Source organism: Erwinia rhapontici (genome assembly GCF_012271765.1).
Lineage (GTDB): Bacteria > Pseudomonadota > Gammaproteobacteria > Enterobacterales > Enterobacteriaceae > Erwinia > Erwinia rhapontici.
Genome location: NZ_VRKO01000016.1, coordinates 632,798 through 748,140 on the forward strand (window position 1 = coordinate 632,798; position 115,343 = coordinate 748,140).

General features: G+C 54.5%; 107 protein-coding genes (2 of these 107 running past the window's edge). 54 read left to right on the top strand and 53 right to left on the bottom strand.

The window, feature by feature from the left end; genetic code table 11:
• The 6 genes from rnt to FVB43_RS19940 form a co-directional block, all read right to left on the bottom strand.
• On the bottom strand, window positions 1-565 hold the 5' portion of the coding sequence (gene rnt, locus FVB43_RS19915) for a ribonuclease T (protein ID WP_133845250.1). 104 nt of this gene lie to the left of the window's left edge; only the first 565 of its 669 coding nucleotides appear in the window; the start codon lies at window positions 563-565; its stop codon lies beyond the left edge, outside the window.
• A gap of 96 nt (window positions 566-661) precedes the next feature.
• Window positions 662-1,069, bottom strand: a complete 408-nt coding sequence (gene gloA / locus FVB43_RS19920) for a lactoylglutathione lyase (RefSeq protein WP_133845248.1) — start codon at window positions 1,067-1,069, stop codon at window positions 662-664.
• An 87-nt stretch (window positions 1,070-1,156) separates the two neighbouring features.
• Entirely contained in the window at window positions 1,157-2,257 is a 1,101-nt protein-coding gene (nemA, locus tag FVB43_RS19925; protein ID WP_133845246.1) for an alkene reductase, read from the bottom strand.
• Window positions 2,258-2,301: 44 nt separating this feature from the next.
• Window positions 2,302-2,892, bottom strand: a complete 591-nt coding sequence (locus FVB43_RS19930) for a TetR/AcrR family transcriptional regulator (RefSeq protein WP_167864605.1) — start codon at window positions 2,890-2,892, stop codon at window positions 2,302-2,304.
• A gap of 38 nt (window positions 2,893-2,930) precedes the next feature.
• Window positions 2,931-4,568, bottom strand: coding sequence for a phosphoethanolamine transferase EptA (gene eptA / locus FVB43_RS19935; RefSeq protein ID WP_167864606.1), 1,638 nt, complete (start codon window positions 4,566-4,568; stop codon window positions 2,931-2,933).
• A 107-nt stretch (window positions 4,569-4,675) separates the two neighbouring features.
• Window positions 4,676-5,320, bottom strand: coding sequence for an NAD(P)-dependent oxidoreductase (locus FVB43_RS19940; protein WP_167864607.1), 645 nt, complete (start codon window positions 5,318-5,320; stop codon window positions 4,676-4,678).
• Window positions 5,321-5,421: 101 nt separating this feature from the next.
• Here FVB43_RS19940 and FVB43_RS19945 point away from each other — a divergent pair, with 101 nt between their 5' ends.
• The 3 genes from FVB43_RS19945 (at window position 5,422) to FVB43_RS19955 (ending at window position 7,602) form a co-directional block, all read left to right on the top strand.
• Window positions 5,422-6,336, top strand: coding sequence for a LysR substrate-binding domain-containing protein (locus FVB43_RS19945; protein ID WP_167864608.1), 915 nt, complete (start codon window positions 5,422-5,424; stop codon window positions 6,334-6,336).
• Window positions 6,337-6,378: 42 nt separating this feature from the next.
• Entirely contained in the window at window positions 6,379-6,618 is a 240-nt protein-coding gene (locus FVB43_RS19950; RefSeq protein ID WP_159337210.1) for a DUF1289 domain-containing protein, read from the top strand.
• A gap of 87 nt (window positions 6,619-6,705) precedes the next feature.
• Window positions 6,706-7,602 carry an aldo/keto reductase gene (locus FVB43_RS19955; RefSeq protein ID WP_159337209.1) on the top strand — a complete coding sequence of 299 codons (897 nt, stop codon included), beginning with the start codon at window positions 6,706-6,708 and terminating at the stop codon, window positions 7,600-7,602.
• Window positions 7,603-7,640: 38 nt separating this feature from the next.
• Here FVB43_RS19955 and FVB43_RS19960 read toward each other — a convergent pair whose 3' ends face one another.
• The 3 genes from FVB43_RS19960 to FVB43_RS19970 are packed head-to-tail and all read right to left on the bottom strand — an operon-like array spanning window position 7,641 to window position 10,739.
• The gene (locus FVB43_RS19960; protein WP_133845234.1) at window positions 7,641-9,647 is read right to left on the bottom strand and encodes an FUSC family protein; all 2,007 of its coding nucleotides are present in this window, start codon (window positions 9,645-9,647) and stop codon (window positions 7,641-7,643) included.
• Window positions 9,644-10,501: an efflux RND transporter periplasmic adaptor subunit gene (locus FVB43_RS19965; protein ID WP_133845232.1), complete on the bottom strand. Its 858-nt coding sequence runs from the start codon at window positions 10,499-10,501 to the stop codon at window positions 9,644-9,646. The genes FVB43_RS19960 and FVB43_RS19965 overlap by 4 nt, the downstream gene beginning before the upstream one ends.
• A gap of 4 nt (window positions 10,502-10,505) precedes the next feature.
• Window positions 10,506-10,739, bottom strand: coding sequence for a DUF1656 domain-containing protein (locus tag FVB43_RS19970; RefSeq protein ID WP_133845465.1), 234 nt, complete (start codon window positions 10,737-10,739; stop codon window positions 10,506-10,508).
• Window positions 10,740-10,891: 152 nt separating this feature from the next.
• Between FVB43_RS19970 and slyA the strand changes: the two genes are divergently transcribed.
• Window positions 10,892-11,329, top strand: a complete 438-nt coding sequence (gene slyA / locus FVB43_RS19975; protein WP_133845230.1) for a transcriptional regulator SlyA — start codon at window positions 10,892-10,894, stop codon at window positions 11,327-11,329.
• Between the two features lie 46 nt (window positions 11,330-11,375).
• Here the strand turns inward: slyA and slyB are convergent, their stop codons facing one another.
• Complete coding sequence (slyB, locus tag FVB43_RS19980; RefSeq protein ID WP_133845463.1) at window positions 11,376-11,843, bottom strand: outer membrane lipoprotein SlyB; 468 nt, start codon at window positions 11,841-11,843, stop codon at window positions 11,376-11,378.
• Window positions 11,844-12,117: 274 nt separating this feature from the next.
• Here slyB and anmK point away from each other — a divergent pair, with 274 nt between their 5' ends.
• The 5 genes from anmK (at window position 12,118) to pdxY (ending at window position 16,688) form a co-directional block, all read left to right on the top strand.
• The gene (anmK, locus tag FVB43_RS19985; RefSeq protein ID WP_167864609.1) at window positions 12,118-13,236 is read left to right on the top strand and encodes an anhydro-N-acetylmuramic acid kinase; all 1,119 of its coding nucleotides are present in this window, start codon (window positions 12,118-12,120) and stop codon (window positions 13,234-13,236) included.
• A 63-nt stretch (window positions 13,237-13,299) separates the two neighbouring features.
• Entirely contained in the window at window positions 13,300-13,626 is a 327-nt protein-coding gene (locus tag FVB43_RS19990; protein WP_133845226.1) for an MliC family protein, read from the top strand.
• 64 nt (window positions 13,627-13,690) lie between these two features.
• A complete protein-coding gene (gene pdxH / locus FVB43_RS19995) occupies window positions 13,691-14,347 on the top strand; it encodes a pyridoxamine 5'-phosphate oxidase (protein ID WP_159337207.1) in 657 nt (218 codons plus the stop codon).
• Window positions 14,348-14,481: 134 nt separating this feature from the next.
• On the top strand, window positions 14,482-15,756 hold the full coding sequence (gene tyrS, locus FVB43_RS20000; protein WP_133845222.1) for a tyrosine--tRNA ligase: 1,275 nt from the start codon (window positions 14,482-14,484) through the stop codon (window positions 15,754-15,756).
• A 71-nt stretch (window positions 15,757-15,827) separates the two neighbouring features.
• The gene (gene pdxY / locus FVB43_RS20005) at window positions 15,828-16,688 is read left to right on the top strand and encodes a pyridoxal kinase PdxY (protein ID WP_133845220.1); all 861 of its coding nucleotides are present in this window, start codon (window positions 15,828-15,830) and stop codon (window positions 16,686-16,688) included.
• A 46-nt stretch (window positions 16,689-16,734) separates the two neighbouring features.
• On the opposite strand, the gene gstA is transcribed toward pdxY, so the two are convergent.
• Entirely contained in the window at window positions 16,735-17,340 is a 606-nt protein-coding gene (gene gstA, locus FVB43_RS20010; RefSeq protein ID WP_133845218.1) for a glutathione transferase GstA, read from the bottom strand.
• Window positions 17,341-17,440: 100 nt separating this feature from the next.
• Window positions 17,441-18,358, bottom strand: a complete 918-nt coding sequence (locus FVB43_RS20015; RefSeq protein ID WP_133845216.1) for a LysR family transcriptional regulator — start codon at window positions 18,356-18,358, stop codon at window positions 17,441-17,443.
• A 93-nt stretch (window positions 18,359-18,451) separates the two neighbouring features.
• Here FVB43_RS20015 and FVB43_RS20020 point away from each other — a divergent pair, with 93 nt between their 5' ends.
• Window positions 18,452-19,069: a glutathione S-transferase family protein gene (locus FVB43_RS20020; protein WP_133845214.1), complete on the top strand. Its 618-nt coding sequence runs from the start codon at window positions 18,452-18,454 to the stop codon at window positions 19,067-19,069.
• Between the two features lie 2 nt (window positions 19,070-19,071).
• On the top strand, window positions 19,072-19,959 hold the full coding sequence (locus FVB43_RS20025) for a pyridoxamine 5'-phosphate oxidase family protein (RefSeq protein ID WP_133845212.1): 888 nt from the start codon (window positions 19,072-19,074) through the stop codon (window positions 19,957-19,959).
• Window positions 19,960-20,005: 46 nt separating this feature from the next.
• Here the strand turns inward: FVB43_RS20025 and dtpA are convergent, their stop codons facing one another.
• Window positions 20,006-21,499: a dipeptide/tripeptide permease DtpA gene (gene dtpA / locus FVB43_RS20030; protein ID WP_167864610.1), complete on the bottom strand. Its 1,494-nt coding sequence runs from the start codon at window positions 21,497-21,499 to the stop codon at window positions 20,006-20,008.
• A gap of 554 nt (window positions 21,500-22,053) precedes the next feature.
• Here dtpA and betI point away from each other — a divergent pair.
• The 3 genes from betI to betA are packed head-to-tail and all read left to right on the top strand — an operon-like array spanning window position 22,054 to window position 25,824.
• Window positions 22,054-22,653: a transcriptional regulator BetI gene (gene betI, locus FVB43_RS20035; RefSeq protein ID WP_133845208.1), complete on the top strand. Its 600-nt coding sequence runs from the start codon at window positions 22,054-22,056 to the stop codon at window positions 22,651-22,653.
• Between the two features lie 20 nt (window positions 22,654-22,673).
• Window positions 22,674-24,131, top strand: a complete 1,458-nt coding sequence (gene betB / locus FVB43_RS20040) for a betaine-aldehyde dehydrogenase (RefSeq protein ID WP_133845461.1) — start codon at window positions 22,674-22,676, stop codon at window positions 24,129-24,131.
• A 46-nt stretch (window positions 24,132-24,177) separates the two neighbouring features.
• Window positions 24,178-25,824 (top strand): choline dehydrogenase, encoded by a 1,647-nt coding sequence (gene betA / locus FVB43_RS20045; protein WP_133845206.1) that lies wholly within the window; start codon window positions 24,178-24,180, stop codon window positions 25,822-25,824.
• Between the two features lie 88 nt (window positions 25,825-25,912).
• Here the strand turns inward: betA and FVB43_RS20050 are convergent, their stop codons facing one another.
• The 10 genes from FVB43_RS20050 to ydgT form a co-directional block, all read right to left on the bottom strand.
• Window positions 25,913-26,548 carry a carbonic anhydrase gene (locus FVB43_RS20050; protein WP_133845205.1) on the bottom strand — a complete coding sequence of 212 codons (636 nt, stop codon included), beginning with the start codon at window positions 26,546-26,548 and terminating at the stop codon, window positions 25,913-25,915.
• A 111-nt stretch (window positions 26,549-26,659) separates the two neighbouring features.
• Window positions 26,660-27,292, bottom strand: coding sequence for an endonuclease III (nth, locus tag FVB43_RS20055; protein ID WP_133845203.1), 633 nt, complete (start codon window positions 27,290-27,292; stop codon window positions 26,660-26,662).
• Window positions 27,289-27,993 carry an electron transport complex subunit E gene (locus FVB43_RS20060; RefSeq protein WP_159337203.1) on the bottom strand — a complete coding sequence of 235 codons (705 nt, stop codon included), beginning with the start codon at window positions 27,991-27,993 and terminating at the stop codon, window positions 27,289-27,291. Before FVB43_RS20060 ends, nth begins: the two co-directional genes overlap by 4 nt.
• Window positions 27,986-28,618, bottom strand: coding sequence for an electron transport complex subunit RsxG (gene rsxG, locus FVB43_RS20065; RefSeq protein WP_133845199.1), 633 nt, complete (start codon window positions 28,616-28,618; stop codon window positions 27,986-27,988). The genes FVB43_RS20060 and rsxG overlap by 8 nt, the downstream gene beginning before the upstream one ends.
• On the bottom strand, window positions 28,618-29,679 hold the full coding sequence (gene rsxD / locus FVB43_RS20070) for an electron transport complex subunit RsxD (RefSeq protein WP_167864611.1): 1,062 nt from the start codon (window positions 29,677-29,679) through the stop codon (window positions 28,618-28,620). The genes rsxG and rsxD overlap by 1 nt, the downstream gene beginning before the upstream one ends.
• The gene (gene rsxC / locus FVB43_RS20075) at window positions 29,680-32,016 is read right to left on the bottom strand and encodes an electron transport complex subunit RsxC (RefSeq protein ID WP_167864612.1); all 2,337 of its coding nucleotides are present in this window, start codon (window positions 32,014-32,016) and stop codon (window positions 29,680-29,682) included.
• Window positions 32,009-32,584, bottom strand: a complete 576-nt coding sequence (gene rsxB, locus FVB43_RS20080; RefSeq protein WP_133845193.1) for an electron transport complex subunit RsxB — start codon at window positions 32,582-32,584, stop codon at window positions 32,009-32,011. The genes rsxC and rsxB overlap by 8 nt, the downstream gene beginning before the upstream one ends.
• Window positions 32,584-33,165 carry an electron transport complex subunit RsxA gene (gene rsxA / locus FVB43_RS20085; RefSeq protein WP_133845191.1) on the bottom strand — a complete coding sequence of 194 codons (582 nt, stop codon included), beginning with the start codon at window positions 33,163-33,165 and terminating at the stop codon, window positions 32,584-32,586. The genes rsxB and rsxA overlap by 1 nt, the downstream gene beginning before the upstream one ends.
• 126 nt (window positions 33,166-33,291) lie before the next feature.
• Window positions 33,292-33,732, bottom strand: a complete 441-nt coding sequence (locus FVB43_RS20090; protein WP_133845189.1) for a DUF2569 domain-containing protein — start codon at window positions 33,730-33,732, stop codon at window positions 33,292-33,294.
• A 120-nt stretch (window positions 33,733-33,852) separates the two neighbouring features.
• Window positions 33,853-34,068, bottom strand: a complete 216-nt coding sequence (gene ydgT / locus FVB43_RS20095) for a transcription modulator YdgT (RefSeq protein WP_159337200.1) — start codon at window positions 34,066-34,068, stop codon at window positions 33,853-33,855.
• Between the two features lie 490 nt (window positions 34,069-34,558).
• Between ydgT and ytfQ the strand changes: the two genes are divergently transcribed.
• Genes ytfQ through yjfF form a run of 4 tightly spaced genes read left to right on the top strand, consistent with a single transcriptional unit; the run spans window position 34,559 to window position 39,077 of the window.
• Entirely contained in the window at window positions 34,559-35,515 is a 957-nt protein-coding gene (gene ytfQ, locus FVB43_RS20100; protein ID WP_133845185.1) for a galactofuranose ABC transporter, galactofuranose-binding protein YtfQ, read from the top strand.
• A gap of 50 nt (window positions 35,516-35,565) precedes the next feature.
• A complete protein-coding gene (ytfR, locus tag FVB43_RS20105) occupies window positions 35,566-37,089 on the top strand; it encodes a galactofuranose ABC transporter, ATP-binding protein YtfR (RefSeq protein ID WP_167864613.1) in 1,524 nt (507 codons plus the stop codon).
• Window positions 37,082-38,101 (top strand): galactofuranose ABC transporter, ATP-binding protein YtfT, encoded by a 1,020-nt coding sequence (gene ytfT / locus FVB43_RS20110; RefSeq protein WP_133845181.1) that lies wholly within the window; start codon window positions 37,082-37,084, stop codon window positions 38,099-38,101. The genes ytfR and ytfT overlap by 8 nt, the downstream gene beginning before the upstream one ends.
• A complete protein-coding gene (yjfF, locus tag FVB43_RS20115) occupies window positions 38,094-39,077 on the top strand; it encodes a galactofuranose ABC transporter, permease protein YjfF (protein ID WP_133845179.1) in 984 nt (327 codons plus the stop codon). Before ytfT ends, yjfF begins: the two co-directional genes overlap by 8 nt.
• Before the next feature lie 244 nt (window positions 39,078-39,321).
• Here the strand turns inward: yjfF and FVB43_RS20120 are convergent, their stop codons facing one another.
• The 4 genes from FVB43_RS20120 to FVB43_RS20135 all read right to left on the bottom strand — a co-directional run bounded on the left by FVB43_RS20120 (window position 39,322) and on the right by FVB43_RS20135 (window position 45,190).
• Window positions 39,322-40,506, bottom strand: coding sequence for an amidohydrolase (locus FVB43_RS20120; protein ID WP_422718035.1), 1,185 nt, complete (start codon window positions 40,504-40,506; stop codon window positions 39,322-39,324).
• 23 nt (window positions 40,507-40,529) lie between these two features.
• Window positions 40,530-41,741 carry a hypothetical protein gene (locus FVB43_RS20125; RefSeq protein ID WP_167864614.1) on the bottom strand — a complete coding sequence of 404 codons (1,212 nt, stop codon included), beginning with the start codon at window positions 41,739-41,741 and terminating at the stop codon, window positions 40,530-40,532.
• A 246-nt stretch (window positions 41,742-41,987) separates the two neighbouring features.
• Window positions 41,988-43,493, bottom strand: a complete 1,506-nt coding sequence (gene araA, locus FVB43_RS20130; RefSeq protein WP_133845174.1) for an L-arabinose isomerase — start codon at window positions 43,491-43,493, stop codon at window positions 41,988-41,990.
• A gap of 11 nt (window positions 43,494-43,504) precedes the next feature.
• Window positions 43,505-45,190: a ribulokinase gene (locus FVB43_RS20135; RefSeq protein WP_133845172.1), complete on the bottom strand. Its 1,686-nt coding sequence runs from the start codon at window positions 45,188-45,190 to the stop codon at window positions 43,505-43,507.
• Window positions 45,191-45,562: 372 nt separating this feature from the next.
• Here FVB43_RS20135 and FVB43_RS20140 point away from each other — a divergent pair, with 372 nt between their 5' ends.
• The 5 genes from FVB43_RS20140 to FVB43_RS20160 all read left to right on the top strand — a co-directional run bounded on the left by FVB43_RS20140 (window position 45,563) and on the right by FVB43_RS20160 (window position 51,337).
• Window positions 45,563-46,546: an arabinose ABC transporter substrate-binding protein gene (locus tag FVB43_RS20140; protein ID WP_167864615.1), complete on the top strand. Its 984-nt coding sequence runs from the start codon at window positions 45,563-45,565 to the stop codon at window positions 46,544-46,546.
• Window positions 46,547-46,770: 224 nt separating this feature from the next.
• On the top strand, window positions 46,771-48,294 hold the full coding sequence (gene araG, locus FVB43_RS20145; protein WP_133845168.1) for an L-arabinose ABC transporter ATP-binding protein AraG: 1,524 nt from the start codon (window positions 46,771-46,773) through the stop codon (window positions 48,292-48,294).
• Between the two features lie 17 nt (window positions 48,295-48,311).
• Window positions 48,312-49,292, top strand: coding sequence for an L-arabinose ABC transporter permease AraH (gene araH / locus FVB43_RS20150; RefSeq protein ID WP_133845166.1), 981 nt, complete (start codon window positions 48,312-48,314; stop codon window positions 49,290-49,292).
• 11 nt (window positions 49,293-49,303) lie between these two features.
• A complete protein-coding gene (araC, locus tag FVB43_RS20155) occupies window positions 49,304-50,224 on the top strand; it encodes an arabinose operon transcriptional regulator AraC (RefSeq protein WP_133845164.1) in 921 nt (306 codons plus the stop codon).
• 72 nt (window positions 50,225-50,296) lie between these two features.
• The gene (locus FVB43_RS20160; RefSeq protein ID WP_167864616.1) at window positions 50,297-51,337 is read left to right on the top strand and encodes an oxidoreductase; all 1,041 of its coding nucleotides are present in this window, start codon (window positions 50,297-50,299) and stop codon (window positions 51,335-51,337) included.
• 52 nt (window positions 51,338-51,389) lie between these two features.
• On the opposite strand, the gene add is transcribed toward FVB43_RS20160, so the two are convergent.
• Window positions 51,390-52,388: an adenosine deaminase gene (gene add, locus FVB43_RS20165; protein ID WP_167864617.1), complete on the bottom strand. Its 999-nt coding sequence runs from the start codon at window positions 52,386-52,388 to the stop codon at window positions 51,390-51,392.
• A gap of 172 nt (window positions 52,389-52,560) precedes the next feature.
• Here add and FVB43_RS20170 point away from each other — a divergent pair, with 172 nt between their 5' ends.
• The 3 genes from FVB43_RS20170 (at window position 52,561) to FVB43_RS20180 (ending at window position 55,276) form a co-directional block, all read left to right on the top strand.
• Window positions 52,561-53,901 carry a hypothetical protein gene (locus FVB43_RS20170; RefSeq protein WP_167864618.1) on the top strand — a complete coding sequence of 447 codons (1,341 nt, stop codon included), beginning with the start codon at window positions 52,561-52,563 and terminating at the stop codon, window positions 53,899-53,901.
• 365 nt (window positions 53,902-54,266) lie between these two features.
• Window positions 54,267-54,878 carry a peptidoglycan recognition protein family protein gene (locus FVB43_RS20175; protein WP_167864619.1) on the top strand — a complete coding sequence of 204 codons (612 nt, stop codon included), beginning with the start codon at window positions 54,267-54,269 and terminating at the stop codon, window positions 54,876-54,878.
• The gene (locus FVB43_RS20180; protein ID WP_133845154.1) at window positions 54,869-55,276 is read left to right on the top strand and encodes a hypothetical protein; all 408 of its coding nucleotides are present in this window, start codon (window positions 54,869-54,871) and stop codon (window positions 55,274-55,276) included. Before FVB43_RS20175 ends, FVB43_RS20180 begins: the two co-directional genes overlap by 10 nt.
• A 130-nt stretch (window positions 55,277-55,406) precedes the next feature.
• Here FVB43_RS20180 and FVB43_RS20185 read toward each other — a convergent pair whose 3' ends face one another.
• Together FVB43_RS20185 and manA are read right to left on the bottom strand one after the other, a co-directional pair.
• Window positions 55,407-56,909: a YdgA family protein gene (locus FVB43_RS20185; RefSeq protein ID WP_133845152.1), complete on the bottom strand. Its 1,503-nt coding sequence runs from the start codon at window positions 56,907-56,909 to the stop codon at window positions 55,407-55,409.
• 137 nt (window positions 56,910-57,046) lie between these two features.
• Complete coding sequence (gene manA / locus FVB43_RS20190) at window positions 57,047-58,231, bottom strand: mannose-6-phosphate isomerase (protein ID WP_159337302.1); 1,185 nt, start codon at window positions 58,229-58,231, stop codon at window positions 57,047-57,049.
• A 199-nt stretch (window positions 58,232-58,430) separates the two neighbouring features.
• Here manA and fumC point away from each other — a divergent pair, with 199 nt between their 5' ends.
• Entirely contained in the window at window positions 58,431-59,828 is a 1,398-nt protein-coding gene (gene fumC / locus FVB43_RS20195) for a class II fumarate hydratase (protein ID WP_159337192.1), read from the top strand.
• Between the two features lie 37 nt (window positions 59,829-59,865).
• Here fumC and tus read toward each other — a convergent pair whose 3' ends face one another.
• Window positions 59,866-60,801 (bottom strand): DNA replication terminus site-binding protein, encoded by a 936-nt coding sequence (gene tus / locus FVB43_RS20200; protein ID WP_159337191.1) that lies wholly within the window; start codon window positions 60,799-60,801, stop codon window positions 59,866-59,868.
• A 181-nt stretch (window positions 60,802-60,982) separates the two neighbouring features.
• Window positions 60,983-62,191, bottom strand: a complete 1,209-nt coding sequence (locus tag FVB43_RS20205; RefSeq protein ID WP_227536377.1) for an MFS transporter — start codon at window positions 62,189-62,191, stop codon at window positions 60,983-60,985.
• A gap of 162 nt (window positions 62,192-62,353) precedes the next feature.
• Between FVB43_RS20205 and FVB43_RS20210 the strand changes: the two genes are divergently transcribed.
• From FVB43_RS20210 to FVB43_RS20235, 6 genes are all read left to right on the top strand, one after another.
• Window positions 62,354-63,241: a LysR family transcriptional regulator gene (locus tag FVB43_RS20210; RefSeq protein WP_167864620.1), complete on the top strand. Its 888-nt coding sequence runs from the start codon at window positions 62,354-62,356 to the stop codon at window positions 63,239-63,241.
• A gap of 180 nt (window positions 63,242-63,421) precedes the next feature.
• On the top strand, window positions 63,422-64,639 hold the full coding sequence (mlc, locus tag FVB43_RS20215) for a sugar metabolism global transcriptional regulator Mlc (protein ID WP_133845144.1): 1,218 nt from the start codon (window positions 63,422-63,424) through the stop codon (window positions 64,637-64,639).
• Window positions 64,640-64,761: 122 nt separating this feature from the next.
• Entirely contained in the window at window positions 64,762-65,427 is a 666-nt protein-coding gene (gene bioD / locus FVB43_RS20220; RefSeq protein ID WP_133845142.1) for a dethiobiotin synthase, read from the top strand.
• 392 nt (window positions 65,428-65,819) lie between these two features.
• Window positions 65,820-66,176, top strand: a complete 357-nt coding sequence (locus tag FVB43_RS20225) for a hypothetical protein (protein WP_166653744.1) — start codon at window positions 65,820-65,822, stop codon at window positions 66,174-66,176.
• A gap of 7 nt (window positions 66,177-66,183) precedes the next feature.
• Window positions 66,184-67,449, top strand: coding sequence for an MFS transporter (locus FVB43_RS20230; RefSeq protein WP_167864621.1), 1,266 nt, complete (start codon window positions 66,184-66,186; stop codon window positions 67,447-67,449).
• Window positions 67,450-67,452: 3 nt separating this feature from the next.
• Window positions 67,453-68,277 (top strand): arylamine N-acetyltransferase family protein, encoded by an 825-nt coding sequence (locus FVB43_RS20235; protein WP_167864622.1) that lies wholly within the window; start codon window positions 67,453-67,455, stop codon window positions 68,275-68,277.
• A gap of 41 nt (window positions 68,278-68,318) precedes the next feature.
• On the opposite strand, the gene osmV is transcribed toward FVB43_RS20235, so the two are convergent.
• The 4 genes from osmV to FVB43_RS20255 are packed head-to-tail and all read right to left on the bottom strand — an operon-like array spanning window position 68,319 to window position 71,769.
• A complete protein-coding gene (osmV, locus tag FVB43_RS20240) occupies window positions 68,319-69,458 on the bottom strand; it encodes an osmoprotectant ABC transporter ATP-binding protein OsmV (RefSeq protein ID WP_133845136.1) in 1,140 nt (379 codons plus the stop codon).
• The gene (gene osmW, locus FVB43_RS20245; protein ID WP_159337188.1) at window positions 69,458-70,105 is read right to left on the bottom strand and encodes an osmoprotectant ABC transporter permease OsmW; all 648 of its coding nucleotides are present in this window, start codon (window positions 70,103-70,105) and stop codon (window positions 69,458-69,460) included. Before osmW ends, osmV begins: the two co-directional genes overlap by 1 nt.
• Window positions 70,106-70,114: 9 nt before the next feature.
• Window positions 70,115-71,038 carry a glycine betaine ABC transporter substrate-binding protein gene (locus FVB43_RS20250; RefSeq protein WP_167864623.1) on the bottom strand — a complete coding sequence of 308 codons (924 nt, stop codon included), beginning with the start codon at window positions 71,036-71,038 and terminating at the stop codon, window positions 70,115-70,117.
• A 17-nt stretch (window positions 71,039-71,055) separates the two neighbouring features.
• Complete coding sequence (locus FVB43_RS20255) at window positions 71,056-71,769, bottom strand: ABC transporter permease (RefSeq protein WP_133845130.1); 714 nt, start codon at window positions 71,767-71,769, stop codon at window positions 71,056-71,058.
• Between the two features lie 312 nt (window positions 71,770-72,081).
• Between FVB43_RS20255 and FVB43_RS20260 the strand changes: the two genes are divergently transcribed.
• Entirely contained in the window at window positions 72,082-73,539 is a 1,458-nt protein-coding gene (locus tag FVB43_RS20260) for an MDR family MFS transporter (protein ID WP_167864624.1), read from the top strand.
• Window positions 73,540-73,581: 42 nt separating this feature from the next.
• Here the strand turns inward: FVB43_RS20260 and FVB43_RS20265 are convergent, their stop codons facing one another.
• Window positions 73,582-73,881 (bottom strand): DUF1161 domain-containing protein, encoded by a 300-nt coding sequence (locus FVB43_RS20265; RefSeq protein WP_374760119.1) that lies wholly within the window; start codon window positions 73,879-73,881, stop codon window positions 73,582-73,584.
• A gap of 50 nt (window positions 73,882-73,931) precedes the next feature.
• Window positions 73,932-74,279: a DUF1283 family protein gene (locus FVB43_RS20270; RefSeq protein ID WP_133845451.1), complete on the bottom strand. Its 348-nt coding sequence runs from the start codon at window positions 74,277-74,279 to the stop codon at window positions 73,932-73,934.
• A 132-nt stretch (window positions 74,280-74,411) separates the two neighbouring features.
• Here FVB43_RS20270 and FVB43_RS20275 point away from each other — a divergent pair, with 132 nt between their 5' ends.
• Entirely contained in the window at window positions 74,412-74,738 is a 327-nt protein-coding gene (locus FVB43_RS20275) for a YnfA family protein (protein ID WP_133845126.1), read from the top strand.
• 22 nt (window positions 74,739-74,760) lie between these two features.
• Here FVB43_RS20275 and ydfG read toward each other — a convergent pair whose 3' ends face one another.
• The 4 genes from ydfG to FVB43_RS20295 all read right to left on the bottom strand — a co-directional run bounded on the left by ydfG (window position 74,761) and on the right by FVB43_RS20295 (window position 77,393).
• Window positions 74,761-75,507, bottom strand: a complete 747-nt coding sequence (ydfG, locus tag FVB43_RS20280; RefSeq protein ID WP_133845124.1) for a bifunctional NADP-dependent 3-hydroxy acid dehydrogenase/3-hydroxypropionate dehydrogenase YdfG — start codon at window positions 75,505-75,507, stop codon at window positions 74,761-74,763.
• 162 nt (window positions 75,508-75,669) lie between these two features.
• On the bottom strand, window positions 75,670-76,098 hold the full coding sequence (locus FVB43_RS20285; RefSeq protein ID WP_133845122.1) for a hypothetical protein: 429 nt from the start codon (window positions 76,096-76,098) through the stop codon (window positions 75,670-75,672).
• Window positions 76,095-76,796 (bottom strand): hypothetical protein, encoded by a 702-nt coding sequence (locus FVB43_RS20290; RefSeq protein ID WP_167864625.1) that lies wholly within the window; start codon window positions 76,794-76,796, stop codon window positions 76,095-76,097. Before FVB43_RS20290 ends, FVB43_RS20285 begins: the two co-directional genes overlap by 4 nt.
• 114 nt (window positions 76,797-76,910) lie before the next feature.
• Window positions 76,911-77,393 carry an Hcp family type VI secretion system effector gene (locus FVB43_RS20295; protein WP_133845118.1) on the bottom strand — a complete coding sequence of 161 codons (483 nt, stop codon included), beginning with the start codon at window positions 77,391-77,393 and terminating at the stop codon, window positions 76,911-76,913.
• A 592-nt stretch (window positions 77,394-77,985) separates the two neighbouring features.
• On the opposite strand from FVB43_RS20295, the gene guaD reads away from it, so the two are divergent.
• From guaD to dcp, 5 genes are all read left to right on the top strand, one after another.
• A complete protein-coding gene (gene guaD, locus FVB43_RS20300) occupies window positions 77,986-79,317 on the top strand; it encodes a guanine deaminase (RefSeq protein ID WP_167864626.1) in 1,332 nt (443 codons plus the stop codon).
• Window positions 79,314-80,756: a xanthine dehydrogenase small subunit gene (gene xdhA, locus FVB43_RS20305; protein WP_167864627.1), complete on the top strand. Its 1,443-nt coding sequence runs from the start codon at window positions 79,314-79,316 to the stop codon at window positions 80,754-80,756. Before guaD ends, xdhA begins: the two co-directional genes overlap by 4 nt.
• Window positions 80,746-83,109, top strand: coding sequence for a xanthine dehydrogenase molybdopterin binding subunit (gene xdhB / locus FVB43_RS20310; RefSeq protein ID WP_167864628.1), 2,364 nt, complete (start codon window positions 80,746-80,748; stop codon window positions 83,107-83,109). Before xdhA ends, xdhB begins: the two co-directional genes overlap by 11 nt.
• Window positions 83,102-83,875 (top strand): xanthine dehydrogenase accessory protein XdhC, encoded by a 774-nt coding sequence (xdhC, locus tag FVB43_RS20315; RefSeq protein WP_133845111.1) that lies wholly within the window; start codon window positions 83,102-83,104, stop codon window positions 83,873-83,875. Before xdhB ends, xdhC begins: the two co-directional genes overlap by 8 nt.
• 64 nt (window positions 83,876-83,939) lie before the next feature.
• Window positions 83,940-86,084 (top strand): peptidyl-dipeptidase Dcp, encoded by a 2,145-nt coding sequence (gene dcp / locus FVB43_RS20320; protein WP_167864629.1) that lies wholly within the window; start codon window positions 83,940-83,942, stop codon window positions 86,082-86,084.
• Between the two features lie 44 nt (window positions 86,085-86,128).
• Here dcp and FVB43_RS20325 read toward each other — a convergent pair whose 3' ends face one another.
• The 3 genes from FVB43_RS20325 to bglF all read right to left on the bottom strand — a co-directional run bounded on the left by FVB43_RS20325 (window position 86,129) and on the right by bglF (window position 90,512).
• Window positions 86,129-87,112 (bottom strand): nucleoside hydrolase, encoded by a 984-nt coding sequence (locus FVB43_RS20325; protein WP_197931308.1) that lies wholly within the window; start codon window positions 87,110-87,112, stop codon window positions 86,129-86,131.
• A gap of 98 nt (window positions 87,113-87,210) precedes the next feature.
• A complete protein-coding gene (locus FVB43_RS20330) occupies window positions 87,211-88,605 on the bottom strand; it encodes a glycoside hydrolase family 1 protein (RefSeq protein WP_133845105.1) in 1,395 nt (464 codons plus the stop codon).
• Between the two features lie 20 nt (window positions 88,606-88,625).
• Entirely contained in the window at window positions 88,626-90,512 is a 1,887-nt protein-coding gene (gene bglF / locus FVB43_RS20335; RefSeq protein ID WP_167864630.1) for a PTS beta-glucoside transporter subunit IIABC, read from the bottom strand.
• Window positions 90,513-90,928: 416 nt separating this feature from the next.
• On the opposite strand from bglF, the gene zntB reads away from it, so the two are divergent.
• The 5 genes from zntB (at window position 90,929) to dbpA (ending at window position 95,498) form a co-directional block, all read left to right on the top strand.
• Window positions 90,929-91,912, top strand: coding sequence for a zinc transporter ZntB (gene zntB, locus FVB43_RS20340; RefSeq protein WP_133845101.1), 984 nt, complete (start codon window positions 90,929-90,931; stop codon window positions 91,910-91,912).
• 261 nt (window positions 91,913-92,173) lie between these two features.
• Window positions 92,174-92,350, top strand: coding sequence for a proline-rich small protein YnaL (ynaL, locus tag FVB43_RS20345; RefSeq protein ID WP_159337177.1), 177 nt, complete (start codon window positions 92,174-92,176; stop codon window positions 92,348-92,350).
• 116 nt (window positions 92,351-92,466) lie between these two features.
• A complete protein-coding gene (ttcA, locus tag FVB43_RS20350) occupies window positions 92,467-93,360 on the top strand; it encodes a tRNA 2-thiocytidine(32) synthetase TtcA (RefSeq protein WP_133845099.1) in 894 nt (297 codons plus the stop codon).
• A 112-nt stretch (window positions 93,361-93,472) separates the two neighbouring features.
• Window positions 93,473-93,598, top strand: a complete 126-nt coding sequence (locus FVB43_RS24765) for a hypothetical protein (protein WP_259149943.1) — start codon at window positions 93,473-93,475, stop codon at window positions 93,596-93,598.
• A 520-nt stretch (window positions 93,599-94,118) separates the two neighbouring features.
• Window positions 94,119-95,498 (top strand): ATP-dependent RNA helicase DbpA, encoded by a 1,380-nt coding sequence (gene dbpA, locus FVB43_RS20355; RefSeq protein WP_133845097.1) that lies wholly within the window; start codon window positions 94,119-94,121, stop codon window positions 95,496-95,498.
• A 61-nt stretch (window positions 95,499-95,559) separates the two neighbouring features.
• Here dbpA and FVB43_RS20360 read toward each other — a convergent pair whose 3' ends face one another.
• The gene (locus FVB43_RS20360; RefSeq protein WP_133845095.1) at window positions 95,560-95,847 is read right to left on the bottom strand and encodes a putative quinol monooxygenase; all 288 of its coding nucleotides are present in this window, start codon (window positions 95,845-95,847) and stop codon (window positions 95,560-95,562) included.
• Window positions 95,848-96,127: 280 nt separating this feature from the next.
• Here FVB43_RS20360 and FVB43_RS20365 point away from each other — a divergent pair, with 280 nt between their 5' ends.
• The 3 genes from FVB43_RS20365 to yciH all read left to right on the top strand — a co-directional run bounded on the left by FVB43_RS20365 (window position 96,128) and on the right by yciH (window position 97,722).
• Complete coding sequence (locus tag FVB43_RS20365) at window positions 96,128-96,400, top strand: putative hemolysin (protein WP_133845093.1); 273 nt, start codon at window positions 96,128-96,130, stop codon at window positions 96,398-96,400.
• Between the two features lie 276 nt (window positions 96,401-96,676).
• On the top strand, window positions 96,677-97,393 hold the full coding sequence (gene pyrF, locus FVB43_RS20370) for an orotidine-5'-phosphate decarboxylase (RefSeq protein ID WP_133845091.1): 717 nt from the start codon (window positions 96,677-96,679) through the stop codon (window positions 97,391-97,393).
• Window positions 97,394-97,395: 2 nt separating this feature from the next.
• On the top strand, window positions 97,396-97,722 hold the full coding sequence (yciH, locus tag FVB43_RS20375) for a stress response translation initiation inhibitor YciH (protein WP_133845089.1): 327 nt from the start codon (window positions 97,396-97,398) through the stop codon (window positions 97,720-97,722).
• A gap of 47 nt (window positions 97,723-97,769) precedes the next feature.
• Here the strand turns inward: yciH and osmB are convergent, their stop codons facing one another.
• Window positions 97,770-97,988 carry an osmotically-inducible lipoprotein OsmB gene (osmB, locus tag FVB43_RS20380; RefSeq protein WP_133845087.1) on the bottom strand — a complete coding sequence of 73 codons (219 nt, stop codon included), beginning with the start codon at window positions 97,986-97,988 and terminating at the stop codon, window positions 97,770-97,772.
• A 408-nt stretch (window positions 97,989-98,396) separates the two neighbouring features.
• Here osmB and araD point away from each other — a divergent pair, with 408 nt between their 5' ends.
• On the top strand, window positions 98,397-99,095 hold the full coding sequence (araD, locus tag FVB43_RS20385) for an L-ribulose-5-phosphate 4-epimerase (protein ID WP_159337175.1): 699 nt from the start codon (window positions 98,397-98,399) through the stop codon (window positions 99,093-99,095).
• A 276-nt stretch (window positions 99,096-99,371) separates the two neighbouring features.
• Window positions 99,372-100,241: a crotonase/enoyl-CoA hydratase family protein gene (locus FVB43_RS20390; RefSeq protein WP_133845083.1), complete on the top strand. Its 870-nt coding sequence runs from the start codon at window positions 99,372-99,374 to the stop codon at window positions 100,239-100,241.
• Window positions 100,242-100,251: 10 nt separating this feature from the next.
• On the opposite strand, the gene pdeR is transcribed toward FVB43_RS20390, so the two are convergent.
• The 4 genes from pdeR to FVB43_RS20410 all read right to left on the bottom strand — a co-directional run bounded on the left by pdeR (window position 100,252) and on the right by FVB43_RS20410 (window position 109,118).
• A complete protein-coding gene (gene pdeR / locus FVB43_RS20395; protein WP_167864631.1) occupies window positions 100,252-102,243 on the bottom strand; it encodes a cyclic di-GMP phosphodiesterase in 1,992 nt (663 codons plus the stop codon).
• Window positions 102,244-102,496: 253 nt separating this feature from the next.
• The gene (locus FVB43_RS20400; protein ID WP_159337174.1) at window positions 102,497-104,563 is read right to left on the bottom strand and encodes a carbon starvation CstA family protein; all 2,067 of its coding nucleotides are present in this window, start codon (window positions 104,561-104,563) and stop codon (window positions 102,497-102,499) included.
• Window positions 104,564-104,744: 181 nt separating this feature from the next.
• Window positions 104,745-106,688, bottom strand: a complete 1,944-nt coding sequence (locus FVB43_RS20405; protein ID WP_133845077.1) for an exoribonuclease II — start codon at window positions 106,686-106,688, stop codon at window positions 104,745-104,747.
• Window positions 106,689-106,811: 123 nt separating this feature from the next.
• Entirely contained in the window at window positions 106,812-109,118 is a 2,307-nt protein-coding gene (locus tag FVB43_RS20410) for an FdhF/YdeP family oxidoreductase (RefSeq protein ID WP_133845074.1), read from the bottom strand.
• Between the two features lie 240 nt (window positions 109,119-109,358).
• On the opposite strand from FVB43_RS20410, the gene FVB43_RS20415 reads away from it, so the two are divergent.
• The 4 genes from FVB43_RS20415 to FVB43_RS20430 all read left to right on the top strand — a co-directional run bounded on the left by FVB43_RS20415 (window position 109,359) and on the right by FVB43_RS20430 (window position 113,552).
• Window positions 109,359-110,948 carry a PTS transporter subunit EIIC gene (locus tag FVB43_RS20415; RefSeq protein WP_167864632.1) on the top strand — a complete coding sequence of 530 codons (1,590 nt, stop codon included), beginning with the start codon at window positions 109,359-109,361 and terminating at the stop codon, window positions 110,946-110,948.
• Window positions 110,949-111,035: 87 nt separating this feature from the next.
• On the top strand, window positions 111,036-111,758 hold the full coding sequence (locus FVB43_RS20420; RefSeq protein ID WP_167864633.1) for a YnfC family lipoprotein: 723 nt from the start codon (window positions 111,036-111,038) through the stop codon (window positions 111,756-111,758).
• Between the two features lie 99 nt (window positions 111,759-111,857).
• Window positions 111,858-112,601: a YnfC family lipoprotein gene (locus FVB43_RS20425; RefSeq protein WP_167864634.1), complete on the top strand. Its 744-nt coding sequence runs from the start codon at window positions 111,858-111,860 to the stop codon at window positions 112,599-112,601.
• A gap of 54 nt (window positions 112,602-112,655) precedes the next feature.
• Window positions 112,656-113,552, top strand: coding sequence for a LysR family transcriptional regulator (locus FVB43_RS20430; protein WP_167864635.1), 897 nt, complete (start codon window positions 112,656-112,658; stop codon window positions 113,550-113,552).
• Between the two features lie 2 nt (window positions 113,553-113,554).
• Here FVB43_RS20430 and FVB43_RS20435 read toward each other — a convergent pair whose 3' ends face one another.
• Window positions 113,555-114,703, bottom strand: coding sequence for a CMD domain-containing protein (locus FVB43_RS20435; RefSeq protein ID WP_159337170.1), 1,149 nt, complete (start codon window positions 114,701-114,703; stop codon window positions 113,555-113,557).
• A 234-nt stretch (window positions 114,704-114,937) separates the two neighbouring features.
• Window positions 114,938-115,343, bottom strand: the 3' portion of a protein-coding gene (gene sapF, locus FVB43_RS20440; protein ID WP_133845064.1) for a putrescine export ABC transporter ATP-binding protein SapF. It continues 401 nt past the right edge of the window; only the last 406 of its 807 coding nucleotides appear in the window; its start codon lies beyond the right edge, outside the window; it ends in the stop codon at window positions 114,938-114,940.

Below are 115,343 nucleotides of genomic sequence, written 5' to 3' on the forward strand. Positions count from 1 at the left end.
TATCGTACAGTGCGGAGTGTGCCTGGGCGTTATCAAAAGGCATTCCAGCTGCGGTACAGGCCTTCGCCAGAACGGTTTGCCCCAGTACAAGCCCGCTGAGTGCCGCGGTGTCAAAGGTGACGAATGGGTGGAAAGGATTACGCTTCAGGCTGGCGCGTTCGGCAGCCGCATTCATGAAGTTCAGATCGAATGTGGCGTTGTGTGCCACCATAATCGCCCGGCTACAGCCGCTCTCCTTAATTCCCTTGCGCACCAGTTTGAAAATGGCATGCAACGCTTCATGTTCACTGACCGCACCGCGCAGCGGATTCTCCGGGTCGATACCGTTAAATGCCAGCGCTTCAGGTTGCAGAACTGAACCGACAAAAGGCTCTACGTGGAAATGGATCGTCTCATCTTTCTCCAGCCAGCCATCGTCATTCATCTTTAGCGTCACCGCTGCGATTTCCAGTAATGCGTTAGTTTTGGCATCAAAACCGGCGGTTTCAACATCAATAACGACTGGATAAAAACCGCGAAAACGGCTGCTAAGGGTATTCAGTTCATTCGATTCAGACATCGGCATCTCACAGGAGAAAAAAAGGCAGCGCGCATTATGGCAAATTTTGTCGGGGGATGCAGCAGGGAGGGGAAGCGGGTGCCTAAAAGGCACCCGAAATACTTAGTGGCCGAGGCCATTACCCGCTTGTTTGTTCTCGATCAGCTCAATTTTATAGCCATCCGGGTCTTCAACAAACGCGATCACGGTGGTGCCACCTTTTACCGGACCGGCTTCACGGGTCACGTTCCCGCCATCGTTGCGGATACGATCGCAGGTCGCGGCCACATCATCCACGCCCAGTGCGATATGTCCGTAAGCATTGCCCAGGTCGTATTTATCCACGCCCCAGTTGTAGGTCAGCTCAATGACAGCACCTTCGCTCTCTTCGGTGTAGCCGACAAACGCGAGGGTGTATTTATATTCGGTATTTTCACTGGTGCGCAGCAGGCGCATGCCCAGCACTTTAGTATAAAAATCAACAGAGCGTTGCAGATCGCCAACGCGCAGCATGGTGTGAAGTAAACGCATAACATCCTCTTTTATCGGCGTCATCGATGGATGACGTAAAAAAACCAGTATAACGATTATGCCATCGGGTGCGAACCCTTGTGGAAATTAACCGAGGAACGGATAGTCTGTATAGCCTTCGGCACCGCCGCCATAAAAAGTTTCTGGCTTAGGTTCGTTCAGCGGAGCATCGTTTTGCAGACGCGCGACCAGGTCCGGGTTGGCAATATAGCTGCGGCCAAACGCAACAGCATCAATCAGGCCTTGCCCGATAAGGGCTTCGGCTTTTTCTGCCGTGTAACCGCCCGCGCCGACAATGACGCCAGGATAAACAGCACGGATGGCCTGACGGAATTCACGGGTGTAAGGCTTGCCACCGGCCCAGTCAGGTTCAGAGATGTGCAGGTAGGCCAGTTGGCGTTTTGCCAGCTCAGCAATAAAGTACAGGGCGGCTTCTTCCTGATCTTCGCCGTTATCCAGACCGTTGAAAGGCCCCAGCGGAGAAATACGGATACCGATGCGATCGGCACTCCAGCCTGCAATGGCGGCATCCACGACTTCCAGCGCAAAGCGGGTACGATTTTCGATACTGCCACCGTACTGGTCGTCACGCTGGTTGGATGCCGGAGAAAGGAACTGGTGAATCAGGTAGCCATGAGCGGCATGCAGTTCAACCAGATCAAAATCGGCCTCACGTGCATTAATTACGGCCTGACGGAAGTCACCAACGATGCCTGCAACTTCTGCCGTGGCTAATGCGCGCGGTGTGGAAGTGGCCTCGCGTACCGGTTTCCCCTCTGCATCACGCAGGGATGTGCGGGTTTCGGCATTAATAGCAGAAGCAGAAACGGGATCCTTACCTTCAGGTTGCAGGCTGGCATGAGAAATACGCCCGGTGTGCCAGAGCTGCACGGCGCTGTGGCCGCCATCCTGATGAATCCCGGCGTTAATCGCTTTCCAGGCACTCATCTGCTCTGATGAATGTAATCCCGGTGCACCGGCATAACCTTTCGCCTGGAAGCTGATCTGTGTCGCTTCAGTAATAATCAACCCGGCAGTTGCGCGCTGGCGATAATATTCACCCATCAGTGGGGTAGGGATATCGCCGGGCTCAATGCTACGCAGGCGCGTCAGCGGTGCCATAAAAATGCGGTTAGGCACGGTGATGGCACCGGTTTTCAACGGGGTAAACAGCGTGTTCAGTTTCATAACTTACTCCTGGTAGACCGGTCGACTAGTGTGGGTTGTTTTTTTTAAGCTATACGCAATATGCGCGTCATTTCCTGCCATGCATTGAGTAACGGTGCATTATCACGGCAGATTTTACTTTGCAGACTGGCGCCCAGCCACAGCGTGTACAGGGTTTGTGCACAGGCTGCACTGTTCACGTCAGCATGCAGTGTTTGCTGTTGTTGTGCTCTTTCCAGTGATGCCTTCAGGGTATCCATCAACGCGGTTGATCCCGCATGTAACGCACTGCGCATAGCTTCAGACAGATCGCAGACTTCGGCGGATAATTTCACCGACAGGCATCCCGCAAAACTGCTTTCTTCACAGTAAGAGAGTGACTGATGATAATAGTCGAGCACGCGCTGGCGGGAATCATCCTGATGATCATTCAGATAATCTTGCAGACGCTGATGATAGCGGGCGAAGTAGCGTTCCAGCATGGCAACGCCGAACACTTCTTTAGAGGCAAAGTAGTAATAGAACGACCCTTTTGGCACTTCTGCCTGTTTCAGCAGCTCGATCAGGCCCATACCGTTGAAGCCGCGCTGAAGGCAGAGCAGTTCACCGGTATCGAGCAGATGTTCACGTGTGTCAAAGCGGGTCGTTTTATTCATCGCAGCAGAGTACTAGACCGAACGGTCGGTTTCAACCCTTAGCTGCTTTTACGACACGATCGGATCATATCCAGAGAAGGTTGATACTCCCGGGTTTGCACATTCATCATACCCAACAGGGTATGGAAGATGTTGTCTTGAGAGACATCATCGGTCTGCGCCTGTCGTTGCAGGCATTGCTGATCAATGCCAAATGCGGTGGCGTAGTCCGGTGACATCCAGAGTAAAAACGGAATATGTGTCTGCTGGCTCGGTGCAAACACGTAGGGGGTGCCGTGCAGATACATCCCATGTTCCCCCAGAGACTCCCCGTGGTCGGAGAGATAGACCATCGCCACGTTGTATTTATCACTGTACGACTTCAGCAGATTAATCGTGCTGTCCAGCATGCTGTCAGTATAGAGAATGGAGTTGTCGTAAGTATTGACCAGCGCCTGAGGGTCGCAGTCCTGAATCTGATTACTGTCACAGGTTGGTGTGAACTGTCGCAGGGCATCCGGGTAACGCAGATAGTACGCCGGGCCATGGCTGCCCATCTGATGCAGGACAATCACCGTGTCATCCTTCACGCTGTCAATATAGTTACTGAGGCGATGCAGCAGCACGTCATCAAGGCAGTAATCACTTTTGCATAATGCACTGACCTTCCATTTGGTCATATCAGTATGAGGTACGCGATCGCAGGCACCTTTACAGCCACCGTCATTTTCTCGCCAGAGTACGTTAACACCGGCATGCGCCATGACATCCAGCAACCCTTCCTGATGGTGTGCACGACCCGCGTCATACTGCTGGCGCGGCATATTAGAAAACATGCAGGGCACGGAGATGGCGGTTTCGGTGCCGCAGGACGTAGCGTTGCGATAGTAGATGACATTGTCACGTTTCAGTTTTGGGTTAGTTTCCCTCGTATAGCCCCCGAGTGAGAAGTTTTCAGCCCGCGCGGTTTCACCCAACACAAAAATCACCAGTGTTTTTTTCTGCTCACCGGCTAACTGTGGGCCTTTACGGGCATCCTGGCCTATTTTAATCAGCGCCTGATCACCCGCAAACCAGCGGTTGTCAGTGTAGTGTCCAATACTGCTGACCACATTGGCTGGCGTGATCATTTTCACCAGACCTTTATTATTACGGATCATCGAGGCGTAATCTTTGTAGAACAGCGCTGCCACCAAAAGTACCACAAGAATGGCACTCAGAGACGTCACTGCGCGCCAGACGATAGCCATCCACCACGGGCGGTTGTTTTCGATTCGGGTCAGCAACATGATCGCCGCAGGGAGTACGCCCAGTAGCAGCAGCCAGAGGAGATATTTCACGCTGAACAGCGAGGTCGCTTCCTGCAGATCCGTTTCAAACACGTTCTGGATCATGTTGGTATCGATCACCGTACCAAAACTGTACATAAAGTAGTTGGCGGCGGCACTGGCAACGATCAGTATCACCAATAAAGGCTTACGTAGCCACGGCAGGGCGGCGACGTTGAAGATCACTAAAAAGGCGCAGAACAGCACCAGAGGAAGCGTAGCCGCATAAAGATAGTCGTGCAGTCCTTGATAGGGAATAATTTCCCATGCCCGAAGCAGGAAGATACTGTTGAGTATCAGCGCGAAAAACAGTGCAGCGCAAACGTTAAAGGTAATTTCATTACAACGTAACTTGTTCAGGCGTTTCATGGTCGTCCAGTAACAGAATAATCTGAAACAAGAGTAACCGGGAAAGCTTAGATAAACCTTAACTTTGCTTAAACATCGGGATAGCCCGCCAGAAGCGGGCCATAATATTAGTAAGCAACGGTAAACTGCTGGCGAATATGTTGCGGATGTTCGATTTCGTCCAGGATGGCTACGGCCAGATCAGCAACGCTGACAGACGCGGGTTTGTCTCCATCCATCAGTAATAAGGTGGTGCCCAGACGGAACTGCCCGGTGCGCGGGCCAGGTTCGAGAAACGCGGCCGGGGAAAGGTAAGTCCACTCCAGCGCCTGTTCTTCAGCCTGAAGCTGATTACGCAATGCACGTGCACCCAGCGCGCCGGGTTTGATATTAGCCGGGAAGGCTTCCGTATCGACCAACTCTACGCCCGGAGCCACTTCCAGGCTGCCAGCGCCACCCACTACCAGTATGCGCTTCACGCCGCTGCTTTTTACGGCTTGCAGGATTTGCTGGCTGCCGCGGGTAAATTTTTCAAAAAGATCGCTCTCCGCCCAACCCGGATTATAGGCGCTGATGACGGCATCCTGACCTTTCAGAACGCCACTCAACCAGGCGCTGTCATGAATATCACCTGTGACCACAGTCAACTGAGGATCTGAAGGCAGATTTTTTCCTGAGCGAGAGAGGGCCGTCACCTGATGGCCGCGTGCCAGGGCTTCTTTTACAACATCAGGGCCGACAAAACCCGTTGCGCCAATAATGGTAATTTTCATTTATTCATTCCTCTGTAAGTGTGGATTCAACTTTACGGCTTAACAGATAGGATGATAAGTGGCATATTTTAGCTTTTATAATGAAGTGATACTTACGAATAATGGAAAAACTCAATCGTATGGCCGTGTTTGCAACGGTTGTCAGCGAAGGCTCTCTGGCAGCCGCTTCACGCCGTCTGGGCATGTCGCCTTCAGCGGTTAGCCAGCATCTGCGGGCACTTGAGCAGGCGGTGGGTGTGCCATTACTGCATCGTTCAACCCGAAAGCTCACACTTTCTGAGGCGGGGGCGGCATTCTATCCGGGCTGCGAGGCCATGCTTCACCACGCGCTGGAAGCGGAAAAACGACTCGCGGAAATGCGCGATACGCTGAGCGGAGAGTTGCGCATCAGCGCAACGGTAGGGATCGGCGGCCAGCCGCTGTGTAGTGCGTTATCACCCTTGTTACAACAGAATCCGGGGCTGAAGCTACGCATTATTGCCACCGATAACGTGCTGGATATGATTGAGCATCGGATTGATATTGCTTTACGCTTTAGCCGCCAGTTAAGTGATGCCAATATTATTGCCCATCCGCTGGCAGAATGGCCGATGGTTATCTGCGCAGCACCCGCCTATCTCAGCCGTTATGGCGTGCCGCAAACGCCGCAGGCACTCTCAGCCCATCGCTGGATACACGGTCATCGGACGCACCGCCATATTGATTTCCATCATCCAAGAGAAGGGGCGTTGACGCTGCGTCTGGCTGAAGGGCAGGTAGTCAGTGACAGTATGAACGTGATGCGTGCATTTACCGTTGCGGGGATGGGGCTGTCATTGCAGCCGTTGCAGGAGATACAGGAGGAGCTGCACAGCGGGCAACTCATGGTGCTGCTGCCTGAGTGGCGCGCCAGCCCTCTAAAGCTGACGGCACTCACGCTGGAACGCGTTTTACCGGAGAAAAGTCAGCAGGCGTTACGTGCGTTACGTGACTATTTTAGTAAAAATCACCGGGTCACACTTGCAGACATGGGATGAGCCGTCTTCAATGAAGACAGAGTGAACTTACCAGGAGTGGCGGTGGCAGAGCAATTAGAGTTTTTCCCGGTACCCAGTCCCTGTCGCGGGATCTGTCAGGTTAACGAACGCGGTTACTGCCGTGGCTGCCTGCGTAGCCGTGAAGAACGGTTCAACTGGATGACGTATAACGATGCACAGAAACGTGACGTTCTGCGTCTGTGTCGCCTGCGTCTCCAGCGCCAGCGTCGTGGGGAGAATCCAGACATTCCGGATCAGCCAGAGCAACCCACGTTGTTTTGACGCGGAGTTTGATCCGCCCCTGTTGTAGCGATGACCTGATGGCGTATTATCCGGGTCAGCTATTTCATCAACGGGAGTAAGAATAAGATGCTACAACGTGTACAGATCGCCCCACAGGGACCGTCATTTTCACCGCTGGTGATGGGATACTGGCGGTTGATGGAGTGGGGAATGACCTCTCAGCAGCTGGTGCAATTTATTGAGCAACATCTGGAATGTGGTATCAGTACGGTTGACCACGCTGATATTTATGGCGGCTATCAGTGTGAAGCCGAGTTTGGCAAAGCGCTGCGCCTGCAACCGTCTTTGCGTCAACGTCTGGAGTTGGTGACGAAATGCGGGATTGCCACAACGGCAAAGCCAGACAACGCCCTGGGCCACTATGTCACTGATGCCGCGCACATCATGACGAGTGCTGAAAATTCCCTGCGTTATTTTAATACCGACTACCTCGATCTGTTATTGATCCATCGTCCCGATCCCCTCATGGAGGCAGATGAAGTTGCCAGTGCGTTTCAGCAGCTTCATCAAAGCGGAAAAGTAAAACATTTCGGTGTATCTAACTTTACTCCTGCACAATATTCGCTGTTACAGTCACGACTGCCGTTTACACTGGTCACCAACCAGGTTGAAATTTCCCCTGTGCACCAGCCGCTGTTATTAGACGGTACGCTGGATCAGTGTCAGCAGATGCGGGTCAGGCCGATGGCATGGTCATGTCTTGCAGGCGGGACGATGTTCAGCGCACCTGAGTTCCAGCCGCTGCGTGATGAACTGTTATTGATCCAGCAAGAGACCGGTGCAGAGAATATTGAGCAGTTGATTTATGCCTGGATTCTGCAATTACCTTCTAAGCCACTGCCGATTATTGGAAGTGGTAAAATTGAACGAGTCAGCGCGGCAGCGAGAGCGGTTAACGTGACGCTGACTCGTCAGCAGTGGTTCCGTATTCGTAAAGCGGCCCTGGGTTTTGATGTGCCGTAATCCGCAATCAACAGTAGTAGCATCATTGTCTGACGACATCACGTTGATGTCGTTTGCAACCGTGAGAGTGAACAGTATAAACGCCAGATAATCCCGGCCAGATCGATGCCTTGATCTTCATGAGTATCACGCAGTATATCGATGCGCTGTTGTAGTGTTTTCAACGTATCGTTCAGGGGAATAGGGTGTATCCCGCGTTCACTGATAATAGATTGCAAATCGTGTAGCACGGCGTCGCGTATATTTGCTAATGCTGAAGAGGGTGTTTTCCAGTTGCGCAGATTCCAGGCAATATGCGAACAGTTGAGCAATACAACGCCCCAGCGCATCAGCCACAGATGTGCCTGGTCATCGCGACTATTTTTAAGTTGGTTGATGCGGTGATAAACCAACGATTCAAAACTATTCTGACTTAGGCGAGGGCGTCTTCCCAACTGGTCGACAAACTCACTGCGCAAAGCGCGGATATGACGCCTGCTGCGGTGTTTATCAGAACTGGGACGCAAAATACAGAAGGCCAGCCAGACCATCGCCACGCCACAGACTTTTGCCAGGTTATCATTAACAAAACCCGAAAAATCATAGGTGGGGGGATTGGTGACTGACAGGAAGGACCCCATAAAAACAACCAGTTGCCCCCAAAGGGCAGCCCGTTTTTTATCCTGTAATTTAATCAGTTGCATGGTGATCAGCAGAGGGAAAAGTACGATAAGAAATTGCCACAGTACGGTCACCTGAATCATGAAAGCAAACTTCATGACAAAGCTGAAGAGTGACAGCAGCACCAGTGTTTTGATCAATAATGTGGCGCTGCTGACCGGGGATGCAGAAGATGAATAAAGCACGCAACTGATAGCGGCCAGCGTCAGTGCTGAGTCACCGGAATCCCACTGCGTTGTGATCCAGAAACTGGTTCCGAAAAAAATCACACAAAAGGTTCGCAGCGCATTCCAGCTGGCTTCTGCCCCATCTGCTTCGCGAGCCAGTGATGGCACAACCGGAGGAGTGAGATCCGTATGGTTATCTGCACGTTCGAACTGGCGTAGCCAGCGTGCGATATTCAGATACAGCCAGCAGAAATAACGTAGCTGCTCCCAGAAGGCCCGGTGCCGATAGTCCGTCGTGTCCATCGGGGCAGCGCGATAGAGTATTTGCGCCAGGTAATACTTATCTTTTTCACCCTTAGCCATGGCTTCCAGTAGCTGATGTAGCGTTACAAACAGGTTTTCTGGTGGGTTTTCCCAGTTAAGCAACATCCGACGCAGGCTGGAGATAATGCTGGTCAGGCGCAACTGCTGGTGCAAAACATAGTTCAGCACATTGTTTTGACGGCGAAAGCGGTAATGACTCCAGAATGCCTGGATGCGCAGCAGATTCATTGTCAGGATTTCGCCAATCACGTTTTCGTGGGCCTGGCGTATCGTGCTGGTGTCCTCTTTATTTAACATCTCCGTTGCATGGGCGAGCAGCTTGCTGTGCATCTCTTTGAGGGAATGAATTAACGTCTCTCCATCCGAGGTGCTGGGCAAGATCATCATCATGAGTGCGCCGCACAGTATTCCGGAAATGACCTCACAGACGCGTGCCTGCGTAATGGTCCATATACTGTCGATCTCAACTTCATTGACACAGGTAAAGGCGATGATGGCGGCGGTATAGCCTGCCAGCGAAAAGGCGTAGGCCACATTATTCTGATAATGGTTTGATATCCACGTGCACAAAGCCAGCCAGCTTGCAATCGACACGGCAAAAAGCCATGGCTCGTCCAGTGTATGACCGGCGATCACCAGGGCTGCCGTCGCGCCCAGCATACTCCCCACAATGCGCCCGAGGCTTTTACTGATCACGCCGCCAACAGTAGGAAAACTCACCACGGCAGCAGAGGTCATCGCCCAGTAAGGTTCATCCAGCTGAAGACCGTAAGCGATACTCAAGGCCAGACACATGGCGATGGTATTACGCAAGGCGTAGCGCCATTGCGCAGCAGTGGCTTTGTTCCACGGCAACTGCTGCCATTGCAGCCAGCTCAGATTAAGTCGACTCATTGCTGGACAGAAATTGTGCAGGTGGTCCCGGCGACCAGTGTTATGGCGGGCGGAAGATGAGTCAGGCGGATACGCACCGGTACGCGCTGGGCCAGCCGGACCCAGGGGACGTTCGGTTTGATATCCGGCACCAGGCCGCTGTCGGATTCGATACTCTGGTCGTAGATTGCCCGGCCAATACTTTGTACCACGCCGGTGAGTGGCTGATCGTTACTGTACAGGGTGATATTCGCCCTGGCGCCTGTGCGGATATGACGCAGTTTGGTCTCTTCAAAATAACCCATCACGTAAAACGAATGGCTATCTACCAGCACAAACAGCGGTGATCCGGTGGTGGCGTAGTTGCCTATCCGGGTTTCCAGATTGTTGATCCAGCCATCGGTGGGGGCAAAAACCACGGTTTGCGACAGGTTCCAGCGTGCACGGTCCTCCTCAGCCTGAGCAGCCTTAACGTTTGCTTCCATTGCCTTGACGTTGAGATTAGCGACATCAAGCGCTTCTTCTGAAATAACATTACGGCCAAGATTTTGACGGCGATGAGCCTCATGCTGTGCCTTGATAAGGTCCGACTGTGCTTTTGCCAGTTGGGCTTCTGCATTCAGTACGGCAATACGATAGGGCTTATCATCAAGGGTAAACAAGCGGGTTCCTTTAGTCACAAACTGGTTATCTTCGACATCGAGCTCAACAATGCGCCCGGAAACCTGTGGAGTAATACTGACCAGTTCGGCTCTGACTTTGCCATCTCGTGTCCAGGGTGACTGCATATAGTAATTCCACATCCACCAGCCGGCACAGAGTGCCGCCGCGAAAAAAAACACGGTGGAAAAGTATCTTAAATAATTTAGTTTCATTACGTTACCCGACGATTAACAACCCCAGAGAGGCGGCTATGCAGAGAGTAAACAAGGAGAGATCCAATAAAGTGGGGTGCCAGATCTCGCCTGAGTACATCCAGTCACGCAGTAACGGATGAAGTAGCAGCCATAAGAAAAAACCGAGCAGAACGACTTTGAACAGGGGCGGAAAAAAAAGTGAGTCCCCGAGCACCAGCTCGGTGATGGGGCTGGCAGCCGTTAATATTGATGTCATCACACACAAAATCCCTATGACCAGTGAATTACCGATGAGGATAACTGAATGCGTCCATCTGATTATGATGGATTTGTGTTTTGCCTTGTAAACTCGCAGAATAGTCTAAAATCATGCTTGATAGCTAGCAAGCTAATTATAAGAGGTAGAAATTGAATACAACTCTGGGAACCGACTTGTCAAGATTGGTACGTATCTGGCGCTCATTAATTGATCAGCGATTGAAACCGTTGCAGCTGACACAAACCCATTGGGTGACGTTACACAACATCCACCAGCTACCGCCTGAACAGTCGCAAATTCAGCTGGCAAAAGCCATTGGTATTGAGCAACCTTCTTTGGTACGCACCCTCGACCAGTTGGAAGAGAAAGGGTTAATCACGCGCAGCACCTGTGCGAATGACCGCCGTGCTAAGCGTATCAGCCTCACTGCGCAGGCAGAACCGATTATTACTCAGGTTGAGCATGTGATTGATGCGACTCGTGATGACATCCTGGCCGGAATTTCTCAGCCGGAGATCGACAAAATGGTGACGCTGATTGCCAGACTGGAAAAGAATATTCTTGAGCTTCAGGGACGAGATGAATAAAAAAAACCGGCATAAGGAGCCGGTTTTTTTATGCGCTACTGTGTCATTAGCGTGGGGAAACAGTGATCTGGCTACCGTTTGACGCCATTGCTACGCGCTGACCTACAGAGTAGCGGCTTACAGCCTGTTTCTGGACCACCATGATGGTGTTGCCATCATCTTTGCGGATTTCCAGCTCAACGCCCTGGCTTTTATTCAGCGAGCCCTGAACACCCTGGCCTGCAACACCACCAGCGACGGCACCAGCTGCGGTTGCCAGACTACGACCCGCACCACCACCAACTGTGTTACCAAGGAAACCGCCCAGTACTGCACCACCAATGGCACCGATAACGTTGCTGTCATCGCCACCCTGAATTTGCACCGGACGAACAGATACCAGCGTACCGTAACTCACGGTCTGAATCTGTTTAGCTTCAGAGGCGCTGTAAACATCACCGGAAAGAGTATTGTCATTTACACAGCCAGCCAGCGTTATCCCGGCAAGCGCCACGATTAATAAACGCATCGTCATCATTAAAACTCCTATGTGTAGCAGGTGCTGCGGATCATCGGGCAGCGGTCAATAACACTATTATAAGGTACAAGCCGCGCCTTTCTCACAATTAGTTTGTAAAAGCACCGCAGAAAGATAACCTGGAGTGCTTAAACGTGGATTCAATCACGACAAGAAAATACGACGTCGTTAACAACGTGAATAAAAGATCACTAAATCATAGAATTGACGCGCTAATTTTGCCAGGCTGGCGCAATGACACTCATACCCGCAGACGGGATAAGGCGAAGGCATGAAATCAGGTCGGTTTATTGGCGTTATGTCTGGCACAAGCCTGGACGGCGTTGATGTGGTGATGGCGGTGATTGATGAACATATCGTGGCACAGCAGGCCAGCTATAGTCACCCGATCCCACAAACGCTGCGCCAGCAGATCCTGTCAATCTCCCAGGGGCAATCATTAACGCTGTCGCAGTTAGGGCAACTGGATACCCGCTTAGGACGGTTGTTTGCGGATGCGGTACTGGCGTTACTCAAGCAGCAGGGATTGTCAGCGGATGATATTACCGCCATTGGTTGTCACGGCCAGACCGTGTGGCATGAGCCGCAGGGCGATGCCCCAAATACCTTACAAATTGGCGATAATAATCAAATCGCAGCAGCAACGGGTATCACCGTAGTGGGCGATTTCCGCAGGCGCGATATGGCGCTGGGCGGGCAGGGCGCACCGTTGGTGCCGGCTTTCCACCATGCGGTACTGATGCACCCCACTGAGCGCCGCATGGTGCTGAACATCGGAGGCATTGCGAATTTGTCTTTGCTGCTACCCGGGCAAACATTGCGTGGGTTTGATACCGGGCCTGGCAATATGCTGCTGGATGCCTGGATCTGGCGGCAGCAGGGCAAACCCTATGATAAAGAGGGGGCATGGGGGGCCGGCGGTCACGTGGCCTGGCCACTGCTGCAACAGATGCTCAGTGACCCCTATTTTGCACTGAGTGCACCGAAAAGCACCGGACGTGAATATTTCAATCTGAGCTGGCTGGAACAGCAGCTGTCATCCTTCCCGGGTCTGCCCGCACAGGATGTGCAGGCAACGTTGGTGGAACTGACGGCAACCACTATCGCACAACAGGTCTTACTCAGCGGGGGGTGTGACAGGCTGCTGGTCTGCGGCGGTGGGGGCCACAATCCTCTGTTGATGTCCCGTCTGGCGGCGCAGCTGGCCGGGACGGAAGTGACGAGTACCGACCAGGCTGGCATCAGTGGCGATGATATGGAAGCACTGGCTTTCGCCTGGCTGGCCTGGTGTACCTTGAGTGGGTTACCCGGCAATTTACCGTCGGTAACCGGTGCGCGTGAGGCCAGCGTGATCGGGGCAATATTCCCGGCAAATCGTCCTTTTCGCTGATTGCATCACCTGAAAAGACGTTTTAGCCTAAGTGAACCTCCCGTAGCTCACAAGGAATAAACAATGAAAAAGGGGTATATCGCCGTCGCCGGCATGCTGGTGGCGCTGTCAGGATGCAGCTATTTTCAGACCGACTCTCATACGCCGGTCAACACATTGCATTATACCTGCGGCACGCTGCCGTTAACGGTCAAACTGGATAACAGTAAAAGCGAAGTCAGCCTGATCCTCGACGGTCAACCGCTGGTGCTGAAGCAGCAGCCTGCGGCGTCCGGAACCCGTTACAGCGATGAGCATTACGTTTTCTGGTCGAAGGGCGACAGCGCATTCATTGAGCGCAATGACAAAATCATTATCGATGACTGTCAGCTTCAGCAACCAGCCAGTTAACCCATTGAACTATTGTAGGGTGCGGCGCACAATGCGGTATCCCTACTTATCAGAAGCCAGAGCGATGACTGACAGCGACCATCTGCAACAAATTGCCCATCTGCGGCGTGAATACACCCGTGGCGGCCTGCGCCGCAAGGATCTCCCCGCTAATCCGTTGACCTTGTTTGAACACTGGCTTAACCAGGCGGTTGAAGCACAGTTGCCGGATCCCACGGCCATGAGTGTGGCCACGGTGGATGACCAAGGACAACCCTATCAGCGTATCGTCCTGTTGAAGCATTTTGATGAGCGCGGCATGGTGTTTTACACCAACCTGGGCAGCCGCAAAGCGCAGCAGCTTGAAATTAACCCGCGCATCAGCCTGCTGTTTCCCTGGCATATGCTGGAACGTCAGGTCATGGTGCTGGGGAGTGTTGAGCGTTTATCTACGCTAGAAGTCTTGAAATACTTCCACAGCCGCCCGCGAGACAGTCAGCTGGGGGCCTGGGTGTCGAAGCAATCCAGCCGCATCTCTGCCCGTGGCATTCTCGAAGGCAAGTTCCTTGAACTGAAGCAGAAGTTCCAGCAGGGTGAAATTCCGCTGCCGAGTTTCTGGGGCGGTTATCGGGTCAACATTGACTCAATGGAGTTTTGGCAGGGCGGCGCTCACCGTCTGCATGACCGTTTTTTCTACCAGCGTGAAGATGACGCATGGAAAATCGACCGCCTGGCACCCTAAAACACGAAATAATGCCGTCAATGGGTGGATCGCAGCGGTCCGGCCCATTATTCTATATCCCTTATTTTCTCTCCGCGTTTCAGCGGAAAGCTGTGTACCAGCTTAGGTGCAGACTTTTTCACATGGAGTCTTAGATGGCCAGCAGTAACCTGATCAAACAATTGCAAGAGCGGGGCCTTGTCGCCCAGGTAACGGATGAAGAGGCGTTAGCAGAACGACTGGCGCAGGGGCCAATCGCACTCTATTGTGGCTTCGACCCGACTGCCGACAGCTTGCACTTGGGGCATCTGGTGCCGTTGCTCTGCCTGAAACGTTTTCAGGATGCCGGACATAAGCCAGTGGCTTTAGTCGGTGGCGCAACTGGCCTGATCGGCGACCCGAGCTTTAAAGCAGCCGAGCGTAAGCTGAACACCAGTGATACCGTGAATGAATGGGTCGATAAAATCCGCCATCAGGTTGCCCCTTTCCTTGATTTCAACTGCGGCGACAACAGCGCGATTGCAGCCAACAACTATGACTGGTTTGGCGGCATGAATGTGCTGACCTTCCTGCGTGATATTGGCAAGCACTTCTCTGTTAACCAGATGATTAACAAGGAAGCCGTTAAGCAACGTCTGAATCGTGATGACCAGGGGATCTCCTTTACTGAGTTTTCTTACAACCTGCTACAGGGTTACGACTTCGCCTGTCTGAACGAGCGCCACGGCGTGGCGTTGCAGATTGGTGGGTCTGACCAGTGGGGGAACATCACCTCCGGTATCGACCTGACGCGTCGTCTGCACCAGAACCAGGTGTTTGGTTTGACCGTTCCGCTGATCACTAAATCTGACGGCACCAAATTCGGTAAAACCGAAGGTGGCGCTGTGTGGCTGGACGCGAAAAAAACCAGCCCTTACAAGTTCTATCAGTTCTGGATCAACACCGCTGACGCAGACGTATATCGTTTCCTGAAGTTCTTCACTTTCCTGAGTATTGACGAGATCAACGCACTGGAAGATGAAGACAAAAACAGCGGTAAAGCACCCCGTGCCCAGTATGTTCTGGCCGAACTGGTGACCAAACTGGTACACGGTGAGGACGGTTTGGTGGCTGCACAGCGCATTACCCAAAGCCTGTTCTCCGGGGCGCTGAGCGAACTCACGGAACAGGATCTGGCACAGCTGGCACAGGATGGCATGCCGGGTGTTGAGTTGGAAAACGGGCAGGATCTGCAACAGGCATTGGTCAATACCGAGCTGGCCCCGTCACGTGGTCAGGCTCGTAAACTGATCGAGGCGAAATCCATCAGCATCAACGGTGCACTGCAAACGGAGGCAGAGTATGCCTTCGTAGAGGCCGACCGCCTGTACGGCAAATACACCCTGCTGCGCCGTGGTAAAAAGAACTACAGCTTAATCAGCTGGAAATAATAAGCAGGTTCGTTACGTACTGAAGCCGGCAATGCCGGCTTTTTTTAGGCAAGAAGGGTCAGAGTCGCGCGATGAAAAATATTCTCTCCATCCAGTCCCATACTGTTTTTGGTCACGCCGGAAACAGTGCAGCAGAATTTCCTATGCGCCGCCTGGGCGCAAACGTTTGGCCACTGAATACTGTTCAGTTTTCCAACCATACTCAGTATGGTCACTGGGCCGGAACGGTCATGCCGGCCAGCCATCTGACCGAGATTGCCCGGGGTATTGGTGATATTGATCGTCTGAAAACCTGCCATGCGGTGTTAAGTGGTTATCTCGGCTCCGCCGAGCAGGGAGAGGCTATTCTTGAGATTGTACGGATGGTCAAAGCGGCAAACCCGGAAGCCTGGTATTTCTGTGATCCGGTGATGGGCCATCCGGAAAAGGGCTGCATTGTGGCACCGGGTGTGGCTGAGTTCCATGCGAATGCCTCCCTACCCGCCAGTGATATTATCGCGCCCAATCTGCTGGAGCTGGAAATGTTGAGCGGGCGTCAGGTGGCCGATGTGGAGCAGGCTGTTGCGGCAGCACGTGAGCTGATTGCTAAAGGGCCAAAAGTGGTGCTGATTAAGCACCTTGCGCGGGCCGGTTACCGTAGCGATCGCTTCGAAATGCTGCTGGTGACGGCAGATGAAGCCTGGCATATTGCCCGTCCGCTGATTGACTTTGGCGTGCGCCAGCCGGTAGGGGTGGGTGACCTGACCAGCGGATTATTGCTGGTGGACCTTCTGCACGGGCTATCGCTGCAACAGGCGCTGGAACATGTGACGGCCGCTGTGTATGAAGTGATGCTGAAAACCCATCAGATGGGTGAGTATGAGCTACAGCTGGTTGCTGCACAGCAGGCGATTGCTGAACCGCAGCAGCATTTTGCGGCAGAGAAACTCTGACCCGCTATCGCGATACCGGGCAGGCCTTTTAGGCCTGCCGTCGTCATTAGTTCAACCCTTCAGCTTTCAGCGCAGCGATCACGTCAGGGCGCGCAGCCACCCGTTCAAACCAGTCGTTTAACGCATCCAGTCCACTCAGGTTCAGCTTCAACGCATGAGCCCAGCGGGTCACGGTAAACAGATAAGCATCTGCCACGGTGAAACGCAGCCCCATCAGCCACTGCTTCTCTTTTAATTCGGCATTCACGTACTGGAATTTCTGCTCCAGCAATTCTCTGGACAGTACCTTAAACTCGTCCGGAGTGGTGGGGCGAAACAGCGGGCTGAACCCTTTATGCAGTTCAGTGGCAATATAATTGAGCCATTCGAGCGTATGGTAGCGTGTCAGGCTGCCGGGTGGGGCCAGCAGTTGGCGGTCAGGTTTGAGGTCGGCAAGATACTGCACAATCGCCACGCCTTCAGTCAGCACCGACCCGTCATCCAGTTGCAGCGCCGGAACCTGGCCTTTCGGATTGATTCGCAGATAGTCTTCGCCCTGTTCCGTCTTCTTCGTTTTGGTATCCACGGTGACCAGCGTGAAATCAAGGCCGGATTCGCGCAGCACAATATGGGGTGACAGTGAACAGGCCCCGGGTTTACAGAACAGCTTCATTGCTCGCTCCTTTCATTGAATGATGACGATCTCCTCAGCTTACTGCCGAAGAACATAAAAGTCAGTGTCAACGCGCGGACAATGGCGCATTTTTTGCGGGTTAATTAACCACTGGCAAACGCTGCTGCCCCAGACTGCTCAGTTCAGGCAGCGATGTCCGGGCAAGATCCCAGAATGCGCGCACTTTTGCCGGCATATATTTTACGTTCTGCGCGACCAGTTGCACCGGAACGGCCGGAGGGCGGAAGTCCGGCAGAATTTCGATCAGGGTGCCCCGCAGCAGATCATCATGCACCTGATAAGAGAGCAGGCGGGCAATACCTTTCCCGGCGCGGGCAGCAATCAGCTGAGTTTCGACCTCATTGACAGTCAGTCTTGGCGTAATGCGTACTCGCTCCTGCTGCACCTCAGGGCCGAAGCGCCATTCTCTTTGCGCGGTGAGTGCCGCACTGGCGATGAGGTGATGATCGATCAGCATGGCGGGCGTCAGCGGTGTGCCGTGCAGGGTGAGGTAGTCAGGGCTGGCAACCAGCATCCTTTGCACCTGACCCACCTCCGTCGCCACCAGTGAGGAGTCCCGCAACTGGCCGATGCGTACCGCCATATCCAGCCCCTGTTCGATGAGGTCCTGATAACGGTCACTGAGCATCAGGTCAATCTGGATATCGGGGTAGCGATCGAGAAATGTCAGCACCAGCGGTGCAATATGCTGGCGGCCGAACTGAACCGGCGCGGTCAGACGGACCCTGCCACTCAGCTGATTGCGGGTGGTGGCGTTCAGTGCTTGCTGATAATCCTCCAGCACGCCTTTTGCACGTTCAAAAAGCGCCAGTCCGGCGGGCGTGGGCGACAGACGCCGGGTAGTTCGTTCAATCAGGTTCACGGCAAAACGGCTTTCCAGCGCTGTCAGGGCACGCGTAATCGCGGGAGGCGATCGCCGCAGAGTGCGTGCCGCTGCGGCAAGGCTCCCCTGTTGCACCACGGCGACAAACACCGCCAGTTCATCCAGTTTATCCATGATTATTCCACTTTGCGAAATTATGAATTGCTATTTTTGCCTGTTTACCTCGTTTTCAGCAAGAGTAAGCTGAGTAAAAAACAGGAGATCATCATGAGTTCATTAACGTTATATGGCACCGGACTTTCCGGCCACGTTCACCGCGTCAGCGTGTTGTTAAGCATACTGGGTCTTTCCGCCAGCTGGGTTGAAGCTGATGCCGAGGTCAGACAAAGTGCCGGATATCGGGCGCTCAATCCTCTCGGGCAGGTGCCCGTTTTAGTGGATGGTGACACGGTGATCAGCGACAGTAATGCCATTCTTATCTGGCTGGTGAAGCGCTACGCACCCGACAGTGGTTGGTTGCCGGCTGATTTGCTGGAGGAGGTGCAGGTGCACCAGTGGTTGGCAAAAGCCGCCGGAGAAATCCGTTATGGTGTGGCGTCTGCGCGTCTGATTAAGCAGTTCAACGCGCCGGAAAACTACGCTTCAGCGGTATATGTGGCAAAGAAATTTTTACCTCAACTGGAGGCACATCTTAGCGATCGTCAGTGGCTGGTGGGAAAACGTGCCACCCTTGCTGATCTGGCCTGTTATGCCTACGTGGCCTGTGCGCCTGAAGGGGGCATTGGTCTGCATGCCTATCCCCACATTCAGGCCTGGTTGCAGCAGACGGCCGCACTGCCGGGCTTTATCACGCTGCCACCTCTGCCTTTACCGGCGGAAGCGTAACGATGTTCCATCCAGGGGAGTTGCAGGCGCAGAAAAAAGCAGGCTATCAGCAGGTGAAAGCCGCCCTTTATCCATCGATGCCTGAACAGCACCGTCTGTTTTATCAGGACCTGCAGACTTTCTATATGACCGTACAGGATGACAGCGGTTACCCGTTTGCAGCCCTGGTTCAGGGGGCTCCCGGGTTCATTACTACGCCGGATGAGAGCCATTTTTCCCTGCTGCGCAGTGCCATCGAGGCGGTACCTTATCTGCCTGCATTGAAGTCCGGAATGGCGTTCGGTGGCCTTGGCATCGACTTCGCCAGCCGTCGCCGTAATCGGGTCAACGCAGTGGTAGAGGGTTTCAGTGACAATCGGCTACAGCTGCATGTACAGGAAAGTTTTGGCAACTGTCCGCAGTATATCCAGCGACGAACACTGCCCGCGCAGGATAAGCGACGATCGCTGCATATCGAACCCCTCTACACGCTGGATGCCGATGCGCGCTATCTGATTTCTGCTGCGGATACTTTCTTTGTGGCCAGCCATGCACCGCGCAGTCAGGGAATGGGAGGGGCGGATATCTCGCATCGGGGAGGGTTACCCGGGTTTATCACCCTCAGGCAGGGAAAGCTTTTTATCCCGGATTATTCAGGTAATCGTTATATGAACACGCTGGGAAACCTGCTGCTGGATCCCCGCTGTGCTTTGCTGATCATGGACTTCCATCAGGGTGCAGCACTGCATATTCAGGGAAGGGCTGAGATCCTGTGGCAATCACCGGGGGAAGGGCGAGTGGAACGTTACTGGACGGTTGAACCGGAACGCATCCTGCGCCTCAGGCAGTTATTACCCGCTGCCGGAACGGACGTGGAATATGCCGTGTCCACACTGGCAGCTGAAAGATAAAAAAAGGGCGACATCACTGTCGCCCTCATCATCATACTGTTAGTAATCAGTCATTCGCGTTCTGCGGAGCGGGGGTCCCGTCCTGAGTCATACGGTTCAGCAGGGGAGCTGTGAACATCATCAGTACAGCGATCACCCCGGTGACGATGCCGATTTTCAGGAACACATCACCATAAACGTGCAGCGACAGCAGCGGATCGGTAATGTTTTCTGGCACCGCCATCAGGTTGGCCACTTTACCGGCCACCATGGCAGCACCTGCGGTGGTCAGGAACCAGGAACCCATGATAAAGCCCATCAAACGCTGTGGAACCAACTGTGCCACCATCGCCAGGCCCAGACCAGAGATCATCAGTTCCCCAACGCTTTGCAGCGCATAGCTGAGGATCAGCCAGTTGACGGAAACAATACCCAACTCGTTAGCCAGAGAGGCACCCAGCGGCAATACCAGGAAGGCTGCGGAGCACAGCACCATGCCCAGCGCAAACTTATGTGGCATCGGCAGGCGGTCGCCCATCTTGTTATAGATAGCGGCCAGCAACGGACTGAACACCATAATCCAGAAAGGATTCAGTGCCTGGAACTGCTCTGGCTGGAAAGTGATGCCCAGAATGCTGTGCTCGACGTTACGAATAGCGAAGAAGTTCAGCGAGGTGGGCATCTGCATATACAGCACGAAGAAGACGATAGCCTGTACCATCAGTACAAAAGCGACAATCATCTTGCGGCGCGCATGGCCTTTCAGTGCGAAGGTTTCTTTGGCAAACACCAGTACGATACCGACAGCGATCACGCCAAGTACCAGGCGGGCAATACCCTGGTTATGCAGCAACCAGGTTGCCAGGGTGATCATGACGACAATACCAACCAGCGTCATCAGCAATTTGCGGATGTCCAGCGGGGCAAAATCTGCTTTCGAACCGTGATTTTTCACCCATTTACGGAAGAACATAAAGTTCACCAGGGTGATCAGCATGCCGACAAATGACAGAGCAAATGCCGTACTCCAGCCAAACTCCGCCGCCAGCCACGGCGTGGCAAGCATAGAGAAGAAGGACCCGATATTAATCGCCATGTAATACATGGTGAACGCACCGTCGAGGCGCGGATCGTCTTTCTCATAGCAGGTAGACAGCAGAGACGACGGGTTAGCTTTAAACAGGCCATTACCCACGGCGATGGTCGCCATGCCGATATACACCAGGCTAATGTCGTGACCTGACCAGGCCACCAGTGCGTAGCCCAGCGCCAGCACCAGCGTGCCGAGCACGATAACGCGCTTGGTTCCCAGCACCTTATCGCCGAGCCATCCGCCAACGGCGACCAGTCCATACACCAGGGCGCTGAACGAAGCGAACAGGGTAATGGACTGCGCTTCTGACATCCCCAGCATTTTCACCAGGTAGACAGCAATAATCCCTTGCAGGCCGTAGTAACCGAAACGCTCCCATAACTCGATGGAGAAAATCAGATAAAACGATCGGGGTTGCTTGAACGCGTTGAGGCTTGCTACCTCAGGTTTCTTGTTTGCAGTTGACACTAGTACCTCTGAATGCTTGACCTGTTTCGTGACAGGAAATAAGTCGGCGTAACGCGGGACGTGCGCTCACCGTATAGTTATAAGATGGAAAAACGCCAAATAATTTCGCCGATTGCAGGCCTTGAGGCAAGCGTTATTTCAATATCGCTGACTGATGAAATAACAGTCTTAAATGAGTGGGCTTGCAGTTTACTTGTTTTATTGTGCTGATTTTGGTGCTTTATGTGAATGATTGCACCATTGGTTGTTGCGTGATTGTCCGATGGGCAGACAATAATTCTGGTGAGGGCTTTTCTGGTTTTAACGTCTTCAATAAATAAATTTGTGAGATTTATTGACTGTTTTATAGGGTTTTCTTAGTGATTATTGGTTGTTGTATTACGGGTGTGTGGAGTGAATAACAGGTAAAGCCACTTTGTGTGATTTTAATCACAGAAGGTGTGATAATTTTTGTTGCAAAGCAACTGATAAGTTCCAAATGTTTTTTATTAATTGAACGTTCAATATAAAACGTCTACAATTAAGCTCATTCAATAGTTAAAACCGATGAAGCAATGCCAAAAATTGGAATGAAGGCGATTCGTCAGGCGCAGTTGATTAATGCGACGCTGACGGTAATTGACCGGGTCGGACTGGCAGATGCCAGTCTGGCATTAATAGCGAAAGAAGCCGGGGTTTCTACCGGGATTGTCAGCCACTATTTTGGCGACAAAAACGGTCTGCTCGACGCCTGTATGCGCCAGATCCTCTCTGACCTCTATGTAGCATTAGAGCACCATCGTCAGAAGGCGGCACCGGACCCTGCTGCGCAGATCCGCGCTATTATCGATGGCAATTTTGACGTTACACAGATTGCTGCGCCAGTGCTGAAAACCTGGCTGGTGTTTTGGGCTGACAGCCTGCATCAGCCAAATCTGCACCGCCTGCAACGCATGAACGATCGTCGCCTTTATTCCAATCTGACGGCGCATTTCCGCCGTGTTTTGCCTGAGGAACAGGCCCGAGCCGCAGGTGCATGTCTTGCGGCGCTGATTGATGGGGTGTGGCTGCGCATGACGCTGGCACCTCAGCCGATGGAACAGGGCCTGGATCAGGCCCGCATGCTTTGTTATCAAAATCTTGCGCTGTGGCTGAACAGCGCACCCACCCCCTGACAGGAGGAGACATGGCCGATATGAAACGCCGCGGTTTATACATCAACGGACGCGAAGTGCCTGGCAATGGCGAACTGTTCACCACCGTTAACCCTGCCAACGGCAATGTCCTGGCTGAAATAACCGCCGCCAGCCAGCAGGATATTGATGACGCTGTTGCTTCTGCACAAGCCGGCCAGCGTATCTGGCGTAGCTATACTCCGGTTGAACGCAGCCGCGTTCTGCTGAAGGCCGTTGCCCTGTTGCGCGAACGCAATCAGGAACTGGCCGAGCTGGAAACGGCCGATACCGGCAAACCGATCGGTGAAACCTCAGCCGTGGATATCGTCACCGGCGCGGATGTGCTGGAGTATTACGCCGGGCTGGCCGTCGCCGTCGAAGGCGAATCCATTCCGCTGCGTGACACCGCGCTGGTCTATACCCGCCGCGAGCCGCTGGGCGTCTGTGCTGGCATTGGTGCCTGGAACTATCCGATTCAGATTGCCCTGTGGAAAAGCGCACCTGCGCTGGCAACGGGCAACGCGATGATCTTCAAGCCGAGTGAAGTCACGCCTCTCAGCGTACTCGAACTGGCCAAAATCTTTACCGAAGCCGGGCTGCCGGATGGCGTGTTCAACGTCGTTCAGGGCGCTGCTGCCGTGGGTCAGGGGTTGAGTCAGCACACCGGGATTGCCAAAGTGTCCTTTACGGGTGAAGTGAACACCGGTAAACGCGTAATGGCCGATGCCGCACTGGCTAACCTGAAGTCTGTCACTATGGAGCTGGGCGGGAAGTCACCGCTGGTGGTGTTTGAGGACGCCGATCTGGAGCGTGCGGTCGACGGCGCGATGATGGCAAACTTCTACAGCAGCGGCCAGGTATGCACCAACGGAACGCGCGTGTTTGTCCAGCGTTCGCTGTTGCCTGCCTTTGAAAAACGTCTGCAAGAGAAAATGGCCGGGATCCACTGCGGTGACCCGACCGACCCGGCGGTCAACTTTGGCCCGCTGGTGAGTGAAGGGCATTGCCAGAAAGTGGTCTCGTATCTGGAGATCGGTAAACAAGAAGGGGCGCGTCTGCTGGCTGGCGGTTCACGTATTACCGAAGGTCCACTGGCGAAAGGGTGTTACGTGCAGCCAACGGTCTTTACCGACTGCACCGACGACATGCGTATCGTGCGTGAAGAGATCTTTGGCCCTGTTATGAGCATCCTGGTGTTTGACGATGAAGACGAAGTCATCAAGCGCGCCAATGATACCGAGTACGGTCTGGCGGCCGGGGTGTTTACCACTTCACTGAATCGCGCACATCGGGTGATCCATCAGCTGGAAGCCGGTATCTGCTGGGTAAACAGCTGGGGCGAGTCACCTGCACCGATGCCTGTTGGCGGCTATAAGCAGTCGGGCGTAGGGCGTGAAAATGGTCTGGAAACGCTGCATCACTACACCAGAACCAAATCTATTCTGATCGAGATGGGTGAGTATCCATCCGCGTTCTGATTTTTCGCCGCGGCGTGCGCGTCGCGGCAATATTTCCGGAGGTTTAATGCAGAAATTTGACTATATCATTATTGGTGCGGGTTCAGCAGGCAACGTGCTGGCAACCCGTTTGACTGAGGATGCTGACGTATCGGTACTGTTACTGGAAGCAGGCGGCAAAGATCACCGCTGGGACTTCCGTACCCAAATGCCAGCCGCTTTGGCTTATCCACTGCAGGGTAAACGCTACAACTGGGCATTTGAAACCGATCCTGAACCTCATATGGATAACCGCCGTATGGAGTGCGGACGCGGCAAAGGCCTTGGCGGTTCTTCACTGATCAACGGTATGTGTTACATCCGTGGTAACGCGATGGACTACGACAACTGGGCGAGCAAACCCGGTCTGGAAAACTGGTCCTATCTGAACTGCCTGCCGTATTTCCGTCGTGCGGAAAAGCGCGATATCGGAGAAAACGACTGGCACGGTGGTGACGGTTATCTCAGCGTCACCACGCCGAAAAAAGGCAATAATCCGCTCTATCGCGCCTTTATTGATGCCGCCCAGCAGGCAGGACATCATGAAACCGACGATCTTAACGGATATCGCCAGGACGGCTTTGGCCCAATGGACCGCACCGTGACCGCCAAAGGCCGTCGTTCCAGCACCGCGCGCGGCTATCTGGATGTGGCCAAAACGCGTCAGAACCTGACCATTGTTACCCATGCGCAGACCGACCGTATTCTGTTCAGCGGCAAAACCGCCACGGGTGTCACCTGGCTGCGTAACGGTAAACAAGAGCAGGCGGAAGCCCGCCGTGAAGTGCTGCTGTGTGCCGGGGCGATCAACTCGCCGCAGATCCTGCAACGTTCGGGCGTTGGGCCGGAAGAGTGGCTGCGTGAGCTGGATATCGAGGTGGTTCATGCACTCCCAGGCGTCGGGCGCAACTTACAGGATCACCTGGAAGTTTACATGCAGTACGGCTGTAAAAAACCGGTCAGCCTGTATCCTGCCTTGCAGTGGTGGAATCAGCCCGCTATCGGTGCTGAGTGGTTGTTCAACGGCACGGGTGTAGGTGCCAGCAACCAGTTTGAAGCGGGCGGGTTTATCCGCAGTGACGATCAGCCAGACTGGCCCGATCTGCAATACCATTTCCTTCCGGTAGCGATTAACTACAACGGCAGCAGCCCGGTGAAACAGCATGGTTTCCAGGCTCACGTCGGCCCGATGCGCTCTATGAGCCGTGGCCGTATCAAGCTGACATCCAAACACCCGTATGCTGCGCCATCGATCTTCTTCAACTATATGTCGGAAGAGCGTGACTGGGTGGAGTTCCGTAACGCAGTGCGTCTGACGCGCGAGATTATGCGTCAGCCAGCGCTGGCCGAATATTGCGGTGAAGAGTTGCAGCCCGGGATCAACGTGCAGAGCGATGAGGAGATCGACGCCTTTATCCGTGAGCATGCGGAAACCGCCTATCACCCCTGTGGTAGCTGCGCGATGGGTACCGATGCGATGGCCGTGGTGGATGCAGAAGGGCGCGTGCACGGCATGAACAGCCTGCGTGTGGTCGATGCGTCGATTATGCCGCAGATTGTCACGGGCAACCTGAATGCCCCAACGGTGATGATTGCGGAGAAAATATCTGACGCCATTCGCGGCAAAGCGCCATTACCGCTGTCAGAAGCGGATTACTATCAGTTAAGCCGTTAATACGATGTGGGCTGACCGAAACAGAAGGTCAGCCCCGACGTTTGCTGTAGGGCGACTTTTCGTTTCGGTCGCCCCGTCACCAAAATCGTTACTCGAAGTAAACCTCAGGGTTTTCCGACAACAGAACAAACTCCTTCGTGTCTTTCTCCAGTGCGCGAATAGCACCACTTTCAATGTCATACACCCAGCCGTGCAGCCGCAGCGCATTGTTGCGCAGTCCTACGGCGACCGAGGGGTGAGTTTTAATATTATTTAATTGCGCAATGACATTTTCCTGCACCATCGCATTCACTTTGTCTTCTTCAGTGGCATAGGTCTTTTTCTCGACCACGGCTTTCGCCGCATCAGAATAGTGCAGCCAGTGCGCTACGGCAGGCATCGGATCAAGGCACTGACAGGTGGCAATCGCCTTCATTGCACCGCAGTTGGAGTGGCCGCAAATCACGATATCCGTCACACCCAGCGCCACCACGGCATATTCGATAGTGGCAGACACGCCGCCAGGCTCAGGCCCGAATGACGGCACGATGTTACCTGCGTTACGAATCACGAAGAGTTGTCCCGGGTCCTGCTGGGTGACCAGTTCCGGCACCAGGCGGCTGTCGGAGCAGGAGATAAACAGCGCTTTGGGATTCTGGCTTGAAGCAAGGCTGCGGAAAAGTTCTTTTTGCTCGGGGAAAATGTCTTTCTGGAAGTTGAGGAAACCTTCAATGATATGTTGCATAGCACTCTCTCTATCCTGGATTATGGCCGCGAACCACGTCAGGGAACGGGCCGATAATAGTCATAAAATGATATTGTTATGAGGGTCAGAAGGCATTTTTAAGACGTCTGGTCATTCTACTTTAGCATCAAATTCACAAAGATCTTCAATCAGGCAGGAGCCGCAGCGCGGTTTACGCGCAATGCAGGTGTAGCGGCCATGCAAGATCAGCCAGTGGTGGCAGTCGACCATAAACGCTTTCGGCACCACCTTCAGCAGCTTCTCTTCCACCTGTTCCACGTTTTTGCCAGGTGCAAAACGGGTGCGATTACAGACGCGGAAAATATGCGTGTCGACGGCGATAGTCGGCCAGCCAAAGGCGGTATTTAATACGACGTTGGCCGTCTTACGCCCAACGCCGGGTAACGCTTCCAGTGCCTCACGACTCTCCGGCACTTCACCGCCATGCTGTTCCAGCAGAATCCGGCAGGTCTTTATCACGTTCTCAGCCTTGCTGTTAAACAGGCCGATGGTCTTGATGTACTCTTTCACCCCATCGACACCCAGCGCCAGAATGGCGGCAGGCGTATTAGCAACCGGGTAGAGTTTTGCCGTGGCTTTATTCACGCTGACATCGGTAGCCTGCGCAGACAGCAGAACCGAAATCAGCAGTTCAAAAGGAGAGGTGAACATCAGTTCCGTGGTGGGATGCGGGTTGTTATCCCGCAGCCGGGTCAAAATTTCCTGACGCTTTTCCTTATTCACAGCACACCTGTTGTTTTTCCATCCGGCAACGCCTGCGCTTCTCTTTCAGCCTTCAGGGCGGCACGTTGTTTCATTTTATTATCAATCAGATACTTAGCGGCCAGCAGCATGCCCAGACCGATAAAAGCACCCGGCGGCAGCATCGCCAGCAGCATCGGGGAATCAAAGTGGACAACCTCAATGCGCATCACTTTCGCCCAGGGGCCGAGCAGTTGATCCGCACCGTTAAAGAGGGTGCCGTTACCGATGATTTCGCGAATCGAACCCAGCACCACCATCACGCTCGTGGCCCCCAGGCCGATGGCCATGCCATCCAGGGCCGAGAGCGGAATACTGCTTTTCGATGCCACCGCTTCCGCACGCCCAACGACAATGCAGTTGGTGACGATCAGCGGGATAAAGATCCCCAGCGACTGATAGAGGCCGTAAGCATAGGCGTTGATCAACATCTGCACGCAGCTCACTACCGCAGCGATAATCATCACGTAAATAGGAATACGGATCTCAGAGGGTACCCAGCGGCGCGAAAGCGAAATTGCGCTATTGGTGCAGGTCAGTACCAGCGTGGTTGCCAGCCCGAGGCCGAGCGCATTGGTCGCCGTCGAGGTCACGGCCAGCAGCGGGCACAGGCCCAGCAACTGAACCAGCGCTGAGTTATTCTTCCACAGCCCGCCGACCAGCAGGGTTTTGGCTTCACTCATTGGACTCTCCACAAGGTGGCAGCGAAGAAAGCTGCTCCGGTAAGGTTTCAATATACAACGTTGTGCGCTTAACCGCATTCACCACGGCGCGTGGGGTAATGGTGGCACCCGTAAACTGGTCAAACTCACCCCCGTCTTTTTTCACTGCGAACTGGCTGTCATCGGCGCCTTTTACCTGTTTGCCGTTGAAGCTGTTGATCCAGTCGGAAATGCGCAGCTCAATTTTATCGCCCAGACCCGGCGTTTCGTGGTGTTCGACCACGCGTGTGCCGTAAACCGTGCCGGTAAAACTGGCGCCAACAATCATCTGAATATTACCCGAATAGCCATCGGGAGCGGTGGTTTCAACGGCTACGGCAACCGGTTTATCGCCTTTACGCGCCAGATAAAGATGGTGCGGACTGGCATTACCCAGGGCCGGATTACTGACGATATAGCACTCCTGCTGAATGTGGTTATCATACAGCTCCGGCGGCACCACCTGGTCCAGCAATACTTTCTGCTGTAACGCAGTCTGATGAGCAATCGTCGGTTTGGTGACTGTGTTGACCACCGCCGTCAGCCCGGTAGTGATAGCGGCAAACACGGCCAGCGTGACACCGTTTTTACGAATGGCATCCAGCATTATTTATCCTTCCGATGGCCGTAAACGCGCGGCTGCGTGTAGTAATCGATCAACGGTACGCAGATGTTGGCCAGCAGCACGGCAAAGGCCACGCCATCCGGGTAACCCCCGAAACTGCGGATCAGCCATACCAGCAGGCCAATTAATGCGCCATAGATCAGCCGGCCTTTGTTCGTGGTTGAGGCGGTGACCGGGTCAGTGGCAATAAAGAACGCGCCAAGCATGGTCGCACCGGACAACAGATGAATGACGGGAGACACCAGGCTGTGCGGAGAAATTAACCAGCCCAGGGTGGCACAAAACGCCAGCGAGATCAGCATCCCTGCCGGGATATGCCAGCGGATGCTGCGGGTGCAAAGCAGGAATACACCGCCCAGCAGATAACCGACGTTCACCCACTGCCAGCCCAGCCCGGCCAGTACACCGCTGTAAATCGGCTGCGCCAGCAGTTGTTCTGCGCTGTGCCCGGCGCGCAGTCCGGTCTTGAAGGTATCCAGTGGCGTTGCCTGGCTGACACCGTCAATCCCCACCTGCAACTGCTGCATGGTGTGACCATCCAGCGTATGGAAATGGAAGATCATGCTCAGGGTGTCACCGAGGCTCGGTGTCATCCCCTGTAGACTATCCGGCGGCAACCAACTGGTCATCTGCACCGGGAAGGAGATCAACAGCACCACATACCCGACCATCGCCGGGTTAAACGGGTTCTGCCCAAGACCACCGTAAAGCTGCTTGGAAATCACTACCGCAAACAGCGTACCGATCACAATCACCCACCAGGGCGCCAGCGAAGGAATGCTGATGCCCAACAGCAGGGCAGTGAGCAGCGCAGAATTATCTTTCAGTGTGTCTGCCAGCGGCAGTTTGCGCAGGCGCAGTATGGCGGCTTCAGCACCGATGGCAGCGATGGCAGCAATCAGGACCTGAATCAGGTTACCCCAGCCAAAATAGTACCACTGTGCCACCATGCCAGGCACGGCGGCAATCAGCACCAGCAGCATAATGGTGCTGGTACTGCGGCGGTTGTGGGTGTAAGGCGAACTTGCAATACGAAAAGCCATTTAATCCTCTTGCTGCGTTGAAGGCTGCTGCGATTTACGCGCTTTCACGCGCGCAATGGCCGCTGCCACCGCCGCTTTACGTGCATCATCTGAAGCGGCAGGCGCTTCACTCTCTTCTGTTTTCGCTGACTCTGCGGCCTGCGCGGCTTTTTTCGCTTTTGCGCGTGCAATGGCAGCTTCAATAGCCGCTTTGCGCGCATCCACCACCGGTTCAGCCGGCGGCGATTCGGCTTCAGCGGGTGCTGCTGCGCTGGCAGTGCCCTGCGCGGCTTTCTTCGCCTTTGCGCGGGCAATGGCGGCTTCAATAGCCGCTTTGCGTGCATCCACCACCGGTTCAGCCGACGGCGATTCGGCTTCAGCGGGTTGTGCTGCGCTGGCGGTGGCCTGCGCGGCTTTCTTCGCTTTTGCGCGTGCAATGGCGGCCTCAATAGCCGCTTTGCGCGCATCCACCACCGGTTCAGCCGACGGCGATTCGGCTTCAGCGGGGTCTGCTGCACTGGCAGTGGCCTGCGCGGCTTTCTTCGCTTTTGCACGAGCAATGGCAGCTTCCACTGCTGCTTTGCGTGCATCCACCACCGGTTCAGCCGACGGCGATTCGGCTTCGGCAGGTGCTGCTGCGCTGGCAGTGGCCTGAGCGGCTTTCTTCGCTTTTGCCCGTGCAATGGCAGCTTCTACTGCCGCTTTGCGCGGATCGTCAGTCTGGCGGGTAACGGGTTCGCTGCTGGCCTGTTCTTCCACCTGGCGGGCATGGGCTTCCGCCTGACGCGCTTCCCGCTGCGCCTGTTTTGCTGCCTGATTTGCAGCATCCTGGCCGGATGTTTCAGCCTGCTTCGCTTTGACTCGCTCGCGTGCCGCGCTGATCGCATCGGCGTCACTGGCGGCTACGCTGCGTTTTGCCTGTTGATGTTTGGCATCGCGCGCGGCTTTTTCACGTTCAAGGCGAAGCTGGCGTGCTTCAAAACGGCTCTTCGCCAGCGCATTACGTTCGGCCTCCTGGTCAATAGCCAGGATCTCCGCTTTCTCCTGACGGTAATACTGTACCAACGGGATATTACTCGGGCAGACGTAAGCGCAGGCACCGCACTCAATACAGTCAGCAATATTATGTTCACGCGCTTTATCGTGATCGCCGCCCCGGCTGTACCAGTAAAGCTGCTGCGGTAACAGGGCTGCCGGGCAGGCATCGGCACAGGCGCTGCAACGGATGCAGCCCTGTTCCGGTTCGTTCTGGCCCATTTCGCTGGCGGCGGGCGCGAGAATACAGTTGGTGATCTTCACCACGGGCACATCCAGCGTTGGCAGGGTAAAGCCCATCAACGGGCCGCCCATCACCACCATCTGCTCTGCACCCGGCATAAAATCAGCCTGTTGCAACAGATGGCTGATGGGGGTGCCGAGACGCGCCCAGACATTGCCCGGCTTTGCCACAGACTCACCGGTCAGGGTGACCACGCGTTCGGTCAGTGCTTCACCGTCGACAATGGCGCGCTTAACGGCAAAAGCGGTACCGACGTTTTGCATCAGCACGCCGATATCGGTTGAACGTCCACCGTGCGGCACTTCCTTCCCGGTCAGAATTTTGGTCAGCTGCTTGGCACCGCCTGAGGGGTACCTGGTCGGGATCACCCGGATATGCAAATCCGTGGCGCTGCCTAACGCCTGCTTAAGCGCGGCAATTGCCTCGGGTTTATTATCCTCGATGCCGATTAAGACCTGCTCTGCCTGCAGGATCCACGCGAGGATGCGGCTGCCTTCCAGCACGTCATCGGCACAGTCCTGCATCAGACGGTCATCGGCGGTGATATAAGGCTCGCACTCGGCGGCGTTGATGATCAGCGTGTTTACACCCCGCAGGCCACCTTTCAGTTTTGTCGCCGTAGGGAAACCCGCGCCGCCAAGACCGGCAACGCCAGCCTGATGGACTTTCTCTACCAGGATACTGCGTTCCACGCTGCGATAATCGCTCAGGGTTTGCTTATCCACCCAGAGGTCTTCACCATCCGGGGTAATAAACAGGCACATTTCAGCCAGCGCCGACGGATGGGCCGTCATATGTGGCGCAATCTTCGTGACAGTACCCGACGTCGGCGCGTGGATCGGTAACATGCGGTCGTTGCCGAAGGTCAGCGGTTGCCCGCGCAGCACCTTATCGCCCGGACGCACGCCAATCTCGCCTTCATGGCCAATATGCTGCTTCAGGGGCAGAATAAATTGCGCAGGTAACGGCAGGTGACGCAGCGGCACGCCATTAGACTGGGTTTTCATCTCCGGTGGATGAATGCCACCTTCGAAATCCCAGAGCCGATCTTTTTTAAAGAAATTAAGCAGGTTAAACATGACTTTCTACAGGAATAACCCGGATTGGGATGGTGTTGAGATCCCATTTCCAGTTAGCAGTGGTAGTCGCAACCGGACGCATCTCAATGCAGTCGGTCGGGCAGGGGGCAACGCACAGATCGCAGCCGGTACAGACGTCGCTTAACACGGTGTGCATCGCGCGCGTGGCACCGACAATGGCATCAACCGGGCAGGCCTGAATACATTTGGTACAACCGATACAGTTGGCTTCGTCAATCCAGGCCACTTTGCGTTCCGGCTCCGTGGGCATTTCATCGCCCAACGGTTGAGGATCAACATTAAGCAGCGCCGCCAGCTTAAGCATGGTCTGCTCGCCGCCGGGAGCACATTTATTGATCATCTCACCGTTATTGCCCACGGCGTCCGCGTAGGGACGGCAGCCAGGGTAACCGCACTGGCCGCACTGGCTTTGTGGCAGAATCGCATCGATCTGCTCAACAATCGGATCTTCTTCCACTTTGAAACGGCGCGAGGCATACCCCAGCAGTCCACCGAAAACCAGACTGAGCGCACTTAACACGGCAATCGCTATCCAAATCGCACTCATCAGAACTTGACCAACCCGCTAAAGCCCATAAATGCCAGCGCCATCAGTCCGGCGGTGATCAGTGCAATGGAAGAGCCTTTAAACGGTGCCGGGACATCGGCCAGCACCAGGCGCTCGCGGATACCGGCGAACAGCACCATCACCAGAGAGAAGCCCAGTGAAGCACTGAAACCGTAAAGCGCGGCCTGAAGGAAAGTATGATTAAGATTAACGCTTAACAGCGGCACGCCAAGCACGGCACAGTTAGTGGTGATCAGCGGCAGGAAAATGCCTAACAGGCGATAAAGGTCAGGACTGGTCTTACGCACCACCATCTCGGTGAACTGCACCACCACGGCGATCACCAGGATATACGCCATGGTACGCAGATAGACGAGGTCCAGCGGCAGCAGGATCAGATGGTTCACCAGCCAGGCGCAAATGGAGGCCAGTGTGATGACGAATGTCGTGGCGAGTCCCATGCCAATTGCCGTTTCCAGTTTTTTGGAAACGCCCATAAAGGGACAGAGGCCGAGAAACTTCACTAAAACGAAGTTATTCACCAGCACTGTGCCAATAAAAAGAAGCAGGTATTCGGTCATTGATACGCCTGAAAATATAGAGAAAGCCGCTTATTATCAGGCATTGCGTGCCTGACCACAACCGCTCCGGGTCTGTGGGTTTTTAATAGCGCACTCAGGATTAAATTTCTGACGCTTTTTTCGACATCAGGGTGCGATAAAAGTGTTTTTAACCCGCTGAGAACGCTTGAAATAGGGTACAAACACGCTGGCCGCCAGCAGAGCGAGCAGCAAGCTGTTGACCACCGCGCTGTCTTCCACTGGAGCGAAGAGAAAGGCCTTAAGCGCCAGTAGCACGTTGATCAACAGCCAGATAATGTAATGGCGCGGCAGGCGCGGAGAACGCTTGCAGAACATCCAGATAATCCAGGTACTGTAGCTCAGCATCAGTATTGTCGTCAGCAGGAAGGCCCCCCACAGCAACAGCGCAGACGATGGCAGATTGGTTAACGCACTGCGAAAGGCTGGGCCAATCAGTCCGCCTCCATAGATTATCAACACCAGAATCATGTTCATGACGACTAACACCAGCCAGGTCAACGGCACAAAAAGCCAGCCACCGAGGCGCGGTTTAGAATTAACAGGCACAGATTGTCCTTATTCAGCCAGAGACGGCAAAGCGCGCATTGCACAGAGCCCTACGCATGATGAGGAGGATTATACGGAATATCGCGCTTAAGGTCATCAGGACGATAATCAACTGCCGGACTACACCACGTAGTGCCAGACCGTTTTCGGGACGCAGCCGAGGTCGAACAGGCGTCCGCCGGAGGCCAGCTCCGCCCGACGATGGTCGGCGGCGCGGTACATCTTGATAATATCGCTGTCATCGGTCAGGGAGTAATTCAAATGGTCAAAGAGTTTTTCCAGCGTCTCCAGAGAATTAACTTTGCGAAATTTTAACAAATAGTCTTGAACGGTCATTGCGGTCAGCCAGCGACAGAATAATGAGTCGCTGATTATATGTTGCAGAGAAAAAGATTCCACGTTGTTTCGGCTTTGTAATATAAAAATCAGAAAATTCAGCATTCCTTCTAAGCCATACGCAATACGGCACCGGCGGGCAGCTGGTTTTACGCGACAGATTAAACTGTGCAGCAGCTCACAAATCTGCTGTTTGATCGGGGATGAACGGAAGGGGAGTACGGGTGACAGAACTTCACGCGGTATTGTAATCGCTTCCAAATGCTTCTGGCGCAACCGCTTATGTTTATTACAGTTATTTAACCTTCTTTTGGCGCCCTGTGCGCGTTTTTTCCATATCGATTAGCACAGAAACAGATCGGTCTTGTCGCGTAAGCTATTTGATTTGTTGAATTTTGTGAGCATTGTCGTAAATGTTTTGCGGTGAATAGTCCAGGCTTTAGTGGCTCTTAACCCTATACGATAAAATCCCATCAGAGGAAAAATGATCATGTGGAAGCGTTTACTCTTAACCACTCTCATCAGTGCCAGCCTGTCTGCACCGGCACTGGCCGAATCCATGACCGTTGGATTCTCACAGGTTGGCTCTGAATCGGGCTGGCGCGCAGCAGAAACCAGCGTAGCAAAAAGTGAGGCTCAGAAACGCGGCATTACGCTGAAAATCGCGGACGGCCAGCAAAAACAAGAGAATCAAATCAAAGCTGTACGCTCCTTTATCGCTCAGGGCGTTGACGCAATATTTATTGCGCCCGTCGTTCAGACAGGCTGGGAGCCGGTGCTCTCGGAAGCCAAAGACGCCAAAATTCCGGTCTTCCTGCTCGATCGTGCCATCGTCGTCAAAGATAAATCGCTCTATCAGGCCGTCGTCACCGCCGATAACGTTTACGAAGGTAAGTTGATCGGTGACTGGCTGGTCAAACATCAGGCAGGCAAACCCTGTAACGTCGTAGAGCTGCAAGGCACGGTGGGTGCCAGCGTGGCCATTGACCGTAAAAAAGGCTTTGCTGAAGCCATTGCTAACACACCTAATATTAAAGTGATCCGCTCGCAGTCCGGTGACTTTACCCGTAGCAAAGGGAAAGAGGTCATGGAAAGCTTTATTAAGGCAGAAAACAACGGCAAGAATATCTGCATGGTTTACGCCCATAACGATGATATGGCGATTGGTGCCATTCAGGCTATTAAAGAAGCCGGACTTAAACCGGGTAAAGATATTTTAACCGGATCGATTGATGGCGTGCCGGATATTTATAAAGCGATGCTGGCAGGTGAGGCAAATGCCAACGTTGAGCTGACGCCAAATATGGCAGGTCCGGCGTTTGATGCGCTGGAAAAACTGAAAAAAGACGGCACCATGCCGCCAAAAATTATCAAAACTGAAACGAAACTTTTCCTGCCAGCCGATGCTCAGGCACAGCTGGACACCAAAAAAGGGATGGGTTACTGATCCCCTCACCGCCCCTTTCGGGGCGGTTTACTCATGGCCTGAGGCACAACATGACCATCGACACCCCTCTGCCCGCATTGTTGAATATCAGCAACGTCAGCAAATCTTTTCCCGGCGTCCGGGCGCTGGATAATGTCTCGTTTGACCTTCGCCCTGGCGAAATCATGGCGCTACTGGGGGAGAACGGTGCAGGAAAGTCCACGTTGATCAAGGTACTGACTGGCGTCTATCAGCGCGATGCCGGGACAATCATGCTCGGCGGGCAGGCGATAAATCCCCGCAACACGGCAGAAGCCCAGCAGCTGGGAATTGGCACCGTCTACCAGGAAGTGAACCTGCTGCCCAATATGTCAGTCGCTGACAATCTGTTTATCGGCCGCGAGCCGAAACGCTTTGGTCTGATTGACCGTAAGACATTAAATCAGCGGGCGGTGAAGCTGATGGCCGACTACGGTTTTGAGCTGGATGTGACACGTCCCCTTGGACAGTACTCGGTGGCGATGCAGCAAATTATCGCCATCTGCCGCGCGGTGGATCTCTCGGCAAAAGTGCTGATCCTCGACGAGCCGACTGCCAGTCTGGATGCCAGTGAAGTCACCATGCTGTTCACGTTGATGACGCAACTCAAAGAGAAAGGCATGAGCCTGATCTTTGTCACTCACTTCCTTGACCAGGTTTACCGCATTACCGACCGCATTACCGTGCTGCGTAACGGGCAGTTTATCGCCATACGCGATACCCGAACGCTGCCGCAAATAGAGCTGATCAAGCTGATGCTGGGGCGCGATCTGCTGGAAACCGCCTTACAGCGGGCTGGCAGCACGCTGAAAAGCAATCAGCCCGTGGTGGAATTTAAAGACTATGGCAAAAAAGGGACGATTGAACCCTTCAGCCTGAGCGTACGTCCCGGGGAGGCCGTTGGGCTGGCTGGCCTGCTGGGGTCAGGACGGACGGAAACCGCTGAACTGTTGTTCGGCATTAAACGTGCTGACAGCGGCCGTGCTTTCATCAAAGGAAAACCGCAAACAATCCGTTCACCGGCCCAGGCATCGAAGCTTGGCATGGGCTTCTGTCCGGAAGATCGTAAAACCGACGGCATTATTGGTGCAGCATCGGTACGCGAAAATATCATCCTGGCGTTGCAGGCCCAGCGCGGCTGGCTGCGACCGATCCCCAAACGTGAGCAGCAACAGGTGGCTGACCGCTTTATCAAAAGCCTGGGGATCCGTACCCCGGACGCAGAGCAGCCGGTGGAGTTGCTCTCCGGCGGTAACCAGCAGAAGGTTTTGCTGTCCCGCTGGCTGGTCACAAAGCCGCAGTTTCTGATTCTGGACGAACCCACACGTGGCATTGATGTGGGTGCCCACGCAGAGATTATCCGTCTGATTGAGACGCTCTGTGCCGACGGTCTGGCGCTGCTGGTGATTTCGTCAGAGCTGGAGGAGCTGGTGGGATACGCTGACCGCGTGGTGATCCTGCGCGACCGCCAGCAGGTAGCAGAAATACCACTGGAACAACTGTCCGTTGCGGCCATTGTTAACGCGATTGCCGCAGGAGGAGAGCAACATGCCTGAATCGCATCTGATGGCGGGGAAACCACCGATGTTAAAACGAAAACTACCGCCGGGATTACCGCAGATTGGCGCACTGCTGCTGGTGCTGATTATTGACAGTCTGGTGGCAAACAACTTTTTTGCTGTCCATCTGCAGGACGGACGACTGTTCGGTAGCCCGATTGATATTCTCAACCGCGCCGCCCCCGTTGCGATCCTGGCGATCGGTATGACGCTGGTGATCGCCACCGGGGGCATCGATCTGTCGGTGGGTGCCGTGATGGCGATTGCCGGCGCAACGGCGGCCACGTTGACCGTGGCCGGGCACAGTATTCCGGTGATTATTCTGGTCACGCTGGGCAGCGGCATTCTGTGTGGATTATGGAATGGGGTGCTGGTGGCGTTACTGAAGATCCAGCCGTTTGTCGCCACATTAATCCTGATGGTGGCGGGGCGCGGTATCGCGCAGCTGATCACCCAGGGGCAAATTGTCACCTTCGACAGTGATGCGCTGGCGCGGCTCGGCAGCGGGACATTGCTGCTGTTGCCCGTTCCGGTGTGGATCACGCTGACCCTCGCACTGCTGGTGTGGTTGCTGACGCGAAAAACAGCGCTGGGGATGTTTATTGAAGCGGTGGGGATCAACCTGCGTGCGGCGCGCAATGCGGGCGTCAACGGCTGGCTGGTGGTGATGAGCACCTATATTCTCAGCGGGCTGTGTGCCGCGGTGGCCGGGCTGATTGTGGCGGCGGATATTCGCGGTGCCGATGCCAACAACGCCGGATTGTGGCTGGAGCTGGACGCGATTCTGGCGGTGGTGATTGGTGGTGCATCTCTGATGGGCGGGCGATTTAATCTTCTGCTGTCGCTGATTGGCGCGCTGATCATTCAGGCCATGAACACCGGTATTCTGCTTTCCGGTTTCCCGCCAGAACTGAATCAGGTGGTGAAAGCGGTGGTGGTGATGCTGGTTCTGTTGCTGCAATCCCCGCGCTTTATTCAACTGTTTAAACGAGGGCACCGCCGTGATTAAACGTCATCTGCCATTAATGATCACCCTGCTGGTGTTTGTGGCGGGGTATCTGTTCTGTCTGAGCCAGTTTCCGGGGTTTGCTTCAACAAGGGTGATCGCCAATATCCTCACGGACAACGCCTTCCTCGGTATTATTGCCGTTGGCATGACCTTTGTGATCCTCTCTGGCGGTATTGACCTGTCGGTGGGCGCGGTGATCGCCTTTACCGGGGTGTTCCTTGCCCGTTTGATTGGTGATTTCCATGTCGACCCGTGGCTGGCCTTTGCGCTGGTGATGTCGCTGGGGACGGCGTTCGGTGCCTTTATGGGCTGGCTCATTGATGCCCTGAAAATCCCGGCGTTTATTATCACGCTGGCCGGGATGTTTTTCCTGCGCGGCTGTAGCTATCTGGTGGCTGAAAGTTCATTACCGATCGATCACCCACTGTATGCCACGCTCTCATCCATGGCGTGGAAGATCCCGGGGGGCGGGCGCCTGAGTTTGCTGGCGGTGATTATGCTGGTGGTGGTGGCGTTCGGTATCCTGCTGGCGCACCGCAGCCGTTTTGGTAATCAGGTCTACGCCATTGGCGGCAACGCCACCTCTGCACAGCTGATGGGGATTTCCACCCGCAGCACCACGGTGCGTATCTATATGCTGTCATCGGGTCTGGCGACGCTGGCAGGGATTGTGTTCTCCATTTATACCTCGGCGGGTTATGCGCTGGCAGGAATGGGCGTGGAGCTGGACGCCATCGCCTCGGTGGTGATCGGCGGCACGCTGCTGTCGGGGGGTGTCGGCACGGTACTGGGGACGCTGTTTGGCGTGTTGATCCAGGGGCTGATTCAGACCTGGATTAACTTCGACGGCACATTGAGTTCATGGTGGACGAAGATTGCCATCGGCGTGCTGCTGTTTGCGTTTATTGCGCTGCAACGGCTGCTGACGGTGATGTGGGATCGGCAGCAGAATGCGCCGGTGAAGCGATTAAGTTAAGTTCACAACTCATAACCTCAAGGGCGGGCCTTCTTATGCGGTCCGCCAGTCGCCGCCGCCCTTTGCGGCAGGCGCTGCGTCCACTGCGTGGATGCCTTCGCAAGCGCGGTTCACTTCACGTAGGGGCAGACCCTTTCTTCCGGTTTGCCCGTGATGTTGAGCAGGGGGCTGACCCGGTTTTACGGGGAGATCATCTAAATATGTCTTGCCAGTTATCTGGCAAGACAGTGTCTACGTGATGAGGTTAAAAATCATCCTGTTGCAGGTAGCACCATGCGTACTGCGCATAAAGTTCGGCCCCGGTCACCATCACATCTTCATCGATATTAAAACGGCCGTGATGGTGCGCCCAGTCGGTGCCTTTCTCTGCATTGCCGCAGCCGAGCAGGGCAAAACAGCCGGGGATATTTTCCATAAAGAAGCTGAAATCCTCACCACCGGTGGTCGGTTTCTCGTCAAACAGCACTCCGGCCCCAAACGCATCGGTGATCACGGACTGTGCCAGCAGCGCACTGCGTACCTCGTTAATCACCGGCAGTGTGCCGTAGGTGTACTCAACCTGCGCTGTTGCACCATAGATTGCCGCCGTATGTTGCGCATAACGTTCAATCGCCGCTTTAAGACGTTCACGGGTGTCGACGTCAAAGCAGCGCACCGTGCCATCCAGAACCGCATTTTCGGCGATAACGTTAAAACGTGTGCCCACTTCCATACGCCCGATGGTCACTACGGCGGACGCCAGCGCGGACGTTTCCCGCGCCACAATGGCCTGCAGATTCATCACAAACGATGAGGCCACCACCGCCGCGTCAATACAGGCTTCCGGCATCGAACCGTGGCCACCGCGCCCTTTAAACGTGACTTTCAGCAGGTCGGCGGAGGCAAAGGATGAACCGACGTTGCAGGACACTTTACCAGAGGCAGTCGTCGTCCAGATATGCATGCCAAAAACGTTATCAACGCCGTCCACCGCGCCCTGTTTCACCATGGCACGCGCACCCTGGGCGATCTCTTCTGCAGGCTGGAAAATCAGTCTTACATTACCGCGCAAACGGGAGCGATGCTCCTGTAAAGCTCTGGCTGCCGTCAGCAGCATTGCAGTGTGGGCATCATGTCCGCAGGCGTGCATTTTACCGTCGGTCAGGGATTTATAGCTGAGTGAGTCGCTGAGTTCCTGCACTGGCAGCGCATCCATGTCAGCGCGCAGAGCGACAGTTTTACCCGGTTTACCCCCACGGATCTCGGCAATGATCCCGGTCGGTTGCGTGCGGCGATAGTCGATGCCCATTTCATCCAGCAGAGCGGCCACCGTATTGGTGGTGCGTACTTCTTCCCATGGCAGTTCCGGGTGGGCATGCAGGTCGCGGCGCAGGGCGATCATCGCGTCAACATGTGCATGGACGGATTTTTTAATATCATGATTAATCACTGTTTAGCTTCCTTGTTGGTTTTTTATGCAGGAATAATATATGCCACCATGACACCGGCCATCACCACGGACACCATGGTCACGGAGATAAATCCACCGACCAGCATCGGGGCCAGCATGTGCTGCATCAGCACCTCGCGCTCATTTTCATCGCGGGTCAGGGCGGTAATGGCTTCATGGGTAATAATATAGTCTGCCGGGAAACCGTACATTGAGGTCAGGGCGATGGCGAAGGCCATCTCGGTGCTGACGCCCAGTAGCTTACCCACCACCCAGCAGACGATAAACATGCCGATAACCGCAGTGGCGATCAGCACCAGCATGGGCAACAGCAGGCGCAATAACATCTCCGGCGTCGCGCGGTTCAGCGTATCAAAGATAAACAGCATCAGCCCCATCACCGCAAAGCCAAAACCGTTGGCTTTCTGTAATGGCTGCTTCTCTAAAAAGCCTAGCGTGGTCGCCACCACGCCAAACAGCAGGCACAGGACAAACGGGCTGACGGAGATGACTGGCGCCAGCCAGCCAGACACCCGATACGCCAGATAGCCGACGGCCGCCAGGCGCAGGAATTTAAAGTAGCTGGTGTTGTAATGGGCAGGAAAGCGTTTAAACAGGCGTGGCATGACATCAGATGACTGGTGCGCTGTCACCGCAGGCGTCTCTGCCGTCACGTCTGTCTGAGGCCACGCCCCGCTGCGGTACAGGCTTAGCACTCGCTTGCCCTCGCGTTGCAGCATAATGGCGGTTAGCGGATAACCGGCAAAGCCCTGCATCACGTAGATCAGAATGGCGAATACCGACAAATCGACCAGACCCGCACTGGCCGCGCCTTTCGACATAATAATTGCCGAAACGATACCGCCAACCAGTGGCGGGATAGTGACGATAGCCGTATTAAAATCGAACAGTAGCAGGCAGACGCCAAAGACTGTGACAAAAATACCGGCGATACTGGCCAGAGAAATAACAATCGTCTTCCACTGACGGATCAACTCCGGCACGGACAGCAGCGTGCCCATATTGGTGATCAGCAGATACATCAGCATCACCGCTACCACCGGCGTGATCCCGGCAACGCTGACAATATCTTTGGGGAAAAAAGTCCAGTAACCGATTAAAAACAGTACCGCGCAGACAAAGACGGAAGGTACCCACGCTTTCGTTCTGACTGAAACCAGATCACCGAGATATAGAATAGAAATAATCAGTAAAAGAGCGAGCATTTGCGACATGAACCACTTCCATTTGAATAATTATTAGAATAATTCCCCTGACCGAGGCGCGAATGACGATATGATTAAAACTCAATGAAATCATGGAGTTTCCAGCTTCCAGGTTTCATAGTAAGCGGAATGCAGCCGTGCTGACCAGCAGAGATTGAAATAAAGTGAAAGGCGGTGGAAACAGGAAGGCACGACGGTGGGACGGTAGGGGCGGACCTCTTGCGGTCCGCCTGATATCTCACTGAACCTGTGGGATTAACGTTGATTTAAACGGTAGTACGCCTCATTCCAGCGCAGAGCATCGCGGAACCCGTGCAGCGTTGTCTCTTCATCAATCACCAGCACCTCAATCCCGTGCAGTTCAGCATAGAGGCGCATATCTTCCACCGTCAGCGCCTGACTGAACACCGTATGGTGTGCACCGCCGCCGAGGATCCAGGCTTCAGACGCTGTCGCCAGCGAAGGCTGCGCACGCCACAGTGCACGGGCCACCGGAAGCTTAGGCAGGGCCTGCGGCTGTTCAATCGCATCCACCACATTCACCAGCAGGCGGAAACGGTCGCCCATATCAATCACACTGGCGTTCACCGCGCGCCCGGCAGGGGCAGAGAAGATCAAGCGGGCCGGATCGGCTTTGCCACCAATACCCAGCGGCTGTACATCCAGCAGCGGTTTGGCTTCGCGTGCAATGGTTGGGCAGACTTCAAGCATATGGGAACCCAGCACCAGATCGTTACCCGGCGCGAAGTGATAGGTGTAATCCTCCATAAACGAGGTGCCGCCCGGTAAATCCCCTGCCATCACCTTGAACACATGCAGCAGTGCAGCGGTTTTCCAGTCACCTTCACCGGCAAAACCATAGCCTTGCTGCATCAGGCGCTGAACCGCCAGACCTGGCAACTGCGTCATGCCATGCAGGGTCTGGAAATTCGTGGTAAACGCACGGCAGCCTTCATCGTCCAGGAAGCGCTTGATCCCCAGCTCAATACGGGCAGCATCCAGCACATTCTGGCGCTTATTACCGTTTACCGCTGCCGCCGCGCTGAACTCATAGCTGCTTTCATACTCGTCGATTAGTGTGTTCACATCGCCGTCGCTGACCTGGTTGATCACGTCCACCAGATCGCCCACGCCCCAGCCATTGACCGCATAGCCGAACTGGATCTGTGCCGCGACTTTATCGCCTTCGGTTACCGCGACTTCACGCATATTGTCGCCAAAGCGCGCCACTTTGAGCTGCTGGCTGGCGAGCAGGGCGGCGGCACCGCGCATCCATTGGCCGATACGCTGCTGGGAACGCTCGTCCTGCCAGTGTCCGGTCACCACCTGATGCGGCAGGCGCATACGCGCGCCAATAAAGCCGAACTCACGCCCGCCGTGTGCGGTCTGGTTCAGGTTCATAAAGTCCATATCCATCGTGTCCCACGGGATTTCCGCATTGAACTGGGTATGGAACTGCAACAACGGTTTATTCAGGATCGACAGGCCGCCAATCCACATTTTTGCCGGAGAGAAAGTATGCAGCCAGGTGATAATGCCCAGGCAGCTTTGATCGTGATTAGCCTCGCGGCACAGCGACAGCGCTTCATCAGGGGTTTTCACCAGCGGTTTAAGGACCAGCGGGAAGGGCAGTTTACCCGCCCGGTTTAAGCCATCCACCACCTGCTGTCCGTGCTGCTCCACCTGGCGCAGGGTTTCCGCACCGTACAGATGCTGTGTACCAATCACAAACCATACGCTACGGGCGTTTAACTGTGTCATAAAACGATTCCTTAACTGACTGATGAAGGTTGTGGGGCAAACTGCGGTTCCGCCAGTTCACACCATTCAAGATAACGTTGATAAAGCTGCTGGAAGCGGGCAACGCGCATCGGGTCCGGTTGCAGGGTTTGTTCCAGCGGGCTGGCCATCTGCGCCTGTGCTGCCGGGATATCCGCATACACGCCAGCGGCCACCGCAGCAAAAATCGCTGCACCAAGGGCACAGCACTCATCGGAGGCGACAATATCCAGTGGACGGTTCATCACATCGCAACACACCTGCATGATGGTTGGTGATTTGCGGGCAATCCCACCCAGCGCGAGGATTTGCTGTACCGGAATATCCTGCTGTTCGAAACACTCCATAATGGCGCGCGCGCCAAATGCGGTCGCCGCAATAAACCCGCCAAACAGCGTCGGGGCATCGGTGCCCAGATTCAGATCGGTGATCACGCCTTTCAGGCGCTGGTTGGCAAAAGGGGTACGACGGCCGTTAAACCAGTCGAGTACCACCGGAAGATGGTCGAGCTGTGGGTCAGCCGCCCAGGCGGCGGTCAGCTGTTCCAGCAGGCTGTGCTGGATCGCTTCCAGCTGCGGCTGCAGGTCGGGGTGCAGCGTGGCCGCCTGCACTAACGGCCAGCTCAGCAGGCGGCCAAACCAGGCATACATATCGCCAAAGGCTGACTGTCCGGCCTCCAGGCCAATCATGCCCGGTACCACGCTGCCGTCCACCTGGCCGCAGATGCCTTTAATCGCCCGGTCAGCCACGCGATCCGCATCGGCAATCAGAATGTCGCAGGTGGAAGTACCTATGACTTTCACCAGGGTATAAGGCTGTGCGCCTGCGCCCACCGCGCCCATATGGCAGTCAAATGCCCCGCCGGACAGCACGACATGGTCTGGCAGACCAAGACGTTCGGCCCATTCGGCGCTCAGCTTGCCGACAGGCACATCGGCGGTCCAGGTCTCGGTGAACATCGGGTGATCGAGATCGGCCGTGAGCAACGGATCGAGAGCATTAAGGAATTTCGCTTCCGGCAGTCCCTGCCATAAAGGGTGCCAGAGGGATTTATGACCGGCGGCACAGCGGCCACGCTTAAGGTCGGCAGGGGCGGTAGTGCCGCTGAGCAGGGCGGGCACCCAGTCGCACAGTTCTACCCAGGAAACGGCGGCCTCACGTACCGCCGCATCGTTGCGGCTGATGTGCAGGATCTTGGCCCAGAACCATTCGGACGAATAGATACCGCCGATAAAGCGCGAGTAATCCTGATAGTCACCGCTGTGGCACAGCCGGGTAATAGCTTCGGCTTCTTCAATCGCGGTGTGATCTTTCCACAGCACGAACATCGCATTGGGGTTGTCGGCAAACTCCGGGCGCAGCGCCAGCACGCGGCCTTCACGATCGACAGGGGCGGGGGTGGAACCGGTGGAGTCCACGCCAATACCCACCACGTTAAGGCGCTGCTCAGGGGTTAATTTAGTGACAACGTCACGAATGGCCTGTTCCAGGGCATCAATATAGTCCTGCGGATGGTGACGGAACTGATTGTTCGCCGGGTTGCAGAATCGCCCGGCCTTCCAGCGAGGATAGGCAACCACGTGCTTGTGCAGCTCACGACCACTGGCGCAATCGACCGCCAGCGCCCTGACCGAGTCGCTGCCGAAATCCAGACCGAGGGTAATCGCACCCTTATGCATAGTTGTTCTCCGTTATGTTCAGAAGAGGCTCTTTTACTGTTCCTCTATCCTGGAAACATCGCGGCGGAGTGGTTAGGTGCGGCTGGCTGCAAATATGCACTTTTCTGTCATGCAGGGTGGGAATGTGATGGGCTTCAAATGTTGCCTGTCGGTTAAATTGGCTGAATAGATGGACAAAACGACTGTAATTTCAGGGTGTGATAGCGCTCTACATATTTCCCTTTACTTGCGGGTAAAACTAGCGCACTACCGCCACTGTTAAGTTGTCAGTGCTCAGGTAAGGTCTTGTTTAAATGCTTTTAATTTTTTCAACAACCGATTGTTACCGTTTACACAATCCCGCCCTGAGCGGGCACTGAGCCGGAGAGCCTCATGCACAAATTCACTAAAGCGCTGGCCACGATTGGCCTCGCAGCCGTTATGTCACAATCCGCTATGGCGGAAACCATGAAGCTGGGTTTCCTGGTGAAACAACCGGAAGAACCCTGGTTCCAGACTGAATGGAAATTTGCCGATAAGGCCGGTAAAGATCTCGGCTTCGAGGTGATCAAAATCGCTGTGCCGGATGGTGAAAAAACCCTGAATGCTATCGACAGCCTGGCCGCCAGCGGCGCGAAAGGGTTTGTTATCTGTACACCGGATCCTAAACTCGGCTCTGCCATTGTGGCCAAAGCACGCAGTTATGGCCTGAAAGTGATCGCGGTGGATGACCAGTTTGTGACCGCGAAAGGCAAACCGATGGACACCGTACCGCTGGTGATGATGGCTGCCACCAAAATTGGCGAACGTCAGGGTCAGGAACTGTACAAAGAGATGCAGAAACGCGGCTGGGATGTGAAAGATACCGCGGTGATGGCGATCACCGCCAATGAGCTGGACACCGCCCGTCGCCGTACCGGTGGCTCTATTGATGCCCTGAAAACGGCCGGATTCCCGGAAAAACAGATTTACCAGATCCCCACCAAATCTAACGATATCCCCGGCGCCTTTGATGCCGGTAACTCCCTGCTGGTTCAGCATCCTGAAGTGAAGAACTGGCTGATTGTTGGCATGAACGATAACACCGTGCTGGGTGGCGTCCGTGCGACCGAAGGTCAGGGCTTTAAAGCGCCGAATGTGATTGGGATTGGCATTAACGGTGTGGATGCAGTGAGTGAACTGTCGAAAGGCCAGGCGACCGGATTCTATGGTTCGCTGCTGCCAAGCCCGGATGTCCACGGTTATCGCAGTATCCAGATGCTGCATGACTGGGTGACGAAAGATATCGAGCCTGCCAAATTTACCGAAGTGACCGATGTGGTGCTGATCACCCGCGACAACTTCAAAGCAGAACTGGCGAAAAAAGGCCTGATGTAATCCGTGGCAGCGGGTCGGGCATGCCCGACCCCTACATAACACATGACCGCTGGGGTAAGGGATGCCCGCCCCTGCAAAACACACGACCGCAGGGGTGAGGGATGCCCGCCCCTGCATAACACACGACCGCAGGGGTGAGGGATGCCCGCCCCTGCATAACACACGACCGTAGGGGCGAGGCATGCCTCGCCCGGATGCCTCCACCCAAAAATGCAGGAGACACCATGACTTCGCAACCACCGTACCTCAGCTTTCACGGCATCAGCAAAACCTTCCCGGGCGTGAAGGCTCTACAGGACATCAGTTTTGACTGTTATGCAGGACAAGTGCATGCCCTGATGGGGGAAAACGGCGCCGGGAAATCAACGCTGCTCAAAATTCTCAGCGGAAGCTATCAGGCCAGCGGCGGTGAGATTCGCCTGCAGGGCCAGCCAGTTAATTTTCAAAACACCACCGATGCGCTCAATGCCGGGGTGGCGATTATTTATCAGGAACTCCATCTGGTGCCGGAAATGTCGGTGGCAGAAAATATCTTTTTAGGCCAGTTGCCACAACGTGCCGGGCTGGTCAATCGCTCCCGCCTGCGCTCAGAAGCCGCGCGTCAGCTCAAAATCCTCGGTATGGATATTGACCCGGATATGCCGCTGAAATACCTCTCTCTCGGGCAGTGGCAGATGGTGGAAATTGCCAAAGCGTTAACGCGTAATGCGCAGGTTATCGCCTTTGATGAGCCGACCAGCTCGCTCTCGGCGCGTGAAATTGATCAGCTGTTCCGCGTGATCCGCCAGCTGCGTGCCGACGGCCGCGTGGTGCTGTATGTCTCCCATCGCATGGAGGAGATTTTTGCCCTCAGCGATGCCATCACGGTGTTTAAAGATGGCCGCTACGTACGTACCTTTACCGATATGGCCACCACCGGAAACGACGAACTGGTGCAGGCGATGGTGGGGCGTGAAATTGGTGATATCTACGGTTACCGACCACGCGCGCAGGGCGATGTGAGACTGAAGCTGGACAATGTGCATGCCAAAGGCGTGCGCAGTCCGGTGTCGTTCAGCGTGCGTGCAGGGGAAATTGTCGGGCTGTTTGGCCTGGTGGGGGCCGGGCGCAGTGAGTTGATGAAAGGGCTGTTTGGTGCCACGCGTCTGACCAGCGGTGAACTGTGGCTGGATGGTAAAAAACTCCAGATTAATGAGCCGATTGAAGCCATTCGCGCCGGTATTATGCTCTGCCCGGAGGACCGCAAGGCCGATGGCATCATCCCGGTACATTCCGTGCGCGACAACATCAATATCAGCGCCAGGCGTAATAACCTCAAGGCAGGTTGTCTGATCAACAACAGCTGGGAAGCCAGTAATGCCGGAGTGCATATCCGCTCGCTCAATATCAAAACCCCGTCGGCAGACCAGCTGATTATGAATCTGTCCGGGGGCAATCAACAGAAGGCGATCCTCGGTCGATGGCTGTCCGAAGAGATGAAAGTCATCCTGCTGGATGAACCCACGCGCGGCATTGACGTCGGCGCGAAAAACGAAATTTATCAGCTGATTTACGCCCTGGCCGACCAGGGTATTGCGGTGCTGTTTGCCTCCAGTGACCTGCCCGAAGTGATGGGGCTGGCTGACCGTATTCTGGTGATGCGCGAAGGCGAAATCGCCGGAGAGCTGGACCATAACGACGCCACTGAAGCCCTGACGCTGAGTCTGGCGATGCCAAAAACCGCCAAACCTGCCACACACGTGGCCTGAATATGCAGGAGAAACCTATGTCAACGACCTCATCTGTTACACCCGCTGCCCCATCGCGCTTCAGTCTGAGCCGTGTGTGGGACAACTTCGGCATGCTGGTGGTGTTTGCCGCGCTGTTTATTGCCTGCATGGTGTTTGTGCCGAATTTTGGTTCCCTTATCAATATGAAAGGCTTAGGGCTGGCGATGTCGATGTCCGGCATGGTGGCCTGCGGTATGCTGTTCTGCCTGGCGTCCGGCGACTTTGACCTGTCGGTGGCCTCGGTGATTGCCTGTGCCGGTGTCGTCTGCGCGGTGGTCATCAACATGACCGAAAGCCTGTGGATCGGCGTGATTGCCGGGCTGTTACTCGGCGTGGCCTGCGGCTTTGTGAACGGTTTCGTGATTGCCAAACTGAAAATCAACGCCTTGATCACCACGCTTGCCACGATGCAGATCGTGCGCGGGCTGGCGTATATCTTCTCCGACGGTAAAGCCGTGGGTATCGAAGACGAGCGCTTCTTCGCCCTGGGTTATGCCAGCTGGCTGGGCGTGCCGGCCCCGGTATGGTTGACCATTATTACCCTGGTATTGTTTGCTTTCCTGCTGAACAAAACCACCTTTGGGCGCAACACGCTGGCGATTGGTGGCAATGAAGAAGCCGCCCGTCTGGCTGGTGTGCCGGTGGTACGCACCCGTATCATCATCTTTATTCTTTCCGGCCTGGTGTCGGCAGCGGCGGGAATTATTCTGGCATCGCGTATGACCAGCGGCCAGCCGATGACCTCGCTGGGTTATGAACTGATTGTTATCTCAGCCTGTGTGCTCGGCGGCGTCTCCCTGAAGGGCGGTATTGGGAAAATTTCTTATGTGGTGGCCGGGGTTTTGATCCTCGGAACGGTGGAAAATGCGATGAATTTACTCAATATATCGCCTTTCTCACAGTACGTGGTACGTGGTCTGATATTGTTAGCAGCGGTGATTTTCGACCGTTACAAACAAAAAGCGAAAGCGGTCTGACAGGAGGCGTTATGTATCATCGTCTGGCGCCCGTGGCGCAATCCAACCCGTTACTGCCCGGCTATCCGTTTAGCGCCTGGCTGGTGGCGGGGCTGACGCCCATTAATGCGATGGGGCCGCTCGATTTCTTTATCGACCGTCCCCACGGCATGAAAGGCTACATTCTCAACCTGACCATCAAAGGGCGCGGGCGGGTGTTTGACGGTGAAGCGGCATTCGATTGTGAACCCGGTGACCTGCTGCTGTTTCAGCCTAAAACGCCGCATTATTACGGACGCCTCCCGGACAGCGATTGCTGGTATCACCGCTGGGTTTATTTTCGTCCGCGCGCCTACTGGAGCGACTGGCTGGAGTGGCAGGATGAGGCGCAGGGCGTGGGGCGACTGCGGCTGCCGGAGTCATTACGCGGTGAGTTTGACCGTCTGTTTGCCAATATCGAACATACCCATAATTCCGGGCGTCCGTTCGCCGAAGAGCTGGCAATGAACCTGCTGGAGCGTTTGCTGTTGCGGGCGGTACAGGAAGATCCGCGCAGCCAGCAGCAGGTGCGCGATGCACGTGTGGTAGAAGCCTGCCAGTATGTGACCAACAACCTGGCCGCAGAGGTGAAAATCGAAGAGGTGGCCAAACATGTCTGTCTGTCACCGTCACGGCTGGCGCATCTGTTCCGTGAGCAAATGGGCGTGAATCTGCTGCGCTGGCGTGAAGACCAGCGGGTGATCCGGGCCAAACTGCTGTTGCAGACCACTCAGGAGCCGATAGCCAGCATTGGCCGTGAAGTGGGCTATGACGACCAGCTCTATTTCTCGCGCGTGTTCCGTAAGCGGGCGGGCGTCAGCCCCAGCGACTTCCGTCGCCGCAGCCTGGATGCCCATGATGCGCTGGTTGCTCAGGAAACCTGGCATTTACCCCGACGTGCCCAGGAGGCGTAATTCAGCCAAATCCTTCTTGTGGTTAGTGAGTTGATCGTCTTAAATCAACGGGTAACCACGAGAGGGATTAATATGAGTGACAAGATTCGAGTTGGCCTGGTCGGCTACGGCTTTGCCAGTAAAACCTTCCATGCACCGCTGATTGCCGGCACATCAGAAATGGAACTGGACGCCATTTCCAGCAGCGATGCGACCAAAGTCCATACTGACTGGCCGTCGGTGCAGGTTGTGTCCGATCCCCAGACGCTGTTTGACGATCCCACCCTGGACCTGATCGTTATTCCTACCCCCAATGAAACCCACTTTCCGTTAGCCAAAGCCGCGCTCACCGCGGGTAAGCATGTGGTGGTGGATAAGCCGTTTACCGTGACGTTGTCACAGGCGCGGGAGCTGGATGCGCTGGCGAAGGCCAAAGGCCTGTTGCTGTCGGTGTTCCATAACCGCCGCTGGGACAGTGATTTCCTGACGGTTAAAGCGCTGCTGGCTGAAGGGACGCTGGGGGACGTGCGTTATTTCGAGTCACACTTTGACCGTTTCCGCCCTCAGGTGCAGCAGCGCTGGCGCGAGCAGCAGGTGCCGGGCAGCGGCATCTGGTACGATTTGGGTCCACATCTTATCGACCAGGCATTACAGCTGTTCGGTTCTCCGGTGGCGATTAATGTTGATACCGCCGAGTTGCGTGCGGGTTCAGTGACGACCGACTATTTCCACGCCACGCTGATCTATCCACAGCGCCGCGTGGTGCTGCACGGCAGTTTACTGGTGGCCGCCGAATCTGCGCGTTATCTGGTGCATGGCACCAAAGGCAGCTATGTCAAATTTGGCCTCGATCCGCAGGAAGACAGCCTGAAGTCCGGTGCACGTCCGCCGCAGGAAGACTGGGGCTACGATATGCGTGACGGCGTACTGACGCTGGCGGATGGGGATGTGATGATAGAGAAAGCGCTGCTGACCATTCCCGGTAACTATCCGGCGTACTATGCCGCGATCCGTGATGCGGTGAACGGTACAGGCGAAAATCCGGTGAAAGCGGAAGAGGCGATTCAGGTGATGGAACTGATCGAGCTTGGCCTGCAATCGGCTGAGAAACGCCAGACGATGTCACTGAAATAGCAGACGGGCTGATGCCCCGGTAGGGGCGGGTCATGACCCGCCCTTGTTAGCGTTACGCCGCTACGCGAGCGCGAACCGCTGCTTTCTCAGCATCGCTGAGGAACGCAATCTTCAATCCGTTCTCCTGCGCCGTCCGCATTTGTGCCTGGCTTAAACCGGCTGCCGGGGCTGCCACATGGTACTCGTGACCAATCTCAATCCCCTGGACTGCTGGGTCATCCGTGTTGATCGTGGCCAGGATGCCGTGCTCCAGGAACGCTTTCAGCGGATGACGGTCCAGTGAAGCTACGGTGCTGGTCTGAATATTGGAGGTCAGGCAGGATTCCACACCAATGCTGTGTTTCACCATAAAGTCCATCAGCGCCGGGTCTTCCACCGCTTTCACGCCGTGACCAATACGTTCTGCCCCCAACTCACGAATCGCCTGCCAGATGCTTTCCGGCCCTGCGGCTTCTCCTGCGTGGACGGTAATGCGCAGTCCGGCATCGCGGGCGCGCGTAAAGTGGCTGAGGAACTGGCTGCCAGGGAAGCCAAGCTCATCTCCTGCAAGGTCCAGTGCGGTAATGCTGTCACGGTGTGCCAGCAGGCCGTTCAGCTCATCCAGACAAGCTTCTTCACCAAAGGTACGGCTCATAATGCCAATCAGACGCACATCAATATTGTTTGCGCTGCAACCCGCTTTAATCCCGTCGATAACGGCTTCAACCACACCCGCAATCGGCAGGTTGTGGGTCATCGCCATATAGCCCGGGGAGAAGCGCAGTTCAGCATAATGAATCCCGGCACGTGCCGCATCCTGCACGTTTTCCAGCGCCACACGGCGGCAGGCATCCAGAGAGCCCAGCACTTTTACGCCCCAGTCCAGCTTATTGAGGAAACTCACCAGGTCAGGCTCGGTTTCAATCACCTGCACATGCGGGCGCAGGGTTTCCAGCGTGCTGGCAGGCAGCGTCAGATTAAACTCACGGCCTAAATCGAGGATGGTTTGTGCGCGAATATTGCCGTCAAGGTGGCGGTGAATGTCGGTGAGGGGAAGCTGGGAATCGATCATATCGGCACTCTCTGTTTTTTTAATAAAGTGCGGAGCATTATAAAAACTTATTGCGCAACAGCGCCAGTTAATTGCGCATCAGGTTAAAGGTTTTAGTTTTTTTGCCGAAAATAGCATCAGAAGTACCACATTTACTGTGACGCTACGGCGTAAGACCAAGGGACTGAACGCAATGACTGCTATTTCTTCTGTTGGAAACCTGTCAGTGAACATGTTGCCGGGCGCAACGAAACTGGCCACTACCGCTGCGGCGGTAGACACGTTACAAACGCCGCTCCTCTCCTCAACCTCGGTGTCTCTCGGCCAGTCTGCGGCCGCGCCCCCCGTTTATTCTCTGCCACGTATTTCAACGGCTACGACGCAAACCGACAATCAGGGGATTCTGAGCGTAAAAACCGCCAGCGGCGCAGAGGTTGAACTGACCCAGGCCAGTGACGGGTCGGGTATTCAAATCAAAGTGAACAAGGGAACCTTGAGTGAAACTGAACGCAGCGCGCTTGAGAAGCTGTCGGACGGTTTTAAGAAGGCGATGGAAGGACTGACAGGTCAGCCACCGCGTCTTGACCTGAGCGGCTTGACCAAATTTAACAGTGCAGTACTGACGTCAGTCGATCTGCAGGCGAAGGTGACAGGCGAAAATAAGCTGACGCTGGCTTTTCATGCTGACACTAATACGCGTTCGGTAAAATCCACCGGCACCCTCGGCACCGTAGATATCAGCGTGGATATGAGTAAGCGGGCGATCCTGGGTAATGAGAGTCAACAGCAGCGGGCGCTGAGCCAGTATCTGAAGCAGTTCGACCGGGCGCAAAGCCGGGGTGAGGGTAACAGTACGCTGATGACCATGTTCAAGGATGCCTTTACGGCGCTCAACAGTCACTACGACAGCAGTACGCCCGCCCAAAGTCGTCCGCAAACCCTTTATCTCTCCCTGACGCGGACGGACAAAAACATGCTGACCGGACTGGCCGATTTTACGGCTTCTGTCACGCAAACCCCGCAGTCGCCAAATCCGATACGTCTAAGTGAGGGTGATACCTTCTCGTATCAGGTATCGCAAACCAGCACGCTTTCCGGCACCAGCGACCAGAATCGTCATATCACCCAGAAGCAGCAGTCGCATCTGACCGCCAGCTACCATAAAGCGCTGACCTCCGGGCTGCAACTCGCGCTGACCGCGGACAGAAACGCGCAGAATTATTTCTACACGCAGATTGATGATAAGGCGGAAAGCACCACAGAAGTGCAGTATCGCAAAGGGGCGCTGGTGTCGGCGACGCTTGACCAGTCGGCGAGTACCTCAACGCGAGTGCAAAAGTATGTGAAAGGGGAGCTGATGTCTGATGTGACAACCCCTGAGCAGAAATCAACGTCAACCGACCTGCTCGGAAAGTTGCAGTCAGCCTGGAAAGCGGAGAATCCACGGGCATCCTTTGCGGATTATCTGCGCCAGCATACACTGCCAGATTTCGGGGAAGAGGTGCTGTTAAATTCAGATCCTTCCAGTCTATAAAGCCAACGGGCCGCTGTTGCGGCCCGTTGGTTAACACATCTTACTGCGGCATACCTTCTGGTATGGCATAACTACCCAGCATATTTTGTTGCGAAACGCCGAGTCGGGGCAACAGTTTTCGGACTTTCTGATATACCGTGCCCGCTGGACTCACGCTGAGTCCGTCCGTAAGTGGATCGTCCAGCGGACAGTAAAGACGGATTTATTGTATTCCAGGAAAATCACTACTGACGCAGTCTCATACGACTGGTACAGTATCAACCTTTATTACCGAACCCTAATCGGACACGTAATAAAATAGGAGAGTGATGGTTTATAATATGAAAAGGACTGCTGCAATTTAACATCATGTAAAGGAATACACTATGTACGTAGATGAAGACGGTTATATTTTTGACGTCCGAATTGAAAGGAAAATATTTAAAGGGATAGAACGGGGTAACCTGGATAACGTCAATGGCATTATTGTCCATCAAACTAACAGTACGTCGGCTCAGAGTACATTTAATAGCTATAATAATACGTCCGCGAATGGGGCGCATTTTTTAATTGATAAAGATGGAACGGTCTATCAAACAGCCTCTCTATTAAAAATGACATGGCATGTTGGATTGATGCAATCCCGATGTATTTTAAAGAAAGCATGTAACCCTACTGAAACCACATTAATAACGTTGCATAATGGCCACTGGAACTCTACAAAACCTAAAAAGATATCAGATTTAGAAAAGGAGAAACGTTTCCCCGATCGCTTTCCGAACAACACTGACAGTATCGGCATTGAAATAGTGGGTAAAGCTCTTGGTCCCAAAGATAAAGCAGTCTATGAGACCGTTACAGATAAACAGAATGAGTCTCTTAAATGGCTGATCGCCGAGCTTACATCTAAATTCAATGTCCCTATGACTGAGATTTACAGGCATCCTGATGTAGGTAGAAAAAACGAAACTGAGGCCAGCACAGCGATATGGGAATAAAAAATCTCTTACTAAGCGCTATGTTCTTATTATCTTTGTATGCACAGGCCGGTAGGGAAGTAGTGCAACTCGAAATATTACAAAGCGGTCATTATGGGGGGGCTTCTAAGGAAGATCCCTACAACTACACTACGGAATGTAAAGGCTGGAATCCCACCAAAGAACAATTGATGGACTACTTTGTCAATGCTAAAGAAGCGGATTCTAGCGAGGGTTGGCTACACGAATACTATTCTCCCTGCATTGCGACTGGGAAAGTAACCTTTAAAGATGAATCCTTTGGGGAGTGGGGGATTTACGATACCGGTTATGGGGTGGTGGATTTTAAGGACAAGGCGAATAAAACCGTAAAGCAAAAATATTTCCTTAACTTAAAGAATGGATGGGATAGCGAATAAGTAAACGTCTTACTGGATTATCTGCGCCAGCATACACTGCCAGATTTCGGGGAAGAGGTGCTGTTAAATTCAGATCCTTACAGTCTATAAATTAAACGGGCCGCTGTTGCGGCCCGTTGGTTAACACATCTTACTGCGGCATACCTTCCGGTACCGCTCCGCCACCCAGCATATAGCGGGAGAGGAACTGTTCCAGCGGCATCTTCTCACCGTTCATGGTGATCTGACCGGCGCCATATTGCAGGCTGATGGTGATGTTATTATCCTGCTGCGTGGTCAGTTTGAACATCTGGCCCATCGCCGCCAGGCCTTTCACCTGCTGGTCAGCCAGTTTCACCGCATCTTCCTGCTTGTAGCCTTCACCCATGGCGACGTGAGTCATCATTTCGGTCGCCATTGGCATCGAAACAGCCAGTTTGGTATCCAGCGTTTTCAACACACTGTCCACTTGCTGACCCAGATTCTGCACAGGGGCAGTGGCAGTAGACGGATCTTTGAACTGTGCATTCAGGGTATAGGTGCTTTCCCCTTTGTCATTTTTCCAGCTAAATGGCGCAATGCTGATGGACGGATCGCCCTTCAACAGCAACGACAGGTTAGCCGTCAGCAGTTCACTGGCGCGCTGCTGATAAAGCTCAGGGTTTTCCTGCATCGCTGGATCGTTGGTCAGTGCCTGCACCTGGCGATTATAGTTTTCAGAGAAGGTCTTGACGGCTTTGCCATCGAAGCCATCCAGTTTAATCGTCAGCTTGCCCTGGCCAAAAGGCTGACCCTGCAATTTCAGGCTGTCTAAACTGTAGTCAATCAGACCGGAAACGCGGTTGTTGGTGGAGTCAAAACTGGACTTACCGTTCAGTCCTTCAGCCACCATCGCTTCTTTACCTTCCACCGCCGCGCTCAGTTTTTTCAGATTGATGGTCTGATCGCCAATGCGCAGTCCTTCTGGGCTGAGATGGGTATTGGCATCAATTTTCAGGCCGTTGACGGTAAACAGCACCGGCATATCCAGCTCATTTTTGGTGGTCATCACCAGGCTGTCGATATCACCGCTAAAGTCGACCTTATCGCCTTTGTCATCGGCGCTCACCTTCAGGGTGCCGCCATTGAAGGCAAAGCGCTCACCGGTTTGCGCATTGCTGTAATCGGCCGGCAACAGGCGAATGTCTGAATCGGTGCTGCCGCCGTAGCCGATACGGGTTTCTGCCTGCACGATGGACTGACCTTTGGTGATTTCAAACAGCTTTTTCACCACATCGGTATTCTCCAGTTCACTATGAACGGAGGCCATGCTCGGCATCAGGTTGAATTTTTTCAGCTGGGCCAGCGGGAAAGGGCCATGATCGATATTTTCACTGAAAATGATGCTCTGGCCTGGCTTCAGAATAGAGTTATCTTCGGTTTGTGAACTCGACTGTAAGACAAAGCGCGCATGGCTGCTGAATACGCCACGCTGGAAATCCTGGTAGCTCAACTTCAGCCGGCTTTCCGGTGCCGTGTTCTGGATTTGCGCGTTAGCCTGCTGAACCATCTGGTCCATGTTTTTTTCCAACTGCTTGCCAGTAAACCAGGCTCCCGCAGTCCAGGCCACGCCAAGAGCAATCACTACACCCACGGCAATCTTTGTTTTTTTCATCTGTAATATCGTCCTTTTCTGTTCACGAAGACGGGCGTACCCGTTCAGGTCCTGCAGGTAACCCTTTGGCGATAAAAAACGCCATAACGGCGTTTTTGATAATTCCTGGATAATCTTAGCAATTATGGTCGCTGACGTCAGCCGCAATTCGGCAGATCGTTATAGACTCGCGCCACGCGACCGCTACCCCTTAGCGTAAGGGGAGACTCGCTGGCGGTAATCCATGCCGATTCGCCTGCTGTTAACGACAACATCTGTTCACCACAGTTCAATAGCGCTTCACCGTCAATACAAAAAAGGATCGCAGCGCTTTGCTGGCTAACGGTTAACGGATCGTCGGTCAGCGTGTGGATGGCAAAGGCGAAATCATCCACCGGAATCGGGAAGTTAAGCGTCGTTCCCTGCTGCACGGGTGTGGTCAGCAGACTCTCTGCTGGACGGGAATCAAAGCGCAGATTGGCCAGCAACTCCGGGACATCGATGTATTTCGGCGTCAACCCGGCACGCAGCACATTATCTGAATTTGCCATCACCTCCAGCGCCACACCGTGCAGGTAGGCATGCGGTGTTTCGGCGAACAGAAACATCGCATCAGACGGCTGTAAGGTGATGACGTTCAGCAATAGCGGGGCAAACAGGCCGCTGTCATCAGGATAAACGTCAGCGATCTCAGCGATGGTCTGCCAGGGTTCAACAGACTGACTGGCAACGGTGGTGCGCAGGATATCCAGCGCGAGGGATTTCTCTTCATCCTGCATAGAGAGCAGGCTGGCAAACAGCGAAGCGAGAGACGTGGTATCTGGCGTATTTAGAAAATGGGCAATGGCCGGATGAGCGCCTGCGACCGGCTGTAGCAGCGAGACGATTTCAGACAGCGGACGGAAGCCGTTAATTGCTTTAAACGGCGTCAGCGCGTACACCAGCTCCGGTTTATGATTGGCATCTTTATAGTTTCGCGTGGCCGCATCCAGCGGAACGCCGCTGGCGTTTTCGCGTGCATAGCCAACTTCGGCCGCCGCTTTACTCGGATGCACCTGAATCGACAGCGGCTGTGCAGCGCACAGCACTTTAAATAAAAACGGCAACTCGCCAAAACGCTGCGCCACACCGGCACCTAACTGCGCAGGCGGGTCAGCATCGATCACATCGCGTAGCGAGCGAGATTTGCCATCGACGACGATGTGCGATGGGCTTTTCGGATGGGCTCCCATCCATAATTCGGCCATCGGCTGCTGCGACGGATTAGCGATCCCATACAGTTCAGTGAGCGCGGTTTTACTGCCCCATGCATAATTTTGCAGCGAATTGATTAATTTTTGCATCATATCTCCCTGGTCATTCACTGGTTACTGGATGTATTAAAGCAGAAAAGCACCGCTGAAAGACAATCGGGATGCAATAAACGCGAATGAGTCGCATAATCGTAACCTGGTGTATGTCAGACTACCGCCGCGCTTTTTAACCGCAAAACGGCTAATCAGCGTCAATAATATTCATATGTTTGTGCTCAAGGAGACAGAAATGGCTGCGAACCGCGTTGAAAAAGACTCAATGGGACCGATTGATGTACCTGCCGACAAACTCTGGGGGGCGCAAACGCAGCGTTCTCTGGAACATTTCCGTATCTCCACGGAGAAAATGCCTGCTGAACTGGTGTATGCGCTGGCGCTGACTAAGCGTGCGGCGGCAAAAGTGAACAATGACCTTGGTCTGTTACCGGATGACCGCGCGGGCGCGATCATCAAGGCGGCTGATGAAGTGCTGGCCGACAAGCATCAGGGTGAGTTCCCGCTGGCTATCTGGCAGACCGGTTCGGGTACACAGACCAATATGAATATGAACGAGGTGCTGGCGAACCGCGCCAGCGAGATCCTCGGTGGCGAACGCGGCATGTCACGCCTTGTGCATCCCAATGATGATGTGAACAAGAGCCAGAGTTCCAACGATGTCTTCCCAACCGCGATGCATGTGGCGGCGGTGGTGGCCGTGCAGGAACACCTGATCCCTGAGCTGAAAGTGCTGCAACAGACGCTGCATGAAAAAGCTGAAGCTTATAAAGACATTGTCAAAATTGGTCGTACTCACTTGCAGGATGCCACACCGCTGACGCTGGGCCAGGAGATCTCCGGGTGGGTGGCGATGTTAAGCCACAGCCTGAAGCATATTGAACAGAGCATTCCACATGTTGCCGAGCTGGCACTGGGTGGTACAGCGGTCGGTACCGGGCTGAATACTCACCCTGAATATGCCGTGCGCGTTGCCCAGGAGCTTGCTGAGCTGACTAAACAGCCTTTTGTCACCGCGCCGAACAAGTTCGAAGCCTTAGCCACCTGTGATTCGCTGGTTCATGCCCATGGTGCGCTAAAAGGCCTGGCGGCATCACTGATGAAAATCGCCAACGACGTGCGCTGGTTATCATCCGGCCCGCGCTGTGGCATCGGTGAAATCGCTATCCCGGAAAACGAGCCGGGTAGCTCCATCATGCCGGGTAAAGTGAACCCGACGCAGTGCGAAGCCATGACCATGCTGTGTTGTCAGGTGATGGGCAATGATGTGGCAGTAAATATCGGTGGCGCATCCGGTAACTTCGAGCTGAACGTTTACCGTCCGATGGTGATCCATAACTTCCTGCAATCTGTTCGTTTGCTGGCGGATGGAATGGACAGCTTTAATCACCACTGCGCTATCGGTATTGAGCCAAACCGCGATCGTATTACTCAATTGCTGAATGAATCTCTGATGCTGGTGACCGCGCTGAATACGCATATTGGCTACGATAAAGCGGCTGAAATTGCCAAGAAAGCGCATAAAGAAGGGCTGACCTTGAAAGGGTCTGCGCTAAAGCTGGGTTATCTGACGGAAGAAGAGTTTGATGCCTGGGTGCGTCCGGAAGAGATGGTCGGCAGTATGAAGGTATAAGCTGCTGCCAAAAGCCAGGTCTAAGACCTGGCTTTTTTTATGCCTGCACCAGACGATCGGTATAAAGATGTAAGCGCGGGATCAGTAAATAGAGCGGCTGAGCATCAGGTTTGTAACGATGGGTCACGTTAGCGGCATCATAATTCAGCAGCTCTCCCAGTTTTGGCACGCTATTGGCGTCCTGGCACAGTACCAGCAACGGAGAAGGGCAGGCCAGCTGGGTTTGTTTCCGATCGCTGCTGCTCCAGACGCGGGCAATCGGTTGTACTTTCACCGGGCGTTTAATTTTCAATGCCGCGCCTGCAGGCAGTGATTTTACCGCTTCAATTTCGCTCTGGACGCGTTCGGCCCATTGCTCACGTGTCCAGGGGGCTACGGCACGCCCGGCCTTCAGGCTTTTTTCCAGCGTTGCCAGCATCTCATCGCGACTGATATTTTTAATAATATGCTTATTCGCCCAGCCAAAGCGCACGGAATCGGGCGCTTCAAGCAACGTCAGCGAACGGTAAGCGTTCAGGGTAATCAACCCGCGCAGATGGCGGTGGACAAACTCGAACCGCTCCTCGCTCGGCAGGCCCGATTCCACGGTAATAATCTGCTCCAGCCGTTGTTTCAGTTGATTGATTGAGGCGACCTGCTGGTGGAGCAGGGCAGACTGCGTATTATCGGCTTCTAAGCACACCGCACCAGGAAGACGTACTGCCGCCTTAGTGCTCAGTTTTTCTGACTGGTGCTGCATAAACAGACGCGCAAAATGCGTCAGGGAGCGCTGCAGGGCTGCCTGGCCGGTTAGCTGCTCGACCTTAACCTGCGTCAGCGGATCGTGTTCCTTACCTTTTTCCACCTCAGGCAGTTCAAACACCCTGGCGGTCAGCAGACGCATACTCAGGATCTGCTGCTGTAATACCTCCAGTTCCTGCTCGAGATCGGCCACACAGCGGTGAAGCTGCTCAACAGTATCGTAATGACGCATGACACCTCCATTAGTTACAACATACTAATGACTATAGCAGTGGAAAACAGAGATGAACATCAACAACGGTGTTTTTTGCGTCGGGCAGGGGAAAATGGTGCCATTGATCAGAGGGATTCATTTTTTGTAGGGGCGGACCTTCTTTTTCGGTCCGCCTGTGACAACACATTGTGCCCGGAAGTTAGAGTTTTCGTCCGTGTAGACGGCTTCCTACCAGTAACGCCAGCACCAGCATGGCAGCAATAAACGCTGTAATTCCGTACCAGCCAAAATGATGCCAGAACACACCGCCGAGCGTACCGGCAACGCTTGACCCCAGATAATAACTGAACAGGTATAGCGATGATGCCTGGCCTTTAGCGCGGCGCGCACGATGGCCAATCCAGCCGCTGGCAACGGCATGTGCAGCAAAAAATCCGGCTGTAAACAACATCATACCTGGCAGAATAAACCAGATATTGCTGGCGAGAGTGATCAGAAGACCGCTCAGCATCAGTGCGGTGGAGAACAGCAGCACCGGTGCGCGTCCATATTTTGCCGTCATCGCACCCGCTTTAGGCGAACTCCATGACCCCGTGAGATAGACCACCGACAGCAGGCCGACAATCGCCTGATTCATTGAATAAGGCGGCGAAAGCAGACGGTAGCCGATGTAGTTAAACAGGGTGACAAAGGCCCCCATCAACAGAAAACCTTCGGCAAACAACAGCGGCAAACCGTTATCGCGCCAGTGCAGCCGGAAGTTAATCATCAAACTACGCGGTTTAAGCGAAGCAGGGCGGAAATGGCGCGAGGCAGGCAGAATTTTCCAGAACATCAGCGCAGCGGCCAGTGCACAGCAGCCGATGGCCATCACGGCAATGCGCCAGCTGCTGAAATCGGTGATCACCCCGCTGAGTAAACGGCCGCTCATACCGCCAATCGAGTTCCCGCTGATATACAACCCCATTGAAAACGCCACCATACTGGGATGAATTTCTTCACTCAGGTAAGTCATCCCCACGGCCGCAACACCGCTCAGCGACAGGCCGGTCAGCGCACGCATCAGTAAAATCCCGTGCCAGCTGGTCATGGTCGCGGACAGCAGGGTACAAATTGCGGCCAGCATCAGCGCGGTCACCATCACCGATTTACGCCCGATGGCATCAGATAACGGACCGGTTACCAGCAGCCCAAGCGCCAGCATCCCGGTGGAAATCGACAGGGAAATACTGCTGGTCGCCGGGGAAACGCCAAACTCCTGCGACAGAACCGGAAGGATCGGCTGTACGCAATAGAGCAGGGCAAACGTCGCCAGCCCGGCTGAAAATAGCGCCAGCGTGACGCGCATAAATTGAGGAGTACCACGTTTGATATAGAGATTTTTATCGACAGCAGGTGAGTCGGTGATGGCAAGAGATGCACGGTCAGCAGAATACGGCGGTCTGACGGCATGGGATGAGCGGTTCACAACAGATCCTTAGAGATATTCAGGGAGTTCACGTTGTAAAGGGTAAGAAAGTCAGATTATGATGTCTAATATATTAATAATCTCGAATGATACTTTTAACATATGAATATCGAGTTGCGTCACCTGCGTTACTTTATCGCCGTGGCAGAAGAGCTACATTTTGGCCGTGCGGCACTGCGCCTGAATATTTCCCAGCCGCCGCTCAGCCAGCAAATTCAGATCCTCGAGCATGAAATAGGCGCACGCCTTTTCGCCCGTACCAACCGCAGCGTCCAACTGACGGCGGCCGGGCAGCAGTTCCTGCAGGATGCTCGTCTGGTACTGCAACAGGTCGATCAGGCTGCCGACAAAGCTGCGCGCCTGCATCGCGGTGACGAAGGCGAAATACGTATTGGTTTTACGTCATCCGCCCCGTTTATCACCGTCGTATCAGACGCATTGTTCACCTTTCGTCAGCGCTTCCCGGCGGTCCATATCCAGATGCAGGAGATCAATACCCGCCAGCAACTGGCGCCGCTGGGTGACGGGCGGCTTGATTTAGGCGTGATGCGCAATACCCTTCTGCCGGAAACCCTCGATCATCAGCTGCTGCTTCGTGAACCCATGTATGCGCTGGTGCATCGTGCCCATCGCCTGGCAGGCAGGCCGCAAATTGCACTGAGCGATTTGGCGCAGGAGCCCTTTGTCTTCTTTGACCCGCAGGTGGGAACAGCGCTGTACGGTGAAATTCTGGGGTTACTTGGCCGTTACGATATTCAACCTAATATTGCTCAGGAAGTGGGGGAAGCAATGACGATTATCGGCCTGGTGTCTACCGGACTGGGCGTCTCTATTCTTCCGGCATCTTTCCGACGCGTGAGCCTGAGCGATGTGGTGTGGATCCCGCTGGTGGAGCAGGACGCGCGTTCGGAAGTGTGGCTGGTGTGGTCGAAGCAACGTGAGATTCCTGCCGTGGTTGCCGCGATGATGACGTTGTTATTGCCGAAATGATCTGGCAATCGCGGAAAACATGAGCGTTCAGCAACGGTTTATGTGCGGCAAATCACATATCGAATCAAATATTTGACGCCATCTGATAAGTGTTTCACCATGAGCGAAATGCTTTATTTTGAAGCGTGAAAATAACAGACAGCAGCGCCTTTTAAGACAGGTGATAAGTGGGAGTGGGGTGTGATTGCGGATAGTCAGCCTGGTCATATTGACCAGATTAAACAGACTAATGCCGGAGCGGTGTACCGACTGATTGATCGGTTTGGTCCCATCTCGCGTATAGAGCTGTCCAAAAAAGCGCAACTGGCCCCGGCCAGCATCACGAAAATTGTGCGTGAAATGTTGGAAGCGCATCTGGTGCAGGAAACGGAATTTCAGGACCCAGGCAGTCGTGGTCGTCCGGCTGTCGGACTGGTGCTGGACACCCAGGCCTGGCACTTCCTGTCTGCCCGTATCGGTAATGGCGAAATCACCCTCGCGCTGCGCGATCTCAGCAGCAAAATGGTCGTTGAAGAGCAATTCCCCCTTCCCGCAGAGGCCGATTTGCCGTTGTTGACGCGTATCGTCCAGCAAGTCGACCAGTTCTTTATTCACCACCAGCACAAACTCGAGCGTCTGACGGCCATTGCCATCACACTGCCGGGCATCATGAACAGCCAGTCAGGTATTGTTCACCGCATGCCGTTTTACGAGGTTGATGATATGCCGCTGGGCCCGGTTCTTGCCGAGCGCACCGGATTGCCAGTGTATATTCAGCATGATATCTGCGCCTGGACGATGGCAGAATCGCTGTTTGGTGCTTCACGCGATGCCAGCGATGTGCTTCAGGTGGTGATTGATCACCATGTGGGCGCCGGGGTGATTACCGGTGGGCGCTTGCTGCACGGTGGTAGCAGTTCGCTGGTTGAAATCGGTCATACCCAGGTCGATCCCTGGGGAAAACGCTGCTATTGCGGGAATAATGGCTGCCTGGAAACCGTGGCCAGCATCGACAATATGCTTGAGCTGGCAGCGCAGCGCATGCAGGCGTCGATGAGCTCGGTCCTGCATAATCAGCCGTTGACCATTGATGCACTGTGTGAGGCGGCGCTGGCGGGCGATCATATTGCCTGCGATGTCATTACCGGCGTTGGTAACAGCGTAGGGCGCATTCTCGCCATCATGGTCAATCTTTTCCATCCACAAAAAATCCTGATTGGTTCCCCGCTTAATCAGGCGCAACGGATTCTCTTCCCTGCCATCGTTAACTGTATTCGCCAGCAGGCATTACCGCGCTACAGTGCCGATCTTAAGGTAGAACCTACTGAGTTTGTGAATCTTGGCACCATGCCGGGTGCCGCACTGGTGAAGGATGCGCTCTACAACGGATCCTTATTAATCAAACTGCTACAAGGCTGATAAATTCACTAAACATTGCGCTAACGCAATCCCCGACATCCGGCACTACCCTACAATTTTCGTTCATTCATCATGTTCGAAAATTATCAATGAGGCCAGGCAGTGCCTGTCGGAGTCATCCCATGTTAAAACGTTTATTTGTCACCGGCACAGATACGGAAGTCGGTAAAACCGTGGTGTCGCGCGCGTTATTACAAAAGCTGGCAACGGGCAGTAAACAGGCCGTAGGATATAAACCCGTCGCGAAAAGTAGCCAGCAAACGGAAGAAGGGCCACGTAATAAAGATGCTCTGGTTCTACAGGCATCCTCCTCAGTGCAGTTGCCTTACCATGCCATTAACCCGGTCACCTTACTGGAAGATGAGATCAGCACCAGTTGCACGCCCATCAGCTATGCCGCGCTCAGTAGCGGCCTGCAAGCGTTGGATCAGCATGCGGACTATATCGTGGTGGAAGGGACGGGCGGCTGGCGTAGCCTGATGAATGATCTGCGCCCGTTGTCTGACTGGGCAGTGCAGGAGCAGCTTCCGGTCGTACTGGTGGTAGGCATCAAACTGGGTTGCATCAGCCACGCTTTGCTAACCGCGCAGGCGGTGATCAACGATGGATTGCCGCTGTTGGGCTGGGTAGCGAACCGCATCAATCCGGGGCTGGCACATTACGCGGAAATCATTGATGTGCTGCGCGATAAAATCCCGGCACCGCTGCTGGGCGAACTACCGTATCTACCACGAGCGGAGAGTCGCGATCTGGCGCATTATTTGGATTTGACTGCGCTGAATTTGTAACAATCACCTCCTTGTACTGGCCAAAGTCGCTGCTTATTCGGCCGTTTTTCGGACGGTCGGATAAGCTCAGGCATGGTGTAATACTGCAAACATATAGCCTGAGTATGCGACGTAAATGCCCCCTGGATGCTCATTCCCCTCTTGTTTTATCCTCCCTTTCTGTCCTTCAGGCTTCAGTGTCAAATGCGTCTGAATGACAAATTTATAAACAAATCATTTTTTTTGTAAATTTAGTTAAATAAATGTGATTAATGTCACGATTTTGTTATTAAATTGTGAAGGATAACTGATATTTCTTTGCTCCAATCAACGCTAATGATAAGTATTGTTACTATATTATTCTGCTGGTGACGTTAGTTTTCCTCGAAGTCGCGGCACGTTCACCAGGACTGATGACGGTACCGGCTTATCAACGCTGGGAAGGCGTCAATATGTATGACTTGGAGTTGCTGATCCAGTGTGGTATGCCTGCTTCCGATATTGCATTACCGCACAGTCAGCACCGGTCACGCCCCTCCTTCTTTGTCGTCTACCCGAAAATTTCCGGTAGCATCAATGCCCTGAACACCCCTGAAACAGAGGCTGAGATTGACATTGACTGGCAGGTCACGGCGGGGCAGGAGGTCAGCGATACCACCACGAATATTGATTATGCGGCGCGATTTTTTGTCACCTGTAATAACGTCGATGAGGCAAAGCGTACGTTTGAATACCTCACTCGGGAATTTAAAGCCGTTGACTATGCATAAAAGCGACGTGACCTTAAGAAAGGAAAAAGTGCCACTTTTCCGTCCTTTCCGACACCGGACTTTTCGCCATCTGTGTGTGGCGAACTTTATGGCGAATATCGGTAGCTGGATGCAGATTTTTGCCACGGGTTGGCTGGTCGCCTCGCAAACCCGGGACCCTTCCGTCGCGGCGCTGGCGCAGACACTGACTCAAATTCCGGTTTTTCTCTTTTCCGTGATGGGGGGAGTGCTGGCGGACAGATATGCAACCTACCGCTATCTTGGTGGTGTGAATAGCATGATGTTCCTGTCGGCAGCGGTACTGGGAGGGATATCTGTTTTTGCCACTCCGGAGATCAGCGTCATTTTCCTGTTCACCTTTCTGACGGCAACGGGGACCGCCTTGAAAGCCTCTGGCTGGCAAGCGTCAATGTCATCAATGGTTGAGCCGGATGAAATAGAGGCTGCAGCAACCCTGAACGGATTGAGCTATAACCTCGCCTCCGTTATTGGTCCTTCTCTGGGCTCTCTGCTTTTCCTGCTGGCGGGACCTTCCATCCTCTATTTCACTCATGCACTTTGTCTGGCATCTCTGGTGATGATTTATATCTGGATGCAGCGAAGAGACCACCAGGCCGTGTCGCAAAAGCGACAGAGCTATAGCGCCCTGCTGGCCGAAGGCATGAAGGTGAGTGCCGGTAATCAACATTTTCGCAGTATTTTGTTTACGACGGTCATCGTGTTTTTTTCTGTTTCAACGTTTCAGGCTTTGTTACCTGCCTATGTCAGTCTGGCATTAAACGAAGACAGCCACGCGCTGGGACTATTGATGAGCGGATTCGGCTGCGGTGCAGTGATTTCAGCGTTTGCATTGCCCACGCTAAGAAGCGTGTTTGAGCGACACCAGCTTCTGGGAGGGGCTGCTCTGATTTACGGTATTTCTCTGCTGGTGTTTTCCGCTACTTTACCGATGGTTGCGCTGGTGCCAGTGGCGGTAGTGGGAGGTTTTTCATGGGCGGCGATTGTCTCGACGCTTAACTCAGCGGCGCAGTCTGTCTTTGGCGTATCCGTCCGGGCGAGGGCGTTGTCGGTGTACAGCATGTGCTTTTACGGTGCGCTGACGCTGGGCAGCCTGACCTGGGGAAAAGTTTCCGGGCTTCTGACTATCCGCAGTGCTTTTCTGATTGCCGGGTGCCTGATGATCTGCACGGCATTATATGTATGGGCTGCGCGTAAAACCACGGACGAAAATACGGGTCATAATCTGGCCTCCGATTTAACCGATAAGAGATAAAACGTGTCTGAACAGATGACGATATCACCGGCACTGGCGGAACAGGTGTTGGAAAAACTCGCCTTCAGCTATTTTCCTGCGGTGACAGAAGCAGGACTGGCTGCCCTTTATCAGGCGTGGTGCAGGAAAGTGCCTTTTGACAATATCCGCAAGCGCATCGACGCCTGCAGTGAACAGCGTCGCCATTTGCCTGGCGCAACGGCAACGGATTTTTTTGATCACTGGCTCAGATTAGGTACCGGCGGCACCTGCTGGGCAGGGCATGGTGCGCTTTATGCATTGCTGCGTTTTCTTGAATTTCCGGTCTCCGTGGGCCTGTCTACCATGCTCTCTCAACGGACATCACTTGCGGGTTCTCCGGGTCACGGTACCTTGCTGATTAACCTGGAACAGGGCAGCTTTATTGTCGATGCCACCATGCTGCATGGTGAGCCACTTCCTCTCAGAGAGTGGTACTCAACCGATCCATTGTGGGGGACGCAGGTGCATCGCAGTGACGGTTACTGGTGCGTCAACTGGAAACCGTTGGGACGCCCCCGACTGGATTGTCGCCTCCTTGAGCGAAATGCCCCGACCAGTGAGTATCCGCGCCGTCATGAGATGAGCAGGCACAACAGCCGCTTTGATGGCGCACTGCTGATCCGTCTCGCCGAGCCTGAGGCGATTATTGGCATTGTGAAGGGTGAACAGGTGGTCAGAAATGCCACCGGCACTGAAACCAAAATGACGCTTTCAAATGAAGAACAGCGTAAGCTGCTGATAGAACAATTTGGCATTGCTGAAGAGATCGCCGTCATGCTCCCGGATAATCTTGTCGAAACACATTGAGTATAATGGGGGGACCGTTTACCCCCCATTTTCTCTGTTCGTTAAGCCGGGTTCAGTACCCGCCGCGTACGCCCTGAACTGAGGTAATCTGCAATATAATCCTGCGAAATCTCCCCGCTGTAACGACCCTCTTCATCGACAATCGGCATCCATACCATATTGTGTTCGTACAGTTTCGACAGCACCACGCGCAGGTTCTCTTCAGCCCGTCCCGTCACCGTAAAGTGGTGCAACAGGTCAGCACACTGACCGCTGGCACCACGCGCCTCACGGCGCTTCACAAAGCCCAGTGGTTTACCGTCCTCGTCCACCACGGTAATCGAGCGCAGATCGTTATCATCCATGATGCCGAATGCATCAGACAGCGGCGTGGATTTACGCACGGTGAGGGTCGGTTGCTGGTCGGTCACATCACCGGCCTGCACCAGAAGCAGACGTTTTAACGTGCGGTCCTGGCCGACAAAGGAGCCGACAAACTCATTGGCGGGTTTCGCCAGCAGCTCGTCCGGGCTGGCACACTGCACGATTTTACCCTGGCCAAACACGGCAATACGGTCACCCAGCTTCAGCGCCTCATCAATATCATGACTGACCAGCATCACGGTTTTTTTCAACTGACGCTGCATATCCAGAAACTCATTCTGAATCACTTCACGGTTGATCGGGTCGACCGCACCGAAGGGTTCATCCATCAGCAGCACCGGAGGATCCGCCGCCAGCGCACGGATAACGCCAATACGCTGCTGCTGTCCGCCGGACATCTCACGCGGATAACGATGCAGGAATTTCTTCGCATCCAGCGCCATCATGCTCATCAAATCGCTGGCGCGTTCTTTACAACGCTGCTTGTCCCAGCCCAACATCCGCGGCACCACGGTAATATTCTCTTCAATGGTCATATTCGGGAACAGACCAATCTGCTGAATGACATAGCCAATATTACGGCGTAACGTCACGGTATCCAGCCCGCTGGTGTCTTCTCCGTTGATCAGGATCTTACCGCTGCTGGCAGGGATCAAACGGTTAATCATTTTCAGCGTGGTGGTTTTGCCGCAGCCGGAAGGGCCGAGCAGCACGCACATTTCACCCTCCGGGACGTTCAGGCTGACATTGTCCACCGCATTCACGCTGGAGCCATTTTTCTGTTTGAAGGTTTTGGTGAGATTTTCCAGTTTTATCATTATCGGATCCCCTTAGGTGTCAGTGCGACCTGCAAACGGTGCAGCAGCCAGTCAAGAACGACGGCCAGTAAACAAATCATCAGTGCGCCAGCGACCAGCATGCGGACGTCACTTCCGCTAATACCATCCAGCAGCAGCAGGCCCAGACCGCCAGCACCAATCACGGCCGCGATAGCCATCACGCCAACATTCATCACAACGGCGGTACGAATACCGCCAAAAATCACCGGTAACGCCATCGGAATTTCTACCCAGCGCAGACGTTGCCAGAAGGTCATGCCAATACCTCGTCCCGCCTCGCGCAGCCCGCCGGGCAGATTCTCCAGCGCAGTGTGGGTGTTGCGCACAATCGGCAGCAGGGAGTAGAGAAACACTGCCGTGACGGCGGGCAGCACACCAATACCCTGACCGATCAGCGAAAACAGTGGGATCATCAGACCAAACAGGGCGATAGAGGGAATGGTCAGTACAATGGTGGCCAGACCGAGTACCGGGGTGGCCAGCCACTTAAAACGCACAATCAGAATACCGACGGGGACGCCAATTACGATAGCGAAACCCACAGCCAGCGCCACCAGCCACAGATGCTGGAAGGTGAGGCTCGCCAGGTAACCGCTGTTGTCCATGATGTAATGAATCGTTTCCACCAGGCCTCCTTAAAGCATGTTATGGGATGTCAGGAAATCATGTGCCACCTGTTGCGGCGACTGATGATCGATATCCACACGTTTGTTCATTTCAGTAATCGCCTCATCGGTGATTAACGGCGACAGCTTATTCAGTGCGGCATCCAGGCCCGGATGGTCCTTCAGCGCTTTTGCCGTGACCACGGGCGTTACGGCGTAGCTGGGGAAAAATCCTTTATCATCTTTCAGTACTTTCAGGTCGAAGCCTTTTACGCGGCCATCGGTGGTGTACACCAGCCCGGCATCGACAAAACCGTCGCGAATGGCGTTATACAGCAGCCCCGGATCCATCTGGCGGATCTGCGGACGATCCAGCGGCATGTTGTAGGCTTTTTGCAACGGTTTCAGGCCATCTGAGCGCCCGGCGAATTCCAGATCCAGTCCCAGCATCCAGTTGTTATCCGGGTCGGTTTGACGCACGTGCTCCAGCTTCGCCACCATCTGTGAAATCGTCTCAATATGCTCGGCTTCGGCCCGTTTGGCCGACATGGCAAAAGCATAGGTATTGTTCATCGGTGCCGGGTTAAGCCATACCAGACCCAGCTTCGCATCCAGTTTTTTCACCGTCTGCCAGGTCTCATCGGGTGACATCCGCTGCGTGATATGGTTGAAGATAATCAGTGAGGTCCCGGTGTATTCCCAGGTCATATCAACCTGCTTATTGATCATCGCATTACGACCAATTACCGTGGCGATATTGGTTTTGGGTTCGATCTCAAAGCCCTGTTTGCGCAGATACTGCGTGGTCAGCGCAGACAAAATATGCTGCTCGGTAAAGCTTTTGGTGGTCATCACAATCGGGGCTGCCGTTGCCATGCTGCTCAGTGTCATCGAGGCAGCAAGGGCGAGGGCGGCTGCACGCAGCCAGCGGGTCAGTACAGTAGCATCAGCCATCATCCGTTCCTTATTCTTCAGGCAGTGTGTGGGCTGAGGAGACGGCCAAGGCCGGCCAGCAACAGATCGAGGATCAGGGCAAACAGCGCAGTTGCCGCAGCACCCAGGATCAACGTCGGGAAATCATTGAGGTAAATACCGGGAAAAATCAGCTCGCCGTAGCTACTGGCCCCAATCAAAAACGCCAGTGGGGCGGTGCCAACGTTGATGGCCATTGCCACGCGGATGCCGGACAGCATCACCGGCATAGCGTTCGGAATTTCCACCTGACGCAGGCGCTGACCTTTGGTCATGCCGATGCCATTGGCAGCCTCAAGCAGGGAGTCCGGCACTGAACACAAGCCGGAATAGGTGTTGCGCACGATGGGCAGCAGTGAGGCCAGGAACAGCGCGATGATCGCCGGGCGATCGCCAATGCCGATCACCACCATTGCCAGCGCCAGTACCGCCAGCGGGGGTAACGTATTACCGACGTTAAAAATCTGCATCACATACTCGGCCCAGCGACGGGCGCCGGGACGGCTGAGAATGATACCGCTGGGAATACCGATTAACAGGGCAAACAGCATAGACCAGAACACCAGCGTCATGTGTTGTTGCCCGAGGTAGATCAGATCGACGCGTTTCGCCTTAATGGTCTCAATCCCCAGCCCCCAGACCAGCAGGGCGATGATCGCAGCGACAAACAGCGTCGCCAGTAAGGCACGCCGTAACAGCGTGGAATGTGGCATATCAGTGTTCTCCCTGGGGGGCAAATAAGCATTAAAAGTGTTTATCTCATGGGCGATTATCACTTTGCCCGGTAAACTTGCTTTCAAAGCTATAGCAGCGTAACGGCAGATTTGCCAAATTTCTGGCCGAAAATCAGCAGGATACTTTTTCGGCAAAACAGGCGTCAGCCGTTGATAGCGCTGGGAAAATCGTCGATGAAAAAAATTCATCGATGTTAAGTGACACCGTCACAGACGGCATAGAGCACAATCCGAAAACTGTTGTGTGGAATATCATGCACACTTTCAGGACGTACGACAGAAAGGGGATATATGACGGAACAGACTGCGACACAAGTGACACACCGTCACTGGGTGCTTATCGCTTCAATGCTGGCGATGTTTATGGCAGCCATTGAAGTCACGATTGTGGCCACCGCCATGCCAACGATTATTGCCGAGCTGGGGGGCTTCTCTCAGTTTGGCTGGGTGTTTTCAATCTACCTGCTCACTCAGGCGGTCAGCGTGCCGATCTACGGTCGTCTGGCAGATCTCTGGGGCAGAAAGCGGATGTTTTTTATCGGCACCGGGCTGTTCCTCATCGGGTCGGTGTTATGTGGGTTCGCCACCAATATGGGCTGGTTGATCCTGTTCCGCGCCTTCCAGGGGCTGGGGGCCGGGGCGATTATGCCGCTGACCTCGACGATTATTGCCGATGTCTATCCGCCGAAAGAGCGCGCGGGCGTGCAGGGTTGGCTGTCGAGCGTGTGGGGCATCGCGGCGATTGTCGGGCCGCTGACCGGGGCCTGGCTGGTGCAGCACTTTAACTGGGCGTTGATCTTCTGGGTCAATGTCCCCATTGGCATTGTGTCGATGCTGTTGCTGGCGCGGTTTTTCCCTGAGTCGAAGGAACGTAGCCCGCATCGGCTCAATCTGGCAGGCAGCGCCTGGCTGATGCTGACCGTCAGTGCATTGCTGGTGGCCCTGCTGCAGGCAGAAGCACTTGGCACCCTGTTTGTTGTTGCACTACTGGTCCTGGCCGTGCTGGCGGGTACCGCGCTACTGCGGCATGAGCGTCGGGCCAGCGAACCGCTGTTTCCACTGGCGATCTGGCGCAGTCGCACACTGCTGGCGGGTAACGCGGGAAATCTGCTGATTGGTGCGGCGATGATGGGGATCAGTGCGTTTCTGCCCACCTGGATCCAGGGCGTCAATGGCGGAACGCCACTTCAGGCGGGCAGCGCACTGGCGATGATGTCGATCGGCTGGCCGCTGGCCAGTACGCTCAGCGGGCGTCTGATGCAGCGTACCTCGTACCGGTTTACCGCGCTGCTGGGTTCCGCCTTGCTGATCGCCGGCACCGCATTGTTACTGACGCTGTACCGGGAAAGCCCGGTATGGCACGCCGGGCTGTTTGCTTTTGTCATTGGCACCGGCATGGGCATGACCAGCACCACTTTCCTGATCGCGGTCCAGAACACGGCCGACTTTGCCATCCGGGGCATTTGCACTGCCTCGATTATGTTCAGCCGTATGCTGGGATCGGCACTGGGAACAGCGTTAATGGGTGCGGTACTGAATTACAATTTACTGCTGCGTTTGCCTGGCGATAATGATCCGGTACAGCAGGTGATGTCACACGCTCAGCGACAGCAGATTGATGCCCCCAGTCTGGAGGTGATGTTGAGTGAAATTGCGCATTCGCTGCACTGGGTGTTTGCGGTATCGACGGTGATTGCGGTAATGAGCCTGGTGATTGCGCGCTTTGTGCCGGCAGAGAAGCCACACTAGCGGTAAGGCAGGGCGGCCCTGGAAGGATCGCCCTAAAGAAGACTACTGCGCAGGGGCATCCTGAGAGGTGCCTGCACTGGCGGGAACACTGCTGTCACCATCGTTGCCCGTGCGTTTGTAGACAATTTTCTGTGTGTCATTTTCGCAATGCCCGACAACCTGTCCTGCAGCCTGATCGGCCTGGTCGTTAGGGACAATATCAAGCGTAAAACCGGAAGCCGGCACGCCATTGTTAATGATTTTCTGATTAATATCGGCTTTGACCGTTTCGCACGACGCCTGAACAGCGAGTGGCATCGCAACAATCAGCCCGGTTAACATCCACTTAAACCCTTTCATCATTTCATCCTTATCTGTGTGAAAATCCCGCTAACTATAGCAGTTAAATCCACTTATGGCGCAACCGGACGGCCGGTGCGACGGTCGAGGCAACGCAGCGTATTGGGTTCCCAATAGGCATTCACATTCAGGCTATGTTCGCAACCGTCACGGGTATCAAACGCACGGTCAGTTTTATCAAACTCTTTCTCCACGCGGGTGTTCACCTTGTTACGCAGGCTACGGGTCGCATCCCACTGCTCTTTCTGTTCGCGTGCCTGCTCGGTCGTGAGGGCATTATCGCCTTCTGAAATAATCAGACGGTCAGTACGCGCCTGAGCGCTGTGCTGAACAGAAAACAACGCGGTCAGCAGCAGCAGTGGGACAGTGGCTTTTGTCAGACGGCTTTTCAGGGTATTCATCATCGGTTCCTTTATATGGGCAGCCACGGCAACGGCGACTGAACAGGTCATGTCATGTAGTATATCACCAGCTTTCAGGCCCTCACCAGTCTGCCTGACACTGCCGTTTACCATTGAGAGAGAAAAGAAAACGTGCTGACCACGACACTGCTATTTTTTGCCACGGCATTAGCCGAAATCATCGGCTGTTTCCTACCCTGGTTGTGGCTGAAGAAAAATGCGTCTGCCTGGCTGTTGCTGCCTGCGGGCGTCAGCCTGATGGTGTTCGTTTGGTTGCTCACGCTGCATCCGGCAGCCAGCGGGCGTGTTTACGCGGCTTACGGCGGGGTTTATGTGGTCACGGCGCTGTTGTGGTTGCGTATTGTCGATGGGGTAAAACTGAGCACCTATGACTGGGTGGGTGCCGCCGTGGCGTTCTGCGGAATGTTGATTATCGTAGCAGGATGGGGACGGGCCTGAAGGCAGGCCCGAACAGCGTTGATTACGCCTTGTGCACGCGCAGGCCCGCCTGGCTCTGACCCACCGGCATCATCTCCAGCGCGCTGATATTGACATGCTTCGGCAGGGTGGCAACCCACCAGACGGCTTCGGTCACATCTTCCGGCGTCAGCGGTTCAGTACCGTCGTACACGCTGCCCGCACGGGTGTCATCACCTTTGAAACGCACGTTGGAAAACTCGGTGCCGCCGACCAGACCGGGTTCGATATCGGTCACGCGTAACGCCGTGCCGTGCAGGTCGGTACGCAGGTTGAAGCTGAACTGGCGTACAAAGGCTTTGGTGGCACCGTAAACATTCCCACCGGGATAAGGCCAGCTTCCGGCGATTGAACCGATGTTGATAATGTGGCCAACATTACGTTCTACCATCGCGGGCAGCAGGGCGCGCGTCATGTACACCAGCCCTTTATTGTTGGTGTCGATCATATCTTCCCAGTCTTCCAGGCTGGCACGCTGCGCAGGCTCAATACCGAGCGCCAGCCCGGCGTTGTTGACCAGAATATCAATGTTGCGCCACTCAGCAGGCAGGCTGGCGATGGCGGCATCAATGCCCGCGCGGTCGCGCACATCCAGTACCAGCGTATAAATACTCTCACCAAACTCCTGTTGTAGGGCGTCGAGACGCTCCTGACGGCGACCGGTCGCAATGACTTTATGGCCCTGGGCGATAAAGCGGCGGGTAATGCTTTGACCAAAACCGGCGGTGGCGCCGGTAACAAATACGATCATCTCACTGTTCCTCAACACATTTTGGATTTTTATCACCTTACCATCTGATGGCCGAGGTGATAAGAAGCGAATTGTTATGATGAATGAGAAAGAATGGATAACACCCCCTGGCAATAAAAACTGCACAAATTTCACGCACCCCCTGGCTGCTTCTATGCATGATCAGAACTGTGGTGAGTTATCGACTTGCACCATCACCACATTAATTTTTGAAACTGAACTAACAGTGACAGTTTCAGCAGGATCACTGCCTTTCCAGCAATATCCCTCCACTGAACAGAAATTTTGCTTAGTGTAGCCAAGAGATGCCAGATAAGCGTTAACCCTACTGGCATCAATTGTATTGTAAAACGTAACCGAATAGACAAGTGATCCGGGACCCGCCACGTTATAAAAATCAAACTCATAGCGGTCAGATATTCTTGGTATTTTTTTCAGGATGTCCGGGGTGTAAAATTCATATTCCCGCTTATCTTGTTCAGTGTAGTGTGCGCTACCCGCCAGCTCTATTTTTATCGTTGGCCAGCAGTAAAAAAACACGCCTGCTATCACAACGATAATGAACAGTGTTGCTTTAAGTGAGCTTTTCATACAATTAAATCCTTCCTCTTGCCATCTTGTATGAAAGAGCCATCCATGGTTGCAATAGCAACGTTTCCTGATTTCCAGTCATTGTAGGGTTTTATGGCCTGCATGAAATTAGGCAACTGGCCTAAGCGTGGTTTAGCGTTTGGGAATCGCTCTGGGTTCGGGAATAATAATGGTCGGAAGGTTTCATTTTTCCAGGAACCGATTTTTCCGTAATAATCCCATCTTTTCAGTGCCTCTGCTTTGCTGACTGGACGCAGCATTGCGAAAGGATTCTGAACGGAAACAACACGGTAAAAGCCCAGCAAGTCTGACACCAGGTCTTCTCCACTAAATCCACTGTCAGTCACCATATTGTTAGGAAATGAACCCTGAAATGCTTCAAACTTTCGCGCCATTGTCATCATCATAGCGAGTGCGATGCTTTTGCGTTCTTGATAAGGACGTCCCTTTCGTATACGCCATTTGATAAACTTTCCTACCCGAATTATCCGGTACGGAGATACCATAAACTGGGCATAGGTGGCATCGTAGCGACTTGCACTCATTGCTTCACCAGCGTCGAATTTGCTCATCAATATTCTGATGTCATCTCCTCTCGCATGACCAAGATCAATCCAGCCCAGCACTTCCGTGTAGATCAGGCCACCTCTGGCACTTGCCGCTTGTGAGCCATCAATGATTTCATTCCGTGTACTCATTCCTCAAAATTCCCTTTCTGTTAAAAAATACAATTTAATTATTACGGCATAGCAAGTCTGGGCTCCAGGCTTACGCTTAGCAGGGATGGCATTGGTTAAATCTGACAATCAGGGTTATATCTCTCTGTTTTCTTTGATATTCCATCCTGACGAGAATTCAGCGCCACGGGAACCTTCCTGTGTTTGCTCAAAATAATGATTACTGACCTCTGCTGCTCTGAAGCAATAGGTGACGCCAAATAAATCCTGTTCCGATGCACCATTAAATATTACATCCGTTACCATAACCTGCTTTAGTGTTATCCTAAAAAATTCTAGTTGTTCGCCACCAGCCTTACATGAAGAAAGCTGTACCGAATTAATATGTTTCCCATTCGATACATAGCGCACAAGACCAGATGTTGCTTTATCGATAAACGCATTCACCGTTAAATCACGATATATGACTTTCCCGGAGCCTCCGCCGCTTCCTGTTTCCATGCCAGATGGTTGCGTAGCACCCCAGCTGAATGATTCTATCTGTATCCATCCCTGATGGCGGGCATCTCTTGACTCCCCTGTGACACCATCAATTTTTAAGAAAATGTCCGTACTCATATCGTTCTCCCTTAGTTATATATTATGTGGACATTACCTTAAAAAGGGAATTATGGGAAGTGGACATAAACATTGAATTACATATTAAAAGCACAAAGGATATTTCTTAAATAAAGCCAGTAATTTTTAAATGAAAGTGTTTTTTATTATTATTTTTTTAAAATTAGTTTTTAATATCAGGTTGATATAATAATTCTTCTGCCCATGAAATTATATAGATGTTTTTGGTTATCTTTTGTTGTTATTTGTCCAGGCCGGTATATCTCTGTGTTTCTATAAAAATTGTCACAAGGCATATTGCACCGTCAGCGCGCAACGGCGGGAGATTCTGCGTTAGCGCGGTGCAACGCCATCAGGATGATGAGGTAAAACCGGATAAAAGCTGGGTAAGCAATCGGTTGCTTTTCAGGCAACCGATTGCGTGGGCATTTTCCGAAAAAGAGAAGATAACGTGCAATTAAAATATATAACTAATTGTTTTTTAATGTTAATTAACAGGAGTTCTTTCATGGCATAACTCTTGCATTATTGCTTTCATCTGCCAGCCCGCCATGACGCACCATGAGCAGGCCGCTTAATGAAAGGAATTGTTATGTCTCAGAATGCAACCCAGGCTATCCGCGCCAGTTTTTTTGATATCAGCCACACGGTGGACCATCCGCAGCAGTTGCCGGAGGCCGCTCGCTATATTGCCGACGGGCTGCTGTTGCTCAATCAGGGCGTTATCGTCGGGTTGTCAGACTGGGAAGAGGGGCAGCACCGGCTGACGCCGGAGGTGGATCTGCTGGACTGCCGTGGTCGGTTAATTGTTCCGGGTTTTATCGATACGCATATCCACTACCCGCAAACCGAAATGATCGGCGCATTTGGTGAACAGCTGCTGGAGTGGCTAAATCAGTACACGTTCCCGGTTGAAAGCCAGTATCACTGTCCGCAGCATGCGGCACGCATGTCGGCATTTTTCCTGCAACAGCTGCTGAGTAACGGTACCACCACTGCTCTGGTGTTTGGCACCGTCCATCCGCAGTCGGTGGATGCGCTGTTTACCGCGGCATCGGCCCTCGAAATGCGGCTGATTGCGGGCAAAGTGATGATGGATCGTAATGGTCCGGATGCGCTGATGGAGACGCCGGAGCAGAGCTACCAACAGACCCGTGAACTGATTGAGCGCTGGCATAATAAAGGGCGCCTGAGCTATGCCCTGACACCGCGCTTTGCCCCGACCTCATCGCCCGAACTGCTGGCGAAAGTGCAGCAGCTGCGTCATGAGTTCCCGGATACATGGGTACACACGCACCTCAGCGAAAACCCGCAGGAGATCGCCTGGGTAAAAACACTTTTCCCGCAGCATAACGGCTACCTGGATGTGTATCACCAGTATCAGTTGACCGGGAAGCGCAGTCTGTTTGCGCACTGCCTGCATCTGGACCGACACGAATGGGACTGCCTCCACCACACCGATTCCGCCGTCGCATTCTGCCCGACCTCCAATCTGTTCCTGGGCAGCGGCCTGTTTGACCTGAAAACCTGCTGGCACAAACGGGTGAAGATGGGCATTGGTACGGATGTCGGCGCGGGCACGACCTTTAACATGCTGCAAACAATGGGAGAAGCTTACAAAGTGGGGCAGCTCCAGCGCTATACACTTTCAGCCTGTGAAGCCTTCTACCATGCCACGCTGGGCGGGGCGAAAGCGCTGGATCTCGATGACCGCATTGGCAACTTTATGCCGGGTAAAGAGGCCGATTTTGTGATCCTCGATCCGGCAGTCTCCCCGCTGCAACAGATGCGCCACGCCAACAGCCGTGATATCTGGGAGAAACTGTTTGTACTGATGACGCTGGGTGACGATCGCAATATCGCCGCCACCTGGGTCAATGGTCGCTGCGTCTGGCAGCGTGAAGAGAAGGAGCAGGCCGCATGATCCAGTTTTTACTTAACCAGCGCCTGGTCAGTGAGCAGGACCTTGACCCCAATACCACGATCCTGAACTACCTGCGCCAGAACCACCGGCGTTGCGGCACCAAAGAGGGGTGTGCCTCCGGGGATTGCGGTGCCTGCACCGTCACGCTGGGCCATGTGGATCAAGGGAAAATGCGCTATCAGACGGTGAACAGCTGTCTGACGTTTGTCAGCCATTTACAGGGAAAACAGCTGATCAGCGTGGAAGATCTCCGCCAGCCGGAGGGCCTGCATGGCGTACAGCAGGCGATGGTGGACTGCCATGCTTCACAGTGTGGTTTCTGCACGCCGGGCTTTGTGATGTCGATTTTCACCCTGCAAAAAAATGGCGGCGGTCATCACCAGCAGATCGAACAGGCGCTGGCCGGCAATCTTTGCCGCTGCACCGGCTACCGTCCGATTGTCGATGCCGCCCGCCAGGCCTGCGCGCTGGCACAGCAGGACAGCTTTGATCGGCAGGAAGCGGCGACTGTGGCGCAGTTGCTGACGCTGCAAACCCCGGAGATGCAGGAAATTAACCACCGGGGCAACCGCTGCCTGCTGCCGAAAACAGTGAAGCAGCTGTCCGATGCGCTGCTTGCCCATCCGCAGGCGAAACTGCTGGCCGGGGGAACTGACCTGGCGCTGCAGGTGACCCAGCGCGGCGAAGCGTTACCGCTGTTGGTCGCCCTTGATCAGATCGATGAGCTGAAGCACTGCACGCTCAGTGACGATGAGATGGTGCTGGGCGCCGGGACGTCCCTGAGCGACTGCTGGCAATGGCTGGAGGAGGGTATCCCCGCGCTGACGCAGATTCTGGCGCGTTTTGCCTCGCAGCAGATCCGCAACCTCGGCACGCTGGGGGGGAATATTGGCAACGCCTCCCCGATTGGCGATATGCCGCCTATGTTGCTGGCGCTGGATGCATCGCTGATTTTGCAACAGGGCGGCAGCCAGCGTCGTCTGCCGTTAGACGACTTCTTCCTCAGTTACCGTAAAACGGCGCTGCGCGAGGGCGAATTTATCCGCGCTGTGGTGATACCACGGGCCATGATCGCGCAGCATTTCCGCGCCTGGAAAGTGTCTAAACGGCGGGAGGATGATATTTCCGCTGTGTTTGCCGCCTTCACGCTGGCGACGGATGACGCGGGCCGCATCAGCAGCGTGCGCATCGCGTTTGGCGGGATGGCCGAAACACCACGCCGTGCCCATCACTGTGAGCAACAATTACTGGGACAAATGCTGACGACGACCGCGGTAGAAAGCGCCTGTCGTGCACTGGAACAGGATTTTCAGCCGCTGAGCGATTTCCGCGCCAGCGCTGAGTATCGCCTGCAACTGGCGAAAAACCTGCTGCGGCGTTATCACGCCACGCTGAGTGGCGAACTGACCGTGACGGAGGTATCAGACTATGTCTTATAAACCCCCGGCGTTAAGCCCGGACGCGCTGGCCCGCCAGTTTCAACAACACAATGCGGGGGGCGTGGGTAAAAGCACGCGACATGACAGCGCAGCGATGCATGTCGCCGGAGAAGCCCTCTACATTGACGACCGTCTGGAACTGCCGGGCATGTTGCATCTCTCTCCGCGCCTTAGCGAACATGCCCATGCGCGTATTCTCAGCATCGACGTTGAACCGTGCTACCGCGTACCCGGCGTGGTGCAGGTGCTGACCTGGGAAAACGTTCCCGGTGAGCTGGATATTGGCCCGCTGGAGCCGGGCGATCCGTTGATGGCGAAAGCGATCGTGGAATACGTCGGGCAGATGGTGTTGGTGGTGGCCGCAGAAAGTGAGCAGGCGGCGCGTCAGGCGGCCGCGCTGGCGGTGATTGAATATCAGCCGCTGACCCCGTTGCTGGACGTGAAGCAGGCGCTGGAGCAGGGCAGTTTTGTCCAGCAACCGCATATCCACCAGCGCGGGGATGCTGATGCAGCGCTGGAGAAGGCACCCCATCGCCTGAAGGGCGAGTTTCATATTGGCGGCCAGGAGCATTTCTATCTGGAAACCCAGGTGGCGCTGGTGGTGCCGGGCGAAGATCGCGCGTTGCAGGTTTACTCCTCTACCCAGAACCCCACCGAAGTGCAGAAGCTGGTGGCATCGGTGATGGGGCTGACGATGAATAAAGTGACCATCGATATGCGCCGCATGGGAGGCGGTTTCGGCGGTAAAGAAACGCAGGCAGCAGGCGTCGCCTGCCTCTGTGCGCTGGCGGCACGTCTGAGCGGGAGGCCTGCCAAAATGCGGCTGTCGCGGCGTGACGATATGCTGACGACCGGAAAACGGCATCCGTTTTTCGTGCGTTATGACGTGGGTGTGGAGGCTGACGGGCGTTTCAGCGGGGTGAAGATCGACCTGGCGGGGAACTGTGGCTACTCGCTGGATCTGTCCGGTTCGATCGTCGATCGCGCCATGTTCCACGCCGACAACGCCTACTATCTCGGTGATGTGCTGATCACCGGCTACCGCTGCCGCACGAACACCGCGTCCAATACCGCCTATCGCGGTTTTGGCGGCCCGCAGGGCATGGTGGCGATTGAGCAGATCATGGATCATATCGCCCGTGAGCTGGGCCTTGACCCGCTGGAGGTGCGCAAACGTAACTACTACGGCAAACAGACGCGCAACGTCACCCACTATTATCAGACGGTCGAGGATAATCTGCTGGATGAGGTCACCGCACAGCTGGAACAGAGCGCGGACTATGCCGCACGCCGTGCGCAGATCACCGCCTTTAATGCTGCCAGCCCGGTGATGAAACGCGGCCTGGCCCTGACACCCGTGAAGTTTGGCATCTCCTTTACTTCCAGCTTTCTCAACCAGGCGGGAGCACTGATCCTGATTTACACCGATGGTACGGTACAGTTGAATCATGGCGGCACCGAAATGGGCCAGGGGCTGAACACCAAAGTGGCGCAGATTGTCGCTGAGGTGCTGCAAATCGATATTAACAGCATTCAGATCACCGCTACCGATACCGGGAAAGTGCCTAACACCTCGCCCACGGCGGCCTCCAGCGGCACAGACCTTAACGGTAAGGCGGCGCAGAATGCGGCTGAAATCCTGCGTGAAAGACTGGTCAGCATGCTGTGTAAGCTGCATGACTGTCGCGCAGAACAGGTAACGTTCAGCAACGGCATTGTTCACGTCGGCGATAAATACTTTACCTTTGCCGATGTCGCCCAACTGGCATGGCTGAATCAGGTTCCGCTTTCTGCCACCGGCTACTACCGTGTGCCGGGCATCCACTACAACCGCCTGGCCGGGCGGGGGCAGCCGTTTTATTACTTTGCCTATGGCGCGGCCTGTGCCGAAGTGCTGATCGACAGCCTGACCGGGGAATACCGCCTGCTGCGTGCCGATATTCTGCATGACGTGGGGGCTTCGCTGAACCCGGCCATTGATATCGGTCAGGTAGAGGGCGGTTTCGTACAGGGTATGGGCTGGCTGACCAGCGAAGAGCTGGTGTGGAACGACAAAGGTCGTCTGCTGACCGATGGCCCGGCCAGCTACAAAATTCCTGCGATTGGCGACGTGCCGCACGATCTGCGGGTGACGCTGGTCGAAAATCGCAAAAATCCGCAGGACACCGTGTTCCATTCTAAAGCGGTGGGAGAACCGCCGTTTATGCTGGGGATCGCCGTCTGGTGCGCCTTGCAGGATGCGGTGTCCAGCGTGGGCGGCTACCGCCAGCATCCGCTGCTGGATGCACCCGCCACGCCAGAGCGCGTGTTCTGGGGCGCGGAGAAACAGCGTTCAGGAGGTGAAGATGCGTAGCGATGACTGGATTACTGTTCTGGCAAACCTGCGCGATCGTGCAGAGCCCTGTGTGCTGCTGACGGTACTGGATGATAAAGGGTCTGTCCCACGCGATCGCGGCAGTAAAATGGTGGTGACCGCCGATAAAACCTGGCTGACCATCGGCGGCGGCCATCTTGAGTTTCAGTCGGTTGCCATTGCACGCGAGATGCTGCTTGCCGGGCAGACGCAGGCGCGCTACGAGCAGTTTAACCTCGGGGCGCGTCTTGGGCAGTGCTGTGGCGGCATCAGCAGCGTGCTGTTCGAACCGCTGATCCAGGCGCAGCCGCAGATAGCGGTCTTCGGTGCCGGGCATGTTGGTCAGGCACTGGTGACGTTACTGGCAACGTTACCCTGTCACGTTCACTGGGTGGATGAACGGGCGGAACAGTTTACCCAGGTGCCACCCGGCGTCACCGTTTGCTGCCTTGAAGACCCGACAGAGCAGGTAAAACGTATGCCTGCGGGCAGCTACTACGTGGTGATGACCCATCATCATCCACGCGATCTTGAACTCTGTGAAGCGATCCTCCGCCGTGATGATGTCGCTTATTTCGGCATGATCGGCTCAGACACCAAACGCCAGCGCTTTGACTATCGGCTGGAGGGCAAAGGCTTCAGCCGTGACCAGCTCAATCGTCTGCGCTGCCCGATTGGCTTGCCGGATGTGAAAGGTAAACTCCCTGCGGAAATCGCGGTGGCCGTGGCGGCGGAGATTATTGCCTGCTATCAACGACGGGAATGATTTTGCGCCACGGCGCGCGGGCGATTATGCTGGAGGTTCAGCCAAAGGGAATGGGAGCAAGGAAATGAGGATCGCACCGTTAGTCTGGGCCATTAGTCTGGCACTGACCGCCAGCGCACAGAGCGCACTGGCGGCAGAGCCGCAAAAGGAGAGTCGTCACATGTCGTCGCAGCACAACAACCCCTTCAGTCAGGCCAGTTCACTGCCTTTCCAGGCACCGCCTTTTGACCGTATCACTATCGATGACTACCGTCCGGCGCTGATAGCGGCGGTAGCGGAAAAGCGCGATGAGATTGCACGCATTGCAGATAATCCCGCCACGCCGACGTTTGAAAATACCTTCCAGGCACTGGAACAGAGTGGGCAACGCCTGCGACGCGTCAACAATGTGTTCAGCGCCATGACCTCGGGAAACACCAGCGATGAACTTCAGGCGCTGGATGAGGAGATGTCACCGACGCTGGCCGCACTGGATGATGATATCAAGCTGAACGGTAAGCTGTTTGCCCGGCTGGATGCGGTTTACCAGCAGCGGCAGCAACTGGCGCTGGACCCGGAGTCACTGCGCCTGGTCGAGGTCATCTGGCAGGCGTATGTGCTGGCGGGCGCACGCCTGACGGAGAGCGACAAAACGGCGCTGAAAGCTCTGAATCAGGAGTCAGCCACACTCAGTACGCGCTTTACCAACCGTCTGCTGGCCGCCACCAAAGCGGGAGGCGTGGTATTTGACGATGCGCAGGCACTGGCAGGACTGAGTGATGCAGAAAAGGCGGCGGCGGCGGAAGCAGCAGGGGCGCGCGGATTAAACCATCAGTGGCTGCTGGCTCTGCACAACACCACACAGCAGCCCGATCTGCAAACCCTGACGGATCGCGCTACCCGTGAGACGCTTTTCACCGCCAGCTGGACGCGCGCCGAAAAAGGCGATGCCAATGATACCCGCGAGGTGATCGTGCGTCTGGCGCAGGTGCGCGCACAGCAGGCAAAACTGCTGGGTTTTGACAGCTACGCTGCCTGGAAATTACAGGATCAGATGGCGAAAACCCCGCAGGCGGCTTTTGACTTTATGCGTCAAATTGTGCCGGCCGCCACTGCGCGGGCGCAGCGTGAAGCGGACGATATTCAGGCAGTCATTGACCAGCAGAAAGGCGGCTTTACTCTGGCCCCCTGGGACTGGCAGTTCTATGCCGAGCAGGTCCGTCGTGCGAAATACGACCTCGATGAAACGCAGATTAAACCGTATTTTGAACTGAACAACGTGCTGGAAAATGGCGTATTTTATGCGGCCACCCAGCTGTACGGCATCACCTTTAAACCGCGCCCGGATATCCCGGTTTATCACCCGGATGTGAAAGTCTATGAAGTGCTGGATAAAGACGGCAGTTCGCTGGCGCTGTTCTACGCCGACTGGTTCAAACGCGACAACAAGGGCGGTGGCGCATGGATGGGCAATTTTGTTGAGCAGTCGACGCTGTTAGGGACAAAACCGGTGATTTACAACGTGGCTAACTACAGCAAGCCCGTAGTCGGGCAGCCTGCGCTGTTGTCATGGGATGATGTGATCACCATGTTCCACGAGTTCGGCCATGCGCTGCACGGCATGTTTGCTGAACAGCGCTACCCGAGCCTATCCGGTACCGAAACGCCACGAGATTTTGTCGAGTTCCCGTCGCAGTTTAACGAGCACTGGGCCAGCAACACTCAGGTTTTTAACCACTTTGCCCGTCATTACCAGAGCGGGGAGCCGATGCCTGCGGCATTGCGTGAAAAGATGCTGCGCGCCAGCACCTTTAATAAAGGTTATGACATGAGTGAACTGCTGGCTGCCGCGCTGCTGGACCTGCACTGGCACAGCCTGAGTAACGGGCAGCCCTTGCAACAGGCCGATCGCTTTGAACAGGCGGCGCTGGAGAAAGAACATATCCATCTGGCTGCCGTACCGCCGCGCTACCGTTCCAGTTATTTCCAGCATATCTGGGGCAATGGTTATGCCGCCGGCTATTACGCCTATCTGTGGACCGAAATGCTGGCCGATGATGGATTTGCCTGGTTTGAAGAGCACGGCGGGCTGACGCGGGAAAATGGTCAGCGTTTTCGCGATAATGTGCTGTCGCGCGGTAACAGTGAAGACCTCAAGCAGCTCTATCATGACTGGCGGGGACAGGAACCGGCCATTGAACCGATGCTGCATCACCGTGGGTTGAAATAACGTTATCTAAAACGGGCAGGCCGGTAAAGGCCTGCCCCTGACGCTTACTGACCGTAGGCCAGCTGTAATTTGGCGTAAAAATCTTCCAGCACAAAGCGCGCATCAATTGCGTTATAGACACGAATTTCGCGATGGCTTTCATCGATACTGTATGTCAGATCATCATTCAGCTTCGGTGCTTTCACCATCGTATAGTGATACTCGTGATCGTCCAGCAGCAGGGCAATCGCCGGGTTGTCGCCCAGCACCCAGACCTCACTTTTTGGCCAGGGAATGCCTTTCAGATTAGCCGATGCCCAGTCGTTAAATTCCAGCATCTGCTGCCAGAGATACTCCCCGGTTTTCCCCTGCGGTTTGACTTTCACGGCCAGCTCGGCCAGTGACACACGCATCGACATATAAACGTTGTGCGGTACCTGCCACAGCGGGGCTTTTGATGCGAACAGAATGCGTCCGGCCTGCGGGTCGTTATACAGGTTGTATTCCCAGCCGCCTTTTGGATACGGATTGCCGCCAATCCATACCAGGGTTAAGCGACTGGCAATCTCAGGCCGCGCCTGCAAGGCCAGCGCCACATCGGTGGCCGGGCCGAGCACCAGCACAAACAGCGGGCGTGTGTCGTTGCTCAACGCTTCCCGAATAATGCCCTCAGCACCTTCACTTAGCGGCTGGGTCTGTTGATTGATTTCATGCTGTGCACCGTGCCAGACCGGGGTGGAGGCTTGCATCAGCGAGGTCAGATGCTGCAACTCCTGATAGCTTTTCGGTTCGGTCGGGTCAAATTTCTTCATCATTTTTGCCGTGCGCTGGTAGTGGGCAGCAATCAGCCCGCGCACATCAAAGGTCGGTGTCAGCAGGGCGTGTGCCACGGCAAAGTCATCATCCGCTTCATTTTTGGCATCGCTGCTGATAATCACCCGCACCTGTTTCGCCACATCGGGTTTGAAAGGCAGTGGATGCCCGGGCGTGGTGGCCAGCAGCGGGGCAGAAAACGACAATGCCAGCACCATCAATAACGGTTTGAACATGATCTCTCCAGAGGATGTCACATAAAACAACGCCCTGCGCGATAGTGCGCATCGTCGCAGGGCGTGGAGTAAAGAGCAGTCAGACTGCCAGGGAGGCGTTACTTCAGTGATTCGCCGTGCGTTTTAATCACGTTCTGATACCAGAAGAAACTCTTCTTACGGCTGCGGGCGAGGGTGCCGTTGCCCTGATCGTCACGATCAACGTAGATGAAGCCGTAACGCTTAGAGAACTCCGCTTTTGACGCACTCACCAGGTCAATCGGGCCCCAGCAGGTGTAACCGAGCACTTCAACGCCATCGTCAATCGCTTCACGCACCTGCACAAGGTGGTCGTTCAGGTAGGCGATACGATAGTCATCATTAATGGATCCGTCGGCTTCCACGGTATCGCGTGCACCCAGACCGTTTTCCACAATAAACAGCGGCTTCTGATAACGATCGTACAGCTCGTTCATCAGATAACGCAGCCCTTCAGGGTCGATCTGCCAGCCCCACTCAGAGCTTGCCAGATGCGGGTTAGGCACCATATTGAGAATATTGGCGCGGGCTTTGTTGTTTTGCTCTTCGTTGGTGGTCACGCACCCGGTCATGTAATAGCTGAACGAGATAAAATCGATAGGTTCGCGCAGATCCTGCTTGTCCTGTTCGGTGATCTCAAGTGTGATGCCATTCTCTTTAAAGTAGCGCGTCATGTAGGCCGGGTAGTATCCACGCGTCTGCACATCACCAAAGAACAGCCAGTCGCGGTTCTGCTTCTGGGTTTCAAGCAGGTCAGCAGGCAGCGGGCTGAGGGGGTACAGCATGGCACCCAGCAGCATATTGCCGATTTTGGCATCCGGGATGATCTGGTGGCAGGCTTTCACCGCACGAGCACTGCCGACCAGTTGATGGTGGATGGCCTGATACACGGCCTGCTTATCACTCTCTTCCGGCAGGCCTACGCCAGTGAAAGGCGCATGCAACGACATATTAATTTCGTTGAAAGTCAGCCAGTGCTTGACCTTATCTTTATAGCGAGCGAACACCGTTTCGGCATAGTTCACGAAGCAGTCGATGGTTTTACGGTTGCCCCAGCCGCCATACTTTTTAATTAAACCGTAAGGCATTTCATAATGGGAAAGGGTGACCAGCGGGGCGATATTGTATTTCGCCATCTCGTCGAACAGACGATCGTAGAACGCCAGGCCTGCTTCGTTCGGCTGTGTTTCATCCCCTTCCGGGAAGATGCGCGTCCAGGCAATTGAGGTACGCAGAACCGTAAAGCCCATTTCGGCAAACAGCTTAATGTCTTCCGGGTAGCGGTGATAGAAATCAATGGCCACATCCTTGATACCAAAATCACCTTCCTGACGTTCCACGCGCTCACCAAAAATGCCGTGTGGCTGTAAATCCGAGGTGGAAATGCCTTTACCCTCGGTCTGCCATGCGCCTTCGACCTGGTTTGCGGCAACGGCACCGCCCCAGAGGAAATGTTGTGGGAAACGTTGTGTCATGTTGATCTCCTTATGAAAGATTATTTAATCAGCGTCAGCAGTGGCTCACCTGCGGCCACCTCGCGTTGCTGGCTGGCAGCCAGCACGTCGATATAGTCATCGCTGTTACTGATTAGCACCGGAGTGGTGAGGTCATATCCCGCCGCACGAATCGCCGGGATATCGAATTCCAGCAGCAGGTCACCGACACGTACTTTGTCGTCCTGGCTGACATGAGCAGTAAAATGCAGTCCATCAAGTTTTACGGTATCAATGCCCACGTGGATCAGCACTTCTGAACCGTCTTCTGCTTCCAGGCCAATAGCGTGGCGGGTGCGGAACAGCGAGGCAACGGTGCCGTTAACCGGCGAGACTACCCGGCCAACACTGGGCTGAATACCGATGCCTTTCCCCAGCAGACCGCTGGCAAAGGTCTCATCCGGCACCTGGTCCAGCGCAACGACAGCACCGCTCATTGGGCTGACCAGCGTCTCTTTATGCAGCAGGTCAGGATTGACGACCGCCATCGGGGCAGCGGGTGCCGCTTCTTCTTTTGCTGCTGCTTTCACCGCAGGCAGACCGAACAGCGAAGTGGTTATGGCGGCAAAAATAAAGGCAATCAACGCCCCGGCAATCGCGGCAACCACGCTGGCATCAAAGCCAGTTTTTGGTACCACCTGGCTGAAGGTAAATACTGACGGTAAACCAAAGGAGTAGCTGGTGGTGTGATAGAAACCGAGCACCGCAGCACCCAGTGCACCGCCAATACAACCGAAGATAAACGGACGGCGGTTCGGCAGCGTGACGCCGTAGACCGCAGGCTCAGTGATACCAAACAGGCTGGCACTGAAGGCCGACGCAGCAATCCCTTTGAGTTTTACGTCACGGGTACGCAGCAGCACGCCCAGCGTTGCCCCGGCCTGGCCGAGAACGGCAGGCATCAGCAGCGGGAGCAGGGTGTCCGCGCCATGTACCGCGAGGTTGTTCAGCATGATAGGGACAAGGCCCCAGTGCAGACCGAAGATCACGCAGACCTGCCAGAATGCGCCCATAAAGGCACCTGCAAAGGTCGGGCTGAAGCTATAGGCATGAAGGTAGCCCGCTGCCAGCAGTTCACTGACCCAGGTGGCGACCGGGCCAATCAGTATAAAGGTGACCGGAACCACAATGGCCAGACAGATCAGCGGGGTGGTGAAGTTACGAACCGCGCCCGGCAGGCGGTTGTGCACCGCGCGCTCAATCAGGCAGGAGAACCAGGCCGCGAAGATAATCGGGATCACGGATGAGCTGTAGTTAATCAGGATCATCGGAATGCCGAAGAAGTGCAGCGGCGGGCTACCCGCCTGTGAAGCCGTAAAGGCCGCCATCATCATCGGGTGGACCAACGCCGCACCGATAATCATTGTCGTAAAGGCGTTACCGCCAAATTTTTTGCCCGCACTGAAGCCCAGCAAAATCGGCAGGAAGTAGAAGACGGCATCACCGGCCGCAGAGAGCGTAATGTAGGTGCCGGTGGTTTCCGTGGTCAGGCCGCAGGCCAGCGCCAGAGAGAGCAATCCCTTAAGAATACCGGAGGCGGCCATGATGCCGACAAACGGGGTGAAAATACCGGAAACAATGTCAATAAAGCGGGCAAACAACGAACCTTTATCCTCGTCCGCGTTATTGCTGCTGTCGTCTGCCAATCCCGCTGTGGTGAGCAGGTCCTGATAGACATCGCTGACGTGGTTACCAATCACCACCTGATACTGACCCCCGCTTTCCACCACCATAATCACGCCAGCGTTGGCCTTCAGCGTTGCGGTGTCGGCTTTACGGCTGTCTTTAAGTTTGAAACGCAGACGCGTAGCGCAATGCATCACCGAATTGATGTTCTCTTTGCCGCCTACACCTTGCAGGATCTCTTCTGATAAAACCTGGTACTTCATCTTATGCTCCTGGTTTCGACATCTGTAACCTTCATATTTCACGGTGCAGGTGTGTGGGCTGCCTTCCTGCACCTTGAATTATGTTGGGTCTATGTTTTCGGGCCGTTGCTGAATTCAGGCCAAAAAAAAACCTAAACTGCTTCAACATCGCCGAACGGGCGTGAAAAGCAGTTTAGGTTTTGCCTGAAAATCAGTAGCAATCCTGTTTTTGTTGCAGCGATATTTCCTTACTCGCTGCGGGTTAGCAATAGGCAGGGGGTAGAATAAGTGGTTTTCGTGACCGGGATCGACTTTTATCCCGCGCTTTGTTTGCAGATTGTCACGATTTTTAACGTTCAGGAAGTGGGTCAGATTAGGCAACCGCTTCAGCACAGGCTAGACTGTATCGCATTGATTCTGTTGAGGGCGACGCAAACGTGGATGTTATTGCTGGTAAATCATTGCAGGTGTCTGACGCGATTATTTCCTGTCAGTTAGATGGAAAGGGCGGGTTAATCCCGATCGACGACAGCGATGTGCTGACGTGTGACAAGCCGTGCTGGCTGCACCTGAATTATACCCACCGTGAGAGCGCAGACTGGCTGGTGTCGACCCCGCTGCTGCCTGACGCGGTTCGTGATGCGCTGGGCGGCGACAGTATGCGTCCACGCGTTAACCGGCTGGGTGATGGCACCATGATCACCCTGCGTAGCATCAATCTCAACAGCGAATCACGCCCGGAACAACTGGTAGTGATCCGCGTTTTTATCAACGAGAAGCTGATTGTTTCAACCCGGCAGCGCAAAGTCTTTGCCATCGATGAAGTACTGACCGACCTGAAAAATGGCAATGGCCCGGTGGACGGTGGCAGCTGGCTGGTGGATGTCTGCGATGCGCTTACCGATCACACCAGCGAGTTTATTGAAGAGTTGCACGATAAGATCATCGACCTGGAAGATGCGGTGGTTGATCAACAGGTGCCGCCACGCGGTGAGCTGGCATTGATTCGTAAGCAACTGATTATCATGCGGCGCTACATGGCACCGCAGCGCGATGTCTTTTCACGTATTGCCAGTGAACGTCTTCCCTGGATGAGCGATGACGATCGTCGTCGTATGCAGGATATTTCTGACCGCTTAGGGCGGGGGCTGGACGACCTTGATGCCAGCGTGGCACGTACTGGCGTGCTGGCGGATGAGATCAGCACGGTGATGGCAGAAGCGATGAACCGCCGCACTTATACCATGTCGCTGCTGGCAATGGTTTTCCTGCCGACGACCTTCCTGACGGGGTTGTTTGGCGTCAATCTGGGTGGGATACCGGGGGGGGAATGGCATTATGGTTTTGCGACCTTCTGCCTGCTGTTGACGCTTCTGGTTATCGGGGTTGCCTGGTGGTTACGGAAACGTAAATGGTTGTGATAAATGATAATTATTGCGGAAGAGACGCAACAAACGGCCCGAAAGCTGATCGACATCAATAAATCCCCCCGTGGTTCAGGGCAAACTCTTTCCCGCAGGTGAATGCAACGTCAAGCGATGGGCGTTGCGCTCCATATTGTCTTACTTCCTTTTTTGAATTAATGCATAGCACATTTGATTCGTACGACGCCGGCTATCCGCCGGCTTTTTTTTTGCGCGTTTGCCAGCGCGGTCAGATGTCCTACGCTTAAGGTTCATGCAATGTTTGAGGAGGAAGGTATGCCTGTTGACCGTATTATGGCGATTCGCTCATCTGAACCACTCAGCGACCCGGCGCCCGTTCCTGGTCCCATTCCCACACCACAGCCGTTACCCGATCCACCGCCGATTGACCCCGACCCGATTATTGATCCGCCACCGCATGTGCATCTTCAATAAAATCTCTGGTCAGGAAAAATTGATGGCAGGGCCCTGGGAAACTTCCGTATAATATCCCTTTAAAGAGTCAGCTGATATACATCGCTATAAAGCTCCCAGGGCCCAGAGAAGTATTTATGAATCAAGTGGATGTAAGAAAAGAAACCCTGGAGATTAATAAACTCCAGAAACGCCTCAGAAGAAATGTTGGCACTGCCATTACCGATTACAACATGATTGAAGACAACGATGTGGTAATGGTCTGCATGAGCGGGGGCAAAGATTCATTCGCCATGCTGGATATTCTTCTCGGCCTGCAAAAGGTGGCACCGATCAAATTTGAGATTATTGCCGTCAATCTGGACCAGAAGCAGCCAGGGTTTCCTGAACACATTCTGCCCGCCTATCTCGATAGCTTAAATATCCCTTATTACATTGTGGATAAAGACACTTATTCAGTGGTTAAAGAGAAAGTCCCGGAAGGAAAAACGACCTGTGGCTTATGTTCGCGCCTGCGTCGCGGCACGCTTTATTCCTTTGCCGAGAAGATTGGCGCAACGAAAATCGCGCTGGGCCACCATATGGATGACATCGTTGAGACGTTGTTCCTTAATATGTTCCATGGTGCAAAAATGAAGGCGATGCCCCCTAAGCTGCGTTCTGATGACGGGCGTAACGTGGTTATCAGGCCGTTGACGTACTGCCGGGAAAAAGATCTGATCGCCTGGGCAGAATATAAAGCATTCCCGATCATCCCCTGTAATCTGTGCGGTTCGCAGGAAAATCTCCAGCGTCAGGCCATCAAGGCGATGCTGATGGAGTGGGATAAAAAGACGCCGGGCCGTGTCGACAGCGTTTTCAAGTCCATCCAGAATATCAGTCCAAGCCAGTTAGCGGACAAGAACCTGTTCGATTTTGAGGCGTTACCTCTGGATCGTAGCGGTGACAGAGCGGAATATGCCTTTACCGAGGCCACCGTTTCGTCAACCAACATTGATAAATCGCTCTATATTGACGTTGCCAATCTCTGATTCTGACACAGGCAACACCTGCCTGCGCCGATGCCCCTGACATGACTTAGGAAGAGTGAAAGATGGGGCGTCATCAACTACGCTTAGTGTAAACAAGCGAGAGGAGGGCGTAATGTCGAAAGAAAAACCAAAACCCGATCAACATCCGGCCAAAGATAATCCTAACGAGCATGGTGAGATCCCACGTACACGCGACGACAGTGATGATGACAAAAAAGATCCTTATCAAGATCAATAGCCTGGTTCGACTGTCGCCCCGTTATCAGGGGCGGCAGATAGCCTCACATCACTAAGAATATTCTGGATTTCCTAAAGCCCCTTAAGTTTTCGCTTTTCCCGCCGTTAATTCCTTCAGTACTTACATCAAATTTTTATTGCTCATTTTCCCCCCTGTTTTGCTCAGGGCCGGTTCCTGGCGCGGGTATCCTCATAATAAACAGGCGACACCCGGGGCCTGGCTTGACTATAATGACCACCGAGAATTTCGGATTAATCCCACCTTTTACATGCGTGGTGGCGTTAAGATCGAAAGTAAGGAGAAGGACTATCTATGAAATGGACCCGGAGAAATACCTGGATTGCGATGGTGGCGGCCTGCCTGATTTTCTGGCTGTTAATCGCGTTGGTTTTATCTTAGTCAGATGACACAACACACAGCGCTGCGTGGCACTATCGCCAGCGCTTTTCTCCCCGCCCCGGGTGGTTTTCTGCTACACTCAGCGCCAATAATCCTGTCCGTTTTACCAGAGAACTCATCCGTGACTGCTTTTTCTACCCTGACACAACTCCCTGCCAGCCAGATCGAAAACCTGAATGAACTCGGCTACCTTGACATGACGCCGGTTCAGGCGGAATCACTGCCTGCTATTCTTGAAGGGCGGGATGTTCGCGCTCAGGCAAAAACGGGCAGTGGCAAAACAGCTGCTTTTGGTCTGGGTGTGATGCATCGCGTGGATGCCAGCCAGTACGTTACCCAGGCGCTGGTGCTGTGCCCAACGCGCGAGCTGGCAGACCAGGTTGCCAAAGAACTGCGCCGTCTGGCGCGTTTCACCGCCAACATTAAAATTCTCACCCTGTGTGGCGGGCAACCGCTGAGCGCACAGCGTGATTCACTGGTGCATGCGCCGCAAATCGTGGTGGGCACGCCGGGCCGTATTCTTGATCATCTGAAACGCGAAACCCTGAAGCTGGACGGGATCAATACGCTGGTGCTGGATGAAGCAGACCGTATGCTGGAGATGGGTTTCCGCGAAGACATCGACAGTATTATTCGCCACTGTCCACCAACGCGTCAGACGCTGCTGTTCTCGGCCACCTGGCCGCAGGGCATCGCTCAGATCAGCCAAAGTATTCAGCGTGACCCGCTGACGGTGGAAACGGGCGATGTGTCCGATCTGCCGAAGATTGAACAGACATTCTACGAAGCTGGTCCACGTGAGAAACTGACGGCGCTGATTGGCCTGCTCAGCGAGCGCCAGCCGTCATCCTGCGTGGTGTTCTGCAACACCAAACGTGAATGCGATGACATTGCCTATGCGCTGACAGCCGGTAACATCAGTGCGCTGGCATTGCATGGTGATCTTGAGCAGCGTGACCGTGACCAGGTGCTGATTCGTTTCGCGAACGGCAGCTGCCGTGTGCTGGTGGCGACCGATGTTGCCGCCCGTGGTCTGGATATCAAATCGCTGGCGATGGTGGTTAACTATCAGCTGTCGTTTGATCCTGAAGTCCATGTTCACCGCATCGGCCGTACGGCCCGAGCCGGAGAGGAGGGCTGTGCTGTCAGCTTCGTGGCGCAGGATGAGATGATCCGTGCGCATGCGCTGGAAGATTATCTGCAACAGAAACTGGCCTGGCGCAATGTGTCCGAGCTGAAATCTGTTGCCGCGAAGCCATTACCGGCAGAGATGGTAACCGTGAGTCTGGACGGCGGGCGTAAAGCAAAGATCCGCCCGGGCGATATTCTCGGGGCATTGACGGGTGACGGTGGACTGACCGGCGATCAGGTCGGGAAAATTGATATTGGTCCAACGCAGGCGTACGTTGCTATCCGCCAGACGCAGGCGCGTCAGGTGATGGGGCAACTGAAAGACGTGAAGATCAAAGGGAAGTCGTGCCGGGCACGTTTAGTGAAATAACGATTTTTATCTCTGATGTAGGGGCTGGCCTTCTGTTGCGGTCAGCCCGCTAAAACACCCTTTAGATCTTCGTAATCACCGGGGGTTCTGCCAGCAGACCTTCAACGCCCGCCAGCAGCGCTTTAAAGTGGGGCTGTGTTTCATGCAGTTCGATAGCCGCCGCGCTTTTCCAGGTTTCGTGGAACAGGAACAGATCGCTGTTCTCGACGCTGCGATACAGATCGTAATGTACGTTTCCTTCCTCAAGACGGCTCGGCGCCACACAGCGGTTCAGCACTTCATACAGCGCATTGCCTTTCCCTGTCGCAGCAGCAAAAGTAGCAACGATCAAAATCGGTGTATCAGACATCTGTCTCTCCTTTAGAAACGTCAAACGACGGCGTTGATAACGGAATGCCATCCCGCCGCCAGAATTTAACAGCCTGTAAGCCTGGCATGATTACACCCATTTGACATGATCTTTTCAGGCTTCATTGCATTTCGCCCGACTCGACAATAAATTAAGACGTTGTGCTATTGATATTTCCAGTGGAATGATTTTGTAAGAATCCGTGACAGCTATCGACCTGATGCGCAACGTAGCTTATGCTGGCAAACGCATTCCAGCCTACATCCCGGAGCCTGACCTCATGAAAGCAGCGACATTTTTGCTGGCGGCAGCCACGTTATTCCTGTCAGCCTGTAGTAGCGACAGTGATAATGAGCCACCGCAACAGGCCACGGCAGCCCATGTCCCGGCCCGGGTAGTGATGGCCGACATGGCTGAAAGCGCCTGTTCCAACGCGGGAGGCACGCTGGCGTTATCGCGTCAGCTGGACGGCAGCTCAGTAGGTATGTGCCAGATGGCCAATGGCCGTCGCTGTGGTGAAAGTGCGTTGATGAATGGAAGCTGTGCACGCTAAGTCAGCCGTGTGTTTCCACTACCCTCGTCAGTTTACATGCATGCAGTTGATGAACCCGAGAGTCAGGGTTTAGCGGCCTGAAACTGACGATGTTGTTTTTTTACCCCTGTAACTTCTGACCTTGCACCGCCTCCTGGCCCCATCTTGCCGTAACGCCCCTTCTGCCGATCACAATAATTCCTCATAGCTTAACTGTGCATTTGCCCGCGTCGCAGGTAGAATGCATGCCGTTTATCGTTTGCGCCATGCGGTGCTCCACTCAAAGAGGGTAAATCCATGCTTTCACCTCAGGTTACCGGTTCACCGATTGTGGTGGCGTTAGATTATGCGGACCGCAATCGCGCTCTGGCGTTTATCGATCAGATTGAACCGGGCAGTTGTCGCCTTAAAGTCGGCAAAGAGATGTTTACCCTGTTTGGCCCACAGTGGGTGCGCGATCTGCAACAGCGCGGATTTGACGTTTTCCTCGACCTGAAATTCCATGATATCCCTAATACAACTGCCCATGCGGTGGCGGCGGCGGCTGACCTCGGCGTATGGATGGTGAATGTCCATGCCAGCGGCGGTGCGCGGATGATGAGCGCTGCGCGTGAAGCGTTGCTGCCATTTGGTAACGATGCGCCTCTGCTGATTGCGGTCACGGTGCTGACCAGCATGGATGCCGATGATTTACGCGGCCTGGGGATTGAACTCTCCCCGGCAGAGCAGGCCGAGCGTCTGGCACGTCTGACACATCAGTGTGGTCTGGACGGAGTGGTCTGTTCCGCGCAGGAAGCCCGTCATTTCAAGCAGGCGATAGGCCAGGACTTCCGTCTGGTGACACCGGGGATTCGCCCGGCAGGCAGCGATGTTGGCGATCAGCGCCGCATCATGACGCCACAGGAAGCGAAGCAAGCCGGGGTGGATTATATGGTGATCGGGCGTCCGATTACCCAATCAGCCGATCCGGCGGCAACGCTGCGTGACATCCTTCGTTCCCTGCAAGAGGCATAATCATGGCCGATGACAACAGCCGCCTGGTCTATTCCACTGAAACCGGGCGCATTGATGAGCCCAAAACGACTGTGCAACGTCCGAAAGGTGATGGCATTGTTCGCATTCAGCGGCAGACCAGCGGGCGTAAAGGCAAAGGGGTTTGTCTGATTAGCGGTATCGATCTGGATGATGCCGGACTGAACAAGCTGACGGCCGAACTGAAGAAAAAATGTGGCTGCGGCGGGGCGTTAAAAGACGGGGTGATTGAGATTCAGGGCGATAAACGCGACCTGTTAAAAACCCTGCTCGAAGCGAAAGGCTTTAAGGTCAAACTGGCCGGAGGCTGAGCAATAACAGGGGCCTGAACAACGTCAGGCCCCCAACAAGCTGCTTTTTATTTGTCGATCTGATGTCCGATGATCCCGCCAACTGCGGCGCCACCCACGGTGCCTAAACCACTTCCATTTGTCAGAATAGAACCGCCAATTGCGCCAGCACCTGCGCCGATGGCCGTGTTTCGATCGCGTTTAGACCAGTTTGAGCAAGCGCTCAGAGAAAGAACTAAGGTTGCGGCCAGCACGGCGGCGGTGATGCGTTTTGCAGTGATAGACATAATGACTCTCCTTAAAGAACAGCGACGAGATACCTCTACAGTATAGAGGACGCTCTGTAATCCCGACCCGATTCCATCGTTTTTTCAAGTGACTTCTGTCACTGAACAGGCAAAAAGCAGTATAAAAAATCGCCTTCAGGATTTAGGGCTGAATCCGGGGTCGGCAACGGTACATCTGGATGGTTAGACATCTTACTATCACCCAGGTTAATTTCTGTGAACTATTTTGAATTATTACCGGATATCTTAACAGGTAAAAACTCTTAATTTCCCTTGTGTCTTAAGCGAGAGTGATCACTCAAAACCACGGGAACAGTCGGATTCTGCCGTTGATACAGCAGATGCCTCCATACCCCGATCATCAAGTGGCGCTGACAATAAATCAGCAGCCATAACGGGGACAACAACATGCTGGAACAACTGAAGCAGCAAGTACTGGAAGCAAATCTGGCGTTACCGCGCTACGGACTGGTGACGTTCACCTGGGGAAACGTCAGTGCTATCGATCGCCAGCAGGGGCTGATGGTGATAAAGCCTTCAGGTGTCAGTTATGACGACATGAAGCGGGACGACATGGTCGTCGTGGCGCTGGCGTCCGGGGAAGTGATAGAAGGGGACAAACGTCCGTCATCGGATACGGACACTCACCGTGCACTCTATCTTGCCTGGCCTGATATTGGCGGCATCGTCCATACTCACTCGCGCCATGCCACCATCTGGGCGCAGGCAGGAAAAGATATTCCCGCCTGGGGCACAACGCACGCGGATGATTTCTATGGTGCCATTCCCTGCACGCGCCAGATGCGCGATGAGGAGATCCTTGAACGCTACGAGTGGCAAACCGGGCAGGTAATCATTGAAACGCTGCAACAGCGCAATATTGACCCACTGGCGATCCCAGCCGTGCTGGTGAACTCGCACGGGCCGTTTGCGTGGGGCCGCAGCGCGGAGGATGCGGTCCACAGTGCCGTTGTACTGGAAGAGGTGGCTTACATGGGTATTTTCAGTCAGCAATTGACGCCGCAGCTGCCGGCAGTGCAGCAGGTATTACTGGATAAACACTATCTGCGAAAACATGGCAAAAATGCCTATTACGGGCAGAAATAGCCGCTAACGTCATCAGCTGGCGTCGGGTTATAACGGCGCCAAATTAAGATTATCCTTACCTATTGTTCGACCGCGCTTGAGTATTTTATCCTTATCCTGCCGCAAGTCTCTCCTGTTATCCCGTCAATTCAGCGGTTCTGATTGCATTTCGTCGTGCACATATGGCGTGAGGAATTTCTTTATTTTATCTTAAAAATCAAACACCCATTTAGCATGATGACACTCTGGATTAGGCTGGAGCTGCGAAGAACGCATAATGAAACAGAGGATAATGCTATGACCGTTATAAATCAGACTACTTGCCGCTTGTTCAACGAAGCTGGACAAATGACGCAGCTCTCTGCCTACTATGAAGAAGAACGTCGCACCATGTGGATGATGCTGCGCGCCCAACCTCGCCCAAGTTTTAATCATCAGCTGATCGAGGAGATCATGAACCTCAGCTACGCTGCTCAGCGTTCCGGTTTGAAGATTGATTTTTGGGTCACGGGTTCGCTGGTACCGACCATGTTTAATGCCGGCGGCGATCTGCGTTTCTTTGTCGAAACGATTAAAAATGGCCGCCGCGAAGCCCTGCGTGCCTATGCCCGTGCCTGCGTGGACTGCATTCATGCGGCGGCGCGTGGCTTCGACACGGGTGCTGTTACCATCGCGATGGTGGAAGGGAGCGCGCTGGGCGGTGGATTTGAAGCCGCGCTGGCGCATCACTTCATCCTGGCACAAAATACCGCCCGTATGGGGTTCCCGGAAATTGCCTTTAACCTGTTCCCTGGCATGGGCGGTTACTCACTGGTGGCACGCCGTTCCGGCATGAAACTGGCCGAAGAGTTGATCTGTGAAGGGGAGTCGCATACTGCAGAATGGTTTGAAACGCGCGGCCTGGTGGATCGCCTGTTCCAGCCGGGAGAGGGCTATCGCTGCACGCGTACGTTTATTGATACGCTGCAACCGAAGCTGAACGGTGTCAGAGCGATGCTGAAAGCCCGTCAGCGGGTGCTTCAGCTGACGCGTGCAGAACTGATGGATATTACGGAAGACTGGGTTGATTTTGCCTTTACTATGGAGCCGAAAGATATCGCCTATATGGAGCGTTTAGTCCAGTTGCAAAACCGCCACAGTGCGCAGTCATTGCTGAAAGCGGGCTAATTTATCGTTCTCAGGAAGCCGTAATGGCATGATGCCGCGTAAGCCAGTGCTCGAGTTCTTCAGCGGGCATTGGCTTCGCATACAGGAACCCCTGACGGGTATCCACACCGTTTGCCATCACAAACTCCGCTTCTTCTTCCGTCTCAATCCCTTCCGCGATCACCTGCAAGTTCAGCGCCTTAGCAACGGCAACAATCGCCCTGACCAGTGACTGAGAGACTACCTGCTGGTTTACGCCACGGATAAAGCTCTGGTCGAGCTTAATCGCATCAATCGGCACGCGTGCCAGCTGTGACAACGACGAGTAACCCGTACCGAAATCATCCAGATGCACGGCGGCACCCAGTTTCTGAAACTGTTTCATTAATGCCAGCGCCTGCTCCTCATTCTCAATCAGGCAGCTTTCGGTCAGCTCAATATCAATCGGGCAGACCTCCAGTCCGGCTTGATCCAGGGCGAGTTTCAGGTCGGTATAGATACTTTGGTCAATCAGCTGACGCGGCGACACATTTACCGCCACCCGCAGGTCAATGCCCTGTTTGCGCCAGCGCATGATTTGCTCCAGCACGCTCAGCATCACCCAGCGACCGAGTGGGATAATCAATCCTGACTCTTCGGCATAGGCAATAAAACTGTCCGGCGGCACCAGCCCACGCTCTGGGGACATCCACCGCACCAGCGCTTCCACACTGGTGACCGTGCCATCGGCATTCACTTTCGGCTGATAGTGGAGCACCAGCTGATGATGTTCCAGCGCCTTGCGCAGGTTGGTGTCGAGCCAGAGATATTCAAACACCCGCTGATTCATTTCCGCTGAGAAAATGCAGAATTTACCGCGTCCGTTCTCTTTCGCTGTGTACATCGCCGTATCAGCATTGCGGATCAGGCTTTCACGATCTTCGCCATGCTGCGGAGCAAGGGCAATGCCCACGGAGCATCCGGAGTAAACCTCAATCAGCCCGATACGGAACGGCTGCTTCAGGCGCTCAAGAATACGCGACGACATCGCTTCTAATGCGGCCTGGCTGGTGTCTTCGGCCAGCACAATAAACTCATCGCCACCCAGGCGCGCCAGCGTCTGATCTTTATCAAGGCAGCTCAAAATCGCCAGAGAAACCGCCTGTAACAGCTGGTCGCCGAACATGTGCCCGTAGGCATCATTCACTTTTTTGAAATTGTCGAGATCAAGGTAGACCACGCCAATCTGCTGGTTAGCACGTTTTTCCAGTGCTTCAGTGATTTCGTGATTGATGGCATTGCGATTCGGCAGCCCGGTAATGGTATCGGTATTGGCCAGCACGCGCAGACGCTCCTGGGCTCGGCGCTCTTCGGTAATATCCGTGCCGGAGCAAATCAGGTAGATCTCATTTTTTCCGCTGCCGCTATGGACGAATTTATTGCGGAACAGGAACAAACGCTGACCTTTCTTCGTCTTGATCCAACGCTCGACTTCATAGGAGCTGCCTTCACGGAAAAACATGCTGATATTACGCCGTGAGGCCGCCGCTTCCTGGCGTGACATAAACAGCTGAAACACATTACGGCCGATCACTTCCTGTTCTTTGAGGCCGGTGTACTCTTCACTCAGGCGGTTAAAGCGCTGGATATGACCTTGCTGATCGACGATGACAATGACGGAATTGGCTTCAGATACCACCTGTTCTGCAAATGACAGACCCAGCACCAGATCGCGCGCGACCGAGGAAGTATCTCCCCATGCTGACGCGGTCCCCGCCCAGGCAATCTGGGAGACTTTCCTGCCGACCAGATGCATGGACAGTGCATTACCGTACAACGTGATGGTGAGATTCACGCTGGTGGTGATCACCGTCATGCTGCGCAACAGGCTGGCTTGCGGGGGAGTGAGCGGGACGGCAATGTTGGTTTCGCCCCCTTCGTCTTCGGCAAAATGCAGCGCATCGCTGTCGGAGGATAAACGCCAATGAGGGCTGCTGGTGCCAAAATATGCATACAGTAGCGTCTGCCCTTGTTCATCGGTCATTTTTATCTCCCTTGGTGCTACTTTGCAGGTGGTATCTTCTTATTTTAGCAACAGTATTCGGCAAGCAGCAGAATCACAAGCTACGAAGACAATATATTTTTTTGGTGAGAATTGATATGCAGCATAAAATCCCCCGACATGGCGGTCGGGGGAGCATATTAGCAGGATAATTTGACTAAGGTGACCCCTTTGTCGGGAAAATATCCTTCAAGATAGTTGCGTTTAAAACCCTTTACTGTCAGCCGCTTACTCATCAGATATTGACTTTTTCATCGCGCAGTACGACCGGACTTTCACGAACGGTAGGTAGATCGCTGTGCAATGCGCGTCGGATGGCAAAGCATGCCGCCACCAGCATAGTGATGGCCACCAGCATAAAGAAGGCACACAGCCCGGCATTGATCTGGTTACTGATCACGATAGTCTGCATATCCGCCACGGTTTTCGCCGGGGCAATAACGATCCCCTGGTCGATACCCTTGCTGAACTTTTTCGCCTGGGCCAGGAACCCAATGGCGGGTTTTTCATGGAAAATCTTCTGCCATCCTGCCGTCATTGAGGTAATAAATAACCAGACGGTGGGCACAATCGTGACCCAGGCGTAACGTTGCTTCTTCATTTTAAACAGCACCACGGTGCCGAGGATCAGCGCCATGGACGCCAGCATCTGGTTACCGATACCAAACAGCGGCCAGAGCGTATTAATGCCGCCAAGCGGATCGATGACGCCCTGATAGACGAAGAACCCCCAGCCTGCAACGGCCACCGCGGTGCCGATAATATTGCCTACCCAGGAACGATTATTCGCCAGCGAAGGCACCACCGTACCTGCCAGGTCCTGCACCATAAAACGACAGGCGCGCGTACCGGCATCGACGGCGGTCAGGATAAACAGCGCTTCAAACAGAATGGCAAAGTGATACCAGAAGGCCATCATCGCCCGACTGTTAAAGACCTCGGTAATGATATGCGCCATGCCCACCGCAAAGGTGGGTGCGCCACCTGCGCGCGATAGCACTGACATCTCTCCGACATCACGGGCGATGGCGGTTAACACCTCCGGTGTAACAACAAACCCCCAGCTGTTGATCGCCTGACTGGCACTTTCGACGGTGGTGCCAATCAGCGCCGCCGGGGCGTTCATCGCAAAGTAGACACCGGGGTCGATCACGGAGGCACAGATCAACGCCATGATGGCGACGAAAGACTCCATCAGCATGGCGCCGTAGCCGATCATGCGGATGTGGCTTTCTCGCTCCACCAGCTTCGGCGTGGTGCCGCTGGAGACCAGCGCATGGAACCCAGAGATTGCCCCACAGGCGATAGTGATAAACAGGAACGGGAACAGTCCCCCTGAGAACACCGGGCCGCTACCATCGATGAATTTGGTCACTGCCGGCATTTTCATCTCCGGCATGGCAAAAACGATGCCAACGGCCAGACCGACAATCACGCCGATTTTCAGGAAGGTGGACAGATAGTCACGCGGTGCCAGCAGCAGCCAGACGGGAAGCACAGAGGCAACAAACCCGTAAATCACCAGTACCAGAGTCAGCGTGGTGCCTTTTAGCGTAAAGAAAGGCCCCCAGTATGGATGCAGAGCGATATCCCCGCCGTAGATAATCGCGGCCATCATCAGCACAAAGCCAATCAGCGACACTTCAGCGATTTTTCCTGGCCGCAGGAAGCGCATATACACGCCCATAAACAGCGCGATAGGCAAGGTGGCCGCCAGCGTAAACAGACCCCAGGGGCTGTTGGTCAACGCCTTGACCACCACCAGCGCCAGCGCCGAGAGAATAATAATCATCACCCCCAGTGCGCCCAGCATGGTGATCACCCCGGCGAAGGCGCCCAGTTCCTGTTTCGCCATTTCACCCAGTGAACGGCCATCACGGCGGGTGGAAATAAACAGGATCAGGAAGTCCTGCACGGCACCCGCCAGCATCACCCCAATCAGGATCCACAGCGTGCCGGGCAGAAAGCCCATTTGTGCCGCCAGCACCGGGCCGACGAGTGGGCCAGCCCCGGCAATGGCAGCGAAGTGGTGGCCGAACAGCACCCATTTGTTGGTGGGAACATAATCCAGACCGTCATTGTGACGCTCAGCGGGCGTCAGGCGACGGTCATCCAGTTCGAAAATACGACGGGCAATAAACAGGCTGTAAAAGCGATAAGCAATGCTGTAACAGGCGACGGCGGCCACCACCAGCCATAGCGCGTTCACGGGTTCGCCCCGGTTAAGCGCCAGCATGGCGAAAGCCACAGCACCTGCTAACGCCACCAGTAACCAGATCAATCCGGCTTTGACGTTCTTCATCACGTAACTCCTTGTCAGATCCATTAAGAAGAGGGACAAGTTAACCGTAATGTAAAAAAGTGTTAATGACAGGCGGTAAGTAAAGAAGTGTGAGGCGCAGGCGATTTTTTCGTTTTAGAAGGGGAAGGGCAATAACAGAGGAAAATACGGGATAGCCAACAGGCTATCCCGTTGAAGACAATCAGACAACCGGACGGGCAACGACGCTGCGGGTTTCCATACGCACTTCGGCGATGGTCACGTCAATCAGGTCGGTGACGCGGTAAGCCACATCGCCTTTGATCTGCACGGTGCCATTCTCGTTGCTGCACACCAGCTCATCACGCACCGCGTGGATGAACGGGGCAGGGATAAAGGCAACCGCACCATTTTCCTGAAGACGTACACGCATACCGCCACGGGAAACATCGATCACTTCCGCGCTGAAACGCTGGTCAGTACCGACCGATTTCTGCAGGAAACGCGAGTACAACCAGTCTCCGACATCGCGCTCTGCCATACGGTTCTGACGGCGGCGTTCGCCCATCTTCACCGTGACGTCATCCGCAGGGCGGCTGGCCGCTTCCCCTTTGATGATCGCTTTCAGCAGGCGGTGGTTCACCATATCGCCATACTTACGGATCGGAGAGGTCCAGGTTGCGTAGGCATCCAGACCAAGGCCGAAGTGTGGGCCTGGTGTGGTGCTGACTTCAGCAAATGACTGGAAGCGACGAATACGGCTGTCGAGGAACTGAGTCGGCAGTGTATCCAGCTCGCGGCGCAGCGTGCGGAAACCTTCCAGCGTGGCAATGGCTGCGGGATCTGCCGTCACACCGTGGTTCGCCAGAACGGCGGCAGCCTGCTCGGCATTCACGTCGTCGAAACCAAGGTGCACGTTGTAGATACCGAAGCCCAGCTTATCGCGCAGCACGGCAGCCGCGCAGATGTTGGCCAGGATCATAGATTCTTCAACGATGCGGTTAGCAATGCGACGATGCTCGGCAATGATATCCAGCACTTCGCCTTTCTCGCCTAACAGGAAGCGGAAGTCAGGGCGGTCTTTGAACACCAGCGCATGTGTCTGACGCCATTCGCTGCGTGCCTGGCACAGACGGTGCAGCAGACGAATCTGTTGTGCGATGGCGTCGCTTTCCGGCTGCCATTCACTGGTACCGTTAGTTTCCAGCCAGTCAGAGACATTGTCGTAAGCCAGCTTGGATTTAGATTCAATCCAGGCCGCGAAGAACTGAATGTCATCTCCCGGTGTGCCATCAGCGGCGATAGTCACGCGGCATGCCAGCACAGGACGTCGCTCATTCGGACGCAGCGAACAGATGTCATCAGACAGCTCGCGCGGCAGCATCGGAATGTTAAAACCAGGCAGGTAGTTAGTGAACGAGCGCTCAGCGGCAACCGCATCGAGTTTGCTCCCCGCGGGCACATAGGCCGTTGGGTCGGCGATCGCGATGGTCAGTTTCAGCGCGCCATCGGCGGCCTCTTCCACATACAGCGCATCGTCCATATCTTCGGTGCTGGCGCTGTCGATGGTCACGAAGGTTAGGGCAGTGAGGTCTTCACGCTCCAGTTGCTCATCCAGCATCTCTTCCGGCGTTGCCACATCCGGTGCTTCACGCTCCAGATTATGGCGAGACAGCGTCACCCACCACGGCGCCAGATGGTCATCCGCAGTGGTAATAAATTCGGTCAGTTCGGCGTAGAAACTGCGATCGCCTTTGAGCGGATGACGGCGCATCTCCGCCACTGCCCAGTCACCGGCCTGGAAGTCATGCTTCACATTACGGTCAGGACGGCACTGAATGGCGTCTCTCAGCAGCGGATGATCAGGCACAATCGACAGGCGATCGTCTTTCTTCTGAACACGGCCAACAAAACGGGTCAGGAAGGGTTCAATTAGCGTTTCAGGGTCCGCAACTTCACGATCTTTATCGGTCTGAATCACTGCGCTAACGCGGTCACCGTGCATGACTTTTTTCATAAACGGTGGCGGAATAAAGTAGCTTTTCTGTGCATCGACTTCCAGGAAGCCGAAACCTTTTTCCGTGCCTTTTACCACACCCTCAACACGCGGCGTTTGGGAGTGGAGTTTCTCTTTTAGCTGCGCGAGCAGCGGGTTATCCTGGAACATAATTTCAACGTTTTCGTGGCCTAAGAGCGGCAGACAGTTTTACGCGATTAACCGCTCCACGGCAAGTAAAAAGCCTTTTCTGACGTGGTGGTGGGCGGCCATTTTTGCGGCCGCCCGGGTCTGTCAGGCGATACGTCTTCCGGCCACAACAGGTGACAGACTGATCTTCACCGGCACCGACTTCGAGGTGGGCGTTCCGCTGCCGTCACCAAAACTGGAAAGCGGCACCAGCGGATTGGTTTCGGGATAATAGGCGGCCAGATTCCCACGCGGAATGGCATAGGGCACCAGCTTAAACCCGCTGACTTTACGGGTAATACCATCATTCCACAGCGTTTCGATATCGACGTTATCTCCGGCGGCGTAGCCCATGTTGTCCATGTCTTCCGGGTTGATAAACAGCACTTCACGCTGGCCGTAAACGCCACGATAACGGTCATCCAGCCCGTAAATGGTGGTGTTGTACTGGTCATGAGAACGCAGCGTTTGCAGCGTGAACGGCACTTCAACATCGAGCGCCGGGAACAGCGAGGTCGGCAGGGAGGCCGCGCTGAACTGAGCTTTTTCATGCAGCGTATTAAAACGCAGTTCAGCCGCCGCGTTGCCTAAATAGAATCCGCCTTTCAGATCGCATTTGGCATTGAAATCGCTGAAACCGGGCAGCGTTGCCGCAATATGATCACGAATGATATTGTAATCGTCCGCCATTCCGAGCCAGTCCACTTTGTCGCTGCCCAGTACTGCATGAGCAATGTTAGCCACGATCCAGGTTTCAGAACGCTGGGTATCGGCTATCGGTTTACCCACACCTTCTGACGCATGCACCATGCTGAAGGAGTCTTCGACGGTAATAAACTGCGGGCCACTGGCCTGAATATCCTGCTCGGTACGGCCAATCGTCGGCAGGATCAGGGCATCAATCGCGCCAGGGCACAGATGGCTGCGGTTGAGCTTGGTGCTGATCTGCACCGTCAGACCGCAGCGTTTCAGGGCCTCTTCGGTACGCGGGCTGTCCGGAGCGGCCGCAGCCAGGTTGCCCCCGAGGGCAATCAACACCTTGATTTCATCACGCAGCATCGCTTCCAGCGCCTGTACCGTGTTGTGCCCGACGTTGCGCGGTGGCTCGAAGTCAAAATGCTGCCCCAGACTATCGAGAAACGCCTGAGACGGCTTTTCATCGATGCCCATCGTGCGGTTACCCTGCACATTACTGTGGCCACGTACCGGGCAAAGACCTGCGCCTTTTTTGCCTAACTGCCCGAACAACAGTTGCAGGTTGACGATTTCGCGCACGGTATCGACAGAATGTTTGTGCTGGGTGATGCCCATCGCCCACGTACAAATCACACGTTCGGCGCTTTGGTAAATCGCTGCCGCTTCACGGATCTGCTGTTCGCTGAGACCGGACTGACTGACAATCTGTGACCACTCCGTGGCATCCACGGCGGCAAGATAAGCCTCCAGACCTTCCGTTTTGGCATTGATAAACATCTCATCGAACAGGCCTTTCTCACCCGCCGCGATCAATGCACGATGGTTCTCAGCCAGCACTTTGACCATGCCGCGCACGGCGGCCATATCCCCGCCGAGGTTCGGCTGGTAATAGGTTGAGCTGATTTTACCTGCCATGCTGGTGACCACTTCCAGCGGTTTTTGCGGATCGGCAAAACGTTCCAGCCCGCGTTCGCGCAGCGTGTTGAAGGTGACGATTTTAGCGCCGTGATCGGCCGCGTGACGCAGACTGTGCAGCATGCGCGGATGGTTGGTACCCGGGTTCTGCCCGAAGACAAAGATGGCGTCTGCATGGTCAAAGTCGTCCAGACGGATGGTGCCTTTCCCCACGCCAATACTGCGCTTCAGCCCGACACCACTGGCTTCATGGCACATGTTCGAGCAGTCAGGGAAGTTGTTACTGCCGTTCATGCGGCCGAACAGTTGATACAACCAGGAGGCTTCATTACTGGCGCGGCCGGAGGTGTAAAGCTCCATACGGTCGGGATGATCCATCGCCTTAATATGGCGTGCGATCAGGGCAAAAGCCGCGTCCCAGCTAATCGGTTCATAGTGGTCAGTGGCGCGGTTATAGCGCAGCGGCTCGGTCAGACGTCCCTGGTATTCCAGGAAGTAATCGCTCTGCTGATAAAGGGCGGCAACACTGTACTGGGCAAAGAAGTCAGCACCGATATGGCGGCGGGTGGCTTCCCAGGTCACGGCTTTGGCGCCGTTCTCGCAGAAGCTGAAGGTACTTTTGTTGTCATCGCCCCAGGCACAACCCGGGCAGTCGAAGCCCTTTGCCTTATTCATACGCATCAAATTGCGCATGTTTTTTAACACTTGTTTGCTGTCGAAGACGAAACGGGTGGTGGCTTCCAGTGAACCCCAGCCGCCCGCAGCGGCCTGGTATGGCTTAATCGCTTCTTTAAATTTCATAATGTCGCAGGCTTATGTTGAATAGTTGTTAAAAAATTATTGCTTCTTTTTGGCGATTTTGCGATCCGAGCGAAGAATTGTCTAATTGATTGCAGAGATGGTGCGATAGGTCGTGTTTATCGCGATAAGACTGGAAATGTGACGTTGGTCAAAGATTGTCCGTTGAATATCCCCATTAAGGCAGCATCCTCCGACATGCAACGCATACTTAGCCCGTGATAATGACAGCGGGAGAGACGGATGAAAGCGTTTGCCAGTAAAGTCCATGCCTTCGGTAAAGCTCTGATGATGCCGATTTCGGTGATTGCCGCCGCCGGTATTTTCTTAGGCGTTGCGGCCGCGTTGCAGAACCCGGTGATCACCGGGGATGCCTTTGCCAGCTTGCAAATACCGCAGCTGATCATTGGGTTTATCCGCAAAGTGGCGGGGGCGCTGTTTGCTAACCTGCCGCTGTTCTTTGCTGTAGCCAGCGCCATTGGCCTGGCGAAAGCAGAAAAACCCACGGCTGCCTTTACCTCGGTGATTGGTTTTATCGCCATGCACGTCGGCATCAGCGCCACCCTGGCAGCGCGGGGGCTGACGGCCGCCACCACTACCGCAGCGGCCTTGCAGCAGCAGGGGATGGATCAAACTACGGCGATGATGACCTCCGCGGAATTTATTCCCATGCTGGGCATCTTCACTTACAACATGAGTGTGCTGGGTGGGGTGATTGCCGGGCTGGTGACGGTAATGATTCATAACCGCTTTTACACCACCGAGCTACCGACGGCGATCAGCTTTTTTGGCGGGCGACGCTTTGTCCCGATTGTCACCGTGCTGGTGCTGCCGCTGGTCGGCGTTTTGCTGGCGCTCATCTGGCCGACGATCGGTGCCGGGATTGCCTGGGTCGGCGAACTGATTGGTGAGAGTGGTCAGTACGGTGCGTTTCTCTACGGCACCAGCGAACGGTTGCTGATCCCCACCGGGTTGCACCATATCCTCAATGAAACGGTGCGCTTTACGCCGATTGGCGGCATTGCCACGGTCGATGGGCAGACCATTGTCGGCGCGCTGAATATCTTTAATACCTCGCTGACGCACCCGGGTTCCGTACCGGATACCACGGTGCAGGACGCTACACGTTTTCTGGCGCAGGGAAAAATTCCGGTGATGATGTTCGGCCTGCCCGCCGCCGCGCTGGCGATGTATCACTGTGCGCGTCCCGAGCATAAGCAGCGGGTGAAAGCGCTGGTGCTGGCCGGGGCGCTGACCTCCTTTACCACCGGAATTACGGAGCCGCTGGAGTTTTGCTTCATCTTTGTTTCCCCGGTGCTTTACCTATTTCATGCTTTGCTGAGCGGCCTCTCCTTTATGCTGATGTCATTGCTGCATCTGATGATTGGCAATGTGCAGGGGGGCGCTATCGATCTGGTGGTCTTCGGCATTCTGGGGGGCAGTAAAACCGCCTGGTGGTGGAGCGTGGCGCTGGGGCTGATCTATATCCCGATCTACTATTACGGTTTTCGCTTCGTCATTCTGCGGATGCGGGTGGAAACGCCCGGTCGAGAGTCAGAAGAGGCACCTCAGGCCGTTAAGGTGACGGGGGATGAACGCACCCGCATCATTATCAGCGGGCTGGGCGGTGAGGCCAATATAGAGGATGTTGATTGCTGCTTTACCCGCCTGCGGGTGAGGGTTAAACAGATGAATGAGGTGGTCGATCATACCCTGATGAGCACCGGTGCCAATGGCATCAACCGCGTCAGCGACCACGATGTTCAGGTGATTTATGGGCCGCAGGTGGAAAAAATTGCCAATGAAGTGAAAAGTGCGTTGGGTCTGGCCTGAATGGCCCGGTATGATAGCGCCTGAGAAATGGCGCTAAGCTGCCGATAACACTGCGTAAATCTTAATACGCTGACAGGATTCACGTGCATGGACAAGATTAAAACGACGGTGGTACTGCTCTTGCCGCTGCTGTTGCTTGTAGGTTGCAAGCAACAGGAAGATGAAGGTATTACCAAGAAAATCAGAAACCTGTCTTATCTATATCAGTTTGAAGCTATCCCTGGAAAACTGAAGAGCACCCATCAGACGATTTTCGAGGATAACGGTGAAAAGCGTTATGATGGGGTGTTTAATTTCGATAAAAACGGCTGCGTGACGGATTTTGAAGTTACTAATCTTGATATCGGCAGCATCAGCGCGCGGCGGGAGAAAGACCAGCTCATCGGAGAGGAAAATGGTAAACCCCTGGTCCTTAAACTGGACAGCGAGTGTAACGTGCTGTCCAAAACCAGCGGTAATTTTACCATTGATATCGCCTACAACAAGCAGGGACTGATTTCCGGACTTTCCTCCCGCCAGTCCGATTTTCGCGTCGCGCTGACCTATGATGCACAGGGCCGCCCGATTGGACAGAAAGCGTTCAGTGGCGATCGTCAGATTTCAGAAGGCGTACAAAACTACGCGTCAGACGCCGGCGATAAACCCTCTGATTCCGTCACGAAAAGCACAACGCCAGACGGCACCCGGGAGACCACCACCCGCTGTGAATATCAGCAGGCTGTGCCTGTCAGCTGCGTGTTCACGGTGAAAACCTCCACAAGCGACACAGTGACTGAACGCCATGCAAAGCTCACCAGTGAGTTTTATTAGCAGCAGCCCGCCCATCGGGATACGCGTTCACACACTAACGAAGACAGCATCACGCCTCATTATGAACAAATCTTACTAAACTGACAGGACTCACACTGCATGGATATGATGAAGACAACGCTGGCGCTGCTGTTGCCCGCGCTGCTGCTTACAGGCTGTAAGAATGAAGAACCACAAGGGGTATCGACAACGGTCAAAAATATGTCGACGCTTTTTCGCTTCGAACCCATCCCCGGAAAGCTCAAAAGCACCCATCAGACGTTGTTCGATGCCAGCGGTGAGAAACAGCACGAAGCCACGGCCCGCTTCGATCAGCAGGGCTGTCTCACCGATGTTATCGTGACCAGCCTCTACGTAATTAACGACCGCAAAATCCACTCGAATACCAGCCTGCGGCGGGACAAAGACACGCTGGTCGGTGAGGAGAACGGTAAACCGGTATTGATGAAACTGGACGGCAAGTGCAACGTCGTATCAAAAACCCGCGGCAATTCTACGCTGAATATCAGTTACAACGACCGTGGGCTGATTTCAGCTTACTCTTCCATCCAGGATCCTCTGCGCATTGACATAACGTATGACGAGCAAGGGCGAATGGTCAGGCATAACATAAGGGAAGGGGCTCGTCTGATCAGCGATGACAAGCAGACATTTGCTACGACAGAGGCGGATAAACGGCTGGATGGGGTGATGCTCACCACCTACCCGGCCTCGACCAGAGAAATCACGACGCGCTGTGAGTATCAGCAGGGCGTTCCCACTTCCTGCCGCTATAAAATTAAAACCTCGCCCGGTGATAACGTCATTGAACGTCAGTCGACGCTGGTCAGTGAATTTTATTAGCAGCAGCCCGGCCGTCGGCACCCGCGTTCGCACACTAACGAAGACATCATCATAATGGACATTAAACAGCTCATCTATTTATGTAACCTGGAGCGAGAGCGCCACTTTGGCCGCGCTGCTGAGGCCAGCTTTGTCAGTCAGCCCACGCTTTCCATGCGTCTGAAAAATCTGGAGCGTGAGCTGGGGCTGTCGCTGATTAACCGCAGCAATAACTTTGATGGTTTTACGCCGGAAGGGGACCGCGTGCTGTCCTGGGCGCGGGAAATCGTTTCGGTGTATCAGGGGCTCAAGCTGGAAGTGGAGTCACTCAAACACGGCGTGAACGGTACGCTGCGTATAGGCGTGGTGCCGCAGTGCAGTATTTCGCTGCCTGTGATGCTGAAAGCGATCAGCGATCGTTACCCGCAGCTCGACTATCGTGTGGCGGTACTGAGCGCCGATCAGCTGCTGGATGCGCTGAACAGTCATACCGTGGATGTAGGAATTGGCTTCTTTGAGCTGGCTACACTGCGTGAGCTGCATTTCCAGGCGGAAACCCTGGACGATAACGGCATTGAGCTGCTTTATCATCCGCAGCATTTTCCTCAGTTACAGGGCGATGAGCCGCTGACACTGAAAGAAGTGGCCGCGCTACCGCTCTGCCTCGCTGAACAGACGCGCTATTTCCGCCGCTATATTGACGGGCACTTTCGTGATGCGGGGCTGACCCTGCGTGTGGTGCTTGAAACCACATCCGTCTTTCAACTGCTACAGGGTGTTCAGGTCGGGCTGGGATGTATGGTGTCGCCGGTCGGTCATCTGATTGACGGCATGACCAGCGGGTTGCAACGCCGCCGGGTGGCGATGCCGCCTATGTCCCGACAGGGGGCTGTGGTCATTGCTGAACCAGGGCGTGCTACGCCGCTGGCCCAGCATTTCTTTGATGAAGTCCGGCGCTGGTTAAAGGACTAGCGTTATTCGCCGTTAATGCCCAATCCCTGCATCAGCCGGTTACCCCAGCTGGCTGCCGCCACACTCAAAATAATATCGAATATCTGCGCACTGTTCAGACCCGCGTCTTTCAGCGGCTGAATATGGGCGGCATTCACTCTTTCCGGTGAACGTGTCAGCTGTGCTGCCAGTGAAATCACCGCCTGTTGCAGGGTATCCGCTACGCTCACAGCCTGTTCCACGCTCTCCTGTAATGCCGTCCGCCATTCGCTGCCTGCGGCATAACGTTCAAAACAGCTCACGCTGCCGTTGATACGTGAAGTGACTGCCGCAGCCAGCGAGGAATCGTTGCTGCTGCGTGCCGCCTCCAGCTGGTTGATCAGACGGCCCCAGCCATACAGTGCTTTGCCATCATGGGCAAACAGCCATGCGCCTGTTTCAAGTTCGGCCAGTGGCTGGCAGAAGGTGAGCGCTTCCAGCTGTTCCGGCGCTGCGTAGCGTAACTCCAGCGGCGGCAGCGCAGGGCGCCAGACGAGGGAATTCAGGAAGTTTTCGCTGGCGGCATCCGGTGGAATGGTCACGCCGGGCATCCAGCGTACGGGCAGCGCCATCAGGGCATGAACCCCGGCGACAACGCGTGCCTGATAACTCACAAAACCGATAATCTGACCGAGCGTGATAATATCCGGCGCGCTCAGGCCGACATCGTCAAGCCGCTGCACGGAGAGGGCATCAATCAGTGTTGGCTGGCTGGCAAGCTGGCGTGCATATTCGGTGATTTGTGTCAGGCGATGATTGCTCTCACGTGATGAGTCTGGCCCCGGAAGCGGATTGAGGCGTGCAGCATAGTGATTGCAAAGACGTTGCACCCCGGTCACCTGCGCCACCGTCAGCGCACTGCTGAGGCGATCGTACAGTGTCAGCGTATGGCTCAGGGTGGTGGTGAGTTCCGATGGGAACAACAGTTGATAGAGATCGCGCGAAGCCAGCAGTGCGGGTTGCACCTGCTGTAATAAGGTGTTCAGTTCTCCTTCTGCCTGCTGCGCCAGACCCAGCAAAAACCGGTCTTCAATAGTGGCAGCTTCAGGCATCAGCGGTGCGCGCTGGGCGGGCAGGCTGGTCTGGGTTTCATGATACCAGTGGTTGTTGCCGGTAAAGCGGCGCTGTTCCATGATCATTCCTTTTCGGGTTCAAAGGCTCGCCGGGAGGGCGCCAGGAAAAGGCACCATGACCAGCGGGCCTGAATGTCATGGTTATCCTGGCGTAAGGCGCAACACGATAGAAATAATGATCTGTGCTATCAAATAGCTGAATGGCATATACCCTTTTTTACCCGTCATACTTCAAGCCGTAGCTGCGTTGGCTGCATCCGTTCAACCTGGTCACAGAGTGATTGTTGATAATACTTAGCGGTCTCTGCGCCAGGCATCAGCCGTCAGGGCTTCACCAAAATGGCTGGAGATAAGACGCTTCGTCAGGTCATGCAGCGGGCAGGCCAGCACATCGGCCGTGCTGCCGCGTTCGACAACTTCACCCTGGTGCATGACCAGCACCTTGTCGCTGATATGTTTCATCATTCCCAGATGCTGAGTGACGTAAATATAGGCGATCCCGTGTTTATCCTGCAGTTCCAGCATCAGGTTAATCAACTGAGACCGCATCGACATATCCAGCGCCGCCAGCGCCTCATCAGCAACAATCACTTTAGGCTGTAAGATCAGGGCGCGCGCCAGCCCGATACGCTGCTTCTGACCGGGGGCCAGCATATGGGGGTAGTAGGATGCGTGATCGCGCAGTAACCCGACCTGGCGC

What these genes read in the sequence shown, in the direction of transcription:
- gloA (WP_133845248.1), bottom strand. Translation starts at nt 1,069, where the DNA reads ATGCGTTTACTTCACACCATGCTGCGCGTTGGCGATCTGCAACGCTCT.
- nemA (WP_133845246.1), bottom strand. Translation starts at nt 2,257, where the DNA reads ATGAAACTGAACACGCTGTTTACCCCGTTGAAAACCGGTGCCATCACC.
- FVB43_RS19930 (WP_167864605.1), bottom strand. Translation starts at nt 2,892, where the DNA reads ATGAATAAAACGACCCGCTTTGACACACGTGAACATCTGCTCGATACC.
- eptA (WP_167864606.1), bottom strand. Translation starts at nt 4,568, where the DNA reads ATGAAACGCCTGAACAAGTTACGTTGTAATGAAATTACCTTTAACGTT.
- FVB43_RS19940 (WP_167864607.1), bottom strand. Translation starts at nt 5,320, where the DNA reads ATGAAAATTACCATTATTGGCGCAACGGGTTTTGTCGGCCCTGATGTT.
- FVB43_RS19945 (WP_167864608.1), top strand. Translation starts at nt 5,422, where the DNA reads ATGGAAAAACTCAATCGTATGGCCGTGTTTGCAACGGTTGTCAGCGAA.
- FVB43_RS19955 (WP_159337209.1), top strand. Translation starts at nt 6,706, where the DNA reads ATGCTACAACGTGTACAGATCGCCCCACAGGGACCGTCATTTTCACCG.
- FVB43_RS19960 (WP_133845234.1), bottom strand. Translation starts at nt 9,647, where the DNA reads ATGAGTCGACTTAATCTGAGCTGGCTGCAATGGCAGCAGTTGCCGTGG.
- FVB43_RS19965 (WP_133845232.1), bottom strand. Translation starts at nt 10,501, where the DNA reads ATGAAACTAAATTATTTAAGATACTTTTCCACCGTGTTTTTTTTCGCG.
- FVB43_RS19970 (WP_133845465.1), bottom strand. Translation starts at nt 10,739, where the DNA reads ATGACATCAATATTAACGGCTGCCAGCCCCATCACCGAGCTGGTGCTC.
- slyB (WP_133845463.1), bottom strand. Translation starts at nt 11,843, where the DNA reads ATGACGATGCGTTTATTAATCGTGGCGCTTGCCGGGATAACGCTGGCT.
- anmK (WP_167864609.1), top strand. Translation starts at nt 12,118, where the DNA reads ATGAAATCAGGTCGGTTTATTGGCGTTATGTCTGGCACAAGCCTGGAC.
- FVB43_RS19990 (WP_133845226.1), top strand. Translation starts at nt 13,300, where the DNA reads ATGAAAAAGGGGTATATCGCCGTCGCCGGCATGCTGGTGGCGCTGTCA.
- pdxH (WP_159337207.1), top strand. Translation starts at nt 13,691, where the DNA reads ATGACTGACAGCGACCATCTGCAACAAATTGCCCATCTGCGGCGTGAA.
- tyrS (WP_133845222.1), top strand. Translation starts at nt 14,482, where the DNA reads ATGGCCAGCAGTAACCTGATCAAACAATTGCAAGAGCGGGGCCTTGTC.
- pdxY (WP_133845220.1), top strand. Translation starts at nt 15,828, where the DNA reads ATGAAAAATATTCTCTCCATCCAGTCCCATACTGTTTTTGGTCACGCC.
- gstA (WP_133845218.1), bottom strand. Translation starts at nt 17,340, where the DNA reads ATGAAGCTGTTCTGTAAACCCGGGGCCTGTTCACTGTCACCCCATATT.
- FVB43_RS20015 (WP_133845216.1), bottom strand. Translation starts at nt 18,358, where the DNA reads ATGGATAAACTGGATGAACTGGCGGTGTTTGTCGCCGTGGTGCAACAG.
- FVB43_RS20020 (WP_133845214.1), top strand. Translation starts at nt 18,452, where the DNA reads ATGAGTTCATTAACGTTATATGGCACCGGACTTTCCGGCCACGTTCAC.
- FVB43_RS20025 (WP_133845212.1), top strand. Translation starts at nt 19,072, where the DNA reads ATGTTCCATCCAGGGGAGTTGCAGGCGCAGAAAAAAGCAGGCTATCAG.
- betI (WP_133845208.1), top strand. Translation starts at nt 22,054, where the DNA reads ATGCCAAAAATTGGAATGAAGGCGATTCGTCAGGCGCAGTTGATTAAT.
- betB (WP_133845461.1), top strand. Translation starts at nt 22,674, where the DNA reads ATGAAACGCCGCGGTTTATACATCAACGGACGCGAAGTGCCTGGCAAT.
- betA (WP_133845206.1), top strand. Translation starts at nt 24,178, where the DNA reads ATGCAGAAATTTGACTATATCATTATTGGTGCGGGTTCAGCAGGCAAC.
- FVB43_RS20050 (WP_133845205.1), bottom strand. Translation starts at nt 26,548, where the DNA reads ATGCAACATATCATTGAAGGTTTCCTCAACTTCCAGAAAGACATTTTC.
- FVB43_RS20060 (WP_159337203.1), bottom strand. Translation starts at nt 27,993, where the DNA reads ATGAGTGAAGCCAAAACCCTGCTGGTCGGCGGGCTGTGGAAGAATAAC.
- rsxG (WP_133845199.1), bottom strand. Translation starts at nt 28,618, where the DNA reads ATGCTGGATGCCATTCGTAAAAACGGTGTCACGCTGGCCGTGTTTGCC.
- rsxD (WP_167864611.1), bottom strand. Translation starts at nt 29,679, where the DNA reads ATGGCTTTTCGTATTGCAAGTTCGCCTTACACCCACAACCGCCGCAGT.
- rsxC (WP_167864612.1), bottom strand. Translation starts at nt 32,016, where the DNA reads ATGTTTAACCTGCTTAATTTCTTTAAAAAAGATCGGCTCTGGGATTTC.
- rsxB (WP_133845193.1), bottom strand. Translation starts at nt 32,584, where the DNA reads ATGAGTGCGATTTGGATAGCGATTGCCGTGTTAAGTGCGCTCAGTCTG.
- rsxA (WP_133845191.1), bottom strand. Translation starts at nt 33,165, where the DNA reads ATGACCGAATACCTGCTTCTTTTTATTGGCACAGTGCTGGTGAATAAC.
- ydgT (WP_159337200.1), bottom strand. Translation starts at nt 34,068, where the DNA reads ATGACCGTTCAAGACTATTTGTTAAAATTTCGCAAAGTTAATTCTCTG.
- ytfQ (WP_133845185.1), top strand. Translation starts at nt 34,559, where the DNA reads ATGTGGAAGCGTTTACTCTTAACCACTCTCATCAGTGCCAGCCTGTCT.
- ytfR (WP_167864613.1), top strand. Translation starts at nt 35,566, where the DNA reads ATGACCATCGACACCCCTCTGCCCGCATTGTTGAATATCAGCAACGTC.
- ytfT (WP_133845181.1), top strand. Translation starts at nt 37,082, where the DNA reads ATGCCTGAATCGCATCTGATGGCGGGGAAACCACCGATGTTAAAACGA.
- FVB43_RS20125 (WP_167864614.1), bottom strand. Translation starts at nt 41,741, where the DNA reads ATGTCGCAAATGCTCGCTCTTTTACTGATTATTTCTATTCTATATCTC.
- araA (WP_133845174.1), bottom strand. Translation starts at nt 43,493, where the DNA reads ATGACACAGTTAAACGCCCGTAGCGTATGGTTTGTGATTGGTACACAG.
- FVB43_RS20135 (WP_133845172.1), bottom strand. Translation starts at nt 45,190, where the DNA reads ATGCATAAGGGTGCGATTACCCTCGGTCTGGATTTCGGCAGCGACTCG.
- FVB43_RS20140 (WP_167864615.1), top strand. Translation starts at nt 45,563, where the DNA reads ATGCACAAATTCACTAAAGCGCTGGCCACGATTGGCCTCGCAGCCGTT.
- araG (WP_133845168.1), top strand. Translation starts at nt 46,771, where the DNA reads ATGACTTCGCAACCACCGTACCTCAGCTTTCACGGCATCAGCAAAACC.
- araH (WP_133845166.1), top strand. Translation starts at nt 48,312, where the DNA reads ATGTCAACGACCTCATCTGTTACACCCGCTGCCCCATCGCGCTTCAGT.
- araC (WP_133845164.1), top strand. Translation starts at nt 49,304, where the DNA reads ATGTATCATCGTCTGGCGCCCGTGGCGCAATCCAACCCGTTACTGCCC.
- FVB43_RS20160 (WP_167864616.1), top strand. Translation starts at nt 50,297, where the DNA reads ATGAGTGACAAGATTCGAGTTGGCCTGGTCGGCTACGGCTTTGCCAGT.
- add (WP_167864617.1), bottom strand. Translation starts at nt 52,388, where the DNA reads ATGATCGATTCCCAGCTTCCCCTCACCGACATTCACCGCCACCTTGAC.
- FVB43_RS20170 (WP_167864618.1), top strand. Translation starts at nt 52,561, where the DNA reads ATGACTGCTATTTCTTCTGTTGGAAACCTGTCAGTGAACATGTTGCCG.
- FVB43_RS20175 (WP_167864619.1), top strand. Translation starts at nt 54,267, where the DNA reads ATGTACGTAGATGAAGACGGTTATATTTTTGACGTCCGAATTGAAAGG.
- FVB43_RS20180 (WP_133845154.1), top strand. Translation starts at nt 54,869, where the DNA reads ATGGGAATAAAAAATCTCTTACTAAGCGCTATGTTCTTATTATCTTTG.
- FVB43_RS20185 (WP_133845152.1), bottom strand. Translation starts at nt 56,909, where the DNA reads ATGAAAAAAACAAAGATTGCCGTGGGTGTAGTGATTGCTCTTGGCGTG.
- manA (WP_159337302.1), bottom strand. Translation starts at nt 58,231, where the DNA reads ATGCAAAAATTAATCAATTCGCTGCAAAATTATGCATGGGGCAGTAAA.
- fumC (WP_159337192.1), top strand. Translation starts at nt 58,431, where the DNA reads ATGGCTGCGAACCGCGTTGAAAAAGACTCAATGGGACCGATTGATGTA.
- tus (WP_159337191.1), bottom strand. Translation starts at nt 60,801, where the DNA reads ATGCGTCATTACGATACTGTTGAGCAGCTTCACCGCTGTGTGGCCGAT.
- FVB43_RS20210 (WP_167864620.1), top strand. Translation starts at nt 62,354, where the DNA reads ATGAATATCGAGTTGCGTCACCTGCGTTACTTTATCGCCGTGGCAGAA.
- bioD (WP_133845142.1), top strand. Translation starts at nt 64,762, where the DNA reads ATGTTAAAACGTTTATTTGTCACCGGCACAGATACGGAAGTCGGTAAA.
- FVB43_RS20225 (WP_166653744.1), top strand. Translation starts at nt 65,820, where the DNA reads ATGACGGTACCGGCTTATCAACGCTGGGAAGGCGTCAATATGTATGAC.
- osmV (WP_133845136.1), bottom strand. Translation starts at nt 69,458, where the DNA reads ATGATAAAACTGGAAAATCTCACCAAAACCTTCAAACAGAAAAATGGC.
- FVB43_RS20250 (WP_167864623.1), bottom strand. Translation starts at nt 71,038, where the DNA reads ATGGCTGATGCTACTGTACTGACCCGCTGGCTGCGTGCAGCCGCCCTC.
- FVB43_RS20255 (WP_133845130.1), bottom strand. Translation starts at nt 71,769, where the DNA reads ATGCCACATTCCACGCTGTTACGGCGTGCCTTACTGGCGACGCTGTTT.
- FVB43_RS20260 (WP_167864624.1), top strand. Translation starts at nt 72,082, where the DNA reads ATGACGGAACAGACTGCGACACAAGTGACACACCGTCACTGGGTGCTT.
- FVB43_RS20265 (WP_374760119.1), bottom strand. Translation starts at nt 73,881, where the DNA reads ATGATGAAAGGGTTTAAGTGGATGTTAACCGGGCTGATTGTTGCGATG.
- FVB43_RS20270 (WP_133845451.1), bottom strand. Translation starts at nt 74,279, where the DNA reads ATGAATACCCTGAAAAGCCGTCTGACAAAAGCCACTGTCCCACTGCTG.
- ydfG (WP_133845124.1), bottom strand. Translation starts at nt 75,507, where the DNA reads ATGATCGTATTTGTTACCGGCGCCACCGCCGGTTTTGGTCAAAGCATT.
- FVB43_RS20285 (WP_133845122.1), bottom strand. Translation starts at nt 76,098, where the DNA reads ATGAAAAGCTCACTTAAAGCAACACTGTTCATTATCGTTGTGATAGCA.
- FVB43_RS20290 (WP_167864625.1), bottom strand. Translation starts at nt 76,796, where the DNA reads ATGAGTACACGGAATGAAATCATTGATGGCTCACAAGCGGCAAGTGCC.
- FVB43_RS20295 (WP_133845118.1), bottom strand. Translation starts at nt 77,393, where the DNA reads ATGAGTACGGACATTTTCTTAAAAATTGATGGTGTCACAGGGGAGTCA.
- guaD (WP_167864626.1), top strand. Translation starts at nt 77,986, where the DNA reads ATGTCTCAGAATGCAACCCAGGCTATCCGCGCCAGTTTTTTTGATATC.
- xdhA (WP_167864627.1), top strand. Translation starts at nt 79,314, where the DNA reads ATGATCCAGTTTTTACTTAACCAGCGCCTGGTCAGTGAGCAGGACCTT.
- xdhB (WP_167864628.1), top strand. Translation starts at nt 80,746, where the DNA reads ATGTCTTATAAACCCCCGGCGTTAAGCCCGGACGCGCTGGCCCGCCAG.
- xdhC (WP_133845111.1), top strand. Translation starts at nt 83,102, where the DNA reads ATGCGTAGCGATGACTGGATTACTGTTCTGGCAAACCTGCGCGATCGT.
- dcp (WP_167864629.1), top strand. Translation starts at nt 83,940, where the DNA reads ATGAGGATCGCACCGTTAGTCTGGGCCATTAGTCTGGCACTGACCGCC.
- FVB43_RS20325 (WP_197931308.1), bottom strand. Translation starts at nt 87,112, where the DNA reads ATGTTCAAACCGTTATTGATGGTGCTGGCATTGTCGTTTTCTGCCCCG.
- FVB43_RS20330 (WP_133845105.1), bottom strand. Translation starts at nt 88,605, where the DNA reads ATGACACAACGTTTCCCACAACATTTCCTCTGGGGCGGTGCCGTTGCC.
- bglF (WP_167864630.1), bottom strand. Translation starts at nt 90,512, where the DNA reads ATGAAGTACCAGGTTTTATCAGAAGAGATCCTGCAAGGTGTAGGCGGC.
- ynaL (WP_159337177.1), top strand. Translation starts at nt 92,174, where the DNA reads ATGTTTGAGGAGGAAGGTATGCCTGTTGACCGTATTATGGCGATTCGC.
- ttcA (WP_133845099.1), top strand. Translation starts at nt 92,467, where the DNA reads ATGAATCAAGTGGATGTAAGAAAAGAAACCCTGGAGATTAATAAACTC.
- FVB43_RS24765 (WP_259149943.1), top strand. Translation starts at nt 93,473, where the DNA reads ATGTCGAAAGAAAAACCAAAACCCGATCAACATCCGGCCAAAGATAAT.
- FVB43_RS20360 (WP_133845095.1), bottom strand. Translation starts at nt 95,847, where the DNA reads ATGTCTGATACACCGATTTTGATCGTTGCTACTTTTGCTGCTGCGACA.
- FVB43_RS20365 (WP_133845093.1), top strand. Translation starts at nt 96,128, where the DNA reads ATGAAAGCAGCGACATTTTTGCTGGCGGCAGCCACGTTATTCCTGTCA.
- pyrF (WP_133845091.1), top strand. Translation starts at nt 96,677, where the DNA reads ATGCTTTCACCTCAGGTTACCGGTTCACCGATTGTGGTGGCGTTAGAT.
- yciH (WP_133845089.1), top strand. Translation starts at nt 97,396, where the DNA reads ATGGCCGATGACAACAGCCGCCTGGTCTATTCCACTGAAACCGGGCGC.
- osmB (WP_133845087.1), bottom strand. Translation starts at nt 97,988, where the DNA reads ATGTCTATCACTGCAAAACGCATCACCGCCGCCGTGCTGGCCGCAACC.
- araD (WP_159337175.1), top strand. Translation starts at nt 98,397, where the DNA reads ATGCTGGAACAACTGAAGCAGCAAGTACTGGAAGCAAATCTGGCGTTA.
- FVB43_RS20390 (WP_133845083.1), top strand. Translation starts at nt 99,372, where the DNA reads ATGACCGTTATAAATCAGACTACTTGCCGCTTGTTCAACGAAGCTGGA.
- pdeR (WP_167864631.1), bottom strand. Translation starts at nt 102,243, where the DNA reads ATGACCGATGAACAAGGGCAGACGCTACTGTATGCATATTTTGGCACC.
- FVB43_RS20400 (WP_159337174.1), bottom strand. Translation starts at nt 104,563, where the DNA reads ATGAAGAACGTCAAAGCCGGATTGATCTGGTTACTGGTGGCGTTAGCA.
- FVB43_RS20405 (WP_133845077.1), bottom strand. Translation starts at nt 106,688, where the DNA reads ATGTTCCAGGATAACCCGCTGCTCGCGCAGCTAAAAGAGAAACTCCAC.
- FVB43_RS20410 (WP_133845074.1), bottom strand. Translation starts at nt 109,118, where the DNA reads ATGAAATTTAAAGAAGCGATTAAGCCATACCAGGCCGCTGCGGGCGGC.
- FVB43_RS20415 (WP_167864632.1), top strand. Translation starts at nt 109,359, where the DNA reads ATGAAAGCGTTTGCCAGTAAAGTCCATGCCTTCGGTAAAGCTCTGATG.
- FVB43_RS20420 (WP_167864633.1), top strand. Translation starts at nt 111,036, where the DNA reads ATGGACAAGATTAAAACGACGGTGGTACTGCTCTTGCCGCTGCTGTTG.
- FVB43_RS20425 (WP_167864634.1), top strand. Translation starts at nt 111,858, where the DNA reads ATGGATATGATGAAGACAACGCTGGCGCTGCTGTTGCCCGCGCTGCTG.
- FVB43_RS20430 (WP_167864635.1), top strand. Translation starts at nt 112,656, where the DNA reads ATGGACATTAAACAGCTCATCTATTTATGTAACCTGGAGCGAGAGCGC.
- FVB43_RS20435 (WP_159337170.1), bottom strand. Translation starts at nt 114,703, where the DNA reads ATGGAACAGCGCCGCTTTACCGGCAACAACCACTGGTATCATGAAACC.